Source organism: Salegentibacter sp. BDJ18 (assembly GCF_017579965.1).
GTDB lineage: Bacteria > Bacteroidota > Bacteroidia > Flavobacteriales > Flavobacteriaceae > Salegentibacter.
Genome location: NZ_JAFLQX010000005.1, coordinates 1 through 105261, shown reverse-complemented (window position 1 = coordinate 105261; position 105261 = coordinate 1). Strand labels below are relative to the sequence as shown.

Annotated in this window: 105 protein-coding genes, 1 tRNA gene and 1 riboswitch; of the genes, 33 read left to right on the top strand and 73 right to left on the bottom strand. The window is 37.2% G+C overall.

The window, feature by feature from the left end:
- Window positions 1-131: 131 nt before the first annotated feature.
- From aat to J0871_RS05635, 3 genes are all read right to left on the bottom strand, one after another.
- Window positions 132-785, bottom strand: a complete 654-nt coding sequence (gene aat / locus J0871_RS05645) for a leucyl/phenylalanyl-tRNA--protein transferase (protein ID WP_208224121.1) — start codon at window positions 783-785, stop codon at window positions 132-134.
- A gap of 119 nt (window positions 786-904) precedes the next feature.
- A complete protein-coding gene (locus J0871_RS05640) occupies window positions 905-1279 on the bottom strand; it encodes a DUF3127 domain-containing protein (RefSeq protein WP_208224119.1) in 375 nt (124 codons plus the stop codon).
- Window position 1280: 1 nt separating this feature from the next.
- Window positions 1281-2159, bottom strand: a complete 879-nt coding sequence (locus J0871_RS05635; RefSeq protein WP_208224117.1) for a flavin reductase family protein — start codon at window positions 2157-2159, stop codon at window positions 1281-1283.
- 112 nt (window positions 2160-2271) lie between these two features.
- On the opposite strand from J0871_RS05635, the gene J0871_RS05630 reads away from it, so the two are divergent.
- On the top strand, window positions 2272-3426 hold the full coding sequence (locus tag J0871_RS05630) for a HAMP domain-containing sensor histidine kinase (protein WP_208224115.1): 1155 nt from the start codon (window positions 2272-2274) through the stop codon (window positions 3424-3426).
- On the opposite strand, the gene J0871_RS05625 is transcribed toward J0871_RS05630, so the two are convergent.
- From J0871_RS05625 to greA, 3 genes are all read right to left on the bottom strand, one after another.
- The gene (locus J0871_RS05625) at window positions 3423-3833 is read right to left on the bottom strand and encodes an acyl-CoA thioesterase (protein ID WP_208224114.1); all 411 of its coding nucleotides are present in this window, start codon (window positions 3831-3833) and stop codon (window positions 3423-3425) included. The genes J0871_RS05630 and J0871_RS05625 overlap by 4 nt on opposite strands.
- Window positions 3833-4222 carry an HIT domain-containing protein gene (locus tag J0871_RS05620; RefSeq protein WP_037322037.1) on the bottom strand — a complete coding sequence of 130 codons (390 nt, stop codon included), beginning with the start codon at window positions 4220-4222 and terminating at the stop codon, window positions 3833-3835. Before J0871_RS05620 ends, J0871_RS05625 begins: the two co-directional genes overlap by 1 nt.
- Window positions 4223-4326: 104 nt before the next feature.
- A complete protein-coding gene (gene greA / locus J0871_RS05615; protein ID WP_075325620.1) occupies window positions 4327-4803 on the bottom strand; it encodes a transcription elongation factor GreA in 477 nt (158 codons plus the stop codon).
- 119 nt (window positions 4804-4922) lie between these two features.
- On the opposite strand from greA, the gene J0871_RS05610 reads away from it, so the two are divergent.
- The gene (locus J0871_RS05610) at window positions 4923-5354 is read left to right on the top strand and encodes a hypothetical protein (RefSeq protein ID WP_208224112.1); all 432 of its coding nucleotides are present in this window, start codon (window positions 4923-4925) and stop codon (window positions 5352-5354) included.
- 47 nt (window positions 5355-5401) lie between these two features.
- Here J0871_RS05610 and J0871_RS05605 read toward each other — a convergent pair whose 3' ends face one another.
- Window positions 5402-7783, bottom strand: coding sequence for a TonB-dependent receptor (locus J0871_RS05605; RefSeq protein ID WP_208224110.1), 2382 nt, complete (start codon window positions 7781-7783; stop codon window positions 5402-5404).
- Window positions 7784-7896: 113 nt separating this feature from the next.
- Window positions 7897-7991, bottom strand: a riboswitch (TPP riboswitch).
- Window positions 7992-8167: 176 nt separating this feature from the next.
- Between J0871_RS05605 and J0871_RS05600 the strand changes: the two genes are divergently transcribed.
- Window positions 8168-10582, top strand: coding sequence for an ATP-binding protein (locus J0871_RS05600; protein WP_243870400.1), 2415 nt, complete (start codon window positions 8168-8170; stop codon window positions 10580-10582).
- On the opposite strand, the gene J0871_RS05595 is transcribed toward J0871_RS05600, so the two are convergent.
- From J0871_RS05595 to J0871_RS05555, 9 genes are all read right to left on the bottom strand, one after another.
- Entirely contained in the window at window positions 10572-11924 is a 1353-nt protein-coding gene (locus J0871_RS05595) for a sigma-54 dependent transcriptional regulator (RefSeq protein WP_208224108.1), read from the bottom strand. The two genes, J0871_RS05600 and J0871_RS05595, sit on opposite strands and share 11 nt — an antisense overlap.
- 421 nt (window positions 11925-12345) lie before the next feature.
- Window positions 12346-12687: a hypothetical protein gene (locus tag J0871_RS05590; protein ID WP_208224106.1), complete on the bottom strand. Its 342-nt coding sequence runs from the start codon at window positions 12685-12687 to the stop codon at window positions 12346-12348.
- Window positions 12688-13128: 441 nt separating this feature from the next.
- Window positions 13129-13530, bottom strand: a complete 402-nt coding sequence (gene arfB / locus J0871_RS05585) for an alternative ribosome rescue aminoacyl-tRNA hydrolase ArfB (protein ID WP_208224105.1) — start codon at window positions 13528-13530, stop codon at window positions 13129-13131.
- 6 nt (window positions 13531-13536) lie between these two features.
- Window positions 13537-15090, bottom strand: coding sequence for a DUF4301 family protein (locus tag J0871_RS05580; protein WP_208224104.1), 1554 nt, complete (start codon window positions 15088-15090; stop codon window positions 13537-13539).
- Window positions 15091-15092: 2 nt separating this feature from the next.
- Window positions 15093-15659 (bottom strand): ATP-binding protein, encoded by a 567-nt coding sequence (locus tag J0871_RS05575; RefSeq protein WP_208224103.1) that lies wholly within the window; start codon window positions 15657-15659, stop codon window positions 15093-15095.
- Window positions 15620-16252, bottom strand: a complete 633-nt coding sequence (gene pnuC / locus J0871_RS05570; RefSeq protein ID WP_075325612.1) for a nicotinamide riboside transporter PnuC — start codon at window positions 16250-16252, stop codon at window positions 15620-15622. The genes J0871_RS05575 and pnuC overlap by 40 nt, the downstream gene beginning before the upstream one ends.
- Window positions 16236-16496: a thiamine-binding protein gene (locus tag J0871_RS05565; protein ID WP_208224102.1), complete on the bottom strand. Its 261-nt coding sequence runs from the start codon at window positions 16494-16496 to the stop codon at window positions 16236-16238. The genes pnuC and J0871_RS05565 overlap by 17 nt, the downstream gene beginning before the upstream one ends.
- Before the next feature lie 160 nt (window positions 16497-16656).
- Window positions 16657-17349 carry a geranylgeranylglyceryl/heptaprenylglyceryl phosphate synthase gene (locus J0871_RS05560; protein ID WP_208224101.1) on the bottom strand — a complete coding sequence of 231 codons (693 nt, stop codon included), beginning with the start codon at window positions 17347-17349 and terminating at the stop codon, window positions 16657-16659.
- On the bottom strand, window positions 17349-17996 hold the full coding sequence (locus J0871_RS05555) for a 4'-phosphopantetheinyl transferase family protein (RefSeq protein ID WP_208224100.1): 648 nt from the start codon (window positions 17994-17996) through the stop codon (window positions 17349-17351). The genes J0871_RS05560 and J0871_RS05555 overlap by 1 nt, the downstream gene beginning before the upstream one ends.
- Window positions 17997-18061: 65 nt before the next feature.
- Between J0871_RS05555 and ahcY the strand changes: the two genes are divergently transcribed.
- Window positions 18062-19378, top strand: coding sequence for an adenosylhomocysteinase (gene ahcY, locus J0871_RS05550; RefSeq protein WP_208224099.1), 1317 nt, complete (start codon window positions 18062-18064; stop codon window positions 19376-19378).
- Between the two features lie 154 nt (window positions 19379-19532).
- Here the strand turns inward: ahcY and J0871_RS05545 are convergent, their stop codons facing one another.
- The 4 genes from J0871_RS05545 to J0871_RS05530 all read right to left on the bottom strand — a co-directional run bounded on the left by J0871_RS05545 (window position 19533) and on the right by J0871_RS05530 (window position 21346).
- On the bottom strand, window positions 19533-19880 hold the full coding sequence (locus tag J0871_RS05545) for a DUF2007 domain-containing protein (protein ID WP_208224098.1): 348 nt from the start codon (window positions 19878-19880) through the stop codon (window positions 19533-19535).
- A 114-nt stretch (window positions 19881-19994) separates the two neighbouring features.
- Complete coding sequence (rpmA, locus tag J0871_RS05540; RefSeq protein WP_075325607.1) at window positions 19995-20255, bottom strand: 50S ribosomal protein L27; 261 nt, start codon at window positions 20253-20255, stop codon at window positions 19995-19997.
- Between the two features lie 28 nt (window positions 20256-20283).
- A complete protein-coding gene (rplU, locus tag J0871_RS05535; RefSeq protein ID WP_208224096.1) occupies window positions 20284-20778 on the bottom strand; it encodes a 50S ribosomal protein L21 in 495 nt (164 codons plus the stop codon).
- Window positions 20779-20881: 103 nt separating this feature from the next.
- Complete coding sequence (locus J0871_RS05530) at window positions 20882-21346, bottom strand: DUF4199 domain-containing protein (RefSeq protein ID WP_075325605.1); 465 nt, start codon at window positions 21344-21346, stop codon at window positions 20882-20884.
- A gap of 299 nt (window positions 21347-21645) precedes the next feature.
- Here J0871_RS05530 and J0871_RS05525 point away from each other — a divergent pair, with 299 nt between their 5' ends.
- On the top strand, window positions 21646-22953 hold the full coding sequence (locus J0871_RS05525; protein ID WP_243870399.1) for a pitrilysin family protein: 1308 nt from the start codon (window positions 21646-21648) through the stop codon (window positions 22951-22953).
- Window positions 22954-22970: 17 nt separating this feature from the next.
- Window positions 22971-25031 (top strand): pitrilysin family protein, encoded by a 2061-nt coding sequence (locus J0871_RS05520; protein WP_208224093.1) that lies wholly within the window; start codon window positions 22971-22973, stop codon window positions 25029-25031.
- Window positions 25032-25525: 494 nt separating this feature from the next.
- On the opposite strand, the gene J0871_RS05515 is transcribed toward J0871_RS05520, so the two are convergent.
- The 5 genes from J0871_RS05515 to mutY all read right to left on the bottom strand — a co-directional run bounded on the left by J0871_RS05515 (window position 25526) and on the right by mutY (window position 30093).
- Window positions 25526-26431, bottom strand: a complete 906-nt coding sequence (locus J0871_RS05515) for a DMT family transporter (RefSeq protein WP_208224092.1) — start codon at window positions 26429-26431, stop codon at window positions 25526-25528.
- 105 nt (window positions 26432-26536) lie between these two features.
- Window positions 26537-27100, bottom strand: coding sequence for a gliding motility lipoprotein GldD (gene gldD / locus J0871_RS05510; RefSeq protein ID WP_208224091.1), 564 nt, complete (start codon window positions 27098-27100; stop codon window positions 26537-26539).
- 14 nt (window positions 27101-27114) lie between these two features.
- A complete protein-coding gene (locus J0871_RS05505; RefSeq protein WP_208224090.1) occupies window positions 27115-28440 on the bottom strand; it encodes a gliding motility-associated protein GldE in 1326 nt (441 codons plus the stop codon).
- A 21-nt stretch (window positions 28441-28461) separates the two neighbouring features.
- Complete coding sequence (gene ssb, locus J0871_RS05500; RefSeq protein WP_208224089.1) at window positions 28462-28932, bottom strand: single-stranded DNA-binding protein; 471 nt, start codon at window positions 28930-28932, stop codon at window positions 28462-28464.
- Between the two features lie 105 nt (window positions 28933-29037).
- Window positions 29038-30093: an A/G-specific adenine glycosylase gene (gene mutY / locus J0871_RS05495; RefSeq protein WP_208224088.1), complete on the bottom strand. Its 1056-nt coding sequence runs from the start codon at window positions 30091-30093 to the stop codon at window positions 29038-29040.
- Between the two features lie 125 nt (window positions 30094-30218).
- Here mutY and J0871_RS05490 point away from each other — a divergent pair, with 125 nt between their 5' ends.
- The 3 genes from J0871_RS05490 to J0871_RS05480 all read left to right on the top strand — a co-directional run bounded on the left by J0871_RS05490 (window position 30219) and on the right by J0871_RS05480 (window position 32962).
- Complete coding sequence (locus J0871_RS05490; RefSeq protein WP_255351554.1) at window positions 30219-30527, top strand: HU family DNA-binding protein; 309 nt, start codon at window positions 30219-30221, stop codon at window positions 30525-30527.
- A gap of 298 nt (window positions 30528-30825) precedes the next feature.
- Complete coding sequence (locus J0871_RS05485) at window positions 30826-32364, top strand: ribonuclease E/G (protein WP_093305838.1); 1539 nt, start codon at window positions 30826-30828, stop codon at window positions 32362-32364.
- A gap of 121 nt (window positions 32365-32485) precedes the next feature.
- Window positions 32486-32962 carry a RecX family transcriptional regulator gene (locus J0871_RS05480; protein ID WP_243870398.1) on the top strand — a complete coding sequence of 159 codons (477 nt, stop codon included), beginning with the start codon at window positions 32486-32488 and terminating at the stop codon, window positions 32960-32962.
- Window positions 32963-33204: 242 nt separating this feature from the next.
- Here J0871_RS05480 and J0871_RS05475 read toward each other — a convergent pair whose 3' ends face one another.
- The 9 genes from J0871_RS05475 to J0871_RS05435 all read right to left on the bottom strand — a co-directional run bounded on the left by J0871_RS05475 (window position 33205) and on the right by J0871_RS05435 (window position 41825).
- The gene (locus J0871_RS05475; RefSeq protein ID WP_208224087.1) at window positions 33205-34086 is read right to left on the bottom strand and encodes a cupin-like domain-containing protein; all 882 of its coding nucleotides are present in this window, start codon (window positions 34084-34086) and stop codon (window positions 33205-33207) included.
- The gene (locus J0871_RS05470; RefSeq protein ID WP_208224085.1) at window positions 34083-34952 is read right to left on the bottom strand and encodes a cupin-like domain-containing protein; all 870 of its coding nucleotides are present in this window, start codon (window positions 34950-34952) and stop codon (window positions 34083-34085) included. Before J0871_RS05470 ends, J0871_RS05475 begins: the two co-directional genes overlap by 4 nt.
- 12 nt (window positions 34953-34964) lie before the next feature.
- Window positions 34965-36056, bottom strand: a complete 1092-nt coding sequence (bioB, locus tag J0871_RS05465; protein WP_208224083.1) for a biotin synthase BioB — start codon at window positions 36054-36056, stop codon at window positions 34965-34967.
- Between the two features lie 85 nt (window positions 36057-36141).
- Window positions 36142-37302 (bottom strand): beta-ketoacyl synthase N-terminal-like domain-containing protein, encoded by a 1161-nt coding sequence (locus J0871_RS05460; RefSeq protein ID WP_208224081.1) that lies wholly within the window; start codon window positions 37300-37302, stop codon window positions 36142-36144.
- A 175-nt stretch (window positions 37303-37477) separates the two neighbouring features.
- Complete coding sequence (locus J0871_RS05455) at window positions 37478-38062, bottom strand: SET domain-containing protein (protein WP_208224079.1); 585 nt, start codon at window positions 38060-38062, stop codon at window positions 37478-37480.
- Between the two features lie 70 nt (window positions 38063-38132).
- A complete protein-coding gene (gene bioA / locus J0871_RS05450; RefSeq protein ID WP_208224077.1) occupies window positions 38133-39398 on the bottom strand; it encodes an adenosylmethionine--8-amino-7-oxononanoate transaminase in 1266 nt (421 codons plus the stop codon).
- 136 nt (window positions 39399-39534) lie between these two features.
- Window positions 39535-40152 carry a dethiobiotin synthase gene (gene bioD, locus J0871_RS05445; protein WP_208224074.1) on the bottom strand — a complete coding sequence of 206 codons (618 nt, stop codon included), beginning with the start codon at window positions 40150-40152 and terminating at the stop codon, window positions 39535-39537.
- Between the two features lie 25 nt (window positions 40153-40177).
- Window positions 40178-40588: a DUF2007 domain-containing protein gene (locus tag J0871_RS05440; RefSeq protein ID WP_037317669.1), complete on the bottom strand. Its 411-nt coding sequence runs from the start codon at window positions 40586-40588 to the stop codon at window positions 40178-40180.
- Window positions 40589-40679: 91 nt separating this feature from the next.
- Entirely contained in the window at window positions 40680-41825 is a 1146-nt protein-coding gene (locus J0871_RS05435; RefSeq protein ID WP_208224071.1) for a pyridoxal phosphate-dependent aminotransferase family protein, read from the bottom strand.
- Window positions 41826-41859: 34 nt separating this feature from the next.
- On the opposite strand from J0871_RS05435, the gene J0871_RS05430 reads away from it, so the two are divergent.
- Window positions 41860-42303, top strand: coding sequence for an MgtC/SapB family protein (locus tag J0871_RS05430; protein WP_075325589.1), 444 nt, complete (start codon window positions 41860-41862; stop codon window positions 42301-42303).
- 1 nt (window position 42304) lies between these two features.
- Here J0871_RS05430 and mnhG read toward each other — a convergent pair whose 3' ends face one another.
- Genes mnhG through J0871_RS05395 form a run of 7 tightly spaced genes read right to left on the bottom strand, consistent with a single transcriptional unit; the run spans window position 42305 to window position 48107 of the window.
- Window positions 42305-42718 (bottom strand): monovalent cation/H(+) antiporter subunit G, encoded by a 414-nt coding sequence (mnhG, locus tag J0871_RS05425; RefSeq protein WP_075325588.1) that lies wholly within the window; start codon window positions 42716-42718, stop codon window positions 42305-42307.
- A complete protein-coding gene (locus J0871_RS05420) occupies window positions 42715-42990 on the bottom strand; it encodes a cation:proton antiporter (protein ID WP_075325587.1) in 276 nt (91 codons plus the stop codon). The genes mnhG and J0871_RS05420 overlap by 4 nt, the downstream gene beginning before the upstream one ends.
- A complete protein-coding gene (locus J0871_RS05415; protein WP_075325586.1) occupies window positions 42987-43463 on the bottom strand; it encodes a Na+/H+ antiporter subunit E in 477 nt (158 codons plus the stop codon). The genes J0871_RS05420 and J0871_RS05415 overlap by 4 nt, the downstream gene beginning before the upstream one ends.
- Window positions 43463-44983, bottom strand: a complete 1521-nt coding sequence (locus tag J0871_RS05410) for a proton-conducting transporter membrane subunit (protein WP_208224069.1) — start codon at window positions 44981-44983, stop codon at window positions 43463-43465. Before J0871_RS05410 ends, J0871_RS05415 begins: the two co-directional genes overlap by 1 nt.
- Complete coding sequence (locus J0871_RS05405) at window positions 44980-45333, bottom strand: Na+/H+ antiporter subunit C (protein WP_208224065.1); 354 nt, start codon at window positions 45331-45333, stop codon at window positions 44980-44982. The genes J0871_RS05410 and J0871_RS05405 overlap by 4 nt, the downstream gene beginning before the upstream one ends.
- A gap of 3 nt (window positions 45334-45336) precedes the next feature.
- Window positions 45337-45747: a Na+/H+ antiporter subunit B gene (locus tag J0871_RS05400; RefSeq protein ID WP_208224064.1), complete on the bottom strand. Its 411-nt coding sequence runs from the start codon at window positions 45745-45747 to the stop codon at window positions 45337-45339.
- Window positions 45748-45797: 50 nt separating this feature from the next.
- Window positions 45798-48107, bottom strand: a complete 2310-nt coding sequence (locus J0871_RS05395; RefSeq protein ID WP_208224063.1) for a putative monovalent cation/H+ antiporter subunit A — start codon at window positions 48105-48107, stop codon at window positions 45798-45800.
- Between the two features lie 250 nt (window positions 48108-48357).
- Here J0871_RS05395 and J0871_RS05390 point away from each other — a divergent pair, with 250 nt between their 5' ends.
- From J0871_RS05390 to J0871_RS05380, 3 genes are read left to right on the top strand one after another with little or no spacing between them, the layout of a single operon-like run.
- Entirely contained in the window at window positions 48358-48873 is a 516-nt protein-coding gene (locus J0871_RS05390; RefSeq protein ID WP_208224062.1) for a DUF2975 domain-containing protein, read from the top strand.
- A 10-nt stretch (window positions 48874-48883) separates the two neighbouring features.
- Window positions 48884-49408, top strand: a complete 525-nt coding sequence (locus tag J0871_RS05385) for a hypothetical protein (RefSeq protein ID WP_208224060.1) — start codon at window positions 48884-48886, stop codon at window positions 49406-49408.
- Between the two features lie 2 nt (window positions 49409-49410).
- Complete coding sequence (locus J0871_RS05380; protein ID WP_208224058.1) at window positions 49411-49617, top strand: helix-turn-helix transcriptional regulator; 207 nt, start codon at window positions 49411-49413, stop codon at window positions 49615-49617.
- Between the two features lie 47 nt (window positions 49618-49664).
- Here the strand turns inward: J0871_RS05380 and J0871_RS05375 are convergent, their stop codons facing one another.
- From J0871_RS05375 to J0871_RS05355, 5 genes are all read right to left on the bottom strand, one after another.
- A complete protein-coding gene (locus J0871_RS05375) occupies window positions 49665-49958 on the bottom strand; it encodes a F0F1 ATP synthase subunit epsilon (protein ID WP_057482805.1) in 294 nt (97 codons plus the stop codon).
- A gap of 76 nt (window positions 49959-50034) precedes the next feature.
- A complete protein-coding gene (gene atpD / locus J0871_RS05370; protein ID WP_208224056.1) occupies window positions 50035-51549 on the bottom strand; it encodes a F0F1 ATP synthase subunit beta in 1515 nt (504 codons plus the stop codon).
- A gap of 264 nt (window positions 51550-51813) precedes the next feature.
- Window positions 51814-53661, bottom strand: coding sequence for a glutamine--fructose-6-phosphate transaminase (isomerizing) (gene glmS / locus J0871_RS05365; RefSeq protein ID WP_057482803.1), 1848 nt, complete (start codon window positions 53659-53661; stop codon window positions 51814-51816).
- Between the two features lie 16 nt (window positions 53662-53677).
- Entirely contained in the window at window positions 53678-55243 is a 1566-nt protein-coding gene (locus J0871_RS05360) for a DUF4270 domain-containing protein (protein WP_208224054.1), read from the bottom strand.
- A gap of 13 nt (window positions 55244-55256) precedes the next feature.
- Window positions 55257-56069, bottom strand: coding sequence for a glycogen/starch synthase (locus J0871_RS05355; protein WP_208224052.1), 813 nt, complete (start codon window positions 56067-56069; stop codon window positions 55257-55259).
- A 110-nt stretch (window positions 56070-56179) separates the two neighbouring features.
- Between J0871_RS05355 and panC the strand changes: the two genes are divergently transcribed.
- The 6 genes from panC (at window position 56180) to J0871_RS05325 (ending at window position 62149) form a co-directional block, all read left to right on the top strand.
- Window positions 56180-57037: a pantoate--beta-alanine ligase gene (gene panC / locus J0871_RS05350; RefSeq protein ID WP_208224050.1), complete on the top strand. Its 858-nt coding sequence runs from the start codon at window positions 56180-56182 to the stop codon at window positions 57035-57037.
- Window positions 57038-57040: 3 nt separating this feature from the next.
- Complete coding sequence (gene panD / locus J0871_RS05345; protein ID WP_075325574.1) at window positions 57041-57391, top strand: aspartate 1-decarboxylase; 351 nt, start codon at window positions 57041-57043, stop codon at window positions 57389-57391.
- A 4-nt stretch (window positions 57392-57395) separates the two neighbouring features.
- The gene (locus J0871_RS05340) at window positions 57396-58361 is read left to right on the top strand and encodes a lysylphosphatidylglycerol synthase transmembrane domain-containing protein (RefSeq protein ID WP_208224049.1); all 966 of its coding nucleotides are present in this window, start codon (window positions 57396-57398) and stop codon (window positions 58359-58361) included.
- A gap of 37 nt (window positions 58362-58398) precedes the next feature.
- Complete coding sequence (locus J0871_RS05335) at window positions 58399-59547, top strand: alpha/beta hydrolase-fold protein (RefSeq protein ID WP_208224047.1); 1149 nt, start codon at window positions 58399-58401, stop codon at window positions 59545-59547.
- 19 nt (window positions 59548-59566) lie between these two features.
- Window positions 59567-60931 (top strand): DNA repair protein RadA, encoded by a 1365-nt coding sequence (gene radA, locus J0871_RS05330; protein ID WP_057482797.1) that lies wholly within the window; start codon window positions 59567-59569, stop codon window positions 60929-60931.
- Between the two features lie 78 nt (window positions 60932-61009).
- Entirely contained in the window at window positions 61010-62149 is a 1140-nt protein-coding gene (locus J0871_RS05325; protein WP_208224045.1) for a M23 family metallopeptidase, read from the top strand.
- Between the two features lie 27 nt (window positions 62150-62176).
- Here the strand turns inward: J0871_RS05325 and J0871_RS05320 are convergent, their stop codons facing one another.
- The 7 genes from J0871_RS05320 to J0871_RS05290 all read right to left on the bottom strand — a co-directional run bounded on the left by J0871_RS05320 (window position 62177) and on the right by J0871_RS05290 (window position 71261).
- Window positions 62177-63214: an NADP(H)-dependent aldo-keto reductase gene (locus J0871_RS05320; protein WP_208224043.1), complete on the bottom strand. Its 1038-nt coding sequence runs from the start codon at window positions 63212-63214 to the stop codon at window positions 62177-62179.
- Window positions 63215-63236: 22 nt separating this feature from the next.
- Window positions 63237-64184, bottom strand: a complete 948-nt coding sequence (locus J0871_RS05315) for a flagellar motor protein MotB (protein ID WP_208224040.1) — start codon at window positions 64182-64184, stop codon at window positions 63237-63239.
- A 121-nt stretch (window positions 64185-64305) separates the two neighbouring features.
- Window positions 64306-65076, bottom strand: coding sequence for an exodeoxyribonuclease III (locus tag J0871_RS05310; protein WP_208224038.1), 771 nt, complete (start codon window positions 65074-65076; stop codon window positions 64306-64308).
- 40 nt (window positions 65077-65116) lie between these two features.
- Window positions 65117-65668: a DinB family protein gene (locus J0871_RS05305; protein WP_208224036.1), complete on the bottom strand. Its 552-nt coding sequence runs from the start codon at window positions 65666-65668 to the stop codon at window positions 65117-65119.
- A gap of 21 nt (window positions 65669-65689) precedes the next feature.
- Entirely contained in the window at window positions 65690-68656 is a 2967-nt protein-coding gene (locus J0871_RS05300) for a GEVED domain-containing protein (protein ID WP_208224034.1), read from the bottom strand.
- Window positions 68657-68774: 118 nt separating this feature from the next.
- Window positions 68775-70313 carry a glycine--tRNA ligase gene (locus J0871_RS05295; RefSeq protein ID WP_208224032.1) on the bottom strand — a complete coding sequence of 513 codons (1539 nt, stop codon included), beginning with the start codon at window positions 70311-70313 and terminating at the stop codon, window positions 68775-68777.
- A 63-nt stretch (window positions 70314-70376) separates the two neighbouring features.
- Window positions 70377-71261 carry a hypothetical protein gene (locus tag J0871_RS05290; RefSeq protein ID WP_208224030.1) on the bottom strand — a complete coding sequence of 295 codons (885 nt, stop codon included), beginning with the start codon at window positions 71259-71261 and terminating at the stop codon, window positions 70377-70379.
- Between the two features lie 61 nt (window positions 71262-71322).
- On the opposite strand from J0871_RS05290, the gene J0871_RS05285 reads away from it, so the two are divergent.
- Together J0871_RS05285 and J0871_RS05280 are read left to right on the top strand one after the other, a co-directional pair.
- On the top strand, window positions 71323-72003 hold the full coding sequence (locus tag J0871_RS05285) for a phosphoribosyltransferase family protein (RefSeq protein ID WP_208224029.1): 681 nt from the start codon (window positions 71323-71325) through the stop codon (window positions 72001-72003).
- A 57-nt stretch (window positions 72004-72060) separates the two neighbouring features.
- The gene (locus J0871_RS05280; RefSeq protein WP_208224027.1) at window positions 72061-73674 is read left to right on the top strand and encodes an Ig-like domain-containing protein; all 1614 of its coding nucleotides are present in this window, start codon (window positions 72061-72063) and stop codon (window positions 73672-73674) included.
- Here the strand turns inward: J0871_RS05280 and J0871_RS05275 are convergent.
- Entirely contained in the window at window positions 73661-74440 is a 780-nt protein-coding gene (locus tag J0871_RS05275) for an amidohydrolase (RefSeq protein WP_208224025.1), read from the bottom strand. The genes J0871_RS05280 and J0871_RS05275 overlap by 14 nt on opposite strands.
- 101 nt (window positions 74441-74541) lie before the next feature.
- Here J0871_RS05275 and J0871_RS05270 point away from each other — a divergent pair, with 101 nt between their 5' ends.
- Window positions 74542-75051 carry a DUF1440 domain-containing protein gene (locus J0871_RS05270; protein ID WP_208224022.1) on the top strand — a complete coding sequence of 170 codons (510 nt, stop codon included), beginning with the start codon at window positions 74542-74544 and terminating at the stop codon, window positions 75049-75051.
- Here J0871_RS05270 and J0871_RS05265 read toward each other — a convergent pair.
- From J0871_RS05265 to J0871_RS05250, 4 genes are all read right to left on the bottom strand, one after another.
- Entirely contained in the window at window positions 75048-77522 is a 2475-nt protein-coding gene (locus tag J0871_RS05265) for a ligase-associated DNA damage response DEXH box helicase (RefSeq protein ID WP_208224020.1), read from the bottom strand. The genes J0871_RS05270 and J0871_RS05265 overlap by 4 nt on opposite strands.
- A gap of 140 nt (window positions 77523-77662) precedes the next feature.
- On the bottom strand, window positions 77663-78028 hold the full coding sequence (locus J0871_RS05260; protein WP_208224018.1) for an endonuclease domain-containing protein: 366 nt from the start codon (window positions 78026-78028) through the stop codon (window positions 77663-77665).
- Window positions 78029-78187: 159 nt separating this feature from the next.
- Window positions 78188-79783, bottom strand: a complete 1596-nt coding sequence (locus tag J0871_RS05255; RefSeq protein ID WP_208224016.1) for an ATP-dependent DNA ligase — start codon at window positions 79781-79783, stop codon at window positions 78188-78190.
- A gap of 49 nt (window positions 79784-79832) precedes the next feature.
- Complete coding sequence (locus J0871_RS05250; RefSeq protein ID WP_208224014.1) at window positions 79833-80852, bottom strand: ligase-associated DNA damage response exonuclease; 1020 nt, start codon at window positions 80850-80852, stop codon at window positions 79833-79835.
- 154 nt (window positions 80853-81006) lie between these two features.
- On the opposite strand from J0871_RS05250, the gene J0871_RS05245 reads away from it, so the two are divergent.
- Window positions 81007-81429 (top strand): hypothetical protein, encoded by a 423-nt coding sequence (locus J0871_RS05245; RefSeq protein ID WP_093306129.1) that lies wholly within the window; start codon window positions 81007-81009, stop codon window positions 81427-81429.
- 63 nt (window positions 81430-81492) lie between these two features.
- Here the strand turns inward: J0871_RS05245 and fbp are convergent, their stop codons facing one another.
- Entirely contained in the window at window positions 81493-82500 is a 1008-nt protein-coding gene (gene fbp, locus J0871_RS05240; RefSeq protein ID WP_208224012.1) for a class 1 fructose-bisphosphatase, read from the bottom strand.
- Window positions 82501-82703: 203 nt separating this feature from the next.
- On the opposite strand from fbp, the gene J0871_RS05235 reads away from it, so the two are divergent.
- The 5 genes from J0871_RS05235 (at window position 82704) to J0871_RS05215 (ending at window position 87534) form a co-directional block, all read left to right on the top strand.
- The gene (locus J0871_RS05235) at window positions 82704-83186 is read left to right on the top strand and encodes a GNAT family N-acetyltransferase (protein WP_075325554.1); all 483 of its coding nucleotides are present in this window, start codon (window positions 82704-82706) and stop codon (window positions 83184-83186) included.
- A 72-nt stretch (window positions 83187-83258) separates the two neighbouring features.
- Window positions 83259-83729 carry a GNAT family N-acetyltransferase gene (locus tag J0871_RS05230; RefSeq protein WP_075325553.1) on the top strand — a complete coding sequence of 157 codons (471 nt, stop codon included), beginning with the start codon at window positions 83259-83261 and terminating at the stop codon, window positions 83727-83729.
- A 6-nt stretch (window positions 83730-83735) separates the two neighbouring features.
- Window positions 83736-84986, top strand: a complete 1251-nt coding sequence (locus J0871_RS05225) for an aspartate kinase (protein WP_075325552.1) — start codon at window positions 83736-83738, stop codon at window positions 84984-84986.
- A 6-nt stretch (window positions 84987-84992) separates the two neighbouring features.
- On the top strand, window positions 84993-86795 hold the full coding sequence (locus tag J0871_RS05220; RefSeq protein ID WP_075325551.1) for a lysophospholipid acyltransferase family protein: 1803 nt from the start codon (window positions 84993-84995) through the stop codon (window positions 86793-86795).
- An 88-nt stretch (window positions 86796-86883) separates the two neighbouring features.
- Window positions 86884-87534 carry an SDR family oxidoreductase gene (locus J0871_RS05215; RefSeq protein ID WP_075325550.1) on the top strand — a complete coding sequence of 217 codons (651 nt, stop codon included), beginning with the start codon at window positions 86884-86886 and terminating at the stop codon, window positions 87532-87534.
- Window positions 87535-87657: 123 nt separating this feature from the next.
- On the opposite strand, the gene J0871_RS05210 is transcribed toward J0871_RS05215, so the two are convergent.
- From J0871_RS05210 to J0871_RS05145, 14 genes are all read right to left on the bottom strand, one after another.
- Window positions 87658-88074: an arsenate reductase ArsC gene (locus tag J0871_RS05210; protein ID WP_075325549.1), complete on the bottom strand. Its 417-nt coding sequence runs from the start codon at window positions 88072-88074 to the stop codon at window positions 87658-87660.
- Between the two features lie 10 nt (window positions 88075-88084).
- Window positions 88085-88570, bottom strand: coding sequence for a DUF6428 family protein (locus tag J0871_RS05205; RefSeq protein WP_075325548.1), 486 nt, complete (start codon window positions 88568-88570; stop codon window positions 88085-88087).
- Between the two features lie 101 nt (window positions 88571-88671).
- The gene (locus J0871_RS05200; protein WP_075325547.1) at window positions 88672-89058 is read right to left on the bottom strand and encodes a glyoxalase; all 387 of its coding nucleotides are present in this window, start codon (window positions 89056-89058) and stop codon (window positions 88672-88674) included.
- A 183-nt stretch (window positions 89059-89241) separates the two neighbouring features.
- Window positions 89242-90222, bottom strand: coding sequence for a 2-hydroxyacid dehydrogenase (locus J0871_RS05195; RefSeq protein WP_093306131.1), 981 nt, complete (start codon window positions 90220-90222; stop codon window positions 89242-89244).
- Between the two features lie 354 nt (window positions 90223-90576).
- A complete protein-coding gene (mgtE, locus tag J0871_RS05190; protein WP_093306133.1) occupies window positions 90577-91926 on the bottom strand; it encodes a magnesium transporter in 1350 nt (449 codons plus the stop codon).
- Entirely contained in the window at window positions 91907-92737 is an 831-nt protein-coding gene (gene rsmA, locus J0871_RS05185) for a 16S rRNA (adenine(1518)-N(6)/adenine(1519)-N(6))-dimethyltransferase RsmA (protein WP_208224010.1), read from the bottom strand. Before rsmA ends, mgtE begins: the two co-directional genes overlap by 20 nt.
- Window positions 92738-92740: 3 nt before the next feature.
- Complete coding sequence (locus J0871_RS05180) at window positions 92741-93049, bottom strand: DUF4286 family protein (protein WP_075325543.1); 309 nt, start codon at window positions 93047-93049, stop codon at window positions 92741-92743.
- 9 nt (window positions 93050-93058) lie between these two features.
- Window positions 93059-94882 carry a tetratricopeptide repeat protein gene (locus J0871_RS05175; protein WP_346014329.1) on the bottom strand — a complete coding sequence of 608 codons (1824 nt, stop codon included), beginning with the start codon at window positions 94880-94882 and terminating at the stop codon, window positions 93059-93061.
- A 13-nt stretch (window positions 94883-94895) separates the two neighbouring features.
- Window positions 94896-96167 (bottom strand): serine--tRNA ligase, encoded by a 1272-nt coding sequence (gene serS, locus J0871_RS05170; RefSeq protein WP_208224008.1) that lies wholly within the window; start codon window positions 96165-96167, stop codon window positions 94896-94898.
- 54 nt (window positions 96168-96221) lie between these two features.
- The gene (locus tag J0871_RS05165) at window positions 96222-97541 is read right to left on the bottom strand and encodes an HTTM domain-containing protein (protein WP_208224006.1); all 1320 of its coding nucleotides are present in this window, start codon (window positions 97539-97541) and stop codon (window positions 96222-96224) included.
- Complete coding sequence (locus tag J0871_RS05160; protein ID WP_057482992.1) at window positions 97531-98469, bottom strand: bifunctional riboflavin kinase/FAD synthetase; 939 nt, start codon at window positions 98467-98469, stop codon at window positions 97531-97533. Before J0871_RS05160 ends, J0871_RS05165 begins: the two co-directional genes overlap by 11 nt.
- A 7-nt stretch (window positions 98470-98476) precedes the next feature.
- On the bottom strand, window positions 98477-99106 hold the full coding sequence (gene pth, locus J0871_RS05155) for an aminoacyl-tRNA hydrolase (RefSeq protein ID WP_057482765.1): 630 nt from the start codon (window positions 99104-99106) through the stop codon (window positions 98477-98479).
- A 185-nt stretch (window positions 99107-99291) separates the two neighbouring features.
- Window positions 99292-99948, bottom strand: a complete 657-nt coding sequence (locus tag J0871_RS05150; protein ID WP_057482764.1) for a 50S ribosomal protein L25/general stress protein Ctc — start codon at window positions 99946-99948, stop codon at window positions 99292-99294.
- A gap of 137 nt (window positions 99949-100085) precedes the next feature.
- Window positions 100086-101027: a ribose-phosphate pyrophosphokinase gene (locus J0871_RS05145; RefSeq protein WP_075325536.1), complete on the bottom strand. Its 942-nt coding sequence runs from the start codon at window positions 101025-101027 to the stop codon at window positions 100086-100088.
- Window positions 101028-101176: 149 nt separating this feature from the next.
- Here J0871_RS05145 and J0871_RS05140 point away from each other — a divergent pair.
- The 5 genes from J0871_RS05140 to J0871_RS05120 all read left to right on the top strand — a co-directional run bounded on the left by J0871_RS05140 (window position 101177) and on the right by J0871_RS05120 (window position 105145).
- A tRNA-Leu gene (locus tag J0871_RS05140) sits at window positions 101177-101258 on the top strand.
- 384 nt (window positions 101259-101642) lie between these two features.
- The gene (locus J0871_RS05135; RefSeq protein ID WP_208224003.1) at window positions 101643-102488 is read left to right on the top strand and encodes a M57 family metalloprotease; all 846 of its coding nucleotides are present in this window, start codon (window positions 101643-101645) and stop codon (window positions 102486-102488) included.
- 128 nt (window positions 102489-102616) lie between these two features.
- Complete coding sequence (locus J0871_RS05130) at window positions 102617-102793, top strand: hypothetical protein (RefSeq protein ID WP_208224001.1); 177 nt, start codon at window positions 102617-102619, stop codon at window positions 102791-102793.
- A 62-nt stretch (window positions 102794-102855) separates the two neighbouring features.
- The gene (locus tag J0871_RS05125) at window positions 102856-104835 is read left to right on the top strand and encodes a sensor histidine kinase (RefSeq protein WP_208223999.1); all 1980 of its coding nucleotides are present in this window, start codon (window positions 102856-102858) and stop codon (window positions 104833-104835) included.
- Window positions 104828-105145 (top strand): response regulator, encoded by a 318-nt coding sequence (locus tag J0871_RS05120; protein ID WP_208223998.1) that lies wholly within the window; start codon window positions 104828-104830, stop codon window positions 105143-105145. The genes J0871_RS05125 and J0871_RS05120 overlap by 8 nt, the downstream gene beginning before the upstream one ends.
- Window positions 105146-105261: the final 116 nt, after the last annotated feature.

The window sequence follows — 105261 nt, the reverse complement described above, 5'->3', positions numbered from 1 at the left end:
CAATGCCAATTAGGAACTGGGGCATTATTTTAAATCAGTTCCTTACGATCTATGAAAAAAGGGTCAGACTTTAAAAAGTCCAACCCCTGTTATTTTAACTTTACACACTTTGCGGGATAGTGTCTTTAATATTAATCTTCAATAGGAATTTCTAAATATTTAAGAAACCTGGCTCTCGAAATTTCCTCAGCGCCAAGGCTTTCTAAGTGTTTGGTGTAAACCTGACAATCTATGAGTTTAACACCTTCATCTTTTAACTGATTAACCAGGGTTATAAAACCGTATTTAGAAGCATTACTAACCCTGGCAAACATACTTTCACCGCAAAACACCTGTTGTTCTTTAAGATAAATTCCGTAAAGTCCGCCCACCAGGTTATCATCCTGCCAAACCTCTACAGAGCGGGCAAGATTAAATTCATGTAATTCTCTATAACTTTTAATTATCTCTGGAGTTATCCAGGTTCCATGTTGGCCTTCCCTCCGGATCTCTGCGCAAGCTTCTATAACTCGTTCAAAATCTTGGTCAAAAGTTACTTTAAAAGCTTCTTTTTTAAATAGTTTCTTCATACTCTTAGAAACCTTCAATTTCTCGGGAAAAAGCACCATCCTGGGATCTGGACTCCACCAAAGAACAGGTTGAGAATCGTCATACCAGGGAAAAATTCCGTGGTTATATGCATAAATTAAACGTGGAATACTTAAATCGCCTCCAATAGCCAATAGTCCCTGTTCATCGGCTTCAGAAATAGGTGGAAATTTTTCGTTATGTTGTAAATAATGCAATTATCAGGGATTTTAGATGAATAAGAAAAGTACAAAAAGAAAAAGCTTAGCCCTCTTAAGAGGATGCTAAGCTTTTTATAATATGAAACGAAATTATTTCTAAATCCGGTAAGGATTTTTTAGAAAGGAAGATCGTCGTAATCTTCTTCGTTTAAGTTGTTTGCAGGTTCAAAATTATCTGGTGGCGGAACATTTTGCCCACCTGCCGGCTGGTCTGCCTGTAGATTTTCTATTCTCCAACCCTGGATAGAGTTAAAATATTTGGTTTCTCCCTGCGGACTTACCCATTCTCTACCTCTAAGGTTAATTCCAATTTTTACCGGTTGGCCTACCTGAAAGGTATTAAGCAAATCTGTTTTATCCTGAACAAATTCTATTATAATATGTTGTGGATATTGCTCCTCTGTAGTTACCACTACTTCTCTCTTTCTAAACCCATTATTTCCAAAGGTCTTGGTTTCACCAATTAACTTAATCTTGCCTTGTACTTCCATTTTAATCTGTTTTTGCTAATAATAATTTCCAGGCAGCATCAGTATTGTTTTTCTCTAAAAACAATTGTGCCCGGGTATGAATATCTGTTTTGTTATTTGCTTTTACTAATTCAGCTAAATCTTTATTTTCAGCTATAAAACCTGCAATTTCTTCATCTTTTGGCAGCGCTTCAACATTCCCCAATTTACCAAGATCATTCCCGGTTAAGGTTTTACTTTCCCTAATTTCTGCAGGAATGGCATCTATACCTATTCCTAAACTGGAAAGCGGCTTTGGCACCTCGAACATTCCCATATTGGCACGGGTGTACCAATTACCACCCATTCTGGCCACCTGGTCTATTTTATGTTGATCTATAAATCCGTCATCATCTAAAATGCTTTCATTAATATGCATTTTAAGGACTTCGCAAATCACAAGATTCCCGGCACCGCCTTCCTGGCCGGTTTCAATAACCTGCTTCACTTTACATTCAAATTGTACCGGCGATTCTGCCACCCGAAATGGTTTCACAAGATCAGATTTTAGCATTGTAAAACCTGCTTTTTCAAACTCATTTACACCTTCGGCATATTCGGTACTGGAAAGTGACATTTGCTGAACAATATCGTAATTTACAATATTGATTACCACCTCATCAATATTTTTAACATTAGTGTAGGTATGCTTTACCGTATTATCCCTGCCTCTTCTCGCCGGGGAAAAAATTAAGGTAGGAGGATTAGATCCAAAAACATTAAAAAAGCTGAAAGGCGATAAATTTGGCCGGCCTTTAGTATCTATTGTACTGGCAAAAGCGATAGGCCTGGGCCCAATGGCACCAAGCAAATAGCGATGAAGCTTGCCTGTGCTCACCTCTTTAGGATCTATTGTAAGCATACTTGTTTTTTGGCAAAGGTAACGAAACCAATAGGGAATGAAAAGCCGGGACACGCAATAAAATTCGTTTAAAAACGCTTATCTTTAAATCCTTTAAAGCTTAGAAGCCTGTATGAACTTCACAGACGAACGCACTTTTAATCGCTGGTTTATTATTATCTCGTGTTTTATAGTAGTAGGCCTGGTTTTATGGAATACTACCATCTTTTTTCAGCGTTTAAAACAAGATGAACGGGCTAAAATGAATATTTGGGCCAAAGCGCAGGAAGCTTTAGACCGGGACCCGCCACCGGCCGATGCCGATCTTGATCTTATTCTTGAAATTTTAAATAACAACACCACAATTCCCATAATCCATACCGATACCGATGGAGATATTGCCTACACTACTAATATTGATCCCGATAAATTAGAAAATGAGAAACAAGCGCAACGACTTCTTGAAAATTTAAAGGAAGAAAATGCCCCTATAATTATAAACCTGGGAAATGGAGAGCAACAGTATATTTATTACGGCAATTCCCCGGTTTTAAACAGTCTTAAGTATTATCCCGTTGGGCTGGTTCTTATAGGTTTTCTATTTATTGGGGTGGTTTATTTTTTCTATACCACAACGAAAAATAGCGAACAGAATAAGCTCTGGGCCGGGATGGCGAAAGAAACTGCACATCAAATTGGCACTCCCTTATCTTCGCTTATTGGCTGGACCGAAATCCTGAAACAGGAAAATGTAAAAGAATCTTACATTGTTGAAATGGAAAAAGACATTGACCGTCTTGAAACCATCACTGAACGTTTTTCTAAAATAGGTTCGTCTCCAATTCTGGAAAAAACCAATATTATTGAAGCAACTCAAAACAGTTTTGATTATTTAAAAACAAGAAGCTCCCGGCTTATTGAATTCTCCATTGATGTCCCTAAAGGACATATCCCGGTAATGTTAAATTCACAACTTTACAGCTGGACTATAGAAAACCTGGTGAAAAATGCCATAGACGCAATGCGCGGAAAAGGGAAATTGCATATTCAAATTAAAGAGGAACAGAAATGGGCGCATATCTTTATAAAAGATACGGGAAAAGGACTTGATAAAAATAAATTTAAACTCGTTTTTGAACCCGGGCATACCACAAAAAAAAGAGGCTGGGGTCTTGGCTTATCTTTAGCAAAACGAATTATTGAAGGCTATCACCACGGGAGAATAAAAGTAGAAGAAAGCGAAATAAAAAAAGGCACAACTTTTAAAATTTCCCTCAGGAAAGTTTAGAATTTAGAAAGTTGGGTTCTTAAATCTTCTGGTATCCTAAAGGTCTTATCTTTTTCAAAATCATAGCAAACCACTACATCTTTACCTTCAGCGCAAATTTCATTAGTGTCATTTAGAATAAGATGTTTTAAACCAAAACTGGAATTTTTTATAAAATCTATCCTGGTTTTTACTATAGCTTTCCCGGGGTAATACAGTGACTTTTTAAAATCGCAATGTGTAGAAACCAACATAGTTCCCATATTGGTATTCTCATACATCTCGTAAATACCTGAAGCTTCCCAAAAATTTACTCGACCCGACTGCATATATCGCATAAACGAGATATTATTTACGTGCTTATACATATCTAAATCGCTCCAATCTATTCTAAGCTCCAGCTTTAACTTATACGTTTCGCTTTCCATTAAAGATTAACGTGAATAGATTCTGCCAGTTTTTTAAATTCCTCTTCTTCCATTTTTACGCTTTTAGAAAAATCCATATCGCTCATAGAATTTAACGGGATAAGATGTACGTGAACATGCGGAACTTCAAGCCCAACAACGGCCATTCCCACGCGCTTGCACTCTACCGTTTTCTCTAAAGCGATGGCTACTTTGCGGGAAAAACGCATTAATTCCTGGTACATCTCTTCTTCCAAATCAAAGATCTTATTCACTTCTTTCTTCGGAATACATAAAGTATGTCCCTTTGCATTTGGATTAACATCTAGAAAAGCTAAAAACTGACTATCTTCTGCGATTTTGTAAGCAGGCACTTCTCCCCGTACTATTTTAGTGAATAAACTGGCCATAATATTTTTGAATTGGTTAGTATATATAAATATAAAATCCTTTTCACAGAACCTTAGTTAAAGGTATTGGAAAAGGATTTCGCAAACTGTTAAATACCGGAAACTTACTCTCTCCAGATTTCTAAAATTTCAAATTTCATCTTACCGCTGGGTACATCTATTTCAGCTGTATCCCCAACTTCTTTACCGAGTAATCCTTTTCCTATAGGAGAATCTACCGAGATTTTACCCGTTTTTAAATCGGCTTCACTTTGGGCTACGAGTTTATATTTTACTTCGGCACCGCTTGTTTGGTTTTTTATTTTCACGTGGGAATGCACCAACACTTTAGAAGTATCTAATTGAGATTCGTCTATAACTCTTGCATTGGCCACCACTTCTTCTAATTTTGAGATCTTCATTTCCAGGAGCCCCTGAGCTTCCTTGGCAGCATCATATTCTGCATTCTCACTTAAATCTCCTTTATCACGGGCTTCGGCAATAGCTTCTGAAGCCTTTGGCCGTTCTACATCACGTAGCTGATTAAGTTCATCCCTCAACTTTTTTAATCCCTCTTCAGTATAATAAGATACTTTGCTCATAACTTCATCGTTTATATAAATAGAAAAAATCCCATAGCACGACGGGATTTGTTTAACAAATATAATAAATTTACGCCTTGAAAACAATAATAATATTTAGCGAAAAAATTGCCGATATCATGAAAAAACCTCTTTTTTTCCTTCTTTTTTCAGTAATTTTTAGCGCCTGCTCCACCAATGATGACAATGACTTTAATAACCCGAACCTAATAGATTTAAATTTTAGACTTCAACTAAACCTGGATTTTCCTGAATATAATGATCTTCAGTTTCCTGGGAATAGCTTTACTACCTACAACGAAGGCATAAAGGGTGTGGTGGTGTATAATATCAATAATTCACAATACACCGCTTTTGAATTAAGCGACCCCAATCATCCGCCGAATAATTGTTCTGCAATGACGGTTGAAGGAATTATTGCTACCTGTAACTGTGAAGATGCAAATTCTTATAATATAATTACCGGTGAATTAATGGAAGGGGAAGGAGAATACTCTATGAAACCTTACCGAATTGAGCGCCGTAATAATACTATTGAGGTTTATAATTAAAAACCTCCCCCATCCTGGTAATAAGGAGGAGAGAGGCGACAAACAAATTAAAATTTCAAATTAATTCCGGCTAAAAAGTTTGTGGTGGCCTGCGGATAGTAACCCGCACCATCTAAGGTTTGTAAACCTGTAGTAGTGTCTGGGTTTTCTACATTAAATGTGTAGTAATATCCATTAGAAACATATTCTTCTCCCAGGATATTATTTACTAAACCTGTAAAAACAACTTCTTTAAATAAAGGGGCATTTCGCCAGGTATACTGAATATTAAAATCGTTCACAAAATAAGCGTCCAGCTTAGAGTTTTCGGCTTCAATATTACTCATATACTGCTCTCCTACATATTTTGAAAGAAGGCTTAATTCTAATCCTTCTGCGGGTAGGTAAGTAATCCGGTTTCCTCCTACTATAGAAGGAGAGAAGGAAATATCTGTATTTCCAAAATCAACTAATTCTCCATTCCAGGTAGAAACAAAATCTACATTTTTATTTCGGCTTAAAGCCAGGTTTGGTCTAACAAATATTTTATCTGAAAGCCTAATTACTGCATCTATTTCCAAACCTAAACGATAACTATTTCCGCTATTTTCACGAATAAAAGCGCCAACATCATCAATACCACCAGTAAGTACTAATTGGTTTTGATAATCCATATAATAAAGGTTGGTGTTTAGTTGAACCGATGGTGTATTATGGCGCCACCCTAATTCAAAATCGTTTAATTCTTCGTGTGCAGGTTCGCCATTTTCGTAATCGCTGCGGCGTGGTTCCCTATTAGCACGGGCATAAGAAAAATAGAACTGATTTTGATCGTTTAAGGCATAAGTTAATCCGGCTTTGGGATTAAAAAAGGTAAATGAATCATCTACCAGAAATTGAGTACCTTCAGATAGCATTCCTTCGGTTTCATAATCTATGGTTCTTACCTGCAGGTCTAAATAAGCCGCCAGTTTTTCTGAAACTGCATACGTGGCTTTTCCGTAGAGATTAAAATCGGTTTTTGTTCCTGTATTTTCATAATACGGCTCATAAGGATCATTATTCCTGGCAAAACGAGTATAAATTACTTCTCCAAAATGGTCTCCAATATATCGGTTCCAGCCACCGCCAAAAATCACATCCCAATCCTGATCCTGATAATTTAGACTGAAAACGCTTCCGAAGAAATGATTATCCAGCCATTTGGTTCCTACAAGATCTGAAGTGGTTACTTCTTCACCTTCGGCCTGAAAATTCTCCAGCCCAAATTCATTTAAAGTAGCGTCTTCTTCATATTCTTCATAATAACCGCGCCCGTAAGTATAATGAAAAGCAAGGTTAGAAGACCAGTTCTTGTTATACTCCTGATTCCACAATAACTGATAATGATCCTGCTTGTAATTATCGGTTTGATTATCGTAAAATTTAGTATTTCCTTCATCATCGGTATAAACCCCGGCGGGATTGTAAGTTCTATCATTTTCCAGAGTTTCAGCATCAATTCCGTACCAGGCCTGGTAAGTTCTTTCACTTCCGCCAAAAGTAATGGCTTTTACTAAGGTGTTTTCGTCTACATAAGTTCCTTGCAGAAAATAAGACTTTAAATCACTACTGGCACGATCTATATAGCCGTCACTTTTTATTTGAGAAGCTCGACCTGCAAATTCCCAATGATCGTCTATAAGCCCTGTACTGAATTTCACGGTGTGCTTGTGTGTATTAAAAGAACCGTAGCTATTGGCAATTTCTGCATTTGCTTCTTTGCTATAACCATCGGTTAAAATGTTTAGGCTGGCACCAAAAGCTCCTGCGCCATTTGTAGAAGTTCCCACCCCTCTTTGCAGTTGCAGATTTTCTACAGAAGAGGCAAAATCTCCAAGATTTACCCAAAAAGTTCCAAGACTTTCGGCATCGTTATAAGGAATTCCGTTTATGGTAACATTTGTACTGGTGGGGCCGCTACCTCTAACCCTAATCCCGGTATAACCCACACCTGCTCCAGCATCACTGGTAGTCACCACGTTTGGCATATAATTCATTAACACAGGAATATCCTGTCCCAGGTTTCTATCTTCAATCTCTTCGTTAGTAAGATTGCTGTAGGTTATTGGCGATTTTGCGCTTACCCGCACCGAAGAAAGAAAAACCTCGTCTAAAACCTCCTGTACATCGCTAAGATCTACATCCAGAGTTTTATCCTGATCCAGTTTTACTTTTAAGGTCTTTTGGTTTCCATAGGAAAATACCAGGTTGTACTCACCTTCTTCGAGCTTAAGCCTGTACCTTCCATTCTCATCGGTAGTGGTGCCATCGGCTGGTTCTACAGCATAAACTGCGACTCCTTCAACCGGAGTTTCGCCACGGGTGACTGTGCCCTGTAAAGTGTGAGTTTGAGCAACGGCTTGCAATGAAATTAAGCAGAGGCCGGTAAAAAATAATAAAGATTTCATTCGTAATAAATTATTTACGAATAAAAGGGGCTATTATTCTTTGGTTAAAATTAGATAAAAAAAATCCTGAAATTGCCCACCGGTGTTTTGGCATTTTCAGGAGTAACATACGTTTGCGCTACTTGCGCGTGTCCCTTGGCAGCATTACCTGCCCAGGTTCTTTGGGTATGATCTCAGCCACACTTAAGTGGCACCCCTTTGAGATTTGCGGCAAATGTATAAAGCTTTTATGGAATTCCCATAATTTTTGAACCAATAATTAAGCCCTATAAACCATTAGCTTAGCAAAGGGCTTAAAATTTAAACAGGTACAAAAATTCTAAGATCCAGGATTATGCTATTTTCATTTCGTTTAAATGGTGTAATTTTGGTGGTAACAATTTTATGCGAAACACAAAGCAGTCAATAACTTATAAAGTGATTGGCGGATATCTTTTGATAGCCGCTCTGGCAGCCCTTGCCGTATGGTTTGTATGGAAACAGGTGGTTGCTTTTAGTGAAATTTCAGAAAATAACAGTAACAATAATGAGCAATTATTTCTGCTAAGTGATATTACTACCAGTCTTTTTGAAACCGAAAATTTAAGCAGGCAGCTTATTCAAACCGGAAATGAAGCCGATTTGGAAAAGTATCAACTTCAAATAGACAGCATTCAACTTGATATCCAAAATTTAAAAAATAGCTATTCTGATAATTCTATGAAAAATGAATTAGACAGCATTGCTGAATTGCTTTCAGACAAAACCTCCAACCTCCAGGAACTTTACAAGTTAAGGGAGCAGCAACGTAACCAAAATTATTATTCACAGGTTTTAAATGAACTTAGAAAAGTAGACCCTTCTTTTAACGACTACAATTACAGGCAACGTTTCTCCAACCTGGAACCGCACCAGCGCAGGTTATTAATTAGGTTGCTGGAATATTCCCGGGAAGATAACGCTGAACAACTCACGAACCGCACCGCCGATTCTATTATTGGTTCGGTTAGAAATGTACTAAGCCAATTGGAGATTGCCAATAGGAGGTTTCAAAACACGGTAGACGAAAAGGAACAGCAATTCCTTGAAAACGATATGATTATTAACCAGCAGCTAAGACGTTTGCTTGGAAAAATTGAGCAGGAAGAACGGGAAGCATCTATACAACGCGCCAAAATCTCTCAAAATATGATTGAAGAAAGTTCGCAAATCTTCCTTATCGCAGGAATTGTGAGTTTCTTAATTATTTTGCTGTCTCTTATTTTTATAATTCAGGATATTACTAAAAGTCAGCAATACCGAAGAGAATTAGAAGAAGCCAAAGATTTTGCTGAAAGTTTGCTAAAGAAACGTGAGCAATTTATGGCCGCAATTACCCACGATTTACGCTCACCACTAAACACACTTATTGGCTACACAGATCTAATTGAAAAATCTTCGCTAAATAGCAAGCAGTCGCATTATATGGATCAGGTGAAGAAATCCTCTCATTTTATTCTGCATTTAGTAAACGATTTATTGGATCTTTCTAAGCTTGAAGCCGGTAAAATGACTGTGGAAAAACTTCCTTTTAACCCCGCAAAACTTATAAGAGACACCGTTTATAACTCTTTGCCGGCCACAAAGAATGAAAAGGTGGAGGTGATTTTTGAAGCTTCAGAAGAAACCGATACCCAGGTGCTTAGTGATCCCTTTAGAATAAAACAAATTATCGCCAACCTCATCACTAATGCCTGTAAATTTACCCACGAAGGAGAAATAAGAGTAGGTATTCATCTTAAAAAAGAAATTGAAGATAGCTATTGTCTAATTATTTCGGTAAAAGACACCGGGATAGGAATTTCCAAAGAAAAACAGGAGGAGATTTTTGAAGAATTTTCACAGGAAAATACGAAAATTGAAAAAGCATATGGCGGTACCGGCTTGGGACTTACTATCACAAAAAGTCTTACCGAATTACTAAAAGGTGATCTAAAGCTTGAAAGTGAACAGGGAGAAGGTAGTGAATTTACAGTTTTTATTCCCGTTAGAAAACTTCCTGTTGAGGCAACAATAACTGCAGAAGTATCAATTTCAGAAATGCCAGACCTAAGCGGTAAAACAGCACTTATTGTTGATGATGAACCATCGCAGCTTTCTTTAACGCGGGAATTGCTAAAATCTATGGGAATGCAATGCGACAGTGCTCTAAACGGAAATGACGCACTGAAAAAACTGGAAAATAAAAACTATTCTTTGGTTTTAACCGATATTCAAATGCCAGAAATGGATGGTTTTGATCTTATTAAAAATATCAGGAAAAAATATAAAGTAAGTGAATTACCGGTAATAGCTTTATCTGGCAGGACCGATATTGATGCTGAAACTTATAAACTTGCCGGATTTAACAAAAGCCTTTTAAAACCATATAAACCCGGAAAATTACAACAAAGTATTGCCGAAATTTTTAAACTTGACCTGAAGCAAAAAGTAAATAATAACCTCCAGAATTCTACAAACAACACTTATGATTTGCAGGACATTTATGATTTTTCGGCTGGAGATCAAAAAGCAGTACAAACCATTTTAGAAGCTTTCATAGAAAGTTCCAGATCGCAAATTGAACTTATTGCCCTTGCCAGGAAGAAAAATGATGCTAAAGAGGTAGCGCGCCTCGCGCATAAAATGGTGCCTATGTTAAAACAAATAAATGCCAGGCAGCAGGCAGGGCAATTTGAAAGACTGGAACAACAAGAAGTTTTTTCTGATGAAGAATTTCTGCAGCTAAAAGCTGACATTTTAAATTTAATGGAAGAACTGGAGCAGGAGATTAAAGTTTAATATCGTATTGTTTTAGCTTATTATAAAGGGTTTTACGATCTATAGAAAGTAATCTTGCCGCCTTACTTTTATTACCACCAGCTTTCTCCAAAGCGTCTAAAATAAGTTGTTCTTCGTTCTTATTTTTAAATAGACCGTATTCGGTTTCTGTATTAGATTGGGAGGCAGTGGCTATTTCATGGGGCAATACTTTAAGAGGAATCATATCATCTTGCGTTAGCAGTACCGCACGTTTTACCATATTCTTTAACTCCCTTAGGTTTCCCGGCCAGTTATAGTTTTTAAAAGCTTCAATAGCACTTTCGGTAAAACCAATCACATTTTTTTCCAATTCAGCATTGGCTTCTTCCAGAAAATATTCAGCAAAAAGCATTAAATCTTCTTTACGCTCTTTTAAAGCAGGAACTTTAATAGAGAATTCATTAAGACGGTGATAAAGATCTTCCCTAAACTCCCCTTCTTTCACCGCTTGTGCAAGATCTTCGTTAGTGGCCGTGATCACCCTTATATCTACCTGAATTTCATTATTACTTCCTACCGGTTTTATTTTTCTTTCCTGTAAAGCTCGTAGGAGTTGCACCTGGAGTTCATAACTTAGGTTTCCAATTTCATCAAGAAAAAGTGTACCACCGTTTGCAGCTTCAAAATGCCCGGTTTTATCGTTTATAGCACCGGTAAAAGATCCTTTTAAATGACCAAAAAATTCACTGGACGCCAGTTCTCTAGGAATAGCACCACAATCTACAGCGATAAAAGGAGCATCAGCACGTTTACTTTGTTTATGGATACTTTTTGCAACCTGTTCTTTTCCGGTTCCACTTTCTCCCATAATTAAAACCGACATATTGGTGGGAGCTACTAATTCTATATAATCACTTAGTTTTAAAGCAGCTTCACTAACGCCTTTCACAAAACTTGTCCCTTGCAAAGAATCTGTTTTTTGTGTTTTCTCGGGTCTTTTTTCAACAGCGGGTTGTACTTCTGTATGGGTTAAAGCATTTTTTATTGTTTGTAAAATAGATTCTGGTCTAAATGGTTTGGAAACATAATCGAAAGCACCATTTTTCATAGCTTCTACGGCCATGCTAATCTCAGCATAACTGGTCATGATAATAACCTGCGTACCAGCATTATCTAACTTTACCTGTTTTAAGATATCAAGACCACTAGTGTCTGGCAATCTTACATCTGAAAGGATAAGGTTAAAAAAATTAGCTTTAAGTTTCTTAAAAGCTTCTAAGCCAGAAAAAACCAATTCAACCTCATAGTCGCGCTTGATTAAAAATGTTTTCAACATAGTCCCAAAAGGAACATCATCTTCAACTATAAGAATTTTTGTCATTGATCTTAATTTAAATCGTCTTGCAAATTTAACAATCTAAAATTCATTGGGTTTAAAATAAGCATAAAAAAAAGAGACCTCGTTAAAGGTCTCTATCAATGACAATCTAAATTTTTATTAAAAAGTGTCATTGGGTGGTATCCATTTTCCAGACTACATTAAGTAAATCGTCATAAATCTTTCAGCTTAACTTAAACGGCTAAAAGTGTTAGTTAGCAGGTCCCAAAGGTCCTAAAACCGTTCAAGTTTACATTCTACCCTAAATATACAGAATTTTCTACTTACTTTATGTTATTTTCTGGTGCCGAAGGAGTTGGTTTCTCTTAAATTCCAGCTAAAATTTCTTAAAAAAATTTCCGTTGGAAGTTTGTAGGGTAAATATATCCAACGGAAATTTAAGGTTAGTTAGCAAGTAGTTAATCTATTTCTCTTCTTTTTCGATCCAATTTCCTTCAGCATCGATGTAAGCTTTTTTCTTTTCACCATCTACATTAAGTGATAGTTTATATACTTTCTTACCCTCTTTTTCTTTTACCCAGGCTTCTTCAGCTACGGCTCCATTCATATCGGTCATTACCGCATCTTTAATTGCTTGCGGAAGTGCCAATACATCAACTTCTTTATAATCGTCTTTTGTTTCCTGAGCTTCTTCTACACTCTCAATTTGTTCCATTTCTTCTGGCTCTTCTACCTGCGCTTGTGCATTTTGACTGAATAAGAACATTCCGGCTGCAGCCATTAAGGTTAATCCTAGCTTTTTCATAATAATAAGGTTTTAAGTTTGTGGTTTAAATATGATAGGTATAAAGGAAGAATTATACCAAAGTCTCATAATATTAACTAACTATCTAACAATAAGCTTTTTACAAAATATACACTAAATTAATTGGGAATTTGTTATGTAGAAAGCTGGGGTTTTTAAGAGAACATTATGTAGAAATGTAGAATTACCAATTTTATGAAACAAAAAAAGAGACCCTAAGGCCTCTTTTTCTCCGAAAATCTAAATTATACAACAGTATCTTAAGCTGCTATATTTAATATTAATTTAGCAATAATTACATATAAAAAATTGTACCAGTAAAATCCTACAATTTTAATCTATTGAAAATTAACATTTTAAAATTTTATTGTTTTTAGGTTTCCACAAAACCAGGGATATTGTTGTAGAATTTTTCTACACTTATGTAGAAAAAGGTCTCACTTATTTTAAAGGATCGTTTCTTCGGGCTTTCTTTTCGGCATTGATCTTTTTCGCTTTTAGGCGTTTTAACTTTGCAGCTTTGCTGGGTTTAGTTTTCTTTCTTGGTTTTGGTTTTTTAATATTCTCCTGAAGTAATTCAAAAAATTTTGCAACTACCAGCTCTTTGTTTTTATGCTGACTTCTACTTTCTTCACTATTGAGAATTAAAAGGTTCTCTTTGGTTAATCGAGTAGCCAGTTTTTTAATTAATCTCGCTTTCTCTTCTTCTAAAAGTCCTTCTGAAGCTTCTAAATCAAAATAAAGTTCAACTTTAGAAGAAGTTTTATTAACGTGCTGCCCGCCGGCACCAGAACTGCGCACGGCTTTAAAACTAAGTTCCCGTGTTATTTGTTGCTCGTCCAAAACAAATTATTTGGCCTGATGAGAGGGTTTTAAAAGATCGGCTACCGTTTTTACCGGGTTAAAGGTCTCTACCGGAACTTCTACAAAAACCGTATTCCAGTAAGCCATACCGCCATTCCATAAGCCAGGGCGCTCCAGGGCTTTTAGAGGTTTGCCGTCTTTGGTTTTATCTGCAATAAAACTCATATTTTCATCTACATAATTATTAAGATCAAAACTTTCTCCTTTATGGTTTTTAAGGCTACAAGCTATATCTACCGGATTAAAATGTGTAGAATTATTTAGAATCTCTAATTGCTCTGAATTATTTTTATCTATTTGCGCACCTTCAATAATTTGAAGCGAGATCTCTCCATCTTCATTTTTAACCAAGAAAGGTCCGCCGCCGGGTTCACCTTCGTTTTTCACCATTCCGCAAACTCTTAATGGGCGGTCTAATTTTTTACATAAATATTGCGTTTTTTCTTCGCCCGTAAATTTGTTAAAAGATGAAGTTACCTTTACAAACAGTTCATTCTCCAAAAATTCAGCAATCTCGTCTAATTTAGCTTCAGAATTATTCCCACCGTCCAGGTTTTGCATATATTCAAAAACCTGGTTTTGAAGCGCTATTAATTTACCACCAAGCATTTTTTTCATTTCTACCACTTTTGGCAAATTGGTATTAACGACCACGTTATCTATATTTTTAACAAAAATAAGATCGGCTTCTTGTTTATTCAGGTTTTCTATTAATGCCCCGTGCCCGCCTGGTCTAAAGAAAATCCTGTTATCTTCGTCTCTAAAGGGATTATTATCTTTATCTACCGCAATAGTATCGGTTTTTGGATCCTGGTAAGAATAAGAGATTTCAAATTTAGTGTGATTGGCCTCTTCTACTCTTTCTTTAATGTTTTCAAATTCTTCTTCAAACTTTTCTTTATCACCTTCAGCTACGGTAAAATGTAGTTTTGTGACGCCGTTTACCGAAAGATATTTCGCCGCACTATGCAAATGCTCTTCAAAAGCGGTAGCGGTATAATCGTTATACTGGTGGAATGGAACCAAACCTTTTGGCAAGTCGCTTAACCCAAGTCCGTTTTCATACAACATGGTTTTCACCAAAATTAAATGTCGCTCGTCATTAGATTTTTCTGAAAAATCTGGGTGATTTTCTTTGGCTTTTTTGGAAGCGGATTTATAAAATGGAAGTTTATCCATTTTCTCAAAAAACAACTGAAGGTTTTTATCATCCTTACTGTCTAAATAATCGCGTAAGCTTGTTTTTTCAGGATCAAATTCATCTGCAAAATTGTGAAATGCCTTAAACATTCGCGTTGCAGCACCAGAAGCGGGCACGAATTTTAAAAGGTCTAAATGCTCCTTTTTATCTTCAAATGTTTGAATATATTTTTTCTGATCTTCTACTGAATAGGCAAAAATGCCATTCCCTACGGTTGCCGCCTGTTGAATATCTACTTTTATATTTCCTCTTTCAAATATCTGGATTTGTCTTTCAACCTCCTGGGTTGATAATCCTTTTTCCTCAATTTGCAAAATGTCTATTTCGCTAAACTCCACGTCTATTTGTTTTTTAAAAGTTCGTCAATTTTATTTACCGCAGTTTTAAAACGTTCCTCTAAATCTCCTTTTAGAATCACGTAAGGTTTTTTACTGTTTTTAAGAGCAGCTTCAAACCTTTTAAACATCCCAATACGGTCTTCTGGTTTATCCCGAAGGTCATCGGGCGTCCACGGTACGTCAATATACGTTAAAAAGTAGAGATCGTAAATGTTGTTTAACGCATGTTTAAGAAGTTGAGGATCGCAAAACCCTTCGTAATAGGCTTCAGAATAAACCTTTAGCTCTAAAAGATCGGTATCGCTAATTAGGAGTTTATTAGCCTTTTTAGTAAGCGCATTTTCACGTTTTATTTGGCCTTCAGCAATGGGAATCATATCTTTTAGTTCGCAAACTCTTTGCTCATTATCCCATTTTTCCTGAAGATAATCCCGCATAAATTCTTCTACCCAAAGCGTATTATAATGTTTTGCCAGCATCTCTGCCAGGGTGGTTTTTCCCGTAGATTCTGGTCCAAAAAGAACCACTTTTAAGACGGACGAAGGTCGTTGCGCAAGTTTTTCTGCCATGCTTTATAGCCGTATATAGCGATTATAGTAAAAACAAAATATTGAAGTGCCGTTAAAGTAAAACCTTTATAGAAATAGAGGGGCACAGAAATAACATCGCCAATAATCCAGAAAATCCAGTTTTCAATCTTTCTATTGGCCATTTGCCACATTCCCACGAAGAAAATAGCGGTTGTAAACGTGTCTACATAGGCCGTCCAGTTGTTCCATTTATCAAAATACTCGTAAACAGCGAATACAAAAAGCAAGGTCGCAATAAAAATAAACAGACTTTGCCAGTTCTCCTTTCTGGTAGTATTGGTTATGGGTGTATAATGTTCTTTATCTACTTTTCTTGTCCAAATATACCAACCATAAATACTCATAGAAAAATAATAGGCGTTAATCATCATATCTCCCAGCAATTCCCATTGCCAGAGTAAATAAACAAATATCATGGTACTTATAATCCCGGTGGGATAAACCAGAATATTATTTTGCTTGGAATAAATGACCGAAAGAAAGCCGAAAATTACCGCAATTACTTCCAGGATAATAAATAAAGTAGAATACCCGTAATACTGATCAAAGAAAAAATCAAAAATCGGCTGCATAGTCGCTAAGATCAGATTTTACAATTTTTATATAAACAAGTCCGTTATCAATGGCTTCAAAAACATTTTTGATTTCTGAATTCAATAAATTCATCACCTCATCGTACTCTCCATAAACCTGGGTACTTAACGGATTTTCTTTTATAGTTAATCCTGAATCCCTTAATTTTTTAATGAAATCTATGATTTTTGGTTCAAAATCGTCCTGCAACGGACTTAAGGTTAATTCTACTGAAATTTTCATGATTGGAATTTTAGCCACGAATATTTTGGTCTATTTTCCGTGGAAGCCAAATTTAAAGATTTGAAATTAGTAATGTTGTTACTTAAACTAACAATTTGTGAAGCTTTCTTTTTTGGACTTTCAAAAATTAGATTCTGAAATAAATTCAGACTGACGTTTACTAATTTTCAAATTTTGTCCCCATAACGATCATATCAGCTCCTGCTCTGTAGGCATTTTCTTGTTGTTCTAAACTTCTAATTCCGCCACCTACTATCAAAGGAATATTTATTGCTTTTTTTACTTCAGTAATAATTTCTTCTGAAACCGGAAAATCAGCTCCGCTGCCGGCTTCAAGATAAATTAATTTTTTTCCCGAAAATTCCCCCGCTAAAGCTGTATTAACAATAGTTTCTACCTGGGATTGGGGGATTGGTTTTGTACCGCTTACTCGTTGTACCGCGCATTCTTTCCCACCGTCAATTAGAATATAGGCCGTTGGAATAATTTCCAGTTTGCTATTCTTTAATTTTTCTACAGATTTCACCTGTTGTTCTATTAAGTACTCAGGATTTCTTCCGGAAAGGAGGCTTAAAAAAAGCAATGCATCTGCTGTTTCTGTAATTTGTGAATAATCTCCTGGAAACAGAATAACCGGCAAATCGGTTTCAGTTTTAATCGCTTTTACGGTTTTTCCGGTTTTAGATTTTTCAACTGTACTCCCGCCCACAAAAATATGTGTAGTTTGTTTTGGTAATTTTTTCAGGTACAATTTTGTTTCCGCTTCTATAAATTTATCGGGATCTATTAAAATGGCGAGTAGTTTTCTTCCATTGGTCGCAGCCTGGAAAATTTCAGCATAAAATTTCCGCATTAACCCTGGACTTTTTTCGAGTCTTCCCAGCCATACACGCAGGTAAAACCTTCAAATTCCAAAAAATTCATCTCGTAAAAAGACTCATTTCCTTTAAAGTTCACTTTCGCTGTTGTTTCGGCATCATCAAAATCAAAATCGGTTACATTTATGTGCTGTAAAAACCCAAGACCCGGTTCGGCATACATTTTATAAATAGATTCTTTAGCACCCCAAACAATAGTGAGTTTTCTTATTAAAGCCTCTTCGTTTGCAACGGTATGATATTCACTAAGCGGTGTGAATTTATTCGCAATTTTGAGAATTTTATCGCGGCGTTTTTCAATATCTATTCCCACCTTTTCATCACTTAAAATAATAGCTGTAAAATTAAAAGAATGGGTAATGGAGATATTCTTACCATTTTTTAAATGAGGTTTTCCTAAATCGTCATAAAACAAATCGTGATCTACATAGCCCGCTTCGGCCATTAAATGACGAATACTCATAAAACCACGACGGTGAATTTCAGATTTCATTCCCTTTACGCGATTTTGGCAATGTTCGGTTAATTCTATCCCTTCGCTAAGATCTTCAAAAGGTTCTTCTACCTTCCAAATGAAGACTTTAGTATGCGGGTTTACTGTTATTGTTTTGTAAAGTGGCATGTAGGTTTGTTATAGATTCCTTATTTTTGCGCAAGAAAAAATTGCTAATATTCAAATATAATAATATGTCGACTAAAACAGTGCCGTATACCGCGTATAAAGTTAAGGATATTTCCCTGGCCGCTTGGGGAAGGAAGGAGATAGAACTCGCCGAAGCTGAAATGCCGGGATTAATGTCCCTGCGTGAAGAATATAAAAACGAACAACCCTTAAAAGGAGCCAGAATTGCCGGATGTCTTCACATGACCGTGCAAACTGCAGTACTTATTGAAACGCTTATTTCTTTAGGTGCCGATGTAACCTGGAGCTCCTGTAATATTTTCTCTACACAAGATCACGCTGCTGCTGCAATTGCTGCTGCAGGAATCCCCGTTTATGCCTGGAAAGGAATGACTGAAGAGGAATTTAACTGGTGTATAGAACAAACCCTGTTTTTTGGAGAAGAACGTGAGCCTCTAAATATGATTCTTGATGATGGTGGCGATCTTACTAATATGGTTTTTGATAAGTACCCAGAGCTTGCTGAGGGCATCCGCGGACTTTCAGAAGAAACTACTACCGGAGTTCATAGACTTTATGAGAGAATGAAAAACGGAACATTGGTAATGCCAGCAATTAACGTAAACGACTCGGTTACCAAATCTAAGTTTGACAATAAATATGGATGTCGCGAGAGTGCAGTTGATGCTATTCGCCGCGCTACCGATGTTATGCTTGCAGGAAAACGCGTTGTAGTTTGTGGTTATGGAGATGTTGGTAAAGGTACTGCAGCTTCATTTAAAGGCGCCGGATCTATTGTAACTGTTACTGAAATTGATCCTATTTGTGCTTTACAAGCTGCAATGGACGGTTTTGAAGTGAAAAAATTGGAAACTGTTTTACCAAAAGCTGATATTGTAATTACCACTACGGGAAACAAAGATATTGTTAGAGGTGAGCATTTTGAAGCGATGAAAGACAAAACCATTGTTTGTAATATTGGGCATTTTGATAATGAAATTGATGTTGCCTGGCTGAATAACAACCACGGTGATTCTAAAGATGAAATCAAGCCACAGGTTGATAAATATACCATAGACGGAAAAGATATTATTCTTTTAGCTGAAGGGCGATTGGTAAATCTTGGTTGCGCCACTGGCCACCCAAGTTTTGTAATGAGTAACTCGTTCACCAACCAAACTTTGGCTCAAATTGAACTTTGGAAAAATTCTGATAAATACGAAAATGAAGTTTATATGCTTCCGAAGCATTTAGACGAAAAGGTTGCTAAACTTCACCTTGAAAAAATTGGAGTAGAATTAACCGAACTTAAAGATTACCAGGCTAAATATATTGGCGTAGAAGTACAAGGCCCATATAAGCCCGAGTATTATAGATATTAATTTAGTCATTTCCGCAAAGGCGGAAATCTCTTTAAAGATATATCTCTAAGAATTAGACCTCACAGATTTTGGAAATCTGTGAGGTCTTTTTATTTATTAAACGTCACCCTGAACTTGTTTCAGGATCTAAGCAAGTTTTAGACAAAAATCATTTTTAATTACCACTCATAAACCATACAAAGAAAATAATAGCAATAAGCACCACGAGTGCCGCCAGCAAGACAAATACCCATTTCCCTACTTGAGGTTTTGTTCTTTTGGGGTTTGATATATTATGAGACTGGCCTAAAAAACCACTTCTTTTAATAATTTCTGTAGCTTTTTCTCTATCGCTTTCCGCCACTTCAATTCTAAGTCCGTCGTTGCCAAGTGCCCCTATATTGGTCGCATTATCTGTAGCTTCTCCGTAAGACCGGTAATCTAATTTTTCATCATCAAAAAGATTTTTAATAATAGAATGTTCATTTCGGTCAGAGGTGCGAAAAACGTCTATATACTTCATAACATATAACTTAAAGTCTAAATTAAAGATACAAAAAAACCCCTTCTGAATTTCAGAAGGGGTTTCGATATAATTCTAAGAATAAATTCTTTATCTCCAATAAGAGTGTAAGACTTATGCTTCAAACGGTTCTATAGAAACGTAAGATTTATTATTCTTTGTTTTAGAAAACTTTACTACGCCGTCTACTTTAGCGTGTAATGTATGGTCTTTTCCTGCATATACATTCTCACCTGGATTATGTGCAGTACCTCTTTGTCTAACAATAATGTTTCCGGCTACGGCTGCCTGACCGCCAAAAATTTTCACGCCTAAACGTTTCGATTCTGACTCTCTACCGTTCTTGGAACTACCGACTCCTTTTTTATGTGCCATTTTACTTTAGTTTTAAGTAGATTAATATTTAACTTAAAGCTTCAATTAATTCAGCTTTCTTCATAGAAGAGTAGCCTTCAAGACCTTTCTCCTTCGCCATCTCTTTCAATTCAGCTACGGTGTATTGATTTAAATCTTCCGATTTACTATCAGTTTTGGCTTCTTTCTTAGGTGTTTCTTCTTTTTTAGTTGAAGCAGCTTTACTTCCACCTTTTACATCGATGCTTTCAATTACGATTTCGGTTAAAGATTGACGGTGACCGTTTTTCTTTTTGTAACCTTTACGTCTTTTCTTTTTGAAAACAATTACTTTGTCTCCTTTAAGGTGACGGGTGATTTTTGCTCCTACAAGAGCACCATCTATAGCCGGGGCGCCAAGGTTTATGCTGTCACCATCTCCGGTAAGAAGAACTTTGTCAAAAGAAACGCTGTCTCCTTCTTCTCCGCTTAGACGGTTAACAAACACCTTCTGGTCTTTTGCAACTTTAAATTGCTGCCCTGCTATCTCTACAATTGCATACATAGTGTTGTGATTAATTAATTTATGCTAAAAATTTACGCTTACTTTTTTCGCAAGCGGGTGCAAATATACTTCTAATTAATTAATTCACAAAGCCTAAAAAACTTTAATAAGTATGTTCCTGTCCTTCTTTAGTATTCCAGGAATCTTTAAACAACTGCATATAGGCTAAAGTAAGCACCAGGCTGGTTGCAAACCCCATAACCGCCACTACAAAAAGCACTATACCAATATCGGTTCCATAATCGGTGCGCCACATATTAATAAGGTTATTTAAAAAATCTGGGTTTAACTCTGTGGCATATAATGCAAAGAAGATGGTAAATAAAATAGTGGCATTAAATCCGGTAAGCAGGCTGGCCATAAAACCTTTTTGATATTTAAACTTTGAACCTTTGGAGCTTCTATATGCCTTTAAAGCCAGCCACATTCCGCCAGCCATAATTACCCCGTTAAATAAACTGAATAAAGGATAAATATGTAAATTAAAGAGTGATAGGATTAAAAAATAGACAATAAGTCCTACTGCAATTATGAGACTGTATTTAATTGGAACACTAAAATTCTTCATAGCTTTTGGTTGGTGTTTTATTTATTAAACGAATTGCAGACCGGGGAACTTTTAACCCATTTACTAATTACAAGTTTGAAAAATATTAATCCCGGGACCTGAAACCGCTTTATTTTAAAAGTAAATTTCTAAAAAAAGTGCCGGTTTTTAGCTTAATAGCTTGTTAATTTTGACACTATTCGCACAAATACAGTAATTTCTTCATTATTCTGAAATTATGCCGTAACAAAATACGATATTCAAATACTAATACAATGCATTAATGAAAAATCTATTAAAAAATGATTAAAAACTTAAAGATGGCTGCCTTTGCATTAGTTTGTAGCGCAGCAGGAATTGCCCAGGAGGTAGAATTTACCGAATACGACCTGGACAACGGATTACACGTAATTTTACATCAGGACAACACGGCTCCCGTGGCGACCGTTGGAGTAATGTACCACGTAGGTGCTAAGGACGAAGAAGAAGGCCGTTCTGGCTTTGCTCACTTTTTTGAACACCTTTTATTTGAAGGTACCGAGAACATTGAGCGTGGAAAATGGTTTGATATTGTAGCTGCCAATGGCGGTAGCAATAATGCCAACACCACGCAAGACCGTACTTATTATTACGAGACTTTCCCTTCTAATAACCTTGAATTAGGTTTATGGATGGAGTCTGAAAGAATGTTTCACCCGGTTATCAACGAGGTAGGCGTAGAAACTCAAAACGAGGTTGTAAAAGAAGAAAAACGCTCTCGTATTGATAACGCTCCTTACGGAAAGATTATTTATTCCACAGGTATCAATAAATATGTTTTTGATAAGCACCCTTACAAAAACTCGGTTATTGGCACCATGGAAGATCTTGACGCAGCCGAGCTAGACGAATTTAAAGCTTTCTTCGATAAATATTACGGCCCAAACAACGCTACTTTAGTTGTTGCCGGTGATATAGAAATTGATGAAACTAAAGAAATGATCGAGAAGTATTTTGCTGAAATTCCAGAGGGAAATGAAGTAGAAAGAGTTTCTGTAAAAGAAGAACCAATTACTGAAACTATTACAGCAACAGAATACGATAGTAACATTCAAATTCCTGCAAAGCTATTTGTTTACCGCACGCCTTCTATGAAAGAAAAAGATGCTTATATCCTTGATATGATCTCTTCAATTCTTACTGATGGGAGAAGCTCAAGAATGTACAAGAAAATGGTAGACGAAGAAAAAACCGCGCTACAGGTATTAGCGTTTCCAAGATCTCAGGAAGATTACGGAACTTACGTTATGGGTGCTCTTGCTTTAGGAGAAACTCCACTAGATACTCTAGCCACTTCTATGGATGAAGAGATTGATAAACTTCAAAACGAGTTGATTTCAGAAAAAGAATATCAAAAACTTCAAAATAAATTTGAGAACCGTTTTGTAAATTCTAACAGTAGCATCCAGGGAATCGCTTCTTCATTAGCAACGTACAATGTACTTTATGGGGATACAGATCTGATTAACGAAGAGATTGAAATCTACAGAGACATCACCAGAGAAGATATTAAAAGAGTAGCTAACGAATATCTTAACGAAAACCAACGTTTAGAGTTAGATTACCTTCCAGAAAGCGAAAAGGAATAACATTAAAAAAATATAGAATGAAATTTAATATACTTACATTATTTATAGCTTGCTTTTTGACCACAGCGGCAATTGCGCAGGTAGACCGTTCTAAACAACCGGAACCGGGACCGGCCCCAAAGATTAACCTTGGGCAGCCAGATGAATTTACATTAGATAACGGATTAAAAGTTTTGGTAGTAGAAAACCACAAACTTCCAAGAGTTTCTGCTTCCCTAATTATAGACAATAAACCTCACGCCGAAGAAAAACCTGCTACAGCTGCTTTGGTTTCTTCTTTACTGGGTACGGGAACTGAGAATATGTCTAAAGACGATTTTAACGAAGAAATAGACTTTTTAGGAGCCAATGTTAATTTTGGATCAGAAAGCGTTTATGCTAGTTCACTTTCTAAGTTTTTCCCAAGAGTTATGGAGCTTATGGCTGAAGGAGCTTTAAAACCAAAATTTACCCAGGAAGAATTTGAAGCTGAAAAGAACAAACAAATTGAAAGCTTAAAATCTATTAATAAAGATGTAGGTTCTATCGCTAGCCGTGTAAGTGCTGCTTTAGCCTATGGAGCTAACCACCCTTACGGTGAGTTTGCCACTGTAGAAAACACTGAAAAAGTTTCTCTCGAAGACGTAAAAGGTTTTTACAATAATTATTTCAAACCTGCCAACGCTTATCTTGTTATAGTTGGTGATGTAAAGACTTCTGAAGTAAAAAAACTTGCAAAGAAAAATTTTGGAGACTGGAAAGCCGGTGCTCCAAAAGAACAAGAGTTACCTAAAGTAGCTAACGTGAATGAGACACAAATCAACTTGGTTGATATGCCAAACGCGGTACAAAGCGAATTAAGACTTCAAAACACCATAGATTTAAAAATGGCAGATGAAGATTACTTCCCCGTATTGGTGGCAAACCAAATTCTTGGGGGTAGTTTTGGAAGTTACTTAAATATGAACCTTCGTGAAGATAAAGGTTATACTTACGGAGCGAGAACAAGCACGGGAGCAGACAAGTATGCTTCAAGATTTGTTGCCCAGGCAAGCGTTAGAAACGCGGTAACCGATAGCGCAATTGTAGAATCTCTAAAAGAGATTAGAAGAATTAAAACCGAGCCTGTAGATGCTGAAATGTTAGAAAACGCTAAAAGCAAATTCGCTGGTGATTTCGTATTAAGGTTAGAACAACCTTCTACTATCGCTAATTATGCGCTTAATATCAAAACCAACGATCTAGAAGATGATTTTTATGAAACTTTCCTTGAGAAAATAAATGCAGTTACTGCAGATGATATTCAACGTGTAGCTAACAAATATTATCAAACCGATAATATGAGAATTGTAGTTGCAGGTAAAGCTTCAGAAATTGCTGAAAACCTTGAAAAAGTTGAATTTAACGGAAAAACAATTCCGGTTAAATATTACAACAAACTTGGTGAGGAAGTTGAAAAACCTCAGGCTAAAGAGGTTGATGCTTCAGTAACCGTAGAAAAAGTTTACGCAGATTATATTGAAGCTGTTGGTGGACGTGATGCTGTTGAAGAAGTAGAAAGTGTAGTTATGAAAGCCGAAGCTAGTGTACAGGGAATGGCTTTAAACCTAACCATGAAAAGAACTATGGATGGTAAACTAAACCAGGAAGTTTCTGTTGGCGGTAACGTTATGAGCAAACAGATTTTTGATGGTGAAGCTGGATTTGTAATGGCGCAAGGTCAAAAAATCCCTTACAACAAAGATCAAATTAAAACTGCTAAAATAGATGCTAATCCATTCCCAGAACTACAGGTTGGAGATGCAACTTTAGAAGGAATTGAAACTGTTGAAGGTACAGACGCTTATGTTGTGGCACTTAGCGATAACTACAAAGCTTACTACAACGTAGAAAGTGGTTTAAAAATGCAAACTGTACAAACTGTATCTCAGGCTGGGCAAACAATGTCTATCCCTACAGGATACAGCGATTACCAGGAAGTTGAAGGAGTTAAATTTCCTTTTAAAATGACTCAGGCTGCAGGCCCACAAACATTTGAATTTAATGTTACTGAGATCCTTGTTAATGAAGGTGTTTCAGCTGAAGATTTTGAAGAATAGTGATTTTTTATTAATGTTAGAGAGAACCGGCCAGCAATGGTCGGTTCTTTTATTTTAAAACCAAATCTATATTTTATGGAAGTTGAAACCAATAAACATCTTCTACCCTCCTATTTCAGGATTATTTCTTTTGTAATTGCTGGCTTAGCATTAATTTCTGCGATAATAAGTTTTAATGAACAACTAAACCTGGACCCCAACATATTCTTACCGCTTGGGAAATACTTGTTCCTGTTAGCGCTGGCATTTTTCTCATTTTCAAAAGAAAAAAATGAGAAAAAATATTTTAATCAACTTAGGTTAAAATGTCTGATCCCGGCAATAATTTTCGCTAACATCTTCTTTCTTTTCGAAACTTTTATGGAGTTATTTAAATCGGTTGAGCATCGCGAATTTATGTCTGCATTTAAGGTTTTATTGATCTTCCATGTCTATTATTTAGTTTGCTTTTACTATTACAAAAACAAGAAAGCGCAAAGACACTAGAATTTAAATTAGGTAGCCTGTTTTCTAAACTTAGAAAACACTTTTTTAGATCGGTTTACAATAAATACACCTATTAAGATTACAAAAGCTGAAATTAACTGCCAGGCACTAAAAACCTCACCATCTAAAATCCCCCAACCTAAAGCGACAACTGGAATAGTGTAGGTTACAGAAGTAGTAAAAACCGGGTCTGAGATCTGTACCAGCTTATTAAAAATTATCATGGCTACACCCGTTCCAATTATTCCTAAAATAGCAACATATCCTATAGATTGCTGAAGCACAATATTGGAAAGATCTTTTTCAAAAAATCCTGAGAAATACAAAATTATTAGCGTTGGAATTAGTAAAACCGTAAAACTTCCAGCTGCAATTCCCAACGGACTAATACCACTCATATGGGTTTTAAGGATATTTACGTTCATCGCATAACAAGAGGCAGCGATAATTACCAAAAGCGAATAAAGATAATTCTGGTCTGGGTTAATACTGGCACCACTTAAAATAAGTCCGGCAGTACCCAGGAGACCAATAGCCACCCCAATTACTTTATTTTGATTAAACACCGCTTTAAAAAACATTGCGCCAAAAATAAGGGTCATTAAAGGTGTGGTAGCATTTAGGATAGAAGCTACTGCGCTGTCAATTTCGGTTTCAGCAAAAGAAAAGAGATAAACCGGAAAGAAATTTCCCAGGAACCCCACTAGTAGCATCCATTTCCATTGGCTTTTCTTAATCTTCATTATAGATTTAAAACCAATAAGAATTAGAAAAACAGCGGCAAATATTATTCGGAAGGATCCAACTTCTATAGCCGATAATCCTACCAGCCCTTTTTTAATAAGAATAAAGGAACTTCCCCAAACAATAGATAACATAATGAGGTAGACCCATTTTAATTTCTCTAATGGCATATTTTTTCGGTTTTAAGCTGCAAAAATCGTTATTCCTTTAGAGTTGAAAAGAAAAGTGGAGATTAATTTTGATTGATTTTTTTTAACCTGCCTGTGGCGCAGTGATTACTCTTTCCATCGAAAAGTTTCAATCATATGCTTCATATCTTTTTTAAGATAATCTGCAGCGGGAATAATAGAGTCGTAATTTGGCCTTGTTCTAAAGTAAGCGGAAGCGGTTACAAAATGATTCACACTATCGGTAAGGTAAAATTGTGCCTGGGAAGCCGCATCGCCTGAAACTTCATAGAACATACCGTAAACCTCCTGAATCTCATTAGTATATACATCACCCTCAATAGCATCAGCTTTTATAGTATGTTGTAGCGGTAACTTTTGCGCATCTGCTAGCAGTGAATCCAGGTTATTATTAATTTGCTGATAAGTGATAAAAATGGTTCCGTTTAAATCTTTATATTCCAAATCTATCCAACACGGAATATTATTTCGGGAAGCCTTAATTTCTGCCAGGGTATTAATTTCAAAATTATAGGGACAATTAAGGTTTGTGGTTTCGTATTTAGCTTCAGGATAATTAAGCGCAAGAAATGCACGAGGCTTGGGTGTAGTGTCTTTTTCCCCGCAGCTAATAAAAGTTAAAACCAAAACAATTATCAAAAAACTCTTCATACCACACTTTATCTTCAACTAACCGGAGAAATATTCACTTTAATCTGCTTAAGGCGTTTATTGTCTAAAACTTCTACCGTAAAGCTATAATTAAGAAAATAAATTACATCATTTTTCTTTGGGAAACCACCTGAAATTTCCAGCAAAAAGCCCGCCAGGGTATCTGCCTCGCCTTTCCGCTCTTCAAAAGCAACAGGATCTTCAATTTTTATAATTCTATAGAAATCTTTCAGCGGCGTTTTCCCTTCAAAAACATAGGTATTCTCATCTAATTTTGAATACACCAGGTCTTCATCATCAAACTCATCGCTAATATCACCAACAATTTCTTCTATAATATCTTCTAAAGAGATCAATCCGCTAGTTCCACCATATTCATCTACCACAATCGCTAAATGATTCTTTTTAGTCTTAAAATCGTTCAGTAAATCGTCCAGTTTTTTATTTTCTGGAACAAAATAAGGCTCGCGCAACAAACTGGTCCATTCAAAAGAATTTTTATCAATATAGGGCAACAAATCTTTTACATATAAAATACCTATTACATTATCTATATTCTCGCGATAAACCGGAATCCTGGAGTAACCTCTATCTATAATTTCAGGAATAATTTCTTTATACGTCTGGCTTTCATTTAAAGCAAAAATATCCATCCTGGGGCGCATTACCTGTTTGGTATCGGTATTTCCAAAAGAAACAATACCCTGTAATATCTTTTGCTCTTCCTGGGTAGTATCTTCTTCACTGGTAAGCTCTAAAGCCTGCGATAATTGATCTATACTTATAAAAGATCGTTGCTTGCCGAGACGACGGTGCATATAAATAGTTACCGCGCGCATTGGCCCGCTCAAGGGAGTAAAAATAGTATCAAGAAAATTTAAGGGTCGCGCCATAAAGTTTGAAAACAGCACGTTATTTCTACTTGCATAAACTTTTGGCAGAATTTCACCAAAAAGGAGAATAATAAAAGTTATTACTCCAACCTCAATTAAAAATTTGAAGTTAATGCCGTAAAACACTGTATTCATCTCGCCAAAAAGCCTGTCTGCAATACTATCAAACAACAGTACAATGGCTATGTTTATAAAATTATTGGCAACCAGGATAGTAGCCAGTAACTTTTTGGGTTTATCTAAAAGATTAACCACAATTTGTTGAGATTTACTGCGCTTCCCGTCTTCGGTAATTACATCGGCAGGTGTTAAGGAAAAGAAAGCAACTTCGGCGCCAGAAATTAAGGCAGAACAAAGTAAAAGCAGCAATAAAACTACATAGCTAATTAGCTGCGTAAAATCAAAAGTGGCCCAAAACAAAAGTAAACTGGGAGGTTCTGAATCCAAATGACAGGGTTTTAATTAAACTTAAAAAGGCAAATCGTCTTCCTCTTCTTCTTTCGCCATAGATTGATTGGCAAAATTATCATTTTTAGGCGTGTTTTGTTGATTTTGAGACGGGGAATTTTGCTGTTGCATATTTCCGCCTCCTTCGCTCTCTCCTTTTGGAGTTAAAAAGGTAAATTCCGTACACTGTATTTCGGTAGTGTAACGGTCATTTCCCTGGTCGTCCTGCCATTTACGGGTTTTAATTCTACCTTCAATAAAAACTTTATCGCCTTTTTTAAGGTATTTCTCACAAATTTCGGCTGCTTTATTACGCACCACAATGTTGTGCCATTCGGTATTAGTAACACGCTCGTTAGTTGTGCGGTTGGTATAAGTCTCGTTGGTAGCCAGCGGAAATCGCCCTATAGCGCCACCGCCTTCAAAATAATGCATTTTCACGTCGTCCCCCGTATGCCCAATTAGCATTACTTTGTTTAATGTACCTGTCATCTCTATTAATTATTTTTTGAGCCCAAAAAGGCTATTTATTTACACCCTAAAATACTGAAAAATTTATTGCTAATTAAAGCTAAACCCTATAAAACTTTAAACAATTTATAAGGAATAGGTTTCCAGCGCAGTTTCTTCAAGGAAATTAGCAATTAAAACCGGCACCGGATAATCTTTTACATTCTTTACAGGAATTCCCTCTTCTCCTACACTTTCAGCTTTCACCCACCAAAAATGCGTATAAATATGCTGGTGGGAAAGCTTATGAACCACCGGTTTCATATTATGAAGTTCTAATGACAATTTCTGTTCACCAAGAATTTCGTTTATTTTTTCTTCGGAAGGAAAAGCGCCTTCGCTTACCGGTTTTTCGGTTTCAATTAATGGAAATTCATATAAACCATTCCAAATTCCCTTTCCTGTTCTTTGCTGAAGCAGGGTTTTATTTTCTTCAGAATAAACCACCAAATAATTAAAATAGCGTTTTTTCACTTTAGTTTTCTTCAGCTTTACCGGTAACTCTTTTATTTTATTCTTCTGCAAGGCCAAACAGCCTGAACTTAAAGGGCAACTTTCACAAAGTGGGTTTCGAGGTTTACACTGCAGCGCGCCAAATTCCATTAAAGCCTGGTTAAAACTCGATGGATCTTTTTCATCCAACAACTCAGAAGCCAGGGCTTTGAATTCCTTAATTCCGGCAGTAGAATTTATTGGGGTTTCAATATCAAAAAAACGAGATAAAACCCTGTAAACATTGCCATCTACCACCGCAACCGGCTCATGATAACAAATTGAAGCAATGGCGGCGGCGGTATAATCACCTACACCTTTTAGTTTTTTGAGATCTTTATAAGAATCGGGAAACACACCATTTAATTCTTCAGCAACATATTTAGCGGTTTCGTGAAGATTCCTTGCCCGGGAATAATATCCCAAACCCTGCCAGAGTTTCAGCACTTTTTCTTGCGGCGCTGCAGCAAGATCAAAAACACTGGGAAACGAGCTTGTAAAACGCTTATAATATGGTAAACCCTGCTCTATTCGTGTTTGTTGTAACATAATTTCACTGAGCCAAATATGATAAGGATCGCTGGTTTTGCGCCAGGGCAATTCGCGCTTGTTTTTTAAATACCAATCAATCAACACTTTAGAAAATACCATATATAAAATAGACTTGGTGCAATATTAAAAGTTTATTCCGTTATTATTTAATGAATTAGGCTTGAAATATTGTAGATTTAATTCTTATATTTGCGCCCTTGAAAAAACAGAAATCCCAATTTATAATATTAAATAGCACGAAAATGACGAAAGCAGATATTGTAGCGAACATCTCAGAAAAATTAGGAATGGAAAAAGGTGATGTTCAAGCTACTATTGAAACCTTCATGGATGAGGTTAAAACTTCATTAGAAAGTGGAGACAACGTATATTTAAGAGGCTTTGGAAGCTTTGTTGTAAAAACAAGAGCTGAAAAAACCGGAAGAAATATCTCTAAAAACACTACTATTAAGATTCCCGCCCACAACATCCCGGCTTTTAAACCTGCCAAGATTTTTGTTGAAGGAGTTAAAACTAACGTTGAAGTTAAGTAATTTGAAACTGAAGCCCAGTTTCTTTATAAAATAAATTATTAATTAAAAAGTAACACTATGCCAAGTGGTAAAAAAAGAAAAAGACATAAGGTAGCTACGCACAAGCGTAAAAAAAGAAACAGAGCTAACCGCCACAAGAAAAAGTAGTTTTCATACTACTTTTTTTGTTTAAAACGTTCATTGAAATTGAAACCCTGCTTATTACCTAACAAGTTTTAGGGTTTCTTCAGGATTAAAAAACCTGTGATAAAATAATGTTTAATCCATCCCGACTTATTCGGGACAAAAATCTAATAGAGTGGACAAAGAATTAATTATACGGTCCGGAACCTCTGCTGTAGATTTTGCCTTACAAAAAGATGGAAAACTTATTGAACTCAACAAGGAAGAAGACAGCAACAAATTTAATGTTGGTGATATTTTTATTGCCAAAATTAGAAAAGCTGTACCAGGGTTAAATGCCGCATTTGTAAATGTTGGTTACGAGAAAGATGGTTTTTTACACTATCACGATCTTGGCCCCCAGGTATCTTCCATGCTTAAGTTCATAAAACGTGTAAGCACAGGTAAATTAAAAGATTATTCCTTAAAGAATTTCACATTCGAAAAGGATATTGACAAAGACGGCGTTATTACAGACGTCTTAAAGTCAAATCAGTCGCTATTGGTTCAGGTTGTAAAAGAACCTATTTCTACCAAAGGCCCCAGGATAAGCTCAGAGCTTTCTATTGCGGGTCGTTATATTGTACTGGTACCTTTTTCTAATAGAATTTCAGTTTCACAAAAAATTGAAAGTAAAGAAGAAAAAGACCGGTTAAAAAGATTGGTAAAAAGCATTAAACCCAAAGGTTTTGGGATTATTGTAAGAACCGTAGCCGAAGGCAAAAAAGTAGCAGAACTGGATAGGGACCTTCAAAATTTGATGGGTCGCTGGACAGGAATGTGCAAAAAGATGTATAAGCCACATCATCCCTCTAAAGTATTAGGAGAGTTAAACAGGGCATCTTCCCTGTTAAGAGATATTTTTAATGACTCTTTTACTTCTATTACCGTAGACGACGAGACGCTTTATACACAAATTAAAGACTATGTGGGCGAAATTGCCCCAAGTAAAGAATCGATTGTTAAGTTATATCAATCTAATGTTCCAATTTTTGAAAAATACGGTATCGAAAGACAAATAAAAACTTCATTTGGGCGCACCGTCTCTATGAGCAAAGGCGCCTACCTGGTAATAGAACATACAGAGGCTATGCACGTTATAGACGTAAATAGTGGTAACCGTTCTAACAAATCCAGAAACCAGGAGGATACTGCATTAGAGGTGAACATGATTAGCGCCACAGAAATAGCCCGGCAATTAAGATTGCGTGATATGGGTGGCATAATCGTGGTAGACTTCATAGACATGGGAAAAGCCGAAAACCGCAAAACCCTGTTTGATCACCTTAGGAACGAAATGAGTGACGACCGTGCAAAACATAAAATTTTGCCACCGAGTAAATTCGGGTTGATACAAATTACAAGACAACGCGTAAGGCCGGAAATGAATATTAAAACCCGCGAGGAAAACCCTAACGGAACTGGTGAAATTGAAGCACCAATACTTTTAATAAACAAAATAAAAACCGACCTGGAAAAACTCATTAAGAAAGATCACAAAAAGATCACTTTGAGTGCGCATCCATTTATTGCAGCCTTTTTAACTAAAGGCTTTCCATCTCCCCGCTCCCAATGGTTTTTAGACCATAAGCGCTGGGTGAAAATTTTACCAAGAGACGCTTACACGTATATGGAATATCATTTTCACGATAAAGAAGGAAATGAAATCCTTTAAAATAAACGCCTTTCGTTAATTCGGAAGGCGTTTTTTTATGCGCTATTCTGAAATTTACATTTTGATATTTCCTACTTGAAAAAGTTTTAATTTTGAATCTTAATTCCCGAATTTTTAACTCTTGAAAGAATCTCAACAATCTTATACCGTAAAAGAAGCAACCATAAAACTGATGCAGTTCTGCGCATACCGCGACCGTTGCCATAAAGAAGTAGAAGAAAAACTGAGAGAAATGAAGATGATTCCCGCTGCGCAAGAACAAATTATTATGGAGTTAATGCAGGAAAACTTTTTAAATGAAGAACGGTTCGCGCGTAGTTTTGTTAGAGGAAAATTCAGGATAAAAAAATGGGGTAAAATAAAGATCAAACAGGAATTGAAATTTAAAGAGATTTCTACTCCAATAATCAAACTCGCCCTTACCGAAATAGATGAGCAGAAATATATCGCTACAATTTACGAGATAGCTGAAAAGAAAATGAAGCTCTTAAAAGAACCCGATAAATTTAAGAAGAAAAAGAAATTAGCCGATTTCCTGCTTCGGAAGGGTTACGAGAGTAATTTGGTGTACGAAGCAACAAACGAGCTCTTAGAGTGATTCTTAAAAGCCTACAAACCGTTCAGACTCGCCATCGCGACCAAAGGAACGAAGCGCGGCGATCTTTTGTGGGGAAGGTGAGGAGTGAAAAGTTAACGCTCCATCACTTCGAGTGGCTCGACGTGAGTCGGATGACACTTAAAATATTCGTGAATTCGTGGCTACTAGGCACACAACTATAAATGCTACATAGAAAAAGAGATTTTCACCTCGCTTAAAACTGGAAATGAACTCTAATTTACTTAAACCTTATTCTTCTTATGCGTACGTTCAATTGCCTGTGCATTTTTATAATCTATCCATTTTTGTCCCTTTAGTTTACGCATATAGTTATCAAAATTACGCATCACCACCAGGTTATAGACGGCTTTAGAAAAATTGGTAAGGGTTCTTGGCGTAGCCCTTAAACTCATAGAAAAACCAGGCGTTAAGTAGGTCATTTGGTGCCAGTAACCTTCAGGCATATATAAAGCTTCACCATGTTTTAATTCAGTAACATAGCCTTTAGCCCTTTTTAATACCGGGAATTTTTCAAAATCTGGATTATTAAAATCTATATCTTCCCGGGAAATAAGAGCGTGTGGCACCTTATATAAGTATTTACTTTCTGAAGGCGGATAAATTATACAACGTTTTTTTCCGTGGAAATGAAAATGAAGAATATTAGCAAAATCAATATCGTAATGCATAAAGACTTTAGAATTCTCTCCTCCAAAAAATAAAGTTGGCAACTGTTTTATAAATCTAAGCCCCAGATCTGGAAACCTGAAATCTTTCTGTAAAACCGGCACCTCCTTTAATAAATGATAAAGAAAAATGCGGTAATTTGTAGGTTTTGATTTTAGCAGCTCTATATAATCTGCCATTTTCATTTCGGTATGTGGCTCGTTAAATTTTTGCTCAGACGTTATAGGGCGATCGTCGTAAAGCGGAACCACTTTTTCACCAGCAACCTCGCTAATATAATCTAAATCCCATTTTTGGGTAGCCGGCCAATCATCTACCAAATGCTCTATAACCACAGGTTTTTGGGGCCGCACATAATTTTCTAAAAATTCCTTTTTAGAAATAGTCTTAAGCCTTGCTATGGGTTCTAAATGTAAGCTTTCTTCTTTCTCCATCATTCAATTCCAGCACTTCTGTGCGTATTTTCAATCGCTTTTTTATTCTTGTAATCTATCCAGTCCTGGCCCTTAATCTTACGCATTAAATTATCGTAATTTCGGGTAATAATCAAATTTTTGAGCACTTCGGCAATGCGCCCCGGTTTTTGTGGTAAGGACCTTAACGTCATTGATAAACTTGCGGTCTCATACTTTATAAAATGCCACCACTTACTGGGAATATATAAAGCTTCCCCGTGTTTCAGTCTTGTTTCAAAGCCTTTTGCTTTGGCCAGTGCAGGATATTTCTCAAAATCTGGATTATCCATATTTATTATCTCCATACTCACTATGGAGTGCGGTACATGATACAAAAATTTAGTTTCTGAAGGCGGATAAAGAATCACTCTTTTTTCGCCTACAAAATTGAAATGGAAATTATTAGCAAGATCCATATCATAATGCATCACCACGCTACTACCCTCACCCCCAACAAATAAAACTGGTAACTTTTTAAAGAATTTTACGCCAAGATCTGGATACTTAAAATCATCTATTAACTCCGGACAGTTTTGCAGTAGGTTAAAAAAAAACATCCTAAGATCTGTAGGTCCTTTTTCAAGAATATCTATGTATTCCCGCATAGGAATTTTCTTTGCCGGGCCGTGAGAACTCTGCCTGCCTTTTGCCGGTTTCCCATCATAAAGCGGTACTACAACATCCCCCGCTTTCTCCCTGAAATAATCAAAATCCCATTTTTTTGTGGCTGGCCAGTCGGCAGAAAGTTCTTCAAAAACAACCGGTTTTTCGGGTATAAAATAATCCTTCAAAAATTCTTCTTTTGAAAGCTTTTTAACCCGCGGTATGTCTTGCAGATCCAGTTTCAAGATTTTAAATTTTTAAGCCTTGGCTTTAGATTTTTGCTGAGCTTCTAAATTACGCTCTATCTTATGCCCCGGTCTGGACCATTTTGGTTTTTCGCCTAAATTCTGATATTGAGATTCTTCAGCTGATACACTTTTAGGCTGCTCCTTTTTCTCAAATGCTTTTTGTGGATTCAAACCTAAAGATCTAAACAATTCCATATCCTCGTTTACATCGGGATTTGGGGTAGTAAGCAATTTATCCCCGGCAAAAATTGAATTTGCTCCGGCAAAGAAACACATCGCCTGCCCTTCCCTACTCATTTGAGTTCTTCCGGCAGAAAGTCTAACTTGAGTTTCAGGCATTACAATTCTGGCAGTAGCCACCATTCTTACCATTTCCCAAATAGAAACCGGTTCTTGCTCTTCCATAGGAGTTCCTTCAACAGGAACCAAAGCATTAATCGGCACAGATTCCGGCTGCGGACTTAATGTAGAAAGTGCTACAAGCATTCCTGCCCTGTCATCTGCACTTTCTCCCATTCCTATAATTCCACCGCTACAAACCGTAACATTGGTTTTTCTCACGTTACCGATGGTATCCAGTCTATCCTGGTAACCGCGGGTGGAAATCACTTCTTTATAATATTCTTCCGAAGAATCTAAATTATGGTTATAAGCATACAAACCAGCTTCAGCAAGTCGCTGCGCCTGGTTTTCGGTAATCATCCCAAGTGTACAGCAAACTTCCATATCCAGTTTATTAATGGTTCTTACCATTTCCAAAATCGAATCGAACTCCTTACCGTCCTTTACGTTTCTCCACGCTGCACCCATACAAACCCGAGAACTTCCAGACTCTTTAGCACGTAGCGCCTGGGCTTTAACCTGGTTCACGCTCATAAGGTCGTTTCCTTCAACATTGGTATGATATCTTGCTGCCTGTGGGCAATATCCGCAATCTTCCGGGCAACCGCCGGTTTTAATAGAAAGTAAAGTTGAAACCTGAACGGTGTTAGGATCGTGATTTTTCCTATGCACTGTGGCCGCTTCGTAAAGCAACTCCATTAAAGGTTTATTATATATCTCGAGAATTTCTTCTTTTGTCCAGTTATGTCTTGTGGCCATAAAAAATAGATTTGAAATCAAAAATAAATAAAACTGCGCTTTAATAAGCCTTCAGCGAAGAAAGTTTTCAAAGCTTTCTTTAAAGTTATGATTTCCTACTTATTAATAAAGAAACTGCGTTCCCGCCAAAGCCTACAGCGTTTACCAATATATTTTCCAATTTTGAAGGTGATTTACTGATTTCTGAAAAAGGCACCTCAATAAATTCCTGGTGCTGAAGCATTAAAATCGCCAGTTCTAAATTTAAAATTCCTGAAGCAGCAAACGTATGTCCCAGTTTCCATTTATTACTGGTCATTGCCAGGGTGTTTTCACCAAAGAGTGCTTTTATCGCATTTACTTCAGAAAGGTCTCCTTTTAAGGTTCCGGGGGCGTGCATCACTACCGCGTCAATTTCTGAAAGTTCTTTCTCGCCAATGGCCATTTTCATCGCCTTCTGCAAAGATTCTCCTTTTTCTGAAATTGAAACACTATGTTTTAAAGTTTCCGTTGCGTAGCCTATACCGGTAATTTTTGCAATTGCTTTTTCTGAATTTCCCTTCTGAAGCGCCAATATTCCTGAAGCTTCTCCAAGAATCATTGAATTTCTTTTTTTCTGCATATCCAAAGCGCGACACGGAAAATCAAGATCTTCTGAAGCATAAATTTTCATGGCTTTCATTTGGGCGATTGTAAAAGGGGTTAATGCAGCTTCACTCCCACCGGCAAGGAACTTATCGGCAAAACCGGCCTGCATCCAGGCAATAGCATTTACAACCGAGTGTAAACCGGTTGAGCAGGTTACACTATGAGAAAATTCCGGTCCCTCTGTTTGAAGATCTTGCGAAACCCAGGAAGAAATATTTCCTAAAGTGGTAGAAGGCGAAGCCTGCGTAGCGGCTTTTCCGGTTTCTATAAATTCTTTATGATATTTTTCAAACAATCCGGTAGCACCACGTGAGCTCCCAATATTGATACCAATATTTTTCTCGCTTTTCCACCCGGCTTCTTTTATAGCTTTTCTGGCTGAAAAAATTGCAAATAAAACCGAATCATCCAGTTTTCTATAATTGGGGTTTTCACTTTTAAGTGCTTCAATTTCAGCTTTGAGATTTTCTGGCAAAAAAGCCGCAAAAGCTTCGGTTTCATCAAACCGATGTTTGGAAATAAAATGTTTCGGATTTTTATAATTTTTCCATATTTCCGCAGGAGATTGACCAAGCGCAGAAACAGAACCAAGTGAAGATATAAATACCGGTGATTTCAAAAGCGATTAATTTTCAGCAAAAATAAGGTCTGTTGTTCCAACCACTAAATATTTTCAATAAAAAAAATGAATCAGAAATCCTGCAAGGTTTGAATAACCTTGTAGGTATATTATTATTTTTCAAACTTACGAGGTATAAAAAAACCTCGCAGGAAGGATAGTGGGATAAACCAGTTTAACGCTGATAATAAAGATTTAAAATAGAATCCATCTTTTTTTCGCCTAATAGGATCTTTTGTAATTCTAACTGAATTCCTTCAGAAACAAGATCTATAAGTGGCTGATAAACCTTTTCTACTTTTTGAATTGATTTTTGCAAAATCCCGTCCCATTCTTTATGATAATTTACCAAATCGTCTGGATAAACCTTGGTTCTGGATGTTTTTTCTTTGTACGGTTCAAAAGCTTCATCTAGATTGAGATATCCATAATCGTCGGTTAGCTCTTCACCAATAGCAATATCTCTAACTGCAATTTCAAATCCGTAGGCTGTGGAAAAGCAGTTAGAATTAAAACTATGGTTTACGTATTTCGCCAAATCCCAACAAAGCACCAAATCGCCAAACCGATTGCGAAAAGCATATTTTTCGAGCATTTGCGCACTTTTTGGATGCAATTTTTCTACCTGGGAATTATAAAAAACGTGATCTAAATCGTCCTGAACCCAGGTAATAGTGCCCTCGGGAATTTTTTTAGTAGCCACCACGCCATATCCCACCTGCTCATTTATAAAGCGCAGCTCTGTATCTGGATGCATCATAATCGCAAAATTTTAATTCTAATGTAAACAATTAAAGCTTTGCTTTTAAGACACTTATAAAAGTTTATTTCTAAAACTTTTCCAGAAGATCTTCGATAACAGAATAGATTTTATCCAATTCTAATTGAGTAATTGTAAACGGCGCCAAAATATAAATGGTGTTTCCAAGCGGTCTAAGAAAAACACCTTGGTCCATAAAATGTTTAAAAAGCTGGTTTCTAAGATTACCGTAGCGCTCCATTTTCACATTGAGATCAAAAGCATAGATTACGCCTAATTGCCTGCGATTGGTAACTTTTGGGTGATCTTTTATCTTTTCATCAAAAGCCTGGTGAGATTTTATTACAGCCTGTATTTTCTGTTGAATTTCTTCGGACACCAATAATTCTATTCCAGCAATGGCCGCAGTACATGCCGGTGGGTTTGCAGAATACGTATGCCCGTGAAATAATCCTTTAGAAATATCTTCGTCATAAAAGGCATCGTAAATTTTTTGAGAGCAGGTAGTCAATCCCATTGGTAACAAGCCTGCGGTTAGTGCTTTAGAAAGGCACATCACATCTGGTTTGGTTTCCATATAATCTGAAGCAAAATATTTCCCGGTTTTCCCAAAGCCGGTCATTACTTCATCGGCAACGCAAACAATATCATTTTCTTTGCAAACTTTCAGGATTTCATTTAAGCCAGCAGCATCGTGCATTTTCATTGCCGCCGCACCCTGCACTAAGGGCTCATATATAAATCCTGCAATATTATTTTCTGAAATTAGTTCTTTCAGCTTCGAAATAACTTCTGCATTATTTTCTCCTAACGGAACCGGGATTCGTAAAACTTCAATAAAATGCTCTTCAAAAGCGCCATTATAAACCGAAAGTCCGGAAACCGACATCGCGCCAAAGGTATCGCCGTGAAAACCTTCGTCAAAAGCCAGCATCACATTACGATTATTGCCCTGGTTATGATGATACTGCAAAGCCATCTTTATTCCAATCTCTGTAGCCGTGGAACCATTGTCATTAAAAAACAATTTCTGCTGATTTTCCGGTAAAATCTTTATCAGTTCTTCAGAAAGTTTTACCGCAGGTTCGTGGGTAAACCCGCTAAAAACCACCTGGTCCAGATTTTGCATTTGTGCTGCAACTTTTCCTGTGATATATTCATTGCAATGCCCATACATTGCCGTATACCAGGAAGCGATTCCGTCTAGATATTCGCTGCCATCTTCTGCATAAAGAATACTGCCCTTTGCTTTTACAATAGGTAAAGCTTCCGGGGAAATTTTATGCTGGGTTAGCGGATGCCAAAGGTGTTTTTGATCTCGGGTAACTAAGCTCATTGTTTTTTAATATGAGGAGGTTCTTACTAAAATTAAAATGTCATTGCGATCCCGATTTTTATCGGGAGAAGCAATCTGCAAAGGTCTATAATTCGATGCAGAGATTACTTCACTCCGTTCGTAATGACGTTAAATTTTATTTCAATTTATCTCTAAATAGTTCAGCGTATTCTTTGATCACATTTTGATCAAAATAAGGTTCCTGATCTATTCTTCCCAGAACCTTTACACCGCCCATTTTTTTAATAATCGATTCAGTAGATTTATTTTCTTCGCCTGAAAAAATTATTCCGAAGCAATTTAAGCCGCGAGATTTTAAAGCTTCTATAGTTAATAAAGTATGATTGATACTTCCCAAATAATGGCGAGAAACCAGGATGATGCGATCTTTCGGCTGCATTAAATCGGCTATAGTTTCTTTATCGCTAATTGGAACTAATAAACCACCAGCGCCTTCAATAACTAAATCATCTTTCACTTCAGGTCGTTTTATTTTTTTTGAAGTGATCTTTACTCCATCAATTTCAGCCGCTGCATGCGGGCTCATTGGTGTTTTTAACGCAAAGCTATTTTTATGAAAAACAGTTTTATCGTTAGAAATTAATCTTTCTACTTTATGGCTATCAGAATTATCAAGATCGCCGGCCTGGATAGGTTTCCAGTAATCTGCTTCTAAAGCTTCAGTTAAAATTGCTGAAGCTACTGTTTTCCCAACTTCAGTACCAATACCGGTAACAAAATAAGTATGTTTCATTTATTTATAAATTCTTCTATGCTGGTCATTTTAAAGTAAATTTCTCTTCACAATTTTCGCAATGATAATCGTACTTGTAGTGAATTGGCAGGGCGAAGGTGAGAAATGAAAATAGAAAAGCAAAGAAAGAACGCACATCTTTGATATGGGTATAAACTTTTACGCGAGTGCTATCACAGTTGGGACAAACTACTCTTTCACCTTTGTCATCAAGAGAATAATCGTGAATTTCACTTAAAATTGCCCGGGCTCGTTCTTCATCATCAGCATACACGTTCAATTTTATACCACCAATCGCCTGGCTTACCAGAGGATCGGTATCAATAAGAACCTGGTCTGCCAGGAATACCTCTATGCCTTCAGATTGTAATTTCCCTTTTACAATTTGTGCTTCAGAAGAATACTGAAACCTGGCTATGTTTACAAAAGTGCTCATATGCTTATATATTTTATCCCAAACCGGCAATTAATCACTGGCTTACCTAATCCTGTTACAGCCAATTTCTGGGTTCAGCATCATTCGGGCTTCATGGCAGTAATTTAGTGAGTTTTTTTAAAACCTCCCTGATTTCATTTTCATAATTAAAGGAATGTAAACAAAACCGGAGGCGTTCACTACCTTTTGGCACCGTAGGCGATAAAATGGGTTTTATTTCAAAACCTTCTTGTTTCAAAATTTCTGCTATGTTTTTCACTTTTTCATTCCCCGGAATTATACAACTTTGAATTGCTGAATTACTCGGAATAAAATGTTTTTTAATCTCTAATTCCTCAATTTTATTCCTGAAAAAATGAATATTATTTTTTAGTTGCTGAATTTCTGAAATTCGGTTTGTGAATTCCTGGTAAACCGAGAGAATTGTAGCAACCGAATGAGGCGGCAGAGCCGTTGTAAAAATTAGGCTCCGGGAAAAATTTACCAGGTAATTTTTTAAACCTTTACTTCCTAAAATAACCGCGCCGTGACATCCCGGAGCTTTTCCAAAAGTATTTAAACGCGCGAAAACTTTATCCTGAATTCCTTCTTCCTGAACCAAACCTTCTCCATTTTCGCCAAAAATACCCGTAGCGTGGGCTTCATCTACAATTAAAAAAGCACCCAATTCTTCTGAAATTGTTGCTAATTCTTGTAGCGGCGCCATATCTCCATCCATTGAAAAAACAGATTCAGTTACAATATAAATTTCTGAATTTTCAGGTTGTGAAAGTTTATCGAGCCTGGTTTTGAGATCTTCAATATTATTATGGCGGAATTTATAAGCTTTTGCGTTACTCATTGAAATTCCATCTCTTATAGAAGCGTGAGCCAGTTCATCATAAAAAATAAAATCTCCGCGTTTAGGCACTGAACTGAAAAATCCAATATTAGCATCGTAGCCGGAATTAAAAATTAAAGCGGCTTCAGTTTGATGAAATTCGGCAAGGAAATTTTCGGCTAAATCATAAATTTTATGATTCCCAGAAAGCAACCTGGAACCGGCGGCTCCATTTCTTAAAAGATTATTCTTCTCTAAAATTTGATGCGCCTGATTATAGACTTTTGCAGAAGAAGCTAATCCTAAATAATCGTTTGAGGAAAAATCTATTAATTGAGCGTTCTTTTTTAAAGATCGCAAAGCATTTTCATCCTTTCTCTTCTCTAAACTTTTCGCTAATTTTAAAGGTAATTGCATAGTTCAAAATTACAACTTTAACGAACTAAAAAATATGGAACTGGCAGAATTTAGTCTTAGTATTGGTTTGGCAGCTGTGGCCGGACTTTTTATAGGTATAGAAAGGGAATTTACGGGAAAAAGCGCAGGTTTAAAAACCAATGCTCTTGTGGCCCTGGGTGCTTGTGTTTTTATTTTACTTTCTCTACAATTTCAGGGAGAAGAATTTGTAGATATTACCAGGGTTATTGGCCAGGTGGTTACCGGTATTGGATTTATTGGTGCAGGAACCATTCTTCAGCACGGGAAAAATGTAAAGGGTTTAACTACTGCTGCTACTATTTGGTGTAGTGCCGCCGCTGGTGGGCTCGCTGCTTTACAAATGTATGCCGAACTACTTATAATTTGTATAACAATTGTTGTTATAAATCTAGTTTTTGGGTTTCTGGAAAAGAAACTTATAAGGGGAAAAAGAAAACATGATAATACTGAACACTAAACTACTTTACAATATCATCTTCGTTTCTTGTGTGATCTATGTTATTTTGCGGTGTATCGTCAATTTCACTTTTTAATACGTGAGAATTTCTCTGATATTTTCCTCTAAGATCGTCCATAACGGAGCCTTTCCAGAGTTTTACACCCATAAAATAGGATGCCCTTCCAATTAAGTGTGCACTTACGGGAGCGGTTAGAAAAACAAAAAGAATAATTACAAGGGCGCGGGAAGTAGTAGAAAGATCGTTAAAGAAAACGGCCGTTCCCACTAAAATAAGACCAACACCAAGCGTGGCCGCTTTAGTATTTACCGAAATCCTCATATAAGTATCGGGCATTCTTACGAGTCCTATTGCAGAAAGCAGTACGAACAAGGTTCCTAAAGTGATTAATATTACTATAATTATTGAACTCATTTCTTTCGGTTTCTTTTTTCCAGGTAATATGAGAAAGCCACGGTACTTAAAAAAGCAATTAAAGCCAGGATCATTGCAGTATCTAAAAATGTAGATCTTCCGTGAATAATACTGTAAACTCCAATAATTCCAATACCGGTAGTGATAAGCACATCCAGGGCAATAATTTTATCGGCAATACTGGGACCTTTAATAAATCGGTAAACTATTAGCAGCACCGAAAAGGCCAGGATTGGCAGAATAATATAATATAAATAATCTGTTAGCGTCATCTCAATATTTCCAAAATACGTTTTTCAAATCCGTTTTTAATACTATCGATAAATTCCTCTTTATCGGTTACATACATCGCATGTACATAAAGCACTTTTTTATCGTTAGAGACATCCAGGCTAAGGGTTCCTGGTGTAAGCGAGATCATATTCGCCAAAAATGTAATCCCCAGGTTGCTTTGTATGGTAAGCGGTACTTTTACAATTCCCGGTTTCATTCCATATTTTGGGGTTACAACTTCGTAAGCTACCTGTAGGTTTGCTTTAAATAATTCCCACAGGAAGAAGAAAAAGAAGGCTATCAATTTAGGAATAATAGTAAAATACCGGGCATCACTATTCCCTCTTGTTATCACCCACAGAATAAAGAAATTAAGAACAAAGCCAAAGATATAGTTCTGGAAAGTAAAATCTCCGGTTAGGGCTACCCATACAAAAGTGAGTAATAAATTAGATACAAACCTGCTCTTCATTATTCGGGTGTTTGTGTATTAAGTACTGCGTCTATATATTGTTGATTATCCATTAATTCTGATGCAATTCTAGCTGAAAGCGTTTGAATATGTTCTGCTCCAAAACCTACATATAAGGATACCAGACTTAAAAAAACTATAGGTACTATTATCTGAACTCTCTTTATATTTTTAATTGCATGAAAATACCTGAATTTTGGTCTAACAGGAATCTCTTGTGCCTCTTTCCAAAAAACTTCAGCCCAAAGTTTCGCGATTACAACCAAGGTAATAAAACTTGCAAAGATAATTGCGGCCAGGCTCCAATAACTTCCAGATTCAAAACTGGCAGTAATTAAAGATATTTTAGGCCAAAACCCCGATAAAGGCGGAATCCCAACCAATGAAAATAACGGGATAAACATCAATAAACTCAACTTGGGGTAATTGGCATAAAAACCACCTAAAGCTCGCATGCTATTAGAACCTTTTATTCGGTATATAAGACCACTAATCATAAAAAGATTCGTTTTTACCACAATATCATGCACCAGGTAAAAAATTGCACCTGCAATAGCCACTTCGGTAAACATTCCCAAACCAATAATCATATAACCAATATGACAAATAATTAAATAGGAGAATACCTTCCTTATATTATTCTGAACCAGTGCGCCCAATGCCCCACTAAACAGAGTGAAAATAGCAAGCACCAATAGAATTTGATCGAGGAAAGCATCTCCCACAAAGATTAGGGTAAAAACCCTAATTAAAGCATACACTCCAACTTTAGTAAGTAAACCACCAAAAATTGCTGATACAGCCGAAGGTGGTGTATGGTATGAAGCCGGTAACCAAAAGTATAACGGGAATACCGCCGATTTAATTCCGAAGCCAATTAAAAATAGAATAGCGGTTATCTCCACCAGGGCCCTATTTTCAACAGCTGCTACTTTATTGGCCAGGTCGGCCATATTTAGGCTTCCGGTTAAACCATAAAGCACCGCTATCGCGGTTAAAAAGATTATGGAAGCGAGGAAATTCAGCGTAAAATATTTTACAGCGCCTTCTAATTGCGCTTTTTCGCCCCCAATGGTGATTAATACGAAAGAACTAATAATAATAATTTCAAACCAAACATAGAGGTTAAAGATATCTCCTGTTAGAAATGCCCCGGTTAAACCTAAGAGCAGGAAGTGAAAAATGGGAAAATACCCGAACCTTAAACGATCTCCAATTACAGAACCCGAGGAAAATATGGAAACTGCCAGCCCTGCAATAGAAGTTAGCAAAACCATGGTAATCGCGAAAGTATCGGCGATAAAAGTTATCCCGAATGGAGCCTCCCAACTACCCGCCTGCACGGTTTGAGTTCCATTATTCCAGATATAAGCAAATACACCAATACTTACCGCAAGGTGAATAAGACTTCCCAGCATGCTAATTATTCGCTGCGTATTGATTTTCTTCCAGAAAAACATTAGCAGGATAGCCAATAATAATTGCAGCAGTAAAGGATATAATATTAATTGTTGTGTCATGAATCTTCGTCTGTTGCGTTCATTTCGTCCAGATCATCGGTTTTAACCACTTTATGCGCTCTTTTTACAAGAATAATGGCAAAAGATTGTAAACCAAAACTAATTACGATAGCAGTTAATATTAGAGCCTGCGGAACAGGATCTGCATAAGCTTCTAAAAAAACCTTGGATTCTTCAGGAATAATTGGAGGAGCCCCTCTGGTAATTCTCCCAAGAAGGAAAATTAAGAGGTTGGCACCATTACCTAAAAGAATAATTCCAATAATAAGCTTTACCAAACTTCTGCGTAGCATCATATAAATACCCGCGGCATATAGAATCCCAATAATTATCGCTATAAGAACTTCCATATATTAAGCTGATTCTGAAATTGTAAAAATTATTGTTAGCGTAACGCCAATCACTACAAGGTAGACCCCAATATCAAAAAATAAAGCTGAACCTACATTTCCAATCACGGGGAATGGTTCAGGAAACCATAGTCCGGTCATAAAAGCCTGGTCTATGAGTACAGGAGCCATCCCACTAAAAAAAGCGAGCGCTAGACCTATAGGCATCAAAAATCCGGGGTGAAACCGCAATAAACCTTTAGTGTTATCCAAACCATTGGCAAAAGCGTGCAGCACAAAAGCGATTGCAGCGATCAATCCGCCTACAAAACCACCGCCGGGCAAATAATGCCCACGTAATAAGATAAAAACAGAGAACACCAGCAGTAATGGCAAAAGATAATCGGAAGCTGTTCTTAATATTAAGGTTTTCATTTATATATATTTTAGAAAAAGACGGATTTTACCCCGACTTTAATGTTCTTTTATTGCGACCTGTCTGTACTTTTCAATCTCAATTTTAGCAATCCAAATACTCCAATAGCTGAAATAGACAATACCGCAATTTCCATAAGCGTATCTGTTCCCCTAAAATCTACCAGGATAACATTTACAACATTCTTTCCTTTCGCAAGGATATAGGCATTTTTGGCGTAAAAATCACCAACTTCAGTATTTGTAGGTTCAGCAAGGACCTGTAAGGCCAGCAAGCATATAACCGTTCCCAGCGCCAGGGACAAAACTCCGTCCCTAATTCGCATTTTATAATCTGAAAGGGTAAGATATTTTGGCAATCTATAAAGCACCAATACAAACAAAATAACCGTAAGGGTATCAATAGAAAACTGAGTCATTGCCAAATCTGGTGCACTGTAGAAAACAAAAATCAAACAGATAGCCAAGCCTACAACTCCCATTGCGGCAACTGCAGCAAGCCTGGATTTTGTAAATATGGTATAGAAAACTCCGGCAATTAATATAATTACCACCGCCAACTCGTAAGCGGTAACTTTAGAAAGCTGGGTATGATCTATCATTACCCTTGGGTTTCCAAACATAACGTAGCCTACTAAAACTACAAGAAACAACACAATGGTCGTTACATAATTTCTTAAATATCCATTTTGAAAAACATTAGTCCAGAATGCTGAAAATACACTGAAATAATGAGTTCCTTTTTCCATGATGCTTTTTGGAGAAATAAATTCCAGTTTTCCAATTCTGGTTTCCAGTTTTGCTGAAGGTTTCAGGAAGAAATATAGCAAAACTCCAACAGCAATAGTAATTGCACTTAATAGCAAAACAGTATTGAAACCGTGCCATAGCGCAAGATAATATTCTGAAGCATCTGCCCCTAAAGATGAAACCACCGGTTTTACCAGGGCCGATTCAATTAGCATAGGGAATATCCCAAAAACAATTCCTAGCACAGCAAGGATAATTGCCGGTGCCCACATTAGGAAATCAGGCGCTTTTACATCTTTATGCGCATCAGGAAGTTTACCTACAAAAGGTTTAATTCCTGCAACAAAACCTGCCCAAAGCAATAGTATTTTTGTTAGCACAATTGCAATTACGATTATTATTGTAAAAGTTTCAGCTTGGGTACTGGCTTCGTAAGTAAGTTCTTTTCCGAGGAAACCTACCGATGGCGGAATACCCGCACTGGAAATTGCTGCCAGAATACCGGCAATCGCTACCGGCATCATAATTTTTCTTAATCCGCTTAATTTAGTAACATCCCGCGTACCGGTTTGGTGGTCTATAATCCCTGTAACCAGGAATAAAGTAGCTTTATATAATGCGTGAACGATTATAAAAACCGAGGCGGCAAGGAAAGCATATTTAGTTCCCAGGCCAATAAGAAATACTAAAATACCTAAAGCTGAAATTGTAGAATAAGCAAGTATTCCTTTAAGATCTGTTCTAAAAAGTGCGTGTACTGCTGAATAAACCATGGTGATTCCACCAACGATTATTAAAGTGGTATTCCAAAATTCCTGGTCTCCCAGTACCGGCGTAAAACGCATAAGCAGGTAAATACCAGCCTTCACCATCGTTGCCGAGTGTAAATAGGTGGAAACCGGCGTTGGTGCTTTCATTGCTCCCGGCAACCAGAAATGAAAAGGAAATTGTGCCGATTTGGTAAATGCAGCAACAAAAATAAAGACTACCGCCAGGATATAATATTCGCTTCCGGCAATGGCCTCTTTCATACTTAGCATTTCAGAAATGCTGTAAGTGCCGCTAATACTACCCAGTAACAAAGCTCCTGCTAAAAGGGAAAATCCACCAAAACCGGTGATTCCCAATGCTGTTAAAGCTGACTTTCGAGAAGCCGGATTTGTATTATTAAACCCAATTAAGAAAAATGAACTTATACTGGTTAATTCCCAAAAAACGAAAAGTGAAATAAGATTGTCTGAAAGTACCAGCCCAAGCATTGCCGCCATAAATAAACTCAGGTATCCGTAGAATCGGTCAAGATACTTGTGCCCTCTAAGGTATGATGCTGTATAGGCGAAAACCAGGAAACCAATCCCGGTGATCATTAATGAAAAAAGAAGGGAGAGACCATCCAGTTTAAAACTAAGGTCAACTCCAAATGCCGGAACCCATTGGTAGGTTTTACTAATTATTTCTCCCGAACTTATTTGCGGAATAAAACTCGCAAAATAAGCAAAAAGTCCCGCGGGAATAAGCGCTGAAAGAATCGCCAATTTCCCCCTGAAGAACTTTCCGGTAAAAACCAGAAATATTGCGAATAAAAAACCTAAAAGTATTGCTGCTAGCATATATTTTCTCTCAAAAAGTCCGTTCCCCGCAAATATAAGAGTTATTATTTAAGTTTTGCAGCCTAATCCTTACTTAAGCACCAGAAGGTTCCCGATTTAAAAGCTTCCTATTTTTAAGCATTTTAAAAAGCCTGTTTCTTAGCAAATTTCTTAAAATGCTGAAATTAATCCATCCTTTTTAAATTATAAAATTATTGTTTTTCAATAATTTAATTTAAGTTTGTTATTGATAAACGATAATTATAATTTTATGAAGCCACCATTATTTCTAAAAAGGGTTTTAGACCTATGTCTCTTTTTTATTCTTTTTACGCTATTAGTTTCTATAGCAGCCAGTATTATTAATGCCGTAAGTCAGGAAGATTTAGTACCTGTAAGTGTGAATGGAGAAAGAATTGAAATATATACAACATCTGTAATTATCGTAATACTTCTAGGCATTTTAAAATCTTGTTTGTTCATATTTATCGTTTACGTTTTAAGAAATCTTATAAAGAGCTTTTTTAAAGATACCTTATTTACACGTTTTCAAATTAATGCATTAAATATTACCGGTCAATTAATTATTTTGGCAACCTTTTTTACTCCCCTAATAAATTTTATTTCCAATTTAATTTTAAAGAGTAAAGCGAGAATAAGCTTTGAAGTAGAACTGTCTATGAACTCTTTTTGGTTCACCCTGGCTATTGGATTATTTTTCATTCTTCTAAGCAGAGTTTTTCAGCAGGCAAAAAATATTAAAGAAGAAAACGAATTAACCGTTTAAACTCCTAATTATGAAATGGCACTTAAATATCCTATTACTAATCATTAATCTTTCCATTATTGGGATTATCATTTTAGGTATTATTATCTCTTTTGATTTAGCATCATCGATAACAAATCCAGAAACCTCATTCTCAGAAAAAATTAAATTAGATTATTTTCAGGATGCAAAAGATACCTCTTCGGAAATTGTCGCCTATGTTTTCATTGCAATTTACTTAGCGCTACATCTTTTTCTTTTGACAAAATTTGTATCGACCAATATATCAATCAAAGCATTATTAAAACGAGGTTTAATTTATAAAAATCAAAATAAGGATTTAAGAAATATAGGATCTGGATTTATTCTTTTTGCAAAATTAAAATACTCGCTTTTAATGATATCTGGTGTATTTTTCTATAATGACATCACCGTTTTGATCGACGCATTACCGCAATTTTTACTTTTTTATGTTCTGGGTAAGATCTTATTAATGATTTCTCTTATTAGCGCAGAGGGCGAGCTTATCAAACAAGAAAACGAACTAACCGTTTAGTTATGCCAATCAACATCAACCTGGATAAAATTCTGGAAGAACGCGGGATGAAAAGCAATGAACTGGCTGAAAAAATCGGGATTACCACGGCAAACCTTTCCATTTTAAAAACAGGCAAGGCAAAAGCGGTTAGATTTTCTACTTTAGAGGCTATTTGCGAAGCTTTAGAATGCCAGCCAGGAGATATTCTAGAATATACCGAAAACTAAAAAAGCCGGGCACTTGCCCGGCTTTTTCTATATTTAATTTCCTAAGATTAATCAGCTAAAATAATAGCTTTATTATCTTTCATTTCTAAAACTCCACCTTTTATAGTATAATAAAGAATATTACTATTCCCTTTGTCTTTCCTAAAATCTTCAGAAAGCTCATCGTCTAATTCCTTATTAGAGGCGGCAAGTTGAATTTTAACTTCCCCTTCAACCAATGTAGAAACTATAGGCGCGTGATTGTTCAGCATTTGGAATTCACCGTCGTTTCCGGGAACTTTTACTGCATCAACATCAGCTTTAAAAACTACAGCTTCAGGAGTTACTATTTCTAAGTACATATTTTTTAGTTTGCGTTCACAATTTTCAGCAAAATATTTACTGAATACTGCTCACTGACCACTGTTTACTTTTTAATTAGTCTTCTTCAGCCAACATTTTCTCTCCGGCCTCGATCGCATCCTCTATAGTTCCTTTAAGGTTAAAGGCAGATTCTGGAAGATGATCTAATTCTCCATCCATAATCATATTAAATCCTTTAATGGTATCTTTAATATCAACCAAAACTCCTTTTAAACCGGTAAACTGCTCGGCCACGTGGAAAGGTTGAGAAAGGAAACGTTGCACACGTCTTGCCCGAGATACAGCAAGCTTATCTTCTTCAGAAAGCTCTTCCATACCAAGAATAGCAATAATATCCTGCAACTCTTTATAACGCTGTAAAAGCTCTTTTACTCGTTGTGCACACTTATAATGATCGTCACCTAAAATATCGGCAGTAAGAATTCTTGAAGTAGATTCTAATGGATCTACCGCAGGATAAATACCAAGCTCAGCAATTTTACGTGAAAGTACTGTTGTTGCATCCAGGTGGGCAAATGTTGTTGCCGGCGCCGGGTCAGTAAGGTCATCTGCAGGTACGTAAACCGCCTGTACAGATGTAATAGATCCGTTTTTAGTTGAAGTAATACGCTCCTGCATCGCACCCATCTCTGTCGCCAAAGTTGGTTGATAACCTACCGCAGATGGCATACGCCCTAGAAGTGCAGATACCTCAGAACCTGCCTGAGTAAAACGGAAAATGTTATCTACGAAGAAAAGAACATCTTTCCCCTGGCCTTCTCCAGCTCCATCACGGAAATATTCCGCAATTGTAAGTCCAGAAAGTGCTACTCGAGCACGTGCTCCAGGTGGTTCGTTCATTTGCCCGAAAACGAAAGTTGCTTTAGAATCTAACATAGCAGTTTTATCTACTTTTTTAAGATCCCAACCGCCTTCTTCCATAGATTCAGAAAAAGCGTCTCCATATTTTATAATACCAGATTCAAGCATTTCTCGAAGAAGGTCATTTCCTTCACGAGTACGCTCTCCTACTCCGGCAAATACCGAAAGACCACCGTGGCCTTTAGCGATATTGTTAATTAATTCCTGTATAAGTACTGTTTTACCAACACCGGCACCACCAAAAAGACCAATTTTACCACCTTTTGCATAAGGCTCAATAAGGTCAATTACTTTAATCCCGGTAAATAAAACTTCTGTAGAAACAGATAGGTCTTCAAATTTTGGTGCTTCCCTGTGGATAGACATTCCATCTTTTCCGGCCTTAGGCAGATTCCCAAGCCCGTCAATAGCATCTCCTACTACGTTAAACAAACGGCCATATACATCTTTACCAATTGGCATTTGTATAGGCGACCCTGTTGCTACCACTTCAACTCCACGGCTTAAACCATCAGTAGAATCCATAGAAACGGTTCTTACTGTTTCTTCACCAATGTGTGATTGCACCTCTAAAACTAAAATGGAACCATCTTTTCTGGTGATTTCCAAAGAATCGTAGATTTTTGGCAATTCAGCATTCTCTGAGTCGAACACAACATCAACTACAGGGCCAATAATTTGGGCAACTTTACCTGTTACTTTAGACATTATTTAATTCTTTAATGTTTTCGTATTTAAAATATCTGAAAAACTCAATGTTATAATTCACAATGTGTTAAAATCATACAAAGGTATTTTCAGGCTGCAAAGATAGTTTTTTCTAAATAAAATCATACCTCTCTTAAAATAACTTTTTTGAAGCTTATTAAAGCCGGCAAAAATTCATCTAAAAGTATTATTTTAAAAAGAAAAGATCCCTCTTGAAAAAATTCAAAAGGGATCTTTGTAATCTTAATTATTTATTCTGAAAGTTTACTCAACCGTAACAGATTTAGCCAAATTCCTTGGTTGATCTACATTCTTTCCAAGCAATACCGCAATATGGTATGACAATAACTGAAGCGGAATAGTAGTTAGAAGCGGCGTTAGCGGCTCTAAAGTTTCTGGCACTTCAATCACGTGATCGGCAAGATCCCTCACTTCTTCATCACCTTCAGTAACAATAGCGATGATTTTACCTTTTCTAGATTTAATTTCCTGAATGTTACTCACTACTTTTTCGTAATGGCCTCTCTTGGTTGCAATAACCACCACCGGCATTTCTTCATCGATAAGCGCAATTGGACCGTGTTTCATCTCTGCAGCAGGATACCCTTCAGCGTGAATATAGGAAATCTCTTTAAGTTTAAGCGCTCCTTCTAAGGCTACCGGGAAGTTAAACCCTCTACCTAAATAAAGGCAATTCCTGGCATCTTTATAAATATCGGCGATCATTTTTATGTGTTCATCACCTTTTAATGCTTTCTCTATTTTTGCAGGAATACGTTCCATTTCCTGCAAATAGGTCATAAACTCTGTATGAGAGATCGTACCGTTTTGTTTTGCAAGTTTAAGAGCCATTAAAGTAAGCACCGTAATTTGAGTAGTAAAGGCTTTTGTTGAAGCCACCCCAATTTCGGGCCCGGCGTGAGTATAAGCACCCGCATGAGTTTCTCTTGAGATTGAAGAACCAACCACATTACAAACTCCAAAAGCGAAAGCTCCTTTTTCTTTAGCTAATTTTATAGCCGCCATGGTATCGGCAGTTTCTCCACTCTGGGAGATAGCTATAATTACATCTTTTTCTGAAATAATAGGATTACGATACCTAAACTCTGAAGCATATTCTACTTCAACAGGAATTCTCGCAAGCTCCTCAAAAATATATTCAGCAACCAAACCGGCGTGCCAGCTGGTTCCACAAGCAACAATAAGGATTCGTTTTGCATTGGCAATACGCTCCAGGTTATCGTCTACCCCGGCCATTCTAATTAAACCTTCGTCGGCCAACATTCTACCGCGATAAGTATCTTTAATTGCAGTAGGTTGTTCGTGAATCTCCTTAAGCATAAAATGCTCATATCCACCTTTTTCAATTTGCTCAAGATTAAGCTGAAGCTCCTGAATATAAGGATCTACCAAAGTATCATCCTGAATTTTCCTAACCCTAACTTCTTTACCTCTTCGCACCACTGCCATTTCACCATCTTCCAGGTAAATTGCATTGTTGGTGTATTCTATAAACGGAGATGCATCTGAAGCGATAAAGAATTCATCTTCTCCAACGCCAATAGCTAAAGGGCTACCTAAACGCGCTACTACGATCTCGTCTGGCTTGGTTTTATTGTAAACCGCGATCGCATATGCCCCAACAGTTTGATTCAAAGCAATTTGAACTGCTTTCCCAAGTTTAACACCTTCGTTAATAATTACATCTTCTATAAGATTTACTAAAACTTCAGTATCGGTATCACTTTCAAAAGTATAACCACGAGTTTTCAGCTCTTTTTTAAGTGCATCGTAATTTTCGATAATTCCATTGTGAATTATTACAATATCACCAGAATTAGAATAATGAGGGTGACTGTTTACATCGTTTGGAACCCCGTGGGTTGCCCAACGTGTATGACCAATCGCCACATTCCCGTTGGTAGTAATAGTATTTTCAAGTTTCTCTTTTAGATCAGCAACTTTACCCTGTGTTTTACACATTTTGAGTTCATTACCGTCATAAAGGGCAATCCCTGCACTATCATATCCACGATATTCAAGTCTCTGGAGTCCTTTAAGGACAACGGGATATGCATCCCTATGCCCAATATATCCTACAATTCCGCACATAGTATATTGGTATTATTTAATTAATCTCTGTATAATAAATTCTAAGCTTTAATCGCTTTTCTTCGTCATTTGAAAGGTTTCCGTGCAAAACGGTTCCTTGCGGGGTCACCACACCCATTACGGGATAAAACTCTACATCTTCAGTATTTCTAACAGCCGCATTATTGGTAATGTTTATATTTTGCGTAACAGCCAAACCTAACCTTACATTTTCGGTTTCATTTTCAATAATATTATTAACGTGCTGAGTTACATTTAGTTTATAACGTATTCCATTGCCATCTTCATCTCTTTCTAAAGGAGTGGAGAAGGAAGAAAGTGAGGTAGCCGGATTATTCTCATTCCCGTCCTGAACAAAATTCAAAGCGAAATTATAATCGGCAATAATTCTATTATTATCTAAATCGTAAAGATAAATTCGTGTTGGTTCATTAATTTCACTAGCGAAATCCTGATCTACATAAAAGCTAAGATTAGCTTCATTAATAAGCCAGTTGTTTTCTCTAAAAGCCTCTATTTGCGCTTCACTTTCAAAAAGTTCTATAATAGTCATAGTGCCTTCCCCTCCATTAAGGAAAAGTTTTTCTGCACCGGTATCTTCGCTAGATTCCTCAATAGCCTGTAACACATCTCCTGGGTATTCTCCTTCAAATGTATTTACAATAGTGCTTCCAAAATTCAATTGGTAGTTTCTGGGGCTTCTTACTGTTTCAGTGCCACCATTATCTGTACTTGTTTCAACCTCGGTGGTGTAAAAAAGCTCTATCCCGGCATCTGAATCCTGCAGATTAAAGAAGATCATTGTACCATCCTCTGCCGTTGGTTCAGCTTTAATGAACATTCCGCGTAAGTAATTTTTAAAATTATTGTTATTACTAAGTACGCTGGAACCTTCTTTCGCTATAATTTTCTCCTGAAAATAATCTACCGGAAGTTTAACTCTTAAAGCAGGCCCTGAAGTAATCGTGTCCTGCTGACCTTCTGCATTTTCTTCATAAGAAACAATAGCTCTTGGCGAGGGTATAAAATTATCATTTTCATAAATCACATCCCCAACAAGGTTTTGCTCAAATAGGTCTTGTTGGTCTGAATAATATTTTTGGCGTTCCTGAAAATCTGCTTCAGGATCCAGATCATTTAGATAATAATTAGATTCCTGTACAGAGATTTTAATTGGGGTATTTCCATAAATCGAATCTAAAACGTACTCTATATTTCCGTCTGTATCTAATTCTCCTTCTGTACTAAAGTAAGGAATGGTTAACACCACGCTATCAAGCTCTGGCTCCACCCCAAAAGTAGGATTATTGGTAGGCAAAGAAACCTGGCTAAGTATACTTGCCGTAGTTTGTCCGTAAATTGAGTGATTAAAAACACCCAGCAAATGGTTACCCAAATTATTTGTTTGTACTGAATTGATCTTTTTACTGTAAGCAGTCACCTCAACTTCCTCTAATTCAAGATTACTCGGGTTTTCGATAATTTCACCGCCAACGGTACTATACTCATCATCACATGCCACAAAAGCAAAAACAACAACAAATAAAGTTGCTGTTTTATACATCATTCTCATTAAATTCATTCGATAAAAATTTCTATTCAGATAAAACTTCGTTAGTATAAAAATCCTGGTAAGCCTGGCTAAACTCTTCCCTGTTCTTATAAGGAAGTAGCGGCTTATTAAGCCTACTTAGGTATTTAGAAAGATCTTCAGGAATATTTTCACCCGCGGTGATTATCGCATCTGAATGATCTGCTGCAAGCTTCATTAAATTAACAAAGTTTGGGGTTTTTAGATGTTTTATATCTTCTTTTTCCATCCCATCATACAAAACTTTCTCCTGCATATCTTCATCTAACGTTCCTTCGAAGTCTTGATTGTATACAGAAGTAACAATTTTCGCGCCACTAAATAACGGCTCGTTACCATAATATCTTCTAAGGTATAGCGGCAGCAAAGATGCCAGCCAGCCATGAACGTGAATAATATCGGGAGACCAGTTTAATTTCTTAACGGTTTCTATTACTCCTTTGGCAAAAAAGATGGCTCGTTCGTCGTTATCGTCAAACATATTGCCTTCTTCATCGGTAAGAGTAGCTTTTCTTTTAAAATAATCTTCGTTATCTATAAAGTAAACCTGCATTCTTTCCTTTGGGATCGAAGCCACTTTAATTATTAACGGCATATCCAGGTCATTAATCACCAAATTCATCCCCGAGAGCCTTATCACTTCGTGCAGCTGGTGGCGACGTTCGTTGATGTTACCAAACCGGGGCATAAAAATTCTAATTTGCCCTCCAATATTATTTACCATTTTTGCGGCTTCAAAAGACGTGGATGATATTTCAGTTTCAGGCAGGTAAGGAATAACTTCAGATGATACGTACAATATCCTCTTATCTTTCATAAATTGATTGCTTTAATTGCGATTGCGAACAAAAAACACGCAAAATTACAAAAATTTATGCAGATTGCTGGTAATATATTAAGTTTGCACGCTGTTAATTTTATAATAAAATGCAGGTTTTCAAAGAAAAAACCCCTTTAAAAGCGGCCATTAATGCCGAAAAATCCAAAGCCAAAATCATTGGCTTAGTCCCTACAATGGGTGCTCTACACCACGGGCATTTATCTTTAGTAAAACAGGCTTTACAAAGTTGTGACCGGGTGATTATCAGCATCTTTGTTAACCCAACTCAATTTGACAATCCTGCAGATCTTGAGAAATATCCGCGCACTTTAGATGAAGACATTAAGCTCCTTGAAGAGGCCAGTGACCACCTCTGGATTTTTGCTCCCACAGCTAACGAATTATATGGTGAAAATATAAGTTCTGAACAGTTTAATTTTGACGGTTTGGAGCAGGTAATGGAGGGAAAATACCGAAACGGACATTTTGACGGGGTAGGAACAATTGTAAAAAGACTATTTACAATAGTAGAGCCACACAAAGCTTTTTTTGGGGAAAAAGATTTTCAGCAATTACAAATTGTTAGAAAATTAACCGAAAAAGCAGAGCTTCCGGTAAAAATTATTGGCTGTCCCATTTTACGGGAAGATAATGGTTTGGCAAGAAGTTCACGCAATGAAAGATTAGATAAAGAGCAACGGGAAGAAGCTTCGTTTATTTACCAGACCCTTCTTAAAACCAGGGAACTATTTGGCACAAAAAGTGCAGATTATATACATAACTGGGTAGAAGAACAATTTAAAAATCATCCCGTTCTCGAATTGGAATATTTTGAAATTGCAAATACCCAAACTTTAAAAAAAATTAACCGAAAAAGAAAAGGTCATAATTACCGCGCTTTTATAGCGGCTTATGCCGGCGATATTAGGCTTATAGATAATATCGCTTTAAACAACGAAGAATAATCTATGCAAGTTCACGTAGTAAAATCAAAAATTCATAGAGTAAAAGTTACAGGCGCCGATCTAAATTATATTGGAAGCATTACTATAGATGAAGATCTTATGGAAGCTGCAAATATTATTGAAGGCGAAAAAGTTCAAATTGTAAATAATAACAATGGTGAACGTTTAGAAACTTACGTAATTCCCGGGCCAAGAAATTCTGGCGAAATTACCTTGAACGGCGCTGCAGCAAGAAAAGTGGCTAAAGGCGATATTTTAATTCTTATCGCGTATGCGATTATGGATTTTGAAGAAGCGAAAGCTTTTAAACCCTCCCTGGTTTTTCCAAACGAAGAAACCAATCTCTTGAGTTAATCAGGTGAAAAAAAAGATAATTAAAATACTTAAAATCGTACTCCCATTATTATTGGGAGTTTTTTTAATCTGGTATTCTCTTAAAAGTGCCACCCCACAGGAACGGCAGGAATTATGGGAAAATATTTCAACGGCCAATCCTTGGTTTCTACTACTCTCTATGCTTTTTGGAGGCCTTTCTCACCTCTCCAGGGCATATAGGTGGAAATTCATGCTGGAACCCCTGGGCTACAAACCCAAATTAGCCAACAGTTTTATGGCGGTAATGGCCGGCTACCTGGCTAACTTTGGAATTCCAAGATCTGGTGAGGTGCTTAGAGCCGCCAGCCTTTCTTCTTATGAAAAAGTTCCTTTTGAAAAAGCTTTCGGGACCATTATTTCTGAAAGAATAGCCGATGTTATCGTGATGCTTAGCATTACAGCCATCACTTTATTTCTCCAAACCGAACACCTTCTCGCTTATTTTAGAGCTAACGAAATCAATCCGTTATTTAGCGTGGGAATTCTTTTAGCCCTGGTATTGTTAGGAGTTCTAGGACTTCAAATTATTAAAAGATCTAAACTTCCGTTCCTTGTACGCATTAAGAAAATGGCTTATGGGCTTTTAGAAGGAATGCGCAGTATTCTAAAAATGAAACAAAAATGGGCTTTTATCTTTCATACCCTTTTCATTTGGTTCATGTATATTTTAATGTTTTATGTTATTGTATTTTCAATACCAGGATTAGGAAATACTGAATTTTCAATAATCATGGCTGCTTTTGTAGTAGGTTCTTTTGCCATTTCTGCAACAAATGGCGGAATTGGCGTTTATCCTGTAGCTATTGGCGCAATTCTGATGCTTTTTGGCATTTCCAAACAAAGTGGTGAAGCATTTGGCTGGCTCACCTGGGGCACGCAAACCTTAATGGTGCTCATCTTAGGCGGATTATCCTTTATATTTCTTCCCATTTTCAACCGTCAAAAATAATATATATCTTGTGTAGGTTAAACAAAACCTAACACCTATGGTAAAAAAATTACTCATTTTTGTGCTGCTAGTGGCGCCGCTACTAAGCTCAGCACAAACTCTTTACGAAACGATTTCTTCCGAAAAGCTCGGTGAAACAAGAGAAATCAAGATTCAACTCCCACGAAACTACGAGGAAAATACCGAAAAAACATATCCGGTAATTCTTGTGTTAGATGGTGACTACCTGTTTGAGCCTATGGCAGGTAATGTAGACTATGCTTCCTACTGGGAAGATGCGCCCGAAATGATTGTGGTTGGCGTTAACCAAAGCAAAACCCGTATGGACGATGCTTATTATGACGAGCGAAATTTTCTTCCGGCAGATAAAGGCGCAGCCTTTTTTGAATTCCTGGGAATGGAACTTATGCAGCACCTGGATAATAAATATCGAACTGCAGATTTCAGGGTAATTGCCGGCCACGATTATACCGCAAATTTTATCAATTATTATTTACTAAAACCCGATCCTATTTTTGATGGCTATATCAATCTTAGCCCAGATTTAGCGCCTCCAATGGCAGATCGCATCAGCAGCAATTTAGCTAAATCTGAAACTAAAAAATGGATTTACCTGGCTACGGGAACATCAGATATTCCACAATTAAAAAAGGGAATTGAAGATCTGAACTCCCAGCTTGCGGCAATAGAAAACGATTTGGTAACTTATAAGTTCGATAATTTTGATAACGCCACGCACTATTCACTGGTAGGAAAAGCAATACCCTCTGCCTTAGAAAGCATGTTTAGCGTATATCGCCCTATTAGTCAAAAAGATTATAACGAACTTTTATTGCAAACTTCGGTATCTTCTGTTGAGTTTTTAACTGATAAATATGAGAGCATTAATGAGCTTTTTAATATTCAGAAAAAAATAAGATTAGAAGATTTTATGGCTGTTCATAACGCGATTGAAAAAACAAGACGCTGGGACGATTATAAAGGTTTAAGCGATTTAGCTTATGAAAATTACCCGGGCACTATGCTAGGCACTTATTTTGAAGCCCGCTATGAAGAAGAAACCGGCAATCCTAAAAAAGCAATGCGTACCTACCAAAATGCCTACGGACAGGAAAAAATCGCATTTCTAAATACCGATTTTATGCTGGCTAAAGCCGATGCAATTAAAAAAGATTTCGGTTATTAGCGGGAAAAATTAAAGCTAAATGGCCAAGGTTAAATCAACGTTTTATTGCCAGAATTGTGGGAGTCAATATTCTAAATGGCAGGGCAAATGCAGCTCTTGCGGCGAATGGAACACCATTGCCGAAGAAATTGTAGAAAAACCTGACAAAAAAGACTGGAAATCTCCTAGCGAAAGGGAAGCAAAACGAACTGCCAAACCTTTAAAAATAGCTGAAATTGAAAACAGCCCCCAAAACCGATGGAATACCGGTAACAATGAACTGGACCGGGTTTTAGGCGGCGGACTTGTACCTGGATCGCTCACCCTACTGGGCGGTGAACCGGGCATAGGAAAAAGTACACTTCTCCTTCAAATTTCACTTCAATTAAACTACAAAGTTTTATACGTTTCGGGCGAAGAAAGTCAGCAGCAAATAAAGATGCGGGCAGAACGCATCAATCCCGTTGCCGCCAATTGCTATATCCTTACCGAAACAAAAACTCAAAATATCTTCAGGCAAATTGAAGCTATTGAGCCCGAAGTAATTATTATAGACTCTATACAAACCCTACACAGTGATTATATTGAAAGTGCGCCGGGCAGTATTTCGCAAATTAGAGAGTGTACCGCAGAACTCATTAAATTCGCCAAAGAAACTAACACTCCGGTTATTTTAATTGGCCATATTACCAAAGAGGGAAGCATCGCCGGCCCAAAAGTGCTGGAGCATATGGTAGACACCGTTTTGCAGTTTGAAGGCGATAGAAACCACGTATATCGAATTCTTAGAGCTCATAAAAATCGTTTTGGTTCTACTCACGAGCTGGGAATTTATGAAATGCAAGGCAGCGGCTTACGGGAAGTAAGCAATCCTTCTGAAATTTTAATTTCCAAGAATGACGAAGATCTTAGCGGAACAGCAATTTCAGCGACTCTAGAAGGAATGCGACCGCTTATGATAGAAATCCAGGCCCTGGTGAGCACGGCAGTTTACGGAACTCCGCAACGTTCCGCCACCGGTTATAATGTAAAAAGACTGAATATGCTTTTGGCGGTTCTAGAAAAACGAGCCGGTTTTAGATTGGGCGCCAAAGATGTTTTTCTAAATATTACGGGAGGAATTAGTGTAGACGACCCTGCGATAGACCTGGCTGTAATCGCTGCGATCTTATCTTCTAACGAAGATATCTCTATTCCAAAAGATATCTGTTTTGCCGCCGAAGTTGGCCTTGCTGGTGAAATTAGGCCTGTGACCCGCGTGGAACAGCGTATTATTGAAGCCGAAAAACTTGGTTTTGCTTCAATCCTGGTTTCCAAGCAAAGCAAGATCCCAAAAAGCAACTTCAATATTAATGTGGTGAAAGTGGCAAAAATTGAAGATGTGGTAAGCCATTTGTTTGGGTAATTTGGAAACTGAAAGGTTTATAACCAGCTTCTTAATCTGGCATAATTACTGCTCTAAATTGCACGGAAACGCAAGACTATGAAGCAGATTAAAGTTTTAAGCTTATTCTTAATTTTAATAATTTCGGGATGTTCGCAAGTAAATAAAGCAACCGATTTTATCACCAATCCTACTGCCAAAGAAAAATATAAGCGTGATCTTAAAGTTTCAGATGAATTATTCTCCATCTGGGAGAATTCTGTAGAAATCGCTTTTCAGGATAGTGTAAGTGTAAACCTTCCTTACGCCGAAACCGGTAAATTCTTTCCTAGAAATTTCTCAGTTTATTCTTATGAAATTGAGCTTCAACCGGGAGAAGTTTTTAATGTAGAAGTCGAAACCGACTCTATAAAACAATTGGTTTTTATTGAACTTTTTGAAAAAACGAGTGATTCTACAAACCTATTTGAAAAAGTCAAATCTTCAGATTTTCAAAAGAAGAATTTAAGCTTTGAAGCCGATAAAAAAGCAAACTACAAATTAGTCATCCAACCTGAAATAGAAGCCTATACAGCATTTACATTTAAAATGAAAAAAAATCCAGCTTATTTATTTCCAGTAGCTTCCGGAGTTAACGCAAGTGTACAAAGCTATTGGGGAGACAATCGCGATGGTGGCGCAAGAAGCCACGAAGGTATCGATATTTTTTCAAAAAGAGGAACACCTGTGGTAGCGGCTACAAACGGCAGTATTGGCTACACCGGCGAAAAAGGCCTTGGCGGCAAACAGGTTTGGCTACGAGACCGAAAACGCAATCAGTCGCTTTATTATGCGCATTTAGATAGTATTGCAAATGTTAGCGGAAATGTAAAAAGAGGGGACACTTTAGGTTTTGTGGGCAATACGGGAAATGCCAGGACTACGCCGCCACACCTGCATTTTGGTATTTACAAAAGTTACCGCGGTGCGATAAATCCCTTGCATTTTGTTTACCAAACCAATGTATTGGAAACCGAACCTGAGAAATTAGATAGTATTCCACACAAATTGATCGTACAGAATACCAGAGCCAATCTCAGAAACAAGCCAACAACTTCTAATTCAACAATTTTAAGCACGTCTGAAACACAGGATACCCTTCAATTTCTAGGAAAAACTAACGAGTGGTTTCACGTTAGAACTTCACAGAATAAAGCTTCTTTTATCCATCAAAGTTTGGTTACACCAATAGCCCCCTAACCCCCGAAGGGGGAATTAATCAGATTTTTAAGGCGCAGGATTAGGGTAAGTTTCGTGAACTTTATTGATCTCTTCTAAAACTTCTTCTGAAAGCTTTACCTCTATACTACCAATATTTTCTTCTAATTGTTTAATGGAAGTTGCGCCAATAATATTACTGGTCACAAACGGACGCGTATTTACAAAAGCAAGGGACATTTGCGCGAAATTCAAATTATACTTTTTAGCAATTTCTGCATAAGCTTTGGTGGCTTTTACGGCCTGCTCATTTGAATATCTTTTATACTGTGGAAACAAACCTAATCTTGAATTTTCCTGAATTCCGTCTAAATGTTTTCCGCTTAAAGTTCCCATTCCTAATGGGGAATAAGGAAATAAACCCACATTTTCACGATGAAGAATTTCAGTTAAGCCAATTTCATCTTTTCTATTCAATAAATTATACGGGTTTTGTACCGTGATCATTTTTGGAAGATCGTGCTTTCTGCTTTCTTCCAGAAAACGGGAAAGTCCGTAAGGCGTTTCATTAGACAAACCAACCTGCCTTATTTTTCCTTCTTTTACAAACTCATTTAAAGTTTGAAGAACTTCCTGGAAATTTTCTTCCCATTTTTCATTTTCATCATGCTCATAACCTAATTTCCCAAAGAAATTGGTATTTCTTTCCGGCCAGTGAAGTTGATAAAGATCTATATAATCTGTTTGTAATCTTTTTAAACTTTTGTGTAAAGCATCCGTTACAGCTTCCTTAGAAAAACCAAGATTATCCCGAATATGCTCCATAGAATTTCCGGGACCAACCACTTTAGAAGTCAGGATTACATCTTCCCTCTTTCCCGATTTTTTAAACCAGGAACCAATAATTTTTTCGGTACTACCCTGGGTTTCGGCTTTTCCGGGTATAGAATACATCTCGGCCGTGTCAAGGAAATTTACGCCTTTTTCAAGGGCAAATTCAATTTGCTCGTGGCCTTCGGCTTCTGTATTCTGTTCGCCCCAGGTCATTGTTCCCAGGCAAATTTTACTAACTTTTATATCGGTGTTAGGGAGTGTGGTATATTTCATTTATTGTATTTCTGAATCGTTCTTATTCTTCATTCAGCAATTTAGTAACCTCATCTAATTTTGGTGTTAAAATCACCTCAATTCTTCGGTTTTTTGCTTTTCCTTCAGCAGTTTCATTTGTTGCAATTGGTTCATATTCCCCACGCCCGGCCGCGGTTAAATTCTGCGGATCTATATTATTATTTTCTTTCAAAATTTGAACTATTGAAGTCGCTCTTTTGGTTGAAAGATCCCAGTTATCATTTAAAGGTCCACTTCCGCCATAAGGTACATTATCGGTATGTCCTTCAATTAAAACTGCTATATCGGGATTTTCTGCTAAAACCTGACCTAATTGTTGCACGGCCTGTCTTCCTTCAGCATTTACAGCCCAACTTCCAGAGCTAAATAATAATTTATTCTCCATAGAAACATACACCTTCCCGTCGCGCTGCTCTACAGTTAAACCTTTACCTTCAAAATTGGTTAAAGCTTTTGAAATTGCATCTTTTAATGCATTCATTTTAGCATCTTTGGCCGCAATTAATTCTTCCAGTTCGTTTACCCTTCTGGAACGTGCATCAAGATCACGTTGTAATTTATCTAACCTTGTTTGCTCCTTTACCAACGCCTGTTCTTTTTCTTCTAATTCCGCTAGAAGTTGACGGTTTTGCCGCGAATTTTCCGCAATCGCTGCGGAGCTGTTTTCTTCCAAGGCATCGTAAGAATTTTTAAGAGTTGCATAGTTTTTTTTAGAGCTTTCCAACTCATCTTTTAGTCGATCCCTTTCAGCAGTAGCTGCAGCATAATCCTTTTTTAATGCTGAATATTCTTCATCCAAATTTCGATATTTATCGAGTTCAGATTGTGTATTTCGGTTTTCGCGTTTTAAATCGGCGTGCCTACCTTCGAGTTCTTCATATTTTTTTGAAGACACACAGGAGGTCATAATAAGAACTGCTGAAACTGCTAAAACAAGTATTTTTTTCATTTTTATAATTTTAAGTTCAAATATCTTCTAATTTACCGTCATTGCGAGCCCAATAATTATCGGTAGAAGCAATCTGCAACTTGGTAGAGATTATTTCACTTCGTTCGTAATGACGTTCTTTCTAAAAATCTGATTCTAATTCCACCAAAACAGGACAGTGATCGCTGTGTTTGGCTTCGGGTAATATAACGGCTCTTTTTAGTTTTTCTTGTAATGGCTCTGCCACTAAATTATAATCTATACGCCAGCCTTTGTTGTTGGCGCGGGCATTTGCACGGTAGCTCCACCACGAATAATTATCACCTTCTTCATTAAAATGCCTAAAGGAATCTATAAAGCCACTTTTCATAAAATTATCTATCCACTCGCGCTCTACAGGCAAGAAACCTGATACATTTTTTAAGCGCACAGGATCGTGAATATCTATAGCCTGGTGGCAAATATTATAATCTCCGCAAATTATTAAATTGGGGAAATCCTGTTTTAACTCATTTACATAGTGCTGAAAATCGTCCATAAACTGGAGTTTATGCTCCAAACGGGCAATATTTGTTCCCGAGGGTAAATACAAACTTAAAATTGAAAAATCTTCAAAATCGGCACGAATGGTTCTCCCTTCAAAGTCCATATAATCTATACCGGTGCCATATTCAATATGCAGCGGTTTATGCTTACTTAAAATTGCCACGCCGCTGTAACCCTTTTTTTGAGCGGGATACCAGTAATGATAAGGATAGCCGGCTTCTTTAAAATCGTCGAGATCTAATTGCTCAGGATTTGCTTTTATCTCCTGTAAACAAACCACATCTGGATTTGCCTGTTGCACCCAATCTAAAAAGCCTTTTCTAACGGCAGCTCTAATTCCGTTTACGTTATAGGAAATAATCTTCATTTAAGTCAATTTTCCTCAAAAATAAGGCTAAATGCAAGATTTACAAGCTGGATTGTGGAAATTCCAGTAGCTTTTTGGCCTGTTGAAGATGTCGCTCTTCGTGAGCAAGAATAATTTTAAAAGCAGCATCAAGTTTATAGACAATTTTAGGATTTGCAGGAGAAGAAATTACTGCGTTTTGCTCCAGTAAGTCTTCAGAATCTAAGATTTTCTCTTTTAATTTCTCCTGGTGTTCTACAAATCTTTTTAGAATATCTCCTGAAGCTTTATTTTCAGAAGGTTTCCAAATTGAAAAGGTTTTAGTTTTTTTAGAAGTATCAGGTTGTACCGATTTTAAAATTACTTTTCCGAAGAAATTTACTAAAAAACCCAATTTTGCCGTAAATGGTTTTTTATGATTTTTATTTCTAAGCCTATCAATCACGGGGAAATAAGACTCATTTATTAATATTAAATGCTCTAAATTTTGGGCAATACTCCAGGTCTCGGCATCTGGTTTCTTGTGAATTTGGCTTTCACTGAGCTCTCCAAATGTCTTTTTAAACTTATGGGTAAGTTCATCAAGCCTGTGTGTAAATTCTTGAGTATACACCTTTAAAATTATGATTTAAGTCTATTCTACTATAAAGCGTTTTACTTTTCCTACTTCGCGCGTTCCCATTCTTACTAAATAAACCCCTCGTGCTGCGTAAGACATATCAAGCTCATAAACATAGCCTGTACCGTTATTTTCTACCTGATTTTCTAACATTTTTTGTCCTAAAATATTATGAACCGTAATTCTTAGGGTTTCTTCATAATCGGTTTCCATAATTACTCTAAACTGTTTATTTTCTTCTGAAACCACCACCAATTCGGCTTCGTTAAGAATAAAATCTTCAATATCTAAAGTAGAATCGGTAATATTTACTGAATAATCGTGGGTAGTTCCATAATCCATTACTTCGCACGGATTATTAAGATCACCGTCAAAACTGGTATCCCCGGCTCTTATTCGCAGAAGATGTTGTCCTAAAGATGCATCAGCGGGAATACTAAAATTGTAAGAGTACCAAGTATTAGCATTAGGAATAACTTCAGAAGAGATTACGCGTTCATCATCATCAAAAACGGCATCGTCATTAAAATCTATCCACATTGAGAATTGTTCCTTATCCTCTTCAGCAAAGTGAGATTGGACTGAAACGGTAAATTCGCCCTGGGAACGGTCTAAAGTAGCCGAAAGTCCAATAAAATCGGCATAACCATTTCCGCAGGGAATACGTTCGTTGAGGACATCTTCTAATTCAAAAAACGAAATTCCGTCGCCAAAACTACAATCAGAGCCTTCAGGAATACAATCTAAATTAGCTACAGATCTTACACTTGTGTCGTTATTGGCATCAAAATCGTTTTCCAGCCGTGTGCCGGCGGTAATTCTATAGCTTCCGGAAGGTGAAATATCTGCAGTTTGATTAAAAGTATAAACTTCAAGACCTCCAACTTCCAGCGTGCCATTAAAAACTTCTTTTACCGGTGTGTTATTACCAACCTGGTAAAAAACCGGAATATCCTGTTGTGGTTCGCCTCCAAAATTTTCTATACTCACGGTTATTTCTTCTGAATTTCCTAAACTTTCACCGGTTTGCGGAGCATCAATTGAAGTTACTCCAACATCGTTTGGCGGCAAATGCCTAACTGAAGCAGTTAATGTATCATTTTCTCTATTTTCATCTCCTTCTAAATTAGTGCTGAAAAGAAATTCGTAGGTTTCTCCAACTTGAGAAAGATTGGCAGTTTCAGAAAAAGTGAATTCTGCAGAACTTGTTGCTGCAATACTTTCTTCAAAAGTTTCAGTCACTTCAGCACCACCATTTATGCTATAACTAACTTCAAAATTAGATTGCGCATTTCGGCCATAATTCCTGATTTTAATAGTTATTTCTTCGTTTGTACCTAAACTTGCATCTTGAGGAGTAACCAAAGAAACTACACCAAGATCATTATCAAAATCTGGTGCTATCTTAAAAACGCCTACGTGATTTTTCCTTTCCTGGCCTACAAAATACTCACCGTTGTGCCAAAAAGTGAGTCCATCTGCTGCATCTACACTTAAATGCGCATAATCTCCATATCGGGAATTGGGATTTGGACTTTGGCCTTCAATAATATTTTGTTCTTCAATAGTCATAATTCCCGGTTCATCATTTAGATATCTCCCGGTATATCGAAGCGAGGGAAAAACCGGATTTTGCGGATTATCATTTAAAACGGTGTAACCAAGAGCGATATTTCCTTCGGCATCAAGGCCAATACTCCCGCTAAACCGGTCGCTATTATCTGGGGCATAGGTCCCTTCCTGGTAAACGCGCCAGGGTCCACCCGCGGTTTGCTGCCGCAATTCATACCAACGTATCCCGGCATGTTCTGCCGCACTGGGGTCTACATCTACCACGAAATTCATCACCACTGCATTATAATTCTGAAAACGTCTATAAGTGGTCATATACATCATTGTGGCCTGTAAAACATCAATTTCTGGAGTATCTTCCCCGGGTTGCGAAAGGTTTGAAAAAGAGCCTCCATCAAAAGTGGCTATAAATGGCGAAATACCTTCTGCTGCTCCCAATTCCTGAGATTCTGAAATTGTTGAAGCCGAAGGATTATTCCAATCTACATTTATGAGCCATAGTTTTAAATGATCTTCATTCACTCCTGCCCAGGAATCGTCCTGAAGAAAGATAATTGGCGAATTTCCCCGTGGGGGTAATTCTTCTCCAATTCCTGAAAATCCGGCCGGACTGTAAAATCCGTTAGTTCTAATCCCGGGTAATGGAAATGACATAATTTGGGCAGTTTCTCCGTTCAGCATTTTATCTCTTTCTAATGCATATACCACCTGGCTCGTAGCTGCTGTTCTGGTATTTTTATTAGTGGTGATATAATAACCGTCGCCCCAAACTGAAATCTTGGGATAATCTGGTAAAACCCCGTTTGTGGTAAATCTATAAGTGTACCAACCATCATTCATAGGGTCTGATCCTTGTGAAACCGCGATTAAAAAACTTTCTGGGGTATCGCTAAACTGTGAAATTATAAACCTATCAGCAAATTCGTCATATAAAATAATAGGGTCTCCAAGGGTTTCATTGGTAAACTCGCCACCAATACTGGCAAGAGAAGCAGGCTCCATAATCCTATTCCCCGATTTATCAAAAATAGAAAAAGCCGAATTCCAACCGTTTACATAATGGTTTGGTCCAGCTGCCCCGGTAGGATCTGTAGGAGTGGCCTGTGTAGAAGCAGCTTCAAACGTAAAGTTGGGAGCCTTTACGGGGATTTCCCCCATTTTTTGCTGAATCGCTTCATCTTTGGTTTTTGGTAAACCTTTTCCCGGAACAATTTTGTTAATTCCACGATTTCTCGGGTTATAGATTTTGAATTCTTTTCCCGGCGGAATTAATTTCCTTTTAGACATTGCAGAAGAAGTTACTGCTTTGGCAGAATCTATATAAACGGGGCCCGAGGTTTCTCTATCCTGCCCGAGAAATATAGTGTGAAAACCAAAAATTAAAACTAAAAGGAATAAAATTTTCTTCATTGTGATGAGACTTCTTCTTTTACTTTCTAAAAATAATGATTCTATGCGTATCTAAAACAAAAGGAGCGATTAAGTTGATTAATCGCTCCTTTTAATAATTTTAAAAAACACTTTTAAGTTATTTCTTCATCCAGGCCTTAAAATCTACTTCCTGTTGAATAAGTGTTTTAAGCTCTGTAATATCTACTCGTTTTTGCTCCATGGTGTCACGGTAACGCACGGTCACTTTTTTATCTTCAAGTGAATCGTGATCTACAGTTATACACAATGGTGTTCCCGCTGCATCCTGCCTGCGATATCTACGACCAATCGCATCTTTTTCGTCATACTGAACTCTAAAATCCCATTTTAATTCTTCAATAATTTCGTGAGCAAGCTCTGGCAAGCCATCTTTTTTAACTAATGGCAGTACCGCCGCCTTGGTTGGTGCTAATACAGCAGGTAGTTTTAAAACCGTTCTTGTTGTCCCGCCTTCCAGTTCTTCTTCTTTTAATGAAGCTGAAAAAACCGCTAAGAACATTCTGTCTAAACCAATTGAAGTTTCAATTACATAAGGCACGTAATTTTCTTTTAATTCAGGATCGTAGAAACGTAATTTCTTCCCTGAATGTTCTTCATGTGCTTTCAAATCGAAATCTGTTCTGGAATGAATTCCTTCCAATTCTTTAAATCCGAATGGGAAATTAAATTCTATATCGGTAGCAGCATTAGCATAATGCGCCATTTTTTCGTGATCGTGAAAACGGTAATTTTCTTCGCCCAAACCTAAAGAAGCGTGCCAATTCTGGCGGGTTTCTTTCCAGTGCTCAAACCATTTTAATTCTTCGCCGGGACGCACAAAAAATTGCATCTCCATTTGTTCAAATTCCCGCTGGCGAAAGATAAACTGTCTCGCAACAATTTCATTTCTAAAAGCTTTTCCTATCTGTGCAATTCCAAAAGGAATTTTCATCCGACCGGTTTTTTGCACGTTAGAAAAATTCACGAAAATTCCCTGAGCAGTTTCAGGACGCAAATATAAGTCTGTAGCAGAATCGGCTGAAGCACCCAGTTTGGTTCCAAACATCAGATTGAACTGCTTAACATCTGTCCAGTTTTTAGAACCCGTTTCGGGGCAGGCAATTTCCAACTCTTCAATTAGCGCTTTAACATCGGCCAAATTTTCATCGGTAAGTGATTTGGCAAGGCGCTCAAGAATTTCTTTCTCCTCTTTTTTATAACGAATAACCCTTGGGTTGGTACTTACAAATTCTTCTTCATCAAACTTATCTCCAAAACGTTTCCTTGCTTTGGCAATTTCCTTCTGCGCTTTTTGATTGATCTTTTCAGCATAATCCTCAACCAACACATCGGCGCGATAACGCTTTTTAGAATCTTTGTTATCAATTAAAGGATCATTAAACGCATCTACGTGGCCAGAAGCCTTCCAGGTGGTTGGGTGCATTAAGATTGCCGCATCTAAACCTACGATGTTCTGGTGCAGTTGCACCATACTTTTCCACCAGTAATCTTTGATGTTTTTCTTTAATTCGGCCCCATTTTGCCCGTAATCATAAACAGCACTAAGTCCGTCGTATATTTCGCTCGATGCAAAAATATACCCATACTCTTTAGCATGGGATATTACATTTTTAAAAAAATCTTCTTGTTTTGCCATAGCACAAAAATAAAAAAACCGCCCTGATAAACAGCAGGGCGGCCTTTGAATTTTAAGTTTTAATTATCTTAGGTTAAAAGATGCTGTTCCCAGTAAAATTGCATCGGCATATACGTAAACTTTATAAGTACCTTCCAGCAATCTATTTTCGTTGGTATTAGCTAACAAACACACATCTAACTCGTTGTTTTCGTAATAAACTTTAGAAGCCGCGCTATATACCATAGGCCCGCCTTCGTGTTCTACCACAATTTCATCACCTACCAATTCATTTTCAGGATTATAAACCTGCACATACATATTCCTTTCTCCCGGCCCGGCAAGATCATTAGCCGTTATAGTAAAGCAAGTTCTAATTTGGTCTATTCTTCGGGTTCTGTCGTTTTCTACCAGTTTACCGCTATTTCTTACAATAACTCCTTCCCCACGTAAATTGGTAACTTTAAGCTGCGCTGCCCGATCTACTTTATTAGAAAGATCCTGGTTGGTAGTTTGTAAAGAATCTGAAACCCTGGTTCTTTCCTGTAGAATTACGTTAGTACTGTCTAAAGTTTGAGACATCATTTGGTTTTGGCGGTTTAGACTATCTACCACTCTAAATAAACGATCTTTCTCAGATTTTAAATTACTAATTTCCCTGCGATAGCGAGAAATTAAAACCAGGTTAGCTTCATTATCTTCTACTGAATCCAGCAAACGCTCTATTCTATTCCTGGCATCTACCAGGTTTTGATCCATCACCTGATTTTCATCTATGGCCTCATCGTATTTTTTAATTAAATCATTAAGCTCGTCTTCTATTACCTCTTTCTCTTTGGTAAGAATTGCTTTATTCTCTTTCTCTTCGTTATAGAATTTAATTGTATAGATACCTAAGGCCAGTAAGGCCACAGCTAACACTCCGGTTAAAATCTTAAGCGCGGTGTTGTTTTTCTTTTCGGTCATCATATTAATAAATTTTGTTTGTAAATTTAGGAGTTTAATAAGGTAAACAGCAAGGACTTAACAAATGTTTCACGATTTAGCAAACCTATTCTATCCTGCAATATGTAACTGCTGTGACAGCCCCTTGTTAAAGACAGAAAAAGTAATTTGTACTTCCTGTTTACATAAACTCCCAACCACTAATTATCACCTTGATAACGAAAACCTTAGCAAAAAAGTATTTTCTGCCCGTTTACCTCTGGAAAATGCAACTTCCCTACTTTATTTTAAAAAGAAAGGAATGGTGCAAAATCTTATCCATAATCTTAAGTATAAAAAGCAGGAAGAGGTGGGAGTTTTCCTGGGAGCCTGGCTGGGAGAAGAACTGGCATTACATCCCGCGTTTAAGAAAATTGATTGTGTAATCCCAGTTCCACTTCATCGTATAAGATTAAAACAAAGGGGATATAACCAGGTTACCGGCTTTGGACAGGAACTCGCAAAAAAATTAGACGCCGAATTTATTGAAAACGTCCTGGTAAAAAAATCTGGTTCACGCACCCAAACCTTTAAAAAACGTCTTGGCCGGTGGGGCAGTATTGATGCTACTTTTATGGTAGAAAATCCAGAAATAGTAGAGAACAAACATATCCTGTTGGTAGACGATTTGGTGACTACGGGAGCTACGTTGGAAGCTTGCGGCAATAAGTTACTGGAAATTAAAAACACTAAATTAAGTATCGCGACTATGGCAATTACCGATTGATACTCCCGTTAAAACCTAAAATAATTGTTTCTTTGCTTTAGATTTCATTTTTAAATTATGCTGAAAAGAATTCCGGGAATTTTACTTGTGCTTGCTCTACTTTTGCTTTGTGTGCAATGCGCTAAAAAAGGAATGCCAGAAGGTGGCCCTGAAGACGAAGAACCGCCAAAATTTATTAGGGCAAACCCAGAAAATTACAATACTAATTTCTCTGCAGAAGAAATCAGGATTTTCTTCAACGAATATGTGAAGTTAGAAGATGCACGCCAACAAATAGTAATTTCGCCTCCAATAGAACCACGGCCCACAATTATTCCAATGGGTACGGCACGTAAAGATGTACGCATCCAAAATATGGATTCTCTTCAGGAAAATACTACTTACACCATAAATTTTGGAAAAAGTATTGTAGATAATAACGAGGGCAACCCATTACCATATTTTAAATATGTTTTCTCCACCGGTGACTACCTGGATTCTTTAAAAATTTCTGGAACTATAAAAGACGCTAATTTGAAAGCTCCAAACGAATTTATTTCTATTTTTTTATATGAAGTAGATTCAACTTTTTCAGATTCCCTGGTCTACAAACAAACTCCAAGATATATAACTTACACGTTAGATAGTAGCGTAAATTTTGAACTGGAAAATCTTAAGGAAGGCACCTACCAGATTCTTGCAGTAGAAGACAAAAACGATAATTATAATTTTAATCCTAAGAACGAAAAAGTAGGGTTTATTGAAGATTATATCACACTACCTACAGATTCTACTTACCAAATCACCATCTTTAAAGAAGAACTGGAATTTGAACCAAAAAGACCAAAACTTCTAAAAGGAAATCAAATTTTATTTGGTTACGAAGGAAAAAAAGGAGTAGATAGTGTAGAAATTAATTTATTAACCCCAGAACCTGAAGGTTTTAAATCCAGGATTGTAAAAGATAGAAAAACCGATACACTTTATTATTGGTATAATATTCGTCCCGAATACGACAGCCTTTCTTTTGAAGTGGTTAGCCCTACCCGCCGTGACACCCTATTTACAAAAATAGCAGAAGCCGACCGTGATTCCCTAAATATTACCACAGAACCTTCTGGCGGAATAGGGTTTGGCCAGGATTTTAAGCTGAAAGCCAACACTCCAATTACAAATTTTAACCGTGAGCTTATTAGTATTCGGGATGGAGATTCAGTAATTGTTCCTTTTAATGCTGAAATGCGCAGGTTGGAAAATGAAATTGTAATTTCTTTTGAAAAAGAAGAAAGCACAGATTATCGCGTAACTGCTTTACCCGGTGCCATTACTGATCTTTTTGAGGAAACCAACGACACCCTTCAACAAAGTTTAAATACCAAATCTTATGCAGATTATGGCAGTATTATTCTAAGGCTTCAGAATGTTAATAGATTTCCGTTGCTGGTTCAGCTCACTAACGAAAAAGGAGAAGTACAGGCAGAAAAATATTCTAATGGCGATACCAATTTACATTTTCAGTATTTAAAGCCAGGTAAATACCTTATTCGGGTTATTTTTGATGATAATGATAACCGAAAATGGGATACCGGGAATTACTTAAAAAGAATTCAACCAGAAGAAATTCAATATTATCGGGATACTATAGATGTTAGGTCTAATTGGGATATGCCAGAGACTTTTACTTTAGACTAAATTCATCACGATCCTGAAGAAATTTAAAATGACTTCGAGTTTCTTCCAATTGCTTTTTGTCCAATGCAATTTCCTGTACAAAAGGTTCTTCCCTATCCAACTCGGTTATGTTTTGGCCTAAACCGTCATAGACTGCGGTATGGCCGTTGTATTCAGCGGCATTTCCATCTTTTCCGGTTCGGTTTACGCCAATGCAGTAACTCATATTTTCTATAGCGCGGGCTTTTAAAAGTACATCCCAGGCAAAAACCCGTTTCTTTGGCCAATTGGCAACATAGATTAACAGATCATAATCTTCGGTATTCCTAGAAAAAACAGGGAATCTCAAATCATAGCATACCAGCGGACAAATTTTCCAGCCCTTATATTCCACCACCAATCTTTCTTTTCCAGCGGTATAGGTTTTATGTTCGTTGGCCAAAGTAAAAGTGTGGCGCTTATCATAGATTTTATAAGTTCCGTCAGGAAACACAAAGAAAAGTCTGTTGTAATAATTATCATTTTCGGTAATGATCAGGCTTCCGGTTACCGCTGCATCTTTCAGTTTTGCAATTTCGCGCATCCACTGTAAACTTAAACCATCGGTCTGTTCAGCCAGCCTTTCAGCATTCATGCTAAAACCTGTAGTGAACATTTCGGGCAGGATAATTAGATCTACATCTTCAGAAAGTGCTTTGATCTCTTTAGAAAAAAGACTTCTATTTTCCTGCGGATCTTCCCACTTTAAATTTGCCTGAATTAGTGCGGTGTTTAATTTCTGTGCCATATTCAAAATTACCAAATTTTAAATATCTGCTGCTAAATCCTTGTTAAACAATTGTAGAAAACTCACATAATGGATAGTTTTAATCTGTAAAATAGCTAATTATGAAAGTACAAGCCTTACTAAATAAAGATTCATATTCTAAAGCTACCGGCCGCGGGCTTCTTGCAGGAGTACTTGGCGGGCTTGCCGGTACAGCGGTAAAAAGCCTGGTTGAACATTTTCTACCGGTTAGAAAAATAGAGCAACGTTCTGCCCAAATTAAAATTGTAGACGATCTTTCTACAAAAATCACCGGTTCTCCAATAAGTGTTGATAATGAAGAATTAGCCGAACAATTAGTGAATTTCCCAATTGGCGCCAGTGTTGGTGCGGCTTACGGTTTCGGCAAAAAAGACAATGAAAAATTAAATATTACAGATGGGATAATCTTAGGCGGTTCTACCTGGATCTCTACTCACGAGACTTCGCTGCCCATGATGGGACTGGAGCCAAAACCTACAGATGTTCCTATGAGAATGCAATTTAACGAACTATTCGCCCACGTTCTTTTTGGAATTACTACCGAAGTGGTTCGCAGTACAGTTTTGCAAAGATTAAACGAGAGAGACTAATTTTCAAGGCTTTTCAGCATTCTTTTAATCCTATCTTCCAGTTTTTCTGAAGATAATTTTTCTCTTAATCGGTCAGTAATGATTGGAAAAGAAAACGGCGTTGGTTTTTCGCAGTTTTTCCAAATGATCTTTTGATGCTGAATGCGCTCTAAAGCCATTCTTAATCGACCTTCTTCCAACTGATGCTCAAAAGTTTCCCTGAAGGATTGCAAATACAATAAATTATCATCTTCATAATCTTTAAAAACGCTGAACAACAATTGCGAGCTACTTTGCAAATGCTTGCTTTTTATAAGTTTATTCGGGTAACCGGTAAAAACCATCCCGGCAATTACTGCAATATCCCTGAATTTTCGCCTGGCCATTTCTGTAGCGTTTAAACTTTTATAAAGATCATCCATTAAATATGCTGCTGAAAAAAGATCGTTATCCAACACTTGCTGCATATGAATTTCCTGGTCTGAGAGCAATTCAAACCCATAGTCGTTAAAGGCTATACTAAACGAAATTGGAGAAAGCAAGCTGATGCGATACGCCAGTAGACTTCCCAAAGCTTCGTGCACAAATCGACCTTCAAAAGGATAAAAAATCGCGTGATAACCTTCACGGGTTTTAAAAGTTTCAATTAAAAACTCATCCTGCTTAGGGATAATCGATTCCTTTTGTTGTCGTTCCAGAATTGGTTGTAAAGCTTTTAATTCTTCTGATTTTTCCGAAGAACCTGCAGCAGTCGAAGCAGAAGCGGCATACATTTCTTCCCGAAGCAGTTCACTCATCTGCGCGGAAAAAGCCATTCTCCCGCCCATCCAACTCGGTACTTTAGACGTTTTTTTCTTCGATTTCCTAACTAAAACCTGCATACTTTTAATGCGCACTAATTCCAGGTTTCTTCCAGCAAAAGTGAATACATCACCGGGTGTAAGTTTGGAAATAAACCATTCCTCAATCGTACCAATATAACCACCTTTTAGGTATTTTACATTTAAAACTGCATCGCTCACAATCGTTCCAATTTGCAGGCGGTGACGCATCGCAATGCCCCGGTTATTTACTTTAAAAAGTCCGTCTTCTTCAATTTCAATTTTCTTGTATTCATCATAAGCCTGCAAACTCTGGCTTCCTTTAGTTACAAAATTCAATAGCCAAAGCCACTCGTCTTCAGTAATGCCCTGGAAACAAAAAGTAGATTTAATTTCGGGCCAGATTTCCTTCGGAAAAAATCCATTGGAAACCGCTAAAGTTGTGAGGTATTGCACGAGAACATCAAAACTTAACAAATACGGAATTCTATCTTCCACTGCAGTCTTCTGTACCGCTTTTTGTAAAGCTGAAGCTTCAATAAGTTCTATGGCGTGCGTGGGTAAAAAATGAATTACACTTTCTTTACCTGGTTGGTGGCCACTTCTTCCCGCGCGTTGTAAAAACCTGGCCACACCCTTAGGCCCACCAATTTGAATAATGGTTTCCACAGGGGCAAAATCCACTCCTAAATCAAGGCTGGAAGTGCAAACCACAGCTTTTAAAGTTTCATTTCTAATGGCCTGTTCAACCCAAAGCCTGGTTTCTTTATTAATGCTACCGTGGTGCATTGCTACTTCCCCGGCAAACTCGGGATATTTGTGCATTAATTTCTGAAACCAAAGTTCGCATTGCGAACGGGTATTGGTAAAGAGTAATGTAGTTCTGGAATTTTTTATAATCGGCACTACCTCATCAATCAAGTGTAAACCCAAATGGCCTCTCCAGGGAAACTTTTCCATTTTCTCTGGAATAATAGATTTTACGCTGATTTTCTTCTTCAAGTTCGCTCTTATCAATACCGAATTTTGGAAGGCTTCTGAATTAGGACCGAGCAAAACTTCTCGCGCCTGCTCTAAATTCCCAATCGTGGCCGAGATTCCCCAAATTCGCAAATTTTTTGAAACCGTTTTTAAACGAGACAAAGCGAGTTCCATTTGCACGCCGCGTTTGGTACCTAGCAATTCGTGCCACTCATCAACTACCACGGCACTTAGATTTTTAAATGTTTTATCGTAGTTTTTTGAGGAAAGCAATAACTGCAGACTTTCGGGAGTGGTTATCAGCAAATCGGGCATCGATTTTTTTTGCGCTGCCCGAACTTTTTGCGGGGTATCTCCCGTACGAATTCCTGCGGTTAAACCACTCCCACTTTCATCGGCAAATCGTTGCGCGGACTGTTCAATTTCTACCGAAAGCGCACGAAGTGGTGTGATCCAAATTGCTTTTAAACCTTTTTTTTGCTTCGTTTTATAATCTGGGTTTTTCTTTAAATAATCTAAAACAATAGGTACCCAAAGTGCGTAGGTTTTTCCGCTACCTGTGGGTGCGTTTAAAAGTCCATTTTTTTTCTGCAAAAAAGCCGTCCAGGTTTGTTTCTGAAAAGCAAAAGGTTTCCACCCCTGGTTAGAAAACCAGGTTTCGGCAATTTCAGTAAGTTGATTTCTATTCATGTTTTTACCCTTCCGTCTTATTCAGCTACCGCTGAATAATCCACCTTCTCTTAAAAAGGTAAGGAACTTTTGTTCTTTCTATTTACCCTTTTAGAGTTCCCCTCCTTCTCAAGGAGGGGTTCCCGATAGGGCGGGGTGGTTCACTTCTTATTAAAATTATCCTCAATCTCTTTCAACACTGAAGGCAAAAAGTCAAACACCATTCTATTTTCAAAGCGTATTACTTTAAATCCCCAATCCTCCAGTTTTTTATTCCGTTTTTCATCATTTTCTTCAGCTAAAGGATTCTTGTGTACATCTCCATCCAGTTCTATAATGAGTTGCTCTTCCGCGCAATAAAAATCGACTATAAAATTTTCTATACTATGTTGTCTTCTGAACTTTCTTCCCTTGAACTTTCTTCGTTGTAGCTGTTTCCATAAAAATGCTTCTGCTGGAGTTAGATTATTCCTTAATTCCTTTCGGAAGGGCTCTAAATACTTCCTGTTATGGCTTGGCTTTTTCATTGTTTTAGTTTTATTCTGTAACCCTTCCGTCTTATTCAGCTATCGCTGAATAATCCACCTTCCCTTTTTAAGGGAAGGAGCTTTTTTATTATTTTATTTCACCCTAATATTAATGTCCCCCTCCTTCTCAAGGAGGGGTGCCCGATAGGGTGGGGTGGTTCAATCCGGAATCAAATCCCGCAACTCACCCAGCGTATTTGCTTCGTGTATATTTTTATCGGTTCGCCAGCGTACCATTCTTGGGAATCTTGTTGCTACGCCACTTTTATGGCGTTTAGATTCTGCAATTCCTTCAAAAGCGATTTCAAAAACGTGGTGAGGCGTCACACTTCGTACAGGGCCGAAACGCTCCAGCGTGTTTTTTTTAATCCACGCATCCAGTTTTCTAAATTCGGCATCGGTTAAACCGGAATAGGCTTTGGCAAAAGTCACCAGTTCCTTTTTATCATCATCCCACAACCCGAAAGTATAATCGGTAAATAAATTGCTTCGTCTCCCGTGACCGCGCATGGCATAAGTGAGCACGGCATCCACCGTAAGCGGATCTACTTTCCACTTCCACCAGTCACCTTTTTTTCTTCCCACTAAATACGGCGAATCCAGTCTTTTTAACATCAAGCCTTCCGATTTTTCTTCCCGTGCGCGTTCGCGTTCTTCGGCAACTTCAGACCAGTTTTTAAAAGAAATTCGTTCAGATAAATGCAAGGGAATTTCTTCAGAAGAAACCTCAGCATAAAGCTTCTCCAAAATTTTTCTTCTTTCAACAAAGGGCTCGGTCCTAATATCATCTCCTTTCCATTCTAAAACATCATAAGCTTTTAAAATTACCGGTGTTTTCTCCAACAATTTTTTACTGATATTTTTTCTTCCAATCCGGGTTTGTAAATCCTTAAAAGTTCCGATTTTTCCTTTTGGATAAGGCAAAATTTCACCGTCTATTACAGTTCCATTGGGAATTTTCCCTATAAATCCTTCAAATTCAGGATATTTATCGGTTACCAGCTCTTCCCCACGGCTCCAAACAAAAAGTTCATCATTTCTTACAATCACCTGGGAGCGGATACCATCCCATTTATGCTCGGCGCTCCACTCTTCTACATCGCCCAGTTCTTCCACTTTGCCATCCAGCGCGTAAGCCAGGTAAAACGGGTATGGTTTCGACAAATAATCTTCTTCATTTTCCTCTAAAATCAGTTTTTTGAAGGTGGTTTTTTCGGGTTTCCAATTGCCCATCATCTTATAGGCAAGAATATCTTCGTCGATATCAGTTGCTTTTGAAAGTGCACGCGTCATTAATTTTTGACTTACACCTATGCGAAAACTTCCAGTGATGAGTTTGGTAAACACAAAACGCTCGTAATAATTAAGCTCCAGCCAGTTTTTATGTAAATAGTCCCTTTTCTCTGCTTCGGTTTTAGGTTTTAATTCCAGTATTTCCTGAAGGAATTGATTAAGGCTTTTTTCGGTATTTTCTTCGGCCAGCGGAATCACCAGCGCGATTGTTTCGGCCAGATCGCCTACAATATGATAAGATTCTTCAAATAGCCATAAAGGAATATTAGCTAATTCTGAAGCCCATTGGCGCATTAAAGTGGTATTTACAGGTCTTGGCGGCCTGCGATGCGATAAAATAGCGATGGTCCAAACCTTGTCTTTATCTTCGGCATTTTTAAAATAATGCGTTAAGGCCTCAACTTTTAAGGTGGTTTTGTTGGTGCTGTCCAGGGTTTTTATAAGCTCTGCAAAGTCCTTCATTTTAGTTTATTTTATTTACTTCTCGACTGCGTTCGAAGTGACAAAGCATTTAGTTTTCGATTTCTTTTTTTGATTCTTCCTCTCCCATTTCTCCTTCATATTGTGTTTCTTCGGTTCGGGCATCATAGCCTAATTCTCTCAAATAGCGCGAAAAAATATCGGTGTAGCCGTGGGTGCAAATCACTTTTTCGGCACCTGTGGCTTTTATTGATTTTAGCAAACCCTGCCAGTCGCAATGGTCAGAAAGTACAAATCCGCGGTCTATTGCGCGTCTTCGTCGTGCACCTCTAAACGTCATCCAACCACTGGCTGAAGCTGTAACATAAGGCACCATTTTCTTAATCCAGGGGCTGCCGTGGGCACTTGGAGGAGCCACCACGATATTCCCTTTAAATTCATTCTTTTTGGTATCACGGGTAACCCTCGTGGTTTCGGGCATTTTAGATAAAGGACGAATCACCTCTGTCATATTTTCTATAGCGCCATGAGTGTAAATTTTACCGATAGAAGTGTCGAGATGTTTCAGCAAACGCTGTGCTTTTCCGAGGGAATATCCAAAGATCACAGAAGTCTGTCCATTTTCTTTATTCTGTTGCCACCACTTATTAATTTCAGTAAAAACTTCCGCTTGCGGCTGCCATTTAAAAGCGGGTAAACCAAAAGTACATTCGGTGATAAATGTGTGGCATTTTACCGGTTCATAAGGCACCGCTACACCATCGTCTTCATCTTTATAATCGCCGGTAAAAACCCAAACCTCGCCTTTATGTTCTACCCTAATTTGAGAAGAACCAATAATATGCCCGGCCGGATGCAAAGAAAATTTTACGCCATTAATGCTAAAAGTTTCGTTCCATTCTTTCCCGGAAACTTCAATTTCTCCCAGGCGATGCTTAATAATAGGTACATTGCTGTGATGCGTAATGTATTTTTTGTGTCCCCAACGAGAATGATCGGCGTGGCCGTGGGAAATAATAGCTTTATCTACCGGTTTCCAGGGATCCAGGTAAACATCTGCCGCTTCGCAGTAAATTCCTTTTTTATTAAAAGCGAGTAATGGTGGTTTCATTTTTTGAGTACTTAAATTGAAATTACCGAAAATGAAAGGCTTAAAAAAGGGATTAAGAAAAGATTAGCGATTGATGAAATCCTAAACTTTTAAAAGTTTTTTGATGAATTTTATTTTAAGCTTTAAGTATATTTGCAGTACCAAAATATTAAAAATGTCATTTTCAGATTTATTTGATTCGGGGGAACATCTTCGCAACATTAACCATTTTGCATCTATTGTAAATCTGGCGAGTGTAGATGGAAAAATCAATGAAAAAGAACGTGTTCTTTTAGAGCGTTTTGCCCGTAAACTAGATATAAGCGAACAGGAATATAAAATGGTGATTAAACGCCCGGCTGAATTTCCTATTAATTCCTATAATAGTGCCGAAAAACGTTTAGAGCGATTGCACGACCTCTTTAAGATTATTTTTGCCGATAACGAAATAGATAATGAAGAAGAAACCCTTATTAAACGTTATGCTATAGGTCTTGGTTTTTCAAGTGAAAATGCAGAAAAAATTATAAAAAGGTCTATCCAGATTTTTAGCGGTCAACTAAATTTTGAAGATTACCAGTATCTACTGGATAAATAAGATTAAAATATTAAATAATGGCCTAACTGAAAATTATATCACTTTTCTACTAGGCCATTATTTCTATCCATATTTCTGCATAAATTCTTCCGCCTTATCTACCATATTTTTACTTCCGCAGAAAAAAGGTGCACGCTCGTGTAATTCTTTAGGCTGAATATCCATAATTCGTTTAAAACCATCGGTAGCCTTACCACCTGCCTGTTCTACAATAAAAGCCATAGGATTACATTCGTACAACAATCTCAATTTGCCATTGCTTGCCTTAGAACTTTTAGGATAAATAAAAATTCCGCCTTTAATCATATTTCGATGAATATCTGAAACCATAGAACCAATATACCGCGAAGTATAGGGACGGTCTTCTTTTTCCTCCTGGCAGTACTTTATGTATTTTTTTACGCCATCGGGAAAATGTACATAATTACCTTCGTTCATAGAATAAATCGTTCCGTCTTCCGGAAATTTCATGTCGGGATGTGATAAATACCAGGAGCCCAATGCGGGGTTCAAAGTAAAACCATTCACTCCGCAGCCCGTGGTATAAACCAGCATCGTAGAAGTCCCATAAATAATATAACCGGCAGCCACCTGTTTATTGCCGGGTTGTAAAAAATCTTCTTTTGTAACTGGGGTTCCGATTGGAGTCACACGACGATAAATAGAAAAAATAGTTCCAACAGATACATTTACATCAATATTGGAGCTTCCGTCTAGCGGATCCATAAGCACCACATATTTATTTCTATTATCGTTATTTTTACCTGAAATAGTTATAAAATCGTCGTTTTCTTCGGAAGCAATTCCACAGACAATTTCACGATTTATCAGGGTTTGAATAAAAGTCTCATTTGCATAAACATCTAGTTTTTGCTGATCTTCTCCCTGGATGTTGGTATCTCCATGCAAGCCTAAAATATCTACTAAGCCTGCTTTATTCACTTCGTGATTTACCACTTTAGCCGCCAGGCGTAAGGACCTAATTAAGCGGGAAAGTTCACCCGAAGAATAAGGAAATGCTTCCTGATTTTCTATTATAAATTCGCCTAAAGTCTGATTTTTCTTAACCATTATGTACTAATATCGTTAGTTGCGTCAAAATTATTCATTTTATTTAGTTACTAAAACGTTTTCGTAAAAATTATATTGAATTTTACGAAATTTTAATACAACCTATTTTCAGACTTTACTTACTAATTTTTTCAGCGGATATTTTATGAAATCCCTAATTTGAAATTTCAATCTTTACTTTTGTAACGAAAACAAATTAAAAAATGGAATTTACAATTAGAAAAGCAAGGCCAGAAGATATGTCAGCGGTTATAGAACTTATACAGGAACTGGCTGAATTCGAAAAAGAGCCCGAGGCAGTAATTATTACTGCGGAAGACCTGAAAACAGATGGTTTTGGGGAAAATCCGTCGTTTACCTGTTTTGTAGCCGAAGCTGCAGGAAAGATTGAAGGAATGGCATTATGCTATTTTAGATATTCTACCTGGAAAGGAAAAACCGTACACCTCGAGGATCTGGTAGTAAGAGAGAATATGAGAGGCAAAGGTTTAGGAAATGCCCTTTATAAACGTGTGATTCAATTTGCGAAAGAAGAAGGTGTAAAACGTACCGAATGGGTGGTTTTAGACTGGAATACCCACGCACGTGATTTTTACAGCCGTAGTGGTGCCACTGTTTTTACCCATTGGTGTACTGTGCAAATGGAAGAGCAAGCAATGGACAAATTTCTCGAGAAAACACGTTAATAATACGCTAAGCCTATATAATTAGCCCTTTTTATTAAAATCTATTCCTACTTTTGTAGAAATACCAGACTTATGGAATACGTTATACGCGAAGCTAAGCGGGAAGATATGCCCGCGGTTTTGGAACTTATTAAAGAACTTGCTTCTTACGAGGGTGCAGCAGATGAGGTTCAAATTCACGTAAGTGATTTGGAACATGAGGGTTTTGATGAAGCCAATTTTAAATGTTTTGTCGCAGATGTAAAAGGTAAAATTGAAGGGATGGCGCTGGTTTATTTTAGGTTTTCTACCTGGAAAGGCCGTACCGTTCACCTGGAAGATCTAATTGTTAGAGAAAGTATGCGGGGCACAGGTCTTGGCGGTGCTCTTTATAAAAGAGTCGTAAAATATGGCCACGAAAATAGCGTTAAAAGAGTAGAGTGGGTAGTTTCTGAAGGGAACAAAAATGCCCAGGAATTCTATGAAAATACGGGAGCAGACATCAAGAAAAACTGGTACACCGTGCATATGGATGAAACCGGAATTCAGAAAAACATCGATTAAATTTTTATGAAGGTTTTTAAGTTTGGAGGCGCATCGGTAAAAGATGCGGCAGGAGTAAAAAATGTTCAAAATGTATTAGAGAAAACCGGTAACGGCCCTAAAGTGATCGTGATTTCGGCGATGGGAAAAACCACCAATGCGCTGGAAATTGTTATTAAAGATTATCTTTTTGAAAAGCAAATTCCCGAAAGCCTACAAGCGGTTGAAGATGCACATTTTGAGATAATAAACGAACTTTTTGCGGAAATTAAATCCCCGGTTTTCAATAAAATAAATACACTTTTTACTGAACTTAGAAATTTTCTTCAGCATAATAAGTCTGAGCAGTACGACTTTGTTTACGACCAGGTAATATGCTATGGTGAGTTGGTTTCTACTACCATAGTTAGTGAATATCTCAATTCCCAAAACATAGCAAATAACTGGCTTGATGCGAGGCATCTTGTTAAAACCGATAGTGTTTACCGGGATGCCGGTGTAAATTGGGAAGATACCCACGAAGCAATTCAAACCAATCTAAATATAAGCCAGGTAAATATTACGCAGGGCTTTATTGGTTCAGATCCCAATAACTTTACCACCACGCTTGGTAGAGAAGGTAGTGATTATACCGCGGCAATTTTCGCTTATTGCTTAAATGCTGAAAATGTAACTATTTGGAAGGATGTTCCCGGAGTTTTAAATGCCGATCCTCGAGAATTTCAAAACCCGGAGTTACTTCAGCAAATTTCTTATGAAGAAGCTATTGAATTAGCATTTTATGGAGCGTCGGTAATTCACCCAAAAACTTTACAACCACTTCAACAAAAAGAAATTCCGCTTTTTGTAAAACCCTTTTTAAATCCCGAAAGCGAAGGTACCAAAGTTGGAAAAGGGCAACTTATTTTTCCTGAAATTCCTTGTTTTATCGTTAAAAAAGACCTGGTTTTAATTTCACTTTCCACACTGGATTTTTCCTTTATGGTAGAAGAAAATATCAGTGAGGTTTTCAGGCTTTTTCATCAATATCAAATGAAGGTAGATTTAATTCAAAATTCTGCGATTAGTTTTTCGGTTTGTGTAGACAATAAATTTAACCTGTTAGAAAAATTAATTCAGCATTTAAAAGCCAGGTTTAAAGTGAGTTTTGTGCCAGGAGTTTCCCTTTTTACCATTCGGCATTTTAACGATGAAGCGATTAAAAGCCTTGAAAAAGATAAAGAAATACTGCTAAAACAGCTTACCCATAACACGCTTCAAATTGTAACCCGAAACTAAATTTATATGGGAATTGTAAGTGCCAGGGAAGTTGCCAAAGTAATGAACCTCCAAAAACTAGGTCTGTTTGGAACCTCAATAGGTTGGTTAATTCTTCGAACTACTAAACTTTCCAGGTTAAATAAAGAATACCAGAAAAGAAAAAACTTAAATGGAATTGATTTTATTGATTCAATTTTAGAAGGTTTTGAAATAGATTTTGAAATTCCCGAGAAAGATTTAAAAAGAATTCCCAAATCTGGTGCATTTATTACCATTTCTAATCATCCTCTTGGCGGAATTGATGGAATGATTTTAATGAAATTATTACTACACCAGCGCCCCGATTATAAGGTAATTGCTAATTTTCTTTTGCATCGTTTAGACCCGTTACGGCCTTATATTATGCCGGTGAATCCTTTTGAAGACCATAAGGATGCAAAGTCTAGTTTAGGCGGAATTAAAGAAGCGATTTCTCATTTAAAAGAAGGCCACGCCCTGGGTATGTTTCCGGCAGGCGAAGTTTCTACCTATAAAGACGAGAAACTTATTGTAGACAAGCCCTGGGAACCTGCTGCAATGAAACTTATTCAAAAGGCAAAAGTTCCGGTTGTCCCTATTTATTTCCACGCTAAAAATTCTACTTTTTTCTATAAGTTGGCTTCTATGAGCGATATTTTGCGTACCGCCAAACTTCCCAGCGAAATGCTTACCCAAAAAAGAAGAAAAATTAAGGTGAGAATTGGTAATCCCATTTTGGTAGAAGACCAATTAGAACATTCAAATTTAGAAGCTTTCACTGCATTTTTACGTCGGAAAACCTATATGCTGGCCAACGTTTTTGAAAAGAAAAAACTTTTTGAGAAAATACCCAAACACCTAAAACTTCCAAAATCTCCCAAAAAAATTGCAGCAGAAACGGCGCAGGCACTTATGGAAATAGAGGTAGAAAACTGCCGCCAAATGGACAAGCGGTTACTCTCCAGTAAGAATTACGAAGTTTTCCTTGCAAAAAAAGAGGTGATTCCGCATATCGTAGCCGAGCTTGGAAGGTTACGGGAAATAACTTTTAGGGCAATTGGTGAAGGCACCAACAATGCTACCGACCTTGATAAATTTGACGAATATTATTACCACTTGTTTTTATGGGATAATGAAGCCAAAAAGGTAGCCGGTGCTTACCGTATGGGTATGGGAAATGAAATTTATGCCCGGCACGGGATTGATGGGTTTTACCTACAGGAATTATTTAGGTTTGAGCCAGAATTGCATAAAATGATGAGCCAGTCTATAGAAATGGGTCGCGCATTTATCATTAAAGAATATCAGCAAAAACCAATGCCGCTCTTTTTACTTTGGAAAGGGATTGTACATTGTACCCTACGTTTTCCCGAGCATAAATACCTTATTGGTGGCGTGAGCATTAGTAATAAATTCTCAAATTTCTCTAAATCTTTAATGATCGAGTTTATGAAATCTCATTATTTCGATCCAAATGTGGCGCAATATATTAAACCGAAAAAAGAGTTTAAAGTAAAACTAAAAGACGCCGATAAAGATCTTGTTTTTGACGCCAGCGATGCCGATCTCAATAAATTCGATAAAATTATTGATGAAATTGAGCCAGAAAATATGCGTTTACCGGTTTTAATTAAAAAATACATTAAACAGAATGCAAAAGTAGTAGCCTTTAATGTAGACCCACTTTTTAATAATGCGGTAGATGGATTAATGTATATAAAAATTGAAGATTTACCTGAAAGCACCGTAAAGCCGGTGATGGAAGAGTTTCAGAAAGAACTGGAAGAAAAATTTAATTCAATACATTAAGCTGTTAATTTCATGTTATTCTGAAGCATTCATTATGAAGGTTTTTAATTCATCCTTATCTTCAAACTGATTAAAATTTAAAGAAAAAATGGAAAAGATATTGATAGCCGGTTCTACCGGACAAACAGGAAAAAGGGTTATTGAAATTTTAAATAATACCGAAAATTTTAAGCCAATCGCAATGATTCGTAAAGAGGAACAGAAGCAAATCTTTGACGATATGGATGTTGAAAGCGTGATGGCAGACCTTGAAGGTGATATAGAACACGCTTTTAAAGGAATTGACCGGGTAATTTTTGCAGCAGGTTCTGGTGGTAGCACCGGCCCTGACAAAACCACGGCGGTAGACCAGGAAGGTGCTAAAAAAATGGTTGATGCTGCTAAGAAATTCAACGTAAAAAAATTCATCATGCTTAGCGCGATGGGAACCGATAAGCCGGAAGAAGGTGGAGACCTTGAACATTACCTGAGAGCCAAAAAAGAAGCCGATGATTATTTAGTAGATAGCGGAATTGTTTATACTATCGTTAGGCCAGGTGCTTTGACTGATGATATGGGGCTTGCCAAGGTAAAATTAGACTTAAAACTGAATGAACGTGGAGAAATTTCACGTGATGATGTTGCCTTTTTACTGGTGATGTGCCTTGCCGATCCTTTAGGAAAAAATATGGCATTCGAGGCGCTGGAAGGAGAAGAATCTATTAAATCTGCTCTTATTGAATTGAGCCAGAATAATTAATAAAGAGATCAAATTATAAAATGCTGTTTGATAATTTCAAATATTAGATCCCCGATCCAAAACCGGGGCAGGCTCTGAAACAAGTTCAGGATGACGTTTAAATTACAAACAGCATTTTTTGTTTTATAGATTATCATTCACAAATTTTTCACACCAGGCTTTAATTTCATTCCTGGTGGTTTTAAAAGTCTTCTGAACTTCTTCTTCAGAACCTTCTACTTTTGAAGGATCTTTAAAATTCTGATGTAATCTCACTGCATTTTCCGAAGGAATAAACGGGCAATTCTCGTTCGCGTGATCGCAAACGGTAATGATAAAATCAAAATCTATAGCAGCATATTCATCTACGTGGTTGCTGGTATGGCTAGAAATATCTATTCCATCCTGCTTCATAATGGCTACAGCTTGTTGATTTAACCCATGGGTTTCAATTCCTGCGCTGTAAATTGTAGCCCTCTCTTTGGCAAAATGCTTTAAATATCCATGCGCCATCTGGCTTCTACAAGAATTTCCGGTACAAAGTACGAGTACGTTCTTCATATTAGGTTTTTTAGCAGCAACCACCACCGGGTGCACATGCGTTAGCACTTTCCATTGCCGGCTCTGCAACACCGCAGGTTTCTTTCGCCTTGCAATCGGTTGGATTTACGTCTAATTTCATTAATAAATTTCCATTTTTAATACTAAAGCCGGTTACGAATAATTGAGCGGTGTGAAAATTTGCATTGCTGTATTCAAACTTTACCTCAGCGTCTATATCGTACGCTTTCATTTGGCCAACTTTATCTAAAATAGATAAAGCTTTGGAAACTTGCATAAATTCGGTTTTTCCAATTTCTTCCGGACTTTCCCATAACTGAATAATAGTTTCGTTCCAGGCATCGGTTCCCGCGCCACAGTCTACCGAGTCTATCTTTAGGTGTTTTACTTCGGTAATATGATAATTTGCTCCAACCAATAAGTTGGGTGCGTACTCAAACAACAGGGGTTTTTCCTGATGTTGTCTCAACAAATCGAATAGTTCTGATGTTTTCATAATTTTAATATTTGTATATCGCAATATTACGATTAATAAGAATTAGAAAAAAGAAGAATCAAATATTATTTCTGTTTATACTTAAAAAAGAATGTTTTAGCTTAGAGAAAAGCTTTATCGTTAGGTTCCCAAAGCTCTATTTTATTTCCTTCCAAATCCATAATCCAGCCGAATTTCCCTTCTTCTACTTTTTGAATTTCATCCATAACTTCTACACCTTCGGCTTTTAAAGTTTCCAGCAATTCTTCAAGGTTTTCCACGCGGTAATTCATCATAAAATCTTTTTCTGAAGGTTTAAAATGATTGGTATTTTCTTTAAACGGACTCCATTGAGTAGAACATTTGTTTCCGTTTTCGTCCAGCCACCAAAATGTGCAACCCCATTGGTCTGTATTTAAACCAAGGTGCTTGCTGTACCATTCTTTTACCGCATTCGGATCTTTGGTTTTAAAGAAAACTCCACCAATTCCTGTAACCCTTTTATCCATTTTTTCTGAATTAATTTTCCTGAAAATACGATAATTCGGTAGAAATAATTGCACTACGATCAATTACTAAAACAAGTTACAGATTGCCGCGTCTGCTATCACTTCCTAGCAATGACGAAAAATCATAAAGAATCCCACAGGTCTCGGAGTCCTGTGAGGTTTATTCTAAATATTTAGAAAAAATTACTTTTCTTCTCCTCTTCCGAATTTATCTATGATCTTACCGGCGATTACACTGGCCAGGCGCTCGTGAGATTCTAAGGTCCAACCGGCAACGTGGGGGCTCAAAATCACGTTATTCAAAAACATAAGTTCACGCATAGCATCTGGAATTTGATTTTCTATACTTAACGAAACGTTCTTTTTATTAGAAAAAAGACTTTCAAATGACGCTTTTTCGTATTCCAGAACATCAAGCCCTGCACCAAGTACACGGCCGTCTTTTAAAGCATCTACAAGATCTGCCGTAACTACATTTTTTCCGCGGGCAGTATTTATAAACCAGAACGGTTTTTTATAAGCATCAATAAATTCTTTATTTACCATTTGGTCAGTCTCGGGCGTCCAGGGCGTATGCAAACTTACTACATCACATTTCTCCCTAAATTCTTCTAAAGAGACCTGACGGACATTTTCATCGCCTAAACCCTCTTTAATATCGTAACAGATTACCTCAACTTCAAATCCGCGTAATTTTTTAGCAAAAGCCTTTCCCATATTTCCGTAGCCTACTATTCCCACAGTTTTTCCGTCTAATTCCAAGCCACGGTTTTCTTCACGGTGCCAGAGACCATCGCGTACTTCCCTATCAGCCTTATTTAACCTATTAAAAAGCGAAAGAAGCATTCCTAAAGTGTGTTCGCCTACAGCGTTTCGGTTTCCTTCAGGTGCAGAAAATAAAGTGATTCCGTGTGATTCAGCATATTCTACATCAATATTTTCCAGCCCGGCGCCTACCCTTGCGATAAATTTTAAATTTGGTGCGGCGTCAATAAATTCTTTGTCTATAGTGTATCGACTTCTAATAACGATCCCATCGTAGAGATGTTGATTTTCCAGCGTTTCTTCCCGAGATTGGGTAAAGCCTTCAATATTTTGATGCCCGGCATCTTGTAATTGTTTGATTAAAGTTGGATGATTGGTATCTGAATGTAAGATAATCATTGCTCTAAATTGAGTTTTTAATTTTTATATATAACGCCCGCCGGGATTAAGCTCAAAACTGGCTTATCCGCATTATAAATAAAATTAAGTTAGAAAAAATGGATTTTGAAATGAAGGCGGTTTCATTTGTTTACTCACTAAGTGAGGTTTTATGAGGCTGTGTGAAAATTTTACATCAGGCTGAACTTGTTTCAGCTTCTAACATGCTAGATCCTGAAACAAGTTCAGGATGACAATTCAAACAACCTAATTTAGTTTTCAAATTAATTCCCCAGATTTATTCAAGGGAACTTTCATTACGAAAAACCAAAGTTAAAGAATGATTTTTAAAACTTAAAGCCTGAAGCCTGTTAGTTAAAAACCAAGTACTAATTTAGAAATATAGAAGAAGAGAAAAATTCCGAAGATATCATTGCTGGTTGTGATAAAAGGACCGGTAGCAATCGCGGGATCAATACCTTGTTTATTTAAAATAATGGGTACAAAAGTTCCCACCAGTGCGGCCACAATAATTACCGAAAGTAAAGATGCAGCTATGGTAATGCTCACCAATTGGTCCTGCCCAACAATTAACCCAAATAAAATAACCAGGATTCCTAATGCAACTCCATTTATTAAACTAAGGCCTACTTCCTTTATTAAACGCTGTAATAAGCTACCACGTAAATTATCATTCGCAAGTCCCTGAACAATTATGGCACTGGATTGTACCCCAACATTTCCAGCCATCGCGGCAATTAAAGGAGTGAAAAAGAATAAAATTGGAAATTGCTCCAGGGCTTCTTCAAAACCTTTCATAATATAAACACTGCCCAAACCTCCAAAAAGCCCAAGAACCAACCACGGTAATCGAGCCCTTGTAAGGCGCCATAAACTATCATCGGCTTCTACAGATTCTGAAATACCAGAAGCCATCTGGTAATCTTTTTCGGCTTCTTCTTTAATAAAATCTACAATATCATCAATGGTAATCCTTCCCACTAAACGACCCATTTCATCTACCACTGGAATTGCTTCAAGGTCATATTTCTGCATTACCCGGGCCACTTCTTCGCCTTCAGTATGCACATTTACATAATCTACCTGCGGAATATAAACATCCTGGATATTCGCATGACTTGGTGCGGTGAGTAAATCTTTAAGTGAAAGCCTGCCTTTAAGCTTATTTTTATCGTCTACAACGTAAATAGAATGTACCCTGGTCACATTTTCGGCCTGCTCTCGCATCTCGGTCATACAACCGGTCACACTCCAGTTTTCGTTAACTTTTACAAGTTCCTTAGCCATAAGTCCGCCGGCAGAATCTTCATCGTAGCGCAGCAGTTCTACAATATTATCGGCATGTTCCTCGTCTACGAGTTCGGCAATAACATTTTGCTGGCGCTCGGGAGATAGTTCAGAAATGATATCGGCGGCATCATCGGTATCCATTTCTTCAAGCTCTTCGGCAATTTCTTTTGCTGAAAGGGTATCAAGAATACGTTCCCGCACGCCTTCTTCCAGCTCCATTAATGCCTCGGCCGTTTTCTGGCTGTCCAGAAGCTTAACAATATAAGTAGCTTCTTCTAAAGAAAGTTCAGTTAAAATTTCAGCAATATCAGCGTGGTGCACATCTTCAAGGTGCAATAGCAATTCCTCATTATTCTGCTGTTCTATGAGGAATTGTAATTTTTCTATTAACTCACTACTGATTTGAAACTGCATACGGCTCAATTTTAAGGGTCAAATCTATAAAATCCTGATAACCGAGTTGCTCAGGACGTTTGTCAAATATAGGATCTTCCCTTAAATTATCGGGTAAATCAAAAGTTTTTAAACTATTGCGCATCGTCTTTCTACGCTGCTGAAAGGCGGTTTTTACTACCCTAAAAAATAATTTTTCGTTACATGGCAGGCTAAAATCTTCTTTTCTTGTTAGACGTAAAACCCCACTCTCTACTTTGGGCGGCGGGTTAAAGACTGAAGGCGGAACGGTAAATAAATATTCAGCTTCATAAAAAGCCTGAACCAATACCGAGAGAATTCCGTAGGTTTTATTGCCTTCCTTTTCGCAAATTCGTTTCGCGACTTCCTTTTGAAACATTCCAGAAAACTCAGGAATTTGGTGTTTTAATTCTAAAACTTTAAAAACAATTTGGGTTGAAATATTGTATGGGAAATTACCGATAATCGCAAAAGCCTCGTCCCTAAAAGCAGTTCCTACATCATACTTCAAAAAATCGAATTGATGAATTCTATCTTCCAGTTGCGGATAATGCTCTTGAAGGTAAGCAACACTTTCGGTATCAATTTCTATTACGTCAACCTCAGCATCCTGTTTTAATAAATATTTGGTAAGAACACCCATCCCGGGGCCAATTTCAAGCACTTTATTGTAACCTTTATAGGTAAGGGTTTCGGCTATTTGCTCCGCAACACTTTCATCGGTTAAAAAATGCTGACCAAGATGTTTTTTTGCCCTTACTTCACCGTCTTCAGATTGTGAAGATCTGGATTTTTTCTTATATTTTCCCATAAATTATTGCTCGCTAATTACCTGCATTTCGGTTCTAAAAGCAACAAACTTGCCTTCAAAAGCTTTACTTTTTCCTCTTAACCTTTCAGCATCTTCTTCATAATATTTATCAAGTTCAGCTTTACTTTCGGCGGTGTATTGCACCGAATACGTAATGCCACCCATAGCTTCGGTGACCATCACGCGGGTCATTAAAGCTTTTTTGAATTTTCCGGTATCCAGCATTTCGGGAATATGTTCTTCTTTCATCCATTTTACCCACTCATCGTGAATAGCTTCCTCAATATTTATGGTTACGTTATATATGTACATCTTTATTTTTTAAGGGGTTTCTTCATAATCTCCTCTTAACGCACGGTATTTTTTGCGAGCTTCCACAAAATAAATACTATCGGCAAAATTAAAAATTATTTGTTCGTAATATTCTTTGGCCTTTTCTGGATTTTCCAGCTCATTTGCATATAATTCGGCTAAATAATAATGAGCGTTATCAGCCAAAATATCAGCATTAAAATCTTTGATTATTGCGAGATAATTATTTTCAGCCTTCTGCAGTTGGCCGGTTCCTTCAAATAGTTGAGCTTGTTTTAGCAAAGCTTCATCTTCAATTTTTTCTCCTTTATGAAGGTTTAAAATCTCAGTTAAAAGTTCAATTGCTTCAGAATTTTTCTCCTGAAAAGCGAGCAAATCAGCCCGGGCATATTTTTTAAGCGCGGTTTGGGTAGAATCTTCTATAGAATTGTCTTCAATAAGCAAACTAAGTTCCATCGCATCATTGGCAATAAGTTGCGAAGTAGAAGATTTCAAAACATCCAACTGCTGTTTTGCCCATTTAAAATCCCCCTTAAAATAACTGGTTTTTGCCACTTTAAATCGGGCGTTTTGAGAGATTTGATCGTTTTTAACCAAATTTTGAACCTGGGAATAATAGATAAGCGCTTCGTTAAATTTCTCCTGAAGCACTAAAATATCTGCAAGCGCTAGTTTAATCATCGCTTTATCAAAATCGCGATTCGCCTTATCTGAAACCTGTTTCAATAAAGCGATAGCTTCTTCTTTTTTATTTTGCTTAAAGGCGAGGAAATTTGCGAAATCAAGTTGTAAATTCAGCGTGTTTAGTCCGGTGCCAAATTGTTCTAATAATTCAGTATATCTCTTTTCTATTTCAGAATAATTTTCTTTTTCTTCATTTTCTACCCGCATTTTCAGCAAAAACTGGTTTCCCTGTAACACGATATTTTCTGAAGGAGCTTCTTCTATTACGTATTCAATAATTTCTTTTGCGGCTTCAAAATCTGAAGCTTCCCGAGCCATAACCGCAAGGTTTAAAATACTTTGTAAACTTTTATCACTACGCCTGTATATTGCTTTTTCCTGAGAAAAAGCTTTCAAAAATTCCTCTTCCTGTGTGAAAAGCCAGCTCAGCATTTCGTTATAAAGTAAGCTGGGATCTTTTTGCAGCTTAGTAAGCAACAACCTTCTAAAAATTGTATTGGCTTCACTTGAAGCATCTGCTGAGATATACTTACCGAATTCTCGATTGGCGATGGGGAAAAAATCGGGATTCGTTTCTATAAGTTCCAGGTAATTCTCAAACATAAGTTCGGTTTTACCCTGCTCCCCGTAAATTCTTGCAAGTTGCATATTAAAGTTTAGCTCATTATTTAGCTGCATTGCCTTTTCATAGGTTGCTGCAGCATTTTCAAGCAAACTGTATTTCTGAAAAGTTCTGGCTATGGAATAGGCGTAATTAGGACGAGCATCTACCGCGCTTAAAGCCTCGGCATAAAATTGCTCCGCTCTTTCTGTGTTTTGCTGAAGCTCGTAATTATGCCCCAGCTCTATTAAAAGCGTGGGATTGTTTGCCGAATTATTTAATTTATTTCGAAGTAATTCTTCAGCCCGGGAAAAATTCTCCAATTGCTGATGGCTTTCTACCAATCCGAAAAAATAAGAAGTATTCTGCGGATTTTCCTCAACTAATTTTTCATAGGTTTTCAGGGCTTTTTCAAATTCTCCCTGATCAAAAAAATTACGCGCTAAAACCTCAGACTGCGCGTTGGCACCTGAAAATGAGCAGAAAAAAATAAGAAAAAATAAGACAGAGCGCATCCCGTAAAGATAAGGATTTGCCCTGTGAATCAATATTTTTAAGCGCTTAATCTATAAGGTTGAAACCAGTATACGGCACCAATACATCGGGAACTTTAATTCCATCTTCTGTTTGGTAATTTTCAAGAATTCCAGCCAGGACACGCGGCAAGGCCAAAGCACTTCCGTTTAAGGTGTGCACCAACTCTTTTTTACCTTCTTTATTCTTATAGCGAAGTTTAAGTCTGTTAGCCTGGAAAGTCTCAAAATTTGAAACCGAGCTTATCTCCAACCAACGATCTTGTGCGGTAGAAAACACTTCAAAATCGTAAGTAAGGGCTGAAGTAAATCCAAGATCACCGCCACAAAGTCTTAGAATTCGGTAAGGTAATTTTAGATCGGCCAGAATATCTTTAATATGCTCAACCATATTAACTAAAGCTGCGTAAGAATCTTCAGGTTTTTCAATTCTTACCAGCTCGACTTTATCAAATTGATGTAAACGATTAAGTCCGCGAACGTGGGCGCCATAAGAACCTGCTTCCCGTCTAAAACAAGGCGTGTAGCCGGTACAGGCAATTGGAAAATCTTTATCGGTTAACAAACGGTCACGATACATATTCGTCATAGGCACCTCAGCAGTTGGAATCATATAAAGATCATCAGCTGTGATATGGTACATTTGGCCTTCTTTATCCGGCAACTGTCCTGTTCCCAAACCAGAAGCTTCGTTAATCATTAAAGGCAACTGATATTCGGTATAACCGGCATCAATAGCTTTATCTAAAAAATAAGTAATTAAAGCACGTTGTAAGCGTGCTCCTTTTCCTTTATAAACCGGAAATCCGGCGCCGGTTACTTTATTTCCCAGTTCAAAATCTATGATATCGTATTTTTTGGCAAGTTCCCAGTGTGGCAATGAACCCTCTGCAAGTACGGGCACATCACCCTCTTTAAAGATCTCCTCATTATCATCTTCTGAAGTCCCGGCGGGCACAGATTCGTGTGGTACGTTAGGAATAGTATAGAGTAAGGTTTCAAGTTTCAAGATTATTTCTGAAAGTTCCTCTGAAAGCGCTTTAGAATCTTCTTTTAGTTTCCCTGTTTTCTCTTTAATCAGGTTGGCTTTTTGATGTTCGCCATTTTTGAACATCATACCAATTTCTTTGGAAAGCCTGTTCGATTCAGCTAAAATATCATCGAGTTTTACCTGGGTGGCACGACGTTTTTCGTCTAACAGCAGTACCTCTTCAAGAATACTTTCAGCCTCAAAATTTCGTTTTTTGAGTCCCTTGATAAATTCTTCTTTATTTTCCCTGATATTATTAACCTGTAACATAGCTTTCTATTTCCTAATTTGAAGCTGCAAATGTAAGAAAAGCACTGAAGACTTTTAATCTAATTTTGAAGGTAAAATCCAATCGTGGTGTTTAAAATGCTGCCATTCTTCTGCAGCGAGATCTACTTTTGGATCAATAAAAGGCTCATAAGGGCGCCCATTGATACTTATCTTAGATTTTACTAACACCTGTATCTCTTTCCCCTTTTCAGCATATTCTTTTTCGAGATGTTGAGCAAACTGCCACATCATATCGGGTTTAGCACTTACCGAGCGAATTTGTTTTCGGCTTAAATAGCGTGCTTTATTCACATACGTAGTGTCTCTTTTTCCTTTTTCAACCACTTTAAAAGTGGTGTTTCCAGAACGGGAGCGCAACATCATACGCCAGCTTAGTCGATGGCCTTCTTCCGTCCAAAGTACATTATCCTGAAAAAACCAATGTCTTAACGGTAAAGCGATTTGCACTACAAACCAAATAGAAAGCACTGTAATTAATGGTTTTCTATACGAGGGGATAACAATTTCTCCTTTATTATAATAAGGTTTTTTATTCCGAAGAATGTATTTATTGATCTTTTCTGAAGGAAAAAAGAAGAGGCAAAAAGCCAGCGATAAGTAAGGAAAAATACCAATATGAAAAATAAAACTATTAAACAGGTGAAAGAAAATGGCAAGGATAAAAGCCGGCATTCTTGTTGGTTTCCATAAAAGCGCCGGGATAATTAATAAATCGAAGATTAACCCAAAATAAGTTATTACATACCTAACCCATCCCTGCTGAAGAAATTCTCCCACCAGCCAGTAATCGGCTTTTCCACGCATTAGCATAGCCGGCAAAGTACCATCAAGCCAATCTGGATATAATTTTGCAATTGAAGCGTAAGTATAAACTATCCATAACTGTAGCACGATAAAAAGCCAAACCCATTTTGGCATGGAAATTTTCTTTAACGCAGGTTTTTTCCAGGCGTCAATGGAAAAATAGCGATGTGCGGGAAGAAAAAACATTATTCCGCATAACAGCATCAGCAAATAATAATGATTGTTATAGGAAGATTTCTGCATCAGGTAAACTCCCGCCCACATAATGGTGTAGCAAAAAATACTGAAACGATATTTAAAGCCCAGCATTACAAAAATACCGAACAGCCCTAAAATTCCGTAGTAATATAACATTCCGTTTCCTGGCAGCGGTTGCAGGAATTCAAAACCTATAAAATTAAAAGTAAAGTCGGGCTCAATGAGAGTTCTACGAATCCAACCGGTGAAAATTGCGCCAACGGCTTCAATGGTAATAAGCAAGCCAAAAATAATTCGGAAAGCAATAAGCGCCGAATTATCTACTTGCTTAAAAAGCCATTTATTGAGCATAATTATCTCTAATGTATTGCCTTGAAAAAGCTTCGTCCTGTTTCATTGCGATTTTTAAAGCATTTACAGAATCAAATTTTTTCTCATCGCGAATCCTTACCAGCATTTCTATTTTTAGCTCGATGCCATAAAGATCCCTGTCCAGGTTAAAGAAATAAGTTTCTATGGTTTGGTCTTTTCCTCCCACCGTGGGATTGGTGCCAATATTCATCATTCCAAAGAAGCGTTCTCCTTTAATTTTAGAACACACAACATACACCCCGTTTTTCGGAATTAACTTATAATCTTCTTCAATATTTAAATTAGCGGTAGGATAATTAAATTCTTTTCCCAATCCACGGCCTTTTACCACCTTTCCGGTTAAGCAAAAAGGAGATTGCATATAACTATTAGCCTTTTCTACCCGCCCTTCTAGAAGCGCATTTCTAATTTTTGTAGAACTAACCGCGACCTGATCTACTTCTTGTTTGGTGATCTCTTCTACATCAAAACCATATTCTTCACCAAACTGTTTTAAGGTATTGATATCTGCGGTACGATTTCTACCAAAACGATGATCGTAACCAATAATTACTTTTTTTGCTTTTAAACGATTTACCAGAATATCACGAACAAATTCTTGCGCGGTAAGTCTTGAAAATTGTTGGGTAAAAGGATGCACCACCAAATGATCTATCCCTGTTTTTTCAAGGATTTCGGTACGTTCTTCTATAGTATTTATAAGTTTTAACCCGCTTTCTTTTTGCAGAACCATTCTTGGGTGCGGAAAAAAAGTAAAGATAACAGATTCAAGGTTTTCAATTTTGGCGGCATCTACCAGCCGTTTTATAATTTTTTGATGCCCGGCGTGAACCCCGTCAAAAGTACCGATGGTGACTACGGTTTGTTTCTCACCTTTAAAAGCATTTGCTCCTTTATGTATTTTCAAGGCCAACTTATTTTCCGTTAAATGAATTCATAGTATTTGAAACGCCTGCAGTGCCAAAAGATTTTACCAATTCGGCTGATTTCTGTAAACGTTCTGGCAATTCTTTTCTCTCTTCTTCTCCCCATTCTCCTAAAACATAATCTACCTGCTGGCCTTTAGAAAACTCATCACTAATTCCAAATCTAAACCTATTGTATTTTGTGGTGTTTAAGGTATTTTGAATGTCTTTTAAGCCGTTATGGCCACCATCACTACCTTTAGTTTTTAGCCGAATAGTACCGAATGCTAAATTTAAATCATCTGTAATTACCAATAAATTCTGTAATTCAATTTTCTCTTTTTGAAGCCAGTAGTTAACAGCCTTCCCGCTTAAATTCATATAAGTTGAAGGTTTTAGCATTATAAAGGTTCGGCCTTTAAACTTAAATGTAGCTATATCTCCTAATTTTTCTGTAGAAAAACTCACCTCTTCCTTTTCGGCTATATAATCTAATATTTTGAATCCAATATTGTGACGGGTGTTCTCATACTTAGGACCTGGATTTCCCAGTCCTACGATCAAAAATTTCTTCATGGGATCTTGTTCTTCTTCCTGGGGCTTTTTCTTACTGAGTATTTTTCCGAAGAAAGACAGCATAACAATTGTTTTGGTAAAGATAAAATTATTAGAATATCTAACTAAAAGTTTTTACCCGATAATCCAGATTTAAATGCTGAACTGGCTTCCCAGGTTGCTTGTTAAGATTTATTTTGAAAGACTTTTAAAACAAAAAAAGCACCCCCTTTGGGATGCTTTTAAATTTTTGTTGAAAAAAGAAAAGATTAATTATCTTCTCCTTCTTTAACTGCAGCAACATCATCTGTTTCAGTAGATGGTACTTCATCTGCTGGTACTTCGTCTTCATCTTCGTCGTCCTCAAGGGCAACAATGTTACGTGAAGTTCTAACCTGGCAAATTACTGTGTTGTCTGGATGCTGAATCTCGTAAGACTCGTCTGCAACTGCAGTAACATAAAGTTTTTGACCAATTTTAAGTTTGGTTACATCTGCAGTAATATAATCTGGCAATTCGTTAGCCAAACCTCTTACTTTTAAACGACGTAGGTTGTAACGTAAAACACCACCATTTTTAACCCCTCTCGCAACACCTTCGGTATGGATAGGAATTTCCATAGTGATTGGTTTATCCTCACTAATCTGGTAGAAATCTACGTGCAAAATAGCATCGGTAACCGGGTGGAATTGGATATCCTGAAGAATAGCGTTAAACTTCTCGCCGTCTTCAAACTTAATTTCCACTGTATGCACATCTGGGGTGTACACAAGGTTATTAAACGAAATTTCTTCTGTTGCAAAGTGCAACGGCTTGGCATCTCCCCCGTATAATACGCAAGGAACCTGTCCAGCATTACGTAGGGCCTTCGTGGCTTTCTTTCCTACGCTTTCTCTTTTAGATCCGTTGATCGTAATTGATTTCATTGTTGAAAAATTTTAGGCTGCAAAAGTAGCGCTTTTTTCCTTTCTATAAAACCCTGACTTAAAATTCTTTAAAAAGAAAATTATAATTGAGAATTCAAGCTAAAAAACTGAATATTAACTATGAATAATGGGTTTGATTACATAATAAATTTAGAACTAATAGATTCATTGTTATGTACCCTATTCATAACATCGGCAAAAAGATTGGCACAGCTTACAACCTTAATTTTTTTACTTTCTTGCTTTAGCGGAATAGAATCGGTCACTATTAATTCCATTAGTTTTGATTTTTCAATCTTTTCATAAGCTCCGCCAGAAAGTACCGGGTGGGTACAAATAGCACGCACACTTTTTGCCCCGCGTTCCATCATTAAATCGGCAGCTTTAGTAAGTGTTCCGGCAGTATCTACCATATCGTCTACCAAAACCACATTTTTACCTTCTACGTTACCAATAAGCTCCATGTGCGAGATCACATTGGCTTTTGCTCTCTGTTTGTAACATATTACCACATCGCTCTCCAATGCTTTAGAGTATGCATAAGCTCGTTTAGACCCTCCCATATCTGGCGATGCAACTGTTAAATTATCTAATCCTAATTTCTTTAAATGTGGAAGAAAAACCGTGGAAGCGTAAAGGTGATCTACGGGTTTTTCGAAAAATCCCTGAATTTGATCGGCGTGCAAATCCATAGTTATAATTCTGGTCGCTCCTGCGGTTTCCAGGATACTGGCAATCATTTTGGCAGCAATTGGGACTCTGGGTTTGTCTTTTCTATCCTGACGTGCCCAACCAAAATATGGAAGCACCGCTGTAATATGTCTCGCCGAAGCTCTTTTTGCAGCATCAAGCATTAAAAGCATTTCCATTAAGTGGTCTGCACCCGGGTGGGTAGAACCAATAATAAAAACTCGCGAACCGCGAACCGATTCTTCAAAAGAAGGCTGAAACTCGCCATCGCTATAAGTTGAAGTAATTACATTTCCTAATTTGGTGCCGTAAGCGGCCGCTATTTTTTCAGCTAAAGCTTTACTCTGGGTACAGGAAAAAATCTTAGCCTCTGGAATTACGTTGGGCATGTTGTGTTGTTTTTGTGAATGTTGTTTGTTGTGCTGCAAATTTAGAAATTAATTCCTTTCACACCTCACGAATATGTTTAGACTGAAACTTTAAAATTGGAAAAAAACATTTGGGGATGGGAAAAATTTTTTACTTTTGCCGTCCACTTGCTCGAGTGGCGGAACTGGTAGACGCGCTGGATTCAAAATCCAGTAACTTCGGTTGTGCGGGTTCGATTCCCGCCTCGAGTACTTTTTAAACATCAAACAACATCGAAACCCCGTAAAACTCAATGTTTACGGGGTTTTTCTTTTTTTACAATATCATATCATTTAAACAGGTATTAAAAGTGTCTTATTTGGGGAAGCCTTCTATTTATAATTAGCTGTCAAAATTGAGTATAAACAGGATCGGCTAATATTAGACAAATGAAATTCAATATCCCGCGATAAACTTGTTTCTAAATTATTAAAATAAAGAAGAATTGTGATAAAAGTTCGCATCTTAAACTCCTACCAATACTGGTCTCAAATCAAAAGTAAGGATTTTCCTTACTTTTAGTAAGGATTAAATTTCTACTTTTTGATTATCAAAGTTTAATTTTCCGGTCTATTAACTTTTTAATCAAACATTTTATGAAGACCCAAAATCTATTACTAGGCATCCTGGCAACAGGTGCATTATTCACTTCCTGCCAAAAGGAAGAAGCTACCACTCCAGAGGAAACTCAAATAGAGGAAACCACTCAGGAAACTAAAATCTCTAAGGAAGACCTTAAACAAATTGCAAATTTACACTTTAACACAGAAGATGCTGAGACTATAGATTTCCTGCTTCCTAATGGGGAGACTAAAAAATCTTTTCTTATTGAAGGAGATATTTTACTGGACGAGGAGCAATTAGAAAGTATGAGCTCTGCCAGCGTAACCGATAAACAGTACCGAACTTACAATTTGGTTTCATCACCAAGAAACGTAAATGTTATTGGTTTTACAGGTGGCTCTGGGCAGGGATTAACCTCAAAACAGCGTACCGCCTTGCAGCGAGCAATTACCAATTATAATTCCCTGAATATCGGCCTTAACTTCACGCTTACTTTTGGTACAAATTATGGGCCGTACGACATCGTGGTATACCAAAATTCTAATGGCCAGGCCGGCGGGGTAGCCGGTTTCCCAAGTGGAGGAGATCCTTATAAATATGTACAAATTTTCTCTGGAATGGAAAACTACAGTACCGCAACTAACGAGCACGTGATTACTCACGAGATAGGCCACTCGGTAGGTTTACGTCATACCGATTGGTATAGCCGCCAAAGCTGTGGGCAAAGCGGCGAATCAGCCGGTTCTGATGGAGCTGTTCATATTCCTGGCACCCCAACGGGATTTGACTCCAACTCTATTATGCTTGCCTGCTTTAGCTCAAGCGAAAGCGGAAATTTTGGTTACTATGATGAAGTAGCCCTGGAATATCTTTATTAATGTTAAACAATTTGAAATAGTCTTAATTTGTTAGCAGAAAATGGATGTCTGCAAAGGCATCCATTTTATTATTAAACCCGGAACACACGAACGGGAAAAAATTCTATAATTTAAAAACATAAACGATTATGAAACTTAGAGCAACATTATTTGGTACACTTTTTTTAGCAACTTTTTTTATGTCTTGCGAGCCGGAAGCGCTACCCGAAGACCAACCTCAAATGGACAACGAAATAATAAATATTGAAAAAACTGCTTCAGGGGATGAAAGCAACCCAATTGATGACAGAAGAAATGAAGATTAAAACCAGAAAGCTGAATCCTACGCTTTTTTCGTAATTTTGAAGGTCTTCTAATTTTATTTTCATTGTATTTAAGAATCTGCTTATTACTTTTTTTCCTTATTACCTCATGTAATATAGATAAAACATCCAATTCTACTCAAAAATATAATAACCTCAAGCAAATTCTTTTAGATGAGAAGGAACCTAATGCCCGCAACCGATTATTAAATAAAATTCCTGATGATTCTCTCAAAAATAAACTTCAATTAGATTTAGCTTACGAATTTTACTTAAAAGAAGACTCTACCCGGTTCCGTTACTGGAATTCCCAGGCTAAAAAAATGGCAATAAATTTAGATTTAGAAGCAAATATTGCTTTAACTAATTGGGACCTTGGGAACTTTTTTTATCGGGACCATATTATAGACAGTTCTTATTATCATTATAATCTTGCATACGAACAATTTTTAAAAGCCGATAAAGACCTAAAGGCAGGCAGGATGTTGCTTAATATGGCTATTCTGCAAGAAAAGGTAAAAGATTATATAGGTAGTGAAAACACAACCTTTCAGGCACTGGATTTAATAGAAGAATCCACAGATAGTCAAAATTATGTTTATCCTGCAAATAATAATCTTGGTATTATTTATAATGGTTTAGGAGATTATTCACAGGCTCTTAAATATCACCGAGCAGCACTGAAAAATGCGGAATTTTTGGAAGATCCGGTAAAATCGGCACGATCTCTAAATAATCTGGGCGTTGTTTATCAAAAATTGGGAGACCATAATAATTCTATTCTTAATTACACCAAGGCTTTACAAATAGACAGTATTCTTCAGAAGGATACCGAGCTTTATGCAATGCTTACCGATAATTTGGGCTATTCAGAATTTAAACTTGGTAATTATCAGGTAGCATCATTTCTTTTCCATACAGCCCTTAAAATTAGGGATAGTATTCAGCACGAATCGGGAATTGTAATCAATAAACTTCATTTAGGGGAATATTATCTTAAAAATAGTGATACCACTAAGGCATTGCAATATACCAAAGAGGCTAATAGCCTTGCAAATACAACTAGCAATAACCGCGATTTGCTGGCGTCCTATAGTCTTTTAGCGAAAATTGAACCGCAAAAAGCACCAGAATACCTGGACAGCTATATTCAGTTAAACGACAGTTTATTGCAGGAAGAACGGGCTATTAGGAATAAATTTGCCAGAATTAGATTTGAAACCGATCAATATATTCAAAAAACACAAGAGCTTAGTAACGAAAAATTATGGCTTAGTTTAATTGCCGTAATTCTAGCTTCAGTATTGTTCCTTTTATACCTGTTAAGCTCACAAAGAGCAAAGAATAAAGAACTTAAATTTCAAAAAGAACAACAGGAATATAACGAAGAAATTTATAAACTTCTGCTTAAACAGCAAACCAAACTGGAAGAAGGTCGACAAGAAGAACGGGCAAGAATTTCAGGAGAACTACATGATGGTATACTGGGTAAACTTTTTGGAATTAGAATGAATTTCGGCTTGTTAAATTTAAATGCTCCCGGCCAGGTTTCAGCTAAATACAACCAACTTTTAGATAAATTACAACTTACCGAAGAAGAGATTAGACAAATTTCGCATAACCTTATTAGAGAAGTTTCTGGCTCTCATCTTAATTTCGCAAAACTCTTAAAACAGCTTGTAGCCGACTACCAAAACCTAACTTCAGCAAAAATTGAATTTTCTTTTGATGATAATATTGATGGGGAATTAATTGATGAAAATATTCAAATTAATTATTATCGTATTTTACAGGAAGCTTTGCAAAATGTGGTTAAACACGCTGAAGCTACGTTAGTAAACATAAAAATAACCCGGGAACAGGACGTGCTTGTAATGGAAATTAAGGATAACGGAAAAGGTTTTGACAAACGAAAAAAAGTTAAAGGTATTGGTTTAAAAAATATGCGGGACCGAATGGAAAAAATTGATGGTATGTTTACATTTAAAACTTCAGCTATGGGTACAGATCTCTTATTTAGGGTTAAAATTTATAAAAATGGATAAATCGGTTTCCGTATTAATTATAGACGATCATCCAATTATTGCCAATGCCTACGAGTCTGCCTTAGAAAGTTTTGTAAACCAGAATGCCTCGTACAATTTTAAAATTACCAGCGTTTATAGCCTGGACGAGGCGCAGTTATTGCTTGATAACAGCAATTTTATAGAAGATCTTGATCTGGTTTTTTTAGATATGCGTTTACCGGCGAGCACCGACGGAAAGCTTGTCTCTGGAGAAGATTTTGGGAAGGTGCTACGATTAAGAAAACCCAATATTAGAATTATAGTTTCTACTACTTTTAAGAGGGTGTAAATTAAACTCTGTCTGAATTGAATTATTTATTAATTTCATTCATACAGAATTATGACAACAAAAGAACAACAAGAATTCGAGAAGAAGGTACTTGACCAGTTCATGTCTGGCAAGAG

Coding starts and splice junctions, on each gene's coding strand:
- J0871_RS05640 (WP_208224119.1), bottom strand. CDS start 1,279: ATGGAAGTACAAGGCAAGATTAAGTTAATTGGTGAAACCAAGACCTTT.
- J0871_RS05635 (WP_208224117.1), bottom strand. CDS start 2,159: ATGCTTACAATAGATCCTAAAGAGGTGAGCACAGGCAAGCTTCATCGC.
- J0871_RS05630 (WP_208224115.1), top strand. CDS start 2,272: ATGAACTTCACAGACGAACGCACTTTTAATCGCTGGTTTATTATTATC.
- J0871_RS05625 (WP_208224114.1), bottom strand. CDS start 3,833: ATGGAAAGCGAAACGTATAAGTTAAAGCTGGAGCTTAGAATAGATTGG.
- J0871_RS05620 (WP_037322037.1), bottom strand. CDS start 4,222: ATGGCCAGTTTATTCACTAAAATAGTACGGGGAGAAGTGCCTGCTTAC.
- greA (WP_075325620.1), bottom strand. CDS start 4,803: ATGAGCAAAGTATCTTATTATACTGAAGAGGGATTAAAAAAGTTGAGG.
- J0871_RS05610 (WP_208224112.1), top strand. CDS start 4,923: ATGAAAAAACCTCTTTTTTTCCTTCTTTTTTCAGTAATTTTTAGCGCC.
- J0871_RS05605 (WP_208224110.1), bottom strand. CDS start 7,783: ATGAAATCTTTATTATTTTTTACCGGCCTCTGCTTAATTTCATTGCAA.
- J0871_RS05600 (WP_243870400.1), top strand. CDS start 8,168: ATGCGAAACACAAAGCAGTCAATAACTTATAAAGTGATTGGCGGATAT.
- J0871_RS05595 (WP_208224108.1), bottom strand. CDS start 11,924: ATGACAAAAATTCTTATAGTTGAAGATGATGTTCCTTTTGGGACTATG.
- J0871_RS05590 (WP_208224106.1), bottom strand. CDS start 12,687: ATGAAAAAGCTAGGATTAACCTTAATGGCTGCAGCCGGAATGTTCTTA.
- J0871_RS05575 (WP_208224103.1), bottom strand. CDS start 15,659: ATGGCAGAAAAACTTGCGCAACGACCTTCGTCCGTCTTAAAAGTGGTT.
- pnuC (WP_075325612.1), bottom strand. CDS start 16,252: ATGCAGCCGATTTTTGATTTTTTCTTTGATCAGTATTACGGGTATTCT.
- J0871_RS05565 (WP_208224102.1), bottom strand. CDS start 16,496: ATGAAAATTTCAGTAGAATTAACCTTAAGTCCGTTGCAGGACGATTTT.
- J0871_RS05560 (WP_208224101.1), bottom strand. CDS start 17,349: ATGCGGAAATTTTATGCTGAAATTTTCCAGGCTGCGACCAATGGAAGA.
- J0871_RS05555 (WP_208224100.1), bottom strand. CDS start 17,996: ATGCCACTTTACAAAACAATAACAGTAAACCCGCATACTAAAGTCTTC.
- ahcY (WP_208224099.1), top strand. CDS start 18,062: ATGTCGACTAAAACAGTGCCGTATACCGCGTATAAAGTTAAGGATATT.
- J0871_RS05545 (WP_208224098.1), bottom strand. CDS start 19,880: ATGAAGTATATAGACGTTTTTCGCACCTCTGACCGAAATGAACATTCT.
- rpmA (WP_075325607.1), bottom strand. CDS start 20,255: ATGGCACATAAAAAAGGAGTCGGTAGTTCCAAGAACGGTAGAGAGTCA.
- rplU (WP_208224096.1), bottom strand. CDS start 20,778: ATGTATGCAATTGTAGAGATAGCAGGGCAGCAATTTAAAGTTGCAAAA.
- J0871_RS05530 (WP_075325605.1), bottom strand. CDS start 21,346: ATGAAGAATTTTAGTGTTCCAATTAAATACAGTCTCATAATTGCAGTA.
- J0871_RS05525 (WP_243870399.1), top strand. CDS start 21,646: ATGGCTGCCTTTGCATTAGTTTGTAGCGCAGCAGGAATTGCCCAGGAG.
- J0871_RS05520 (WP_208224093.1), top strand. CDS start 22,971: ATGAAATTTAATATACTTACATTATTTATAGCTTGCTTTTTGACCACA.
- J0871_RS05515 (WP_208224092.1), bottom strand. CDS start 26,431: ATGCCATTAGAGAAATTAAAATGGGTCTACCTCATTATGTTATCTATT.
- gldD (WP_208224091.1), bottom strand. CDS start 27,100: ATGAAGAGTTTTTTGATAATTGTTTTGGTTTTAACTTTTATTAGCTGC.
- ssb (WP_208224089.1), bottom strand. CDS start 28,932: ATGACAGGTACATTAAACAAAGTAATGCTAATTGGGCATACGGGGGAC.
- mutY (WP_208224088.1), bottom strand. CDS start 30,093: ATGGTATTTTCTAAAGTGTTGATTGATTGGTATTTAAAAAACAAGCGC.
- J0871_RS05475 (WP_208224087.1), bottom strand. CDS start 34,086: ATGATGGAGAAAGAAGAAAGCTTACATTTAGAACCCATAGCAAGGCTT.
- bioB (WP_208224083.1), bottom strand. CDS start 36,056: ATGGCCACAAGACATAACTGGACAAAAGAAGAAATTCTCGAGATATAT.
- J0871_RS05455 (WP_208224079.1), bottom strand. CDS start 38,062: ATGATGCATCCAGATACAGAGCTGCGCTTTATAAATGAGCAGGTGGGA.
- bioA (WP_208224077.1), bottom strand. CDS start 39,398: ATGAGCTTAGTTACCCGAGATCAAAAACACCTTTGGCATCCGCTAACC.
- bioD (WP_208224074.1), bottom strand. CDS start 40,152: ATGAAACATACTTATTTTGTTACCGGTATTGGTACTGAAGTTGGGAAA.
- J0871_RS05440 (WP_037317669.1), bottom strand. CDS start 40,588: ATGAGCACTTTTGTAAACATAGCCAGGTTTCAGTATTCTTCTGAAGCA.
- J0871_RS05435 (WP_208224071.1), bottom strand. CDS start 41,825: ATGCAATTACCTTTAAAATTAGCGAAAAGTTTAGAGAAGAGAAAGGAT.
- J0871_RS05430 (WP_075325589.1), top strand. CDS start 41,860: ATGGAACTGGCAGAATTTAGTCTTAGTATTGGTTTGGCAGCTGTGGCC.
- mnhG (WP_075325588.1), bottom strand. CDS start 42,718: ATGAGTTCAATAATTATAGTAATATTAATCACTTTAGGAACCTTGTTC.
- J0871_RS05420 (WP_075325587.1), bottom strand. CDS start 42,990: ATGACGCTAACAGATTATTTATATTATATTATTCTGCCAATCCTGGCC.
- J0871_RS05415 (WP_075325586.1), bottom strand. CDS start 43,463: ATGAAGAGCAGGTTTGTATCTAATTTATTACTCACTTTTGTATGGGTA.
- J0871_RS05410 (WP_208224069.1), bottom strand. CDS start 44,983: ATGACACAACAATTAATATTATATCCTTTACTGCTGCAATTATTATTG.
- J0871_RS05405 (WP_208224065.1), bottom strand. CDS start 45,333: ATGGAAGTTCTTATAGCGATAATTATTGGGATTCTATATGCCGCGGGT.
- J0871_RS05400 (WP_208224064.1), bottom strand. CDS start 45,747: ATGAAAACCTTAATATTAAGAACAGCTTCCGATTATCTTTTGCCATTA.
- J0871_RS05395 (WP_208224063.1), bottom strand. CDS start 48,107: ATGCTAGCAGCAATACTTTTAGGTTTTTTATTCGCAATATTTCTGGTT.
- J0871_RS05390 (WP_208224062.1), top strand. CDS start 48,358: ATGAAGCCACCATTATTTCTAAAAAGGGTTTTAGACCTATGTCTCTTT.
- J0871_RS05385 (WP_208224060.1), top strand. CDS start 48,884: ATGAAATGGCACTTAAATATCCTATTACTAATCATTAATCTTTCCATT.
- J0871_RS05380 (WP_208224058.1), top strand. CDS start 49,411: ATGCCAATCAACATCAACCTGGATAAAATTCTGGAAGAACGCGGGATG.
- J0871_RS05375 (WP_057482805.1), bottom strand. CDS start 49,958: ATGTACTTAGAAATAGTAACTCCTGAAGCTGTAGTTTTTAAAGCTGAT.
- atpD (WP_208224056.1), bottom strand. CDS start 51,549: ATGTCTAAAGTAACAGGTAAAGTTGCCCAAATTATTGGCCCTGTAGTT.
- glmS (WP_057482803.1), bottom strand. CDS start 53,661: ATGTGCGGAATTGTAGGATATATTGGGCATAGGGATGCATATCCCGTT.
- J0871_RS05360 (WP_208224054.1), bottom strand. CDS start 55,243: ATGAATTTAATGAGAATGATGTATAAAACAGCAACTTTATTTGTTGTT.
- J0871_RS05355 (WP_208224052.1), bottom strand. CDS start 56,069: ATGAAAGATAAGAGGATATTGTACGTATCATCTGAAGTTATTCCTTAC.
- panC (WP_208224050.1), top strand. CDS start 56,180: ATGCAGGTTTTCAAAGAAAAAACCCCTTTAAAAGCGGCCATTAATGCC.
- panD (WP_075325574.1), top strand. CDS start 57,041: ATGCAAGTTCACGTAGTAAAATCAAAAATTCATAGAGTAAAAGTTACA.
- J0871_RS05335 (WP_208224047.1), top strand. CDS start 58,399: ATGGTAAAAAAATTACTCATTTTTGTGCTGCTAGTGGCGCCGCTACTA.
- radA (WP_057482797.1), top strand. CDS start 59,567: ATGGCCAAGGTTAAATCAACGTTTTATTGCCAGAATTGTGGGAGTCAA.
- J0871_RS05325 (WP_208224045.1), top strand. CDS start 61,010: ATGAAGCAGATTAAAGTTTTAAGCTTATTCTTAATTTTAATAATTTCG.
- J0871_RS05320 (WP_208224043.1), bottom strand. CDS start 63,214: ATGAAATATACCACACTCCCTAACACCGATATAAAAGTTAGTAAAATT.
- J0871_RS05315 (WP_208224040.1), bottom strand. CDS start 64,184: ATGAAAAAAATACTTGTTTTAGCAGTTTCAGCAGTTCTTATTATGACC.
- J0871_RS05310 (WP_208224038.1), bottom strand. CDS start 65,076: ATGAAGATTATTTCCTATAACGTAAACGGAATTAGAGCTGCCGTTAGA.
- J0871_RS05300 (WP_208224034.1), bottom strand. CDS start 68,656: ATGAAGAAAATTTTATTCCTTTTAGTTTTAATTTTTGGTTTTCACACT.
- J0871_RS05295 (WP_208224032.1), bottom strand. CDS start 70,313: ATGGCAAAACAAGAAGATTTTTTTAAAAATGTAATATCCCATGCTAAA.
- J0871_RS05290 (WP_208224030.1), bottom strand. CDS start 71,261: ATGATGACCGAAAAGAAAAACAACACCGCGCTTAAGATTTTAACCGGA.
- J0871_RS05285 (WP_208224029.1), top strand. CDS start 71,323: ATGTTTCACGATTTAGCAAACCTATTCTATCCTGCAATATGTAACTGC.
- J0871_RS05280 (WP_208224027.1), top strand. CDS start 72,061: ATGCTGAAAAGAATTCCGGGAATTTTACTTGTGCTTGCTCTACTTTTG.
- J0871_RS05275 (WP_208224025.1), bottom strand. CDS start 74,440: ATGGCACAGAAATTAAACACCGCACTAATTCAGGCAAATTTAAAGTGG.
- J0871_RS05270 (WP_208224022.1), top strand. CDS start 74,542: ATGAAAGTACAAGCCTTACTAAATAAAGATTCATATTCTAAAGCTACC.
- J0871_RS05265 (WP_208224020.1), bottom strand. CDS start 77,522: ATGAATAGAAATCAACTTACTGAAATTGCCGAAACCTGGTTTTCTAAC.
- J0871_RS05260 (WP_208224018.1), bottom strand. CDS start 78,028: ATGAAAAAGCCAAGCCATAACAGGAAGTATTTAGAGCCCTTCCGAAAG.
- J0871_RS05255 (WP_208224016.1), bottom strand. CDS start 79,783: ATGAAGGACTTTGCAGAGCTTATAAAAACCCTGGACAGCACCAACAAA.
- J0871_RS05250 (WP_208224014.1), bottom strand. CDS start 80,852: ATGAAACCACCATTACTCGCTTTTAATAAAAAAGGAATTTACTGCGAA.
- J0871_RS05245 (WP_093306129.1), top strand. CDS start 81,007: ATGTCATTTTCAGATTTATTTGATTCGGGGGAACATCTTCGCAACATT.
- fbp (WP_208224012.1), bottom strand. CDS start 82,500: ATGGTTAAGAAAAATCAGACTTTAGGCGAATTTATAATAGAAAATCAG.
- J0871_RS05235 (WP_075325554.1), top strand. CDS start 82,704: ATGGAATTTACAATTAGAAAAGCAAGGCCAGAAGATATGTCAGCGGTT.
- J0871_RS05230 (WP_075325553.1), top strand. CDS start 83,259: ATGGAATACGTTATACGCGAAGCTAAGCGGGAAGATATGCCCGCGGTT.
- J0871_RS05225 (WP_075325552.1), top strand. CDS start 83,736: ATGAAGGTTTTTAAGTTTGGAGGCGCATCGGTAAAAGATGCGGCAGGA.
- J0871_RS05220 (WP_075325551.1), top strand. CDS start 84,993: ATGGGAATTGTAAGTGCCAGGGAAGTTGCCAAAGTAATGAACCTCCAA.
- J0871_RS05215 (WP_075325550.1), top strand. CDS start 86,884: ATGGAAAAGATATTGATAGCCGGTTCTACCGGACAAACAGGAAAAAGG.
- J0871_RS05210 (WP_075325549.1), bottom strand. CDS start 88,074: ATGAAGAACGTACTCGTACTTTGTACCGGAAATTCTTGTAGAAGCCAG.
- J0871_RS05205 (WP_075325548.1), bottom strand. CDS start 88,570: ATGAAAACATCAGAACTATTCGATTTGTTGAGACAACATCAGGAAAAA.
- J0871_RS05200 (WP_075325547.1), bottom strand. CDS start 89,058: ATGGATAAAAGGGTTACAGGAATTGGTGGAGTTTTCTTTAAAACCAAA.
- J0871_RS05195 (WP_093306131.1), bottom strand. CDS start 90,222: ATGATTATCTTACATTCAGATACCAATCATCCAACTTTAATCAAACAA.
- mgtE (WP_093306133.1), bottom strand. CDS start 91,926: ATGCAGTTTCAAATCAGTAGTGAGTTAATAGAAAAATTACAATTCCTC.
- rsmA (WP_208224010.1), bottom strand. CDS start 92,737: ATGGGAAAATATAAGAAAAAATCCAGATCTTCACAATCTGAAGACGGT.
- J0871_RS05180 (WP_075325543.1), bottom strand. CDS start 93,049: ATGTACATATATAACGTAACCATAAATATTGAGGAAGCTATTCACGAT.
- serS (WP_208224008.1), bottom strand. CDS start 96,167: ATGTTACAGGTTAATAATATCAGGGAAAATAAAGAAGAATTTATCAAG.
- J0871_RS05165 (WP_208224006.1), bottom strand. CDS start 97,541: ATGCTCAATAAATGGCTTTTTAAGCAAGTAGATAATTCGGCGCTTATT.
- pth (WP_057482765.1), bottom strand. CDS start 99,106: ATGCTGTCTTTCTTCGGAAAAATACTCAGTAAGAAAAAGCCCCAGGAA.
- J0871_RS05150 (WP_057482764.1), bottom strand. CDS start 99,948: ATGAAATCAATTACGATCAACGGATCTAAAAGAGAAAGCGTAGGAAAG.
- J0871_RS05145 (WP_075325536.1), bottom strand. CDS start 101,027: ATGCCCAACGTAATTCCAGAGGCTAAGATTTTTTCCTGTACCCAGAGT.
- J0871_RS05135 (WP_208224003.1), top strand. CDS start 101,643: ATGAAGACCCAAAATCTATTACTAGGCATCCTGGCAACAGGTGCATTA.
- J0871_RS05130 (WP_208224001.1), top strand. CDS start 102,617: ATGAAACTTAGAGCAACATTATTTGGTACACTTTTTTTAGCAACTTTT.
- J0871_RS05120 (WP_208223998.1), top strand. CDS start 104,828: ATGGATAAATCGGTTTCCGTATTAATTATAGACGATCATCCAATTATT.